This is a genomic window from Streptomyces sp. NPDC002671 (assembly GCF_053592475.1).
Genome location: NZ_JBSFVU010000008.1, coordinates 111,896 through 226,970 on the forward strand (window position 1 = coordinate 111,896; position 115,075 = coordinate 226,970).

Genomic DNA, 115,075 nt, shown 5'->3' on the forward strand with positions numbered 1-115,075 from the left:
TTGCCGACGTACGGCTGGAGGTCGCGGACGCGGCGCATCTCGACCAGGGAGGCCGGGAGGAAGCCACGGAGGCCGATGTCGAGGATGAGACCACCCTTGACGACCTCGATGACGGTACCGGTGACGATGCCGTCCTCTTCCTTGATCTTCTCGATGGTGCCCCAGGCACGCTCGTACTGGGCGCGCTTCTTCGAGAGGATCAGGCGGCCTTCCTTGTCCTCCTTCTGGAGGACCAGGGCCTCGATCTCGTCGCCGACGGCCACGACCTCGTTCGGGTCGACGTCGTGCTTGATCGAGAGCTCGCGGCTCGGGATGACACCTTCGGTCTTGTAACCGATGTCGAGCAGGACCTCGTCCCGGTCGACCTTCACGATGACGCCGTCGACGATGTCGCCGTCGTTGAAGTACTTGATCGTCTCGTCGATCGCGGCGAGGAAGGCTTCCTCGTTACCGATGTCGTTGACCGCAACCTGCGGAGTGGTGGCGGTGGTCTCGGTGCTGCTCGTCATGTGGGAAAGGGCTCCGGTACGGACATGAAGTCGTAGGTACTGCTTACGCCGGGAGCCCGTTTCGCTCTGATGAAGCCGGACAGCCAAGGAAGCGCCCCACCAGTGAACTGGTGATGGCGCCTCGAGAACCGAGGGGACATACAACAGATGCGAGCGCAACCTGCTACGTCTGAGGTGTGCAGGCCCGCAGCGCAACTTGTAGCATACGGGGGCAGCCGGGCAGGGTCAATGCGCGAAGGCGCACACCCGGGGCGGATCGCCGCATTCCCGGCACAAGAAATCGTCCCAGGAGGCCGCGCAGGGCTGCGGGACACCCTTTCCTGCGACACGCGTAGCGACACGCGCGCCCGGCGGGTTGCACGGAAGAGTACGACGAGGGAGCCGATCATCCAAGAGCCTGAAGCGTTCGAACCCGAAGGGTCCGAGGAGTTCGAACCGGAAGCCACCCGACGTGACGCCGGAGTCGCGGAGAGCGCCCGTGCCAACCGGGGCTGGTGGGACCGCAACGCGGACGAGTACCAGGTCGAGCACGGCACGTTCCTGGGCGACGACCGCTTCGTGTGGGGCCCGGAGGGCCTGGACGAGGTGGAGGCCGAGCTGCTCGGCCCGGCGGAGGACCTGAAGGGCAAGGGGGTCCTGGAGATCGGCGCGGGCGCGGCGCAGTGCGCGCGCTGGCTGGCCGCCCAGGGTGCCCACCCGGTGGCCCTGGACCTCTCGCACCGCCAGCTCCAGCACGCGCTGCGCATCGGCGGATCGTTTCCCCTCGTCTGTGCCGACGCCGGCGCGCTGCCCTTCGCGGACGGCTCCTTCGACCTGGCGTGCTCCGCGTACGGGGCGCTGCCGTTCGTCGGCGACCCGCGGCTGGTGCTGCGCGAGGTGCGCCGGGTGCTGCGGCCGGGCGGCCGGTTCGTGTTCTCGGTGACGCACCCGATCCGCTGGGCCTTCCCGGACGAGCCGGGCCCCGAGGGGCTGTCGGTGTCCTCGTCGTACTTCGACCGCACGCCCTACGTGGAGCAGGACGAGGAGGGTCGCGCGGTGTACGTCGAGCACCACCGCACCATCGGCGACCGGGTGCGGGACGTCGTGGCCTCCGGCTTCCGGCTGGTCGACCTGGTGGAGCCGGAGTGGCCGGCCTGGAACACCTCGGAGTGGGGCGGCTGGTCCCCGCTGCGCGGGAACCTGATACCGGGGACGGCGATCTTCGTGTGCGAGCGGGACTGAACCCGTTGCCCGTTGCGTACGCCTGCGCGTCCGCGCGCGTGAAGGGTGATTTCGCGGTCGTACGACACTAGGGGGCGTGATCCGTTACGACGCCCTGGACGCGCTGCCCGTGCGTACCGCCCTGCCCGCTCTCGCCGACGCGCTGGAGGGGGACGGCACCGCCGTCCTGGTGGCGCCGCCGGGCACCGGCAAGACGACGCTGGTGCCGCTCGTGCTGGCCGGGCTGGTCGGGGACGGTCCCGCGCGGCGGGTCGTGGTCGCCGAGCCGCGGCGGATCGCGGCGCGCGCGGCGGCCCGGCGGATGGCGTGGCTGCTGGGCGAGCAGGTGGGCGGCAGCGTCGGCTACACGGTGCGCGGCGAGCGGGTCGTGGGGCGCCGCGCGCGCGTGGAGGTCGTGACGACCGGTGTGCTGCTGCAGCGGCTGCAGCGCGATCAGGAGCTGCCGGGCGTGGACGTAGTGGTGCTCGACGAGTGCCACGAGCGTCATCTGGACGCCGACACGGTGGCCGCGTTCCTGTGGGACGTACGGCAGACGCTGCGGCCGGAGCTGCGGCTGGTGGCGGCGTCGGCCACCACCGACGCGGAGGGCTGGGCGCGGCTGCTCGGCGGGGCGCCGGTGATCGAGGCGAAGGGTGTCTCGCACCCGGTCGAGGTGGTGTGGGCTCCCCCTGTGCGTCCGGTAGGGCCGCCGCACGGGATGCGGGTGGATCCGGCGCTGCTGGCGCACGTGGCGTCGGTGGTGCGGCGGGCGCTGGCCGAGCGGGACGGGGACGTGCTGTGCTTCCTGCCGGGTGTGGGCGAGATCGCGCGCGTGGCCGGGCAGCTCGGGGATCTCGGTGACGTCGAGGTGCTTCAGGTGCACGGGCGGGCGCCGGCGGCCGTGCAGGACGCGGTGCTGGCGGGCGGGGAGCGGCGGCGGGTGGTGCTGGCCACGTCCGTGGCGGAGTCGTCGCTGACCGTGCCCGGGGTGCGGGTGGTCGTGGACGCGGGGCTGGCGCGGGAGCCGCGGGTGGACCACGCGCGCGGGCTGAGCGGGCTGACGACGGTACGGGCGTCGCGGGCGGCCGGGCGGCAGCGGGCGGGGCGGGCCGGGCGGCAGGCGCCGGGTGCGGTGTACCGGTGCTGGGCGGAGGCCGAGGACGTCCGTCTGCCGGCTTTTCCGGCGCCGGAGATCAAGGTGGCCGACCTGACCGCGTTCGCGCTTCAGGCGGCCTGCTGGGGCGATCCGGACGCCTCCGGGCTGGCGTTGCTGGATCCGCCGCCGGGCGGGGCGATGACGGCGGCGCGCTCAGCGCTGACAGCGGTGGGGGCGGTGGACTCCGTCGGGCGGGCCACGGAGGTCGGTGTACGGCTGGCCCGGCTGGGGGTGCACCCTCGGCTGGGCCGGGCGCTCCTGGACACCTCCGGTGAGGGTGCCCCGGTTGTCGCCCTGCTCTCCGAAGAGGTGCCGCGCGACTACGGCGATGACCTCGCCGGTGCGTTGCGGCGCGCGCGGCGCGGGGGCGACGCCTACACCGGCCGGTGGGCGAGGGAGGTACGGCGCCTGCAGTCCGCCTCCACGGAGTTCGCGCACCCGTCCGCCCGTGACTCTCTTCCGGTCGAGACGACCGCCGAGGCTTCTTCGCTCACCGCAACCGCGGTGCGGACGGGTGGGTTGGCGGATGCCGGGGACGACAGGCTGGTCGGGGTTGTCGCCGCCCTCGCGTTTCCCGAGCGGGTTGCCAGGCTGGACGGGGGGTCGTACCTCATGGCGTCCGGGACTCGGGCCGAGCCGGCGGAGGGGTCGGCGTTGCGTGGGGCGCCCTGGATCGTCGTCGCCGTTGCCGATCGGCCCTCGGGGAAGGGGCACGCGCGTGTGCGGCTCGGGGCTGCCGTGCAGGAGGACGTGGCGCGGGCCGCTGCCGGGGCCCTGCTGGACGAGCGGGACGAGGTGCACTGGGCCGACGGGGATGTCGTGGCCCGGCGTGTCGAACGGCTGGGGGCCGTCGAGCTGGCCGTACGGCCGCTGAAGGAGGTCGAACCCGGTCTCGTGCGCGAGGCGTTGCTCGAAGGGCTGCGGCTCGAAGGGTTCGGGCTGCTGCGGTGGTCGCCGGAGGCGCAGGTGCTGCGGCAGCGGCTGGCGTTCCTGCGTGCGCATCTCGGGGAGCCGTGGCCGGACGTGTCGGACCAGGCGCTGCATGCGCGCGTGGACGAGTGGCTGGAGCCGGAGCTGAGCAGGGCCCGGCGGCGGGCGGATCTCGCGCGGATCGACGCCGGGCAGGCGCTCGCGCGGCTGCTGCCGTGGGCGAGCGGGGAGGCCGCCCGGCTGGACGAGCTGGCGCCCGAGCGGATCACCGTACCGAGTGGGTCCAGAATCCGGATCGACTACCAGGACCCGGAGCGGCCGGTCCTCGCCGTCAAGCTGCAGGAGATATTCGGCCTCCAGGAGACGCCGGCCGTGGCGGGGGTGCCGCTGCTCGTGCATCTGCTCTCCCCCGCCGGGCGGCCCGCCGCCGTCACGGCCGACCTCAACTCCTTCTGGAAGGACGGCTACAAGGGCGTACGCGCGGAGCTGCGCGGGCGTTATCCGAAGCATCCGTGGCCCGAGGACCCGGCCGGCGCCGAGCCCACCCGGCACACCAACGCGCGCCTCAGGGGCTGACCGGGACGCGCGGTTCAGGCGCTGACCGGCTCGGGTTCCGTCGCCTGCGCGGGGGCCGGGTCCGCCGGGCGCCGGCTGCGCGCCTCCAGGTACAGGGAGAGCGCGAGGAGCAGGAGGCCGAGGGTCAGGAAGCCCCGGGGCAGGTACGAGGTCAGCAGCAGGACCAGTGTGCGGTTGTGTTTGACGAGGGCGACCGTGTGCTCGATGTAGTCCTCGCGCATCTTCACGTCGCCAGCGAACGCCGTGACCCTGTCCCGTCCTCCGAGGAGCGTGCCGCCGCGCAGTTCCTCCTTGTGCAGTTCCTCGGCGTAGACGGGCGCCCCGGTCACCGGTTCGACCCAGAACGTGCGGACGGTGGTGTACCAGCGGGTCGTGCCGGTTCTGGCGACCGACTCGGGGGTGATGCCCTGCACGGGCATGGCCTTCGGGAGGCGCACCTTGGTCCAGGGGATGGTCTGTTCGAAGAAGTAGACCTTCAGGCCACGGAAGTGCCTGGTGCCCTTGTAGTGGATGGGGTTGATGGTGCGGGTCTGCGCGTCGAAGTACTCGTAGTCCCGTTTCTGGGTCAGGAACGGGAACTTGAACTCGATGCCGTCCCGGCGGACCGGGTCGCCGTCGACCGACTCGCCGGTGGCGTGGACGGGGTCCTGGCTGTGGGCGTCGAAGATGTAGCGCTCCGGGATCTTGGAGACCATCTTGCCGTCGGGGCCCTGGACGTAGGACAGGCTGTCCCAGACGACGACGGGCCGGCCCGCCGCTCTCCCGACCTTCTTCGCCGACTCCACGTCGCCCTTGAGGGTCTGCACGATCGTCACTTTGGAGACTTTCCTGGCGCGCATGGTGCCGTAGTCGAGCAGGGTCGCTCCCCTGGCCTCCAGAACCATGTCCTGGTACTCGTTCGCGGGGATGCGGGCCAGGCGCGGGAAGGCGTACCAGCGCAGCAGCGGGGACAGCGCCGCGCAGAACACGGCGCAGGCGAGCAGGACCAGGCTTGCCTTGCGGCGCATTCCGGCCTCCCTCCCGGACGGGCGCGGCTACGGGTGCGAGGGCACCGTCGTCAGCAGCGGCTTGGGGGATGTCCGGCCCGTCGGCGCGCCCAGGGCGGTCATCGTGAGGACCAGGGCGAGCGCGAGGGCGAGACCGGTCGCGGCGGCGATGAGGGCGCGCATGCGGGGCCTCCCGGCGGACGGTTCCTGATGGGGCGTCAGGTGGGGCACCGTAGCAACGGGCGGGCGAGATGAGAACACGTTGCACGCATGCGCGAGGGCGCCCTCCCCGCCGGAGCGGAGGGGCGCCCTGCTGTGCTGTGCTTTACGGCCGTCCGGTCAGGAAGTCGCGGACGGGCTCGGCGACGGGCTCGGGGACCCGCTCGGCGAGGGGCTCGGGGACGCGCTCGGCGACGGGCTCGGGGACCCGCTCGGCGAGGGGTCGGGCGCGGCGACCTTCAGTTCGACGGTGAGGGTGGCGCCGCCGGTGGTGGTGATACGGAGCAGGAACGTGCCGGTGACGTCGTCCGCGTACAGCTTCGGCAGCGTCAGCAGGCCGTTGTCGTCCGTCTGGAGGCCGGTGAGCGTGCGTACGGCCTTGCCGTCGGCGTCCTTGAAGTAGGGGCCCTTGTCGTTCTCGGTGGCGTCGTCGGCCGACTTGATCAGCGTGGCCGTGGACGCGACCTTGTCCGCGACGGCGCCCTTGTACGTCGCCTTCACCTGGACCTGGTCGGCGAACTCGCCGCCCGGGGTGCAGGTCAGCGGGGTGTCGCTGGTGCGGGCGAGGGTGTCCGCGACGCGCTCGGTGACGGTGGCGGTGTAGTCGACGCCCTTGGCCTGGTGGCCGACGACAGCCGTGGTGATGGTGAAGTCGCCGGTCTTCTCGCCCGCCTGGAGCGCCGGTGCGAGCGCCACGCCCTGGGCGTCGGTGATGACCGTGGCCACGGTCTCGCCGCCGGCGAACGTGGCGTCGGTTTCGCCGGTGATGGTGAACCGGATCCTCACCTTCCCCACGGACTTCTCGGCCTTGGTCTCCGCGCGGGTGCTGATCCGCTGGTCGAACGCGTCGCCGGCCATCGCGGTGAGCTGCGCGGTGCCCGCGTCCTCCAGGTGGTCCACGGTGTCGGAGGGGGTGGGCGGCTTCGGCGGGACCGGGGGCTTCGGGTCGGGGGTGCCGGGGCCGCCGGGCTTGTCCGGTGTCGGGGCCGGCTTCTTGTGGTGCGGGTGCTTCGGGGACGCCGGGGCGCCCTTGTGGCCGCCCTTGTTGTCGTCGCTGCGGTGGGAGGGCACGGGGCCGGTGCCGTCGGGGACGGAGTGGGTGCCCTTGCGGTAGTACTCCAGCCAGTTCAGGACCAGGTTGAGGTAGTCCTGCGAGTTGTTGTAGCTGAGGATCGCGCTGTGCAGGCCGCCCGTGGTGGACATGTCCCAGCCGTTGCGGCACAGGTAGTGACCGGCGGCGAGGGCGGCGTCGTAGACGTTGTTGGGGTCGCTCTTGCCGTCGCCGTTGCCGTCGCGGCCGGCCCAGGCCCAGGTGGACGGGATGAACTGCATCGGGCCGACGGCCTGGTCGTAGTGGCTGTTGCCGTCGTACAGGCCGTGGTCGGTGTCCTTGATGAGGGCGAAGCCGTTGCCGTCGAGCTGCGGGCCCAGGATCGGGGTCAGGGTGGTGCCGTTGGCGTCGACACGGCCGCCGCGGGCCTGGCCCGACTCCACCTTGCCGATGGCGGCGAGCAGTTGCCAGGGCAGGTTGCAGCCGGGCTGGGACGCGTGCAGTTCGGTCTCGGCCCTCTTGTAGGCGTCGAGGACGGTCGCCGGGATGCCGGCCTCGGCCTCGCCCCGGGAGACGGGGGTTCCGATCGTCGGAGAGGGGCTCGGTGCGGGGCTGTTCAGCGGCGGCAGGTCCGTGTAGTACGGCGAGTTGCCGGTGGCGTTGCCCTCGGCAGTGTTGCCGTCGGAGCCGCCGGTGTCCGGTACCGGGGAGCTGGCGCCGGCCGCGGCCTGTCTGCCGTGGTCCTCGCCGATCACTCCCGGCCCCTGGGACGCGGACAGAGCCGCGACCGCCGCCGCGGCCACGGCGGTGGTCGCCGCCCCCTTGCGCAGTCGACTGCCGAAATGCGCCGCCATTGAGTGAACCCCTCCCGTGGACGCCTCGGCGTCCGTGTCCCGTCCGTCTGCCTCGCTGTGGTGTGACGGTCGACCCGGTCCTGTGGTTGCCCTCCAGGCCCGGCAACCCAGGTGACCCTACGACAACTTGTCTGGCACCGGGACCCGTTCACGCCCGATTTTCACCGGTTGGCCAACTGGCGTTGGCCCGCGGGGCAAGGGGATGAGTCGGGACACAGCGGACGAACATGATCGTACTGGCGGCGGCGCGGCTCGGGCCCGCATTCGGGGTCAGGGCGTGGCGGACGGCCGCTCGCGCAGCCCGGGTCTCTCGGTGAGGGACGCCACGAAGACGGTGAGCTCGGGCCGGGTGCGCGCTCTCGGGACGAGGGTGAGCGCGAGGGCGAGGTAGCAGCGGGCGAGGTCGGCCCACTGGCGCCAGTCGGGGGCGCGGCCCGCCCGGACGGCCCGGCCGGCGAACAGGCATCTGAGGTCCGCGGCGGCGCTGCGTACGGTCGTCGCCAGGTCGGCGGGAATGCGGGCGGTGCTTGCGTCGGCCGCGAGGGCCGGGACCGGCGAGGGAGGCGTCACCGGGGCCGAGGCGGTGTCCGCCCGGGCCGGGGTGCCCGCCTCGGGCGACCGGCGGTGGAGCATGCGTATACCCATGCCCGCATCTTGGCGGCTGGGAGGCCCGGGGGGCGTTTTGGCGGGGGCCACGTGAGTGACGGGCCCTCCGGGGGTTCGGCCGTTTGCCGGTGGGGGTGGGCTGGAGGGGCCGTGCGGGGTGGCATGGCGAGGGGGCGCCGGCCGTCCTTGGCGGACAGCACCGCGCCCCCCTGCCGAGCGCCGCGGGCTAGTGTGCCGCCGACTCCCAGTCCGGGCCCACGCCCACCGAGACGTCGAGCGGGGCCCTCAGGTGGACGGCGGCGGCCATTTCGCGGCGGACGAGCTCCTCCGTGGCCTCGCGTTCGCCGGGGGCGATCTCCAGGACGATTTCGTCGTGGACCTGGAGCAGCATGCGGGACCTGAGGTCCGCCTCGCGCAGGGCCCGGCCGACATTGAGCATGGCGATCTTGACGATGTCCGCCGCGGTGCCCTGGATCGGGGCGTTGAGGGCCATGCGCTCGGCCGCCTCGCGGCGCTGGCGGTTGTCGCTGTTGAGGTCGGGGAGGTAGCGGCGGCGGCCGAAGAGGGTCGCCGTATAGCCCGTCGCCCGCGCCTCGTCGACGACCCGGCGCAGATAGTCCTGCACGCCGCCGAAACGCTCGAAGTACGTGTCCATGAGGGCACGCGCCTCGCCCGCGTCGATGTTCAGCTGCTGGGACAGGCCGAACGCCGACAGGCCGTACGCCAGGCCGTACGACATCGCCTTGATCTTGCGGCGCATCTCCGCGTCCACCGCGTCGCGTTCCACGGAGAAGACCTGGGAGGCGACGGTGGTGTGCAGGTCCTCGCCGGAGGTGAACGCCTCGATCAGGCCCTCGTCCTCGGAGAGGTGGGCCATCACGCGCAGCTCGATCTGGCTGTAGTCGGCGGTCATCAGGGACTCGAAGCCCTCGCCGACCACGAAACCGCGGCGGATGGCGCGGCCCTCGTCGGTGCGGACCGGGATGTTCTGCAGGTTCGGGTCCGTGGAGGACAGGCGGCCGGTGGCGGCGACCGTCTGGTTGAACGTGGTGTGGATACGGCCGTCGGCGGCGACGGTCTTGATCAGGCCCTCGACCGTGACGCGCAGCTTCGCCTGCTCGCGGTGGCGGAGCATGATCACCGGCAGTTCGTTGTCGGTCTGGGTGGCGAGCCAGGTGAGGGCGTCGGCGTCGGTGGTGTAGCCGGTCTTGGTCTTCTTGGTCCTGGGCAGGGCCAGCTCGCCGAAGAGGACCTCCTGGAGCTGCTTGGGCGAGCCCAGGTTGAACTCGTGCCCGGCCGCGGCGTGCGCCTCCTTCACGGCCTGCTGCACGGCACCCGCGAACATCTGCTCCATCGCTTCGAGGTGCGCGCGGTCGGCCGCGATGCCGTGGCGCTCCATGCGGGCGAGCAGTGCGGAGGTGGGCAGCTCCATGTCGCGCAGGAGGTCGGCGGCGCCCACTTCCTCCAGGCGGCTCTCGAAGGCCTCGCCCAGGTCGAGGACGGCGCGGGCCTGGATCATCAGGGCCTCGGCCTCGGCGCCGTCGTCCGCGCCGAAGGCCAGCTGGCCGTCGGCCGCGGCGGCCGGGGCCAGCTCGCGGTGCAGGTACTCCAGGGAGAGCGCGTCGAGGTCGAAGGAGCGGCGGCCCGGCTTGACCAGGTAGGCGGCGAGCGCGGTGTCCATGGTGACGCCCTCGATGGTCCAGCCGTGCTCGGCGAAGACGCGCATGGCGCCCTTGGCGTTGTGGAACACCTTGGGCCGGCCGGCGTCGGCCAGCCAGGCGGCGAACGCCTTCTCGTCGGCCTCGTCCAGCTCGGACGGGTCGAACCAGGCGGCGGACCCGCCCTCCCGTCGCCCACCACCACCCTTCTGCGGAAGCCCTTCGGGCTGCCCCTTTGGTTTTGCGGCGAGGGCGACCTCGGCGACCGAGCCGGTGCCGAGCGCCCAGGTGCCGACGGTGGCGACGCCCAGGGTCTCGGTGCCGTGCTCGGCGAGCCAGGGGGCCAGCTCGCCGGTGCCGAGGACGGTGCCGTCCAGTGTGACGCCCTCGGTCGCGACCGGGGTGGTCTCGGCCTCCTCGGCGCCGGGGTCGACCGCGTAGAGGCGCTCGCGCAGGGAGGGGTTGCGGATCTCCAGGGTGTCCAGGATCATCGCGACGCCCTTGCGGTCGTACGGGGCCCGCTCCAGCTCGGCGACCGTCCTCGGCAGCTCGACCTGGCGCTCCAGCTCGGTGAGCCGGCGGTTGAGCTTGACCGACTCCAGGTGGTCGCGCAGGTTCTGCCCGGCCTTGCCCTTGACCTCGTCGACGCGCTCGACCAGCTCCGCGAACGAGCCGAACTGGTTGATCCACTTCGCGGCGGTCTTCTCGCCGACGCCGGGGATGCCGGGGAGGTTGTCGGACGGGTCGCCGCGCAGGGCCGCGAAGTCCGGGTACTGCGCGGGCGTCAATCCGTACTTCTCGAAAACCTTCTCCGGGGTGAACCGGGTCAGCTCCGAGACGCCCTTCGTCGGGTACAGGACCGTCGTGTTCTCGGTGACCAGCTGGAAGGAGTCGCGGTCGCCGGTGACGATCAGCACCTCGAAGCCCGCGGCCTCGGCCTGGGTGGCGAGGGTGGCGATGACGTCGTCGGCCTCGAAGCCCTCGACGGCGAAGCGCGGCGCGTGCATCGCGTCCAGCAGCTCGCCGATCAGCTCGACCTGGCCCTTGAACTCGTCCGGGGTCTTGGAGCGGTTCGCCTTGTACTCGGTGAACTGCTCGGAGCGCCACGTCTTGCGGGAGACGTCGAAGGCCACCGCGAAGTGGGTGGGCGCCTCGTCACGCAGGGTGTTGGCCAGCATCGACGCGAAGCCGTAGATCGCGTTCGTCGGCTGGCCCGTCGCGGTGGTGAAGTTCTCCGCGGGCAGCGCGAAGAACGCGCGGTACGCCAGCGAGTGCCCGTCCATGAGCATCAGCCGGGGACGGGTGCCGCCGGAGGTCTTGTCGGTCTGCTTCGGTGCTGTCTCTGCCACGCCCCCGATCCTGCCACGCCCCACTGACAGCCGGGCCCGCGGTGACCGCGCCGCAGGGCTCACCCACGGGTCCCGGCCGTCGTGCTCCCGCCCGGCACGGTTGTCGGTGGCGCGTGGGAGGATCGGTCCCGGATTTCTCACACGCAGTCGAAGGGGGGCCGTGCGATGGCGACGAAGCCACCGAAGGGTGATCCGGTTCAGGACGCACCACAGGTCGCAAAGCCCAAGCGCGCGGTGGCGGGGCTGCCGGCCCTCGGCCACACGCTGCGTATCGCCCGCCAGCAGATGGGCGTGAAGCGCGCCACGCTGACGCTGCTGAGCGTGAACCAGAAGAACGGCTTCGACTGCCCGGGCTGCGCCTGGCCGGAGCCGGAGCACCGGCACACGGCGGAGTTCTGCGAGAACGGCGCGAAGGCGGTGGCCGAGGAGGCCACGCTGCGCCGGGTCACCCCCGAGTTCTTCGCCGCGCACTCCGTCGCCGGCCTCGCCGGGCGCAGCGGCTACTGGCTGGGACAGCAGGGGCGGCTGACGCACCCCATGTACCTCCCCGAGGGGGGCGAGCACTACGAGCCGGTCACCTGGGAGCGGGCCTTCGGCATAATCGCCGAGGAGATCGCCGCGCTCGGCTCCCCCGACGAGGCCGTCTTCTACACCTCGGGCCGTACGAGCAACGAAGCCGCCTTCCTGTACCAGCTGTTCGCGCGCGAGCTGGGCACGAACAACCTGCCGGACTGCTCGAACATGTGCCACGAGTCCTCGGGCTCGGCGCTGTCGGAGACCATCGGCATCGGCAAGGGCAGCGTCCTGCTGAAGGACCTGTACCAGGCCGACCTGATCATCGTCGCGGGCCAGAACCCGGGGACCAACCACCCGCGCATGCTCACCGCGCTGGAGAAGGCCAAGGCGGGCGGCGCGAAGATCATCAGCGTCAACCCGCTGCCCGAGGCGGGCCTGGAGCGGTTCAAGGACCCGCAGACCGCGAAGGGCATCCTCAGGGGCACCGCGCTCACGGATCTGTTCCTGCAGATCCGCATCGGCGGCGACCAGGCGCTCTTCCGGCTCCTGAACAAGCTGATCCTCGAGACGGACGACGCGGTCGACGAGGAGTTCGTGCGCGAACACACCCATGGGTACGAGGAGTTCACCGAGGCGGCCCGGGCCGCCGACTGGGACGACACGCTCACCGCGACCGGCCTCACGCGCGCGGAGATCGAGCAGGCCCTCGGCATGGTCCTCGCCTCCAAGCGGACCATCGTCTGCTGGGCGATGGGCCTCACCCAGCACAAGCACGCCGTCGCGACCATCCGCGAGGTCGTCAACTTCCTGCTGCTGCGCGGCAACATCGGCCGGCCGGGTGCGGGCGTGTGCCCGGTGCGCGGCCACTCGAACGTGCAGGGCGACCGGACGATGGGCATCTTCGAGCGGCCCGCCCCGGCCTTCCTGGACGCGCTGGAGAAGGAGTTCGGGTTCGCGCCGCCGCGCGCGCACGGCTTCGACGCCGTACGGGCCATCCGCGCGCTGCGCGACGGCGAGGCGAAGGTGTTCTTCGCGATGGGCGGCAACTTCGTCTCCGCCTCCCCGGACACCGAGGTGACCGAGGCGGCCATGCGGCGGGCCCGGCTGACCGTGCACGTGTCGACCAAGCTGAACCGCTCGCACGTGGTCACGGGTGCGCGGGCGCTGATCCTGCCGACGCTCGGGCGGACCGAGCGGGATCTCCAGGGCAGCGGCGAGCAGTTCGTGACCGTCGAGGACTCCATGGGCATGGTGCACGCCTCCCGGGGCCGTCTGGAGCCCGCGAGCACGCACCTGCTGTCCGAGCCCGCCATCGTGTGCCGGCTCGCGCGCCAGGTGCTGGGCGGGGACAGCGTGGTGCCGTGGGAGGAGTTCGAGAAGGACTACGCGACGATCCGTGACCGCATCGCGCGCGTGATCCCCGGTTTCGAGGACTTCAACGCGCGCGTGGCCCGTCCGGGCGGCTTCACGCTGCCGCACGCCCCGCGCGACGAGCGGCGCTTCCCGACGGCCACCGGCAAGGCGAACTTCACGGCGGCGCCGGTCGAGTACCCCGAACTGCCCGAGGGGCGGCTGCTGCTCCAGACCCTGCGCTCGCACGACCAGTACAACACCACGATCTACGGCCTCGACGACCGCTACCGGGGCATCACGAACGGCCGCCGGGTCGTCCTGGTGAACCCCGAGGACGCGCGGGAGCTGAAGGTCGCGGACGGCTCGTACGTCGACCTGGTGAGCGAGTGGCGGGACGGTGTGGAGCGGCGGGCGCCCGGCTTCCGGGTCGTGCACTACCCGACGGCGCGGGGGTGCGCGGCGGCGTACTACCCGGAGACCAACGTGCTGGTGCCGCTGGATGCCACCGCGGAGACCAGTAACACCCCGGCCAGCAAGTCCGTCGTGGTGCGTCTGGAACAATCGGCGACCGACTGAGCGTTTGCTCAGCCACCAGACAGGAGCACCACGAACGGAGCCGGGCCCATGGGTGAGCAGCAGCGAGTGAAGTTCCCGCAGGAGATCATCGACGAGTACGCGGCGCTCGGCGTCGATCTGCCGGCCCTGTTCTCCGCCGGGCACCTCGGCAACCGGATGGGCGTGCAGATCCTGGAGGCCTCGCCGGAGCGGGTCGTCGGGACGATGCCGGTGGAGGGCAACACCCAGCCGTACGGCCTGCTGCACGGCGGCGCCTCCGCGGTGCTGGCGGAGACCCTGGGCTCGGTCGGCTCCATGCTGCACGGCGGCAGCTCGAAGATCGCGGTCGGTGTGGACCTGAACTGCACGCACCACCGCGGGGTCCGCTCGGGCCTGGTCACCGGTGTGGCCACGCCGGTGCACCGGGGCCGCTCGACGGCGACGTACGAGATCGTGATCAGCGACGAGGCGGGCCGCCGGGTGTGCAGTGCCCGGCTGACCTGTCTGCTGCGGGACGTGCCGACGGGCGAGGAGGCTCAGGCACAGACCGCCGTCGGCAGCTGAGGGTTCAGGCGCAGACCGCCAGAAGCCGAGCGGGCCGGGCCGTTGCCCCCGGCCCTCTCTCCCCTTAGCTTCGGCACATGGGACGGCGAGGAGGCCCCCCGACGGGGGCGAGGTTCCTGATGCTCGGACTGGCTCTGCCGGCGCTCCTGTTGCCGTCGGCGGCCGGCTGCGGCGGGTCCGGGCCCGGCGGCTCCCGGCACCCCGCCCACAACTCCGCCGAAGCGTCGGCGACTTCCGACGCCGAGCTGTGTGCCAGGATCGTCGCGCACTGGGCGCGCAAGGTGTTCGACAGCGGCACCTACGGCGACTACCAGTCGATGGGGCTGTCCAACGGGCAGTACGAGATCCTGCGGGACGTCGTGGACGCGGCCCGGCCCGTGGAGCGGCGTCAAGGGGCCGCCGCAGCCGACCGGTTGATCGATCGTCAGGCTCGCCGGGCCTGCGCCCGGCGGTACCTGCACGGGGTCCCGAGCGGAGGTCCGTGGCAATGAGCGGCATCGGACCCCTGGAGCCCGGCGAGGGCACCCACGAGCGTGAGGACCGGAGGGCGCCGGAGGCCCCCGGGACCGCCCGCACCGCCGGCCGGGCGCGCAGCGCCCTCGCCGCGCTGTACGCCCGCCACCGCCGCACGGTTCTGGCCATGGCCGCGGGCGCCGTACTGCTCGCGGGCGGCGGCACGCTCTACCTGACCCGGCCCACGCCGCCGCCTCCGCAGCCTGCGCCCCAACCGCCGTATCCGGCACAGGTGGTGGAGGTGGCGTATCTGCACGGCGCGGCCACTCCGGCAAGCGCCCCGCCCGGCAGCTTCAGCTTCACGGTGCTGCTGACCGTGGAGGCCGGACCGCCGGTCACCGTGACCCGGGTGACCCAGCCGTACGAGGGTCTCGCGCTGACCACGGACCCGCGCGCCCCCTTCGGAACAAAGGCGGGTTCCGCCCGCAAGATCACGATAACCATGCACGTGACGGAATGCGGAAAAGTGCCGAAGGATGCCGGGCTCCCTTTCCTGGAAGTAACTCTACGTAATGCGCGTGCAATGCAGATTCACAGTTACATCCCTGGTTCGCGCTACGCGCAGTACCTCTCACGAGCCCTGAAAGTCGCCTGCAGCAACAGAGCCGCGTCATCACCAAAACCCTTGAGACGCCTGAACTGATCAGGGTGAGTCCTGCGGGTTCTCACGATGCGGACGGGGCGAATCGGCCGGAATTCCGCCGTTCCACCCATGGCGTACCGCTCTGCATTACCCCGTGTCATAACAAGAGCGTCACAGCATCGGTCAGACCCTCCTCGACATTCCCTGCACGCGCCTAGAGTCACGGCCAGTCACCGCGCCGTCAGATTGTCAGTTCTGCCGGGCCGCGGCTCGACCGTTTCCGTGGGGAGACGGTCGTCTTGGGGAAAGGACTGATCGTGCGTCAACGTTCGCTCATCGCCATCACCGCCGCCCTGGCGGCGGGAGCACTCACCCTCACCGCCTGCGGCTCGCGCGACAGCGGCGACAAGGGTTCGGACTCCGGCAACGGCGGCACCACCGTCGTCATCGGCGTCGACGCCCCGCTGACCGGCGACCTGTCCGCGCTCGGCCTGGGCATCCGCAACTCGGTGGACCTCGCGGCCAAGCAGGCCAACAAGCAGAACTACGTCAAGGGCGTCACCTTCAAGATCGAGGCCCTGGACGACCAGGCGCAGCCCTCCTCGGGCCAGACGAACGCCACCAAGTTCGTCGGCGAGAACGACGTCCTCGGCGTCGTCGGCCCGCTCAACTCCTCCGTGGCCCAGTCGATGCAGAAGGTCTTCGACGACGCCAAGCTGGTCGAGGTCTCCCCGGCCAACACCAACCCGGCGCTGACCCAGGGCGAGAACTGGCAGAAGTCGAAGGCGCGCACGTACAAGTCGTACTTCCGCACCGCGACCACGGACGCCATTCAGGGCCCGTTCGCCGCGCAGTACGTGTACAACAAGGCCAAGAAGACCAAGGTCTTCGTCATCGACGACAAGAAGACCTACGGCGCCGGCCTCGCCGCGACCTTCACCAGCGAGTTCACCAAGCTCGGCGGCAAGGTGGTCGGCACCGACCACATCAACCCGGACACCAAGGACTTCTCCGCGGTCGCCACCAAGGTCAAGAACTCCGGCGCCCAGGTGGTCTACTACGGCGGCGAGTACCCGCAGGCCGGCCCGCTGAGCAAGCAGATCAAGGCCGCCGGCGCCAAGATCCCGCTGGTCGGCGGTGACGGCATCTACGCCGACGACTTCATCAAGCTCTCCGGCGCCTCCGGCACCGGCGACCTGGCCACCTCGGTCGGCGCGCCGGTCGAGACGCTGCCCTCCGCCAAGGACTTCGTCGCCAACTACAAGGCGGCGGGCTACAAGGACGCGTACGCGGCCTACGGCGGTTACTCCTACGACTCGGCCTGGTCGATCATCGAGGCCGTGAAGAAGGTCGTGGACGACAACGGCGGCAAGCTGCCCTCCGACGCCCGCGCCAAGATCACCGCCGCCGTCCAGAACGTCACCTTCGACGGTGTGACCGGCAAGGTCTCCTTCGACGAGTACGGTGACGCGACCAACAAGCAGCTCACCGTCTACTCCGTGACCTCCGGTGCCTGGAAGGCCGTGGAGTCCGGCACCTACAACGGCGGCTGACCCTCCCCCGCACCTGCCGAGCCGCGCGGGGCGCTGCACCACTGGCGCCCCGCGCGGACTCGCATCCGGCCACATTCGTCGAACATTCCGAACGTCTCGGAGGACATGCGGTGAACGAACTGCCGCAGCAGCTGGTCAACGGCCTGCTACTGGGATCCATGTACGGGCTGGTCGCCATCGGCTACACGATGGTCTATGGCATCGTCCAGCTCATCAACTTCGCCCACGGCGAGATATTCATGACGGGAGGCTTCGGCGCTCTCACGGTCTGGCTCTGGCTTCCCGGCGGCACGAGCATGTGGATCGCGCTGCCCCTGATGATCATCGGCGCCATCATCGTCGCGGTCGCCATCGCCGTCGGAGCGGAACGGTTCGCCTACCGCCCCCTGCGCACAGCCCCTCGCCTCGCGCCCCTCATCACCGCCATCGGCCTCTCCCTCGCCCTGCAGCAGGCTGTGTGGGCCTGGTACCCGGGGGCGAAGTCCGCGCGCACCTTCCCGCAGATCGGCGGGGGCCCCTTCGAGATCGGCAACGTCACCATCCAGACCGGTGACATCTTCCTCGTGGCCGCGGCTCCAATCAGCATGGCGATCCTCGCCTACTTCGTGATGAAGACCCGTACCGGGCGCGGCATGCAGGCCACCGCCCAGGACCCGGACACCGCCAAGCTGATGGGCGTCAACACCGACCGCATCATCGTGATCGCGTTCGCGCTCGGCGCCGCGTTCGCCGCCGTCGGCGGCGTCGCCTACGGCCTGAAGTACGGCGAGGTCAGCTTCAGCATGGGCTTCATCCTCGGTCTGAAGGCGTTCACGGCGGCCGTCCTCGGCGGCATCGGCAACATCTACGGAGCCATGATCGGCGGCATCGTCCTCGGTGTCGCGGAGACCCTGACGACCGCCTACATCGCCGACATCCCGGGCATGGACAAGTTCGGCAGCCAGTCCTGGGCCGACGTCTGGGCCTTCGTACTCCTCATCCTCGTACTGCTGTTCAGGCCGCAGGGTCTGCTCGGCGAGCGCGTCGCGGACAGGGCGTGAGACCGATGACCACACAGACCACCGCATCCGAGACCCCGAGCGCGCCGGACACGGCTGCGCCGTCCGGCCTGATCGGCCTCCCGGAGAAGGCCGGCCGCGCGCTCGCCGCCGGCGGCAGCGTGCTGACGATCGTCTCCACGTTCCTCGCCTGGACCTGGACCGCCCGCTTCCCGGGCGACCTCACCGTCTACGGCTACCCGGGCGGCCTGCAGGTCCTCGTCCTCATCGGCGGCATCCTGACCACCCTGCTGTGCCTCGCCTCGTACGGCATCAAGGGCCTGGGCTGGCTCGTGCCCGCCGGCGCGGACGCGGCCATCAAGTTCGCCGCGCTCGCCACCTTCGCCACCAGCTGGTACACGGTCATCGCGATCAGCGACGAACTCGGCGGTCTCGTCAACCTCGAAGCCGGCGGCTTCCTCGTCGCGATCGGCAGCCTCGCCGCCTTCGTCGGAGCCCTGGCCCTGCCCTTCCAGCGGCCCGAACCCGACCCGGTCGACCCCGACGACACCGGCTGGGAGCAGTACAAGCACGGGCTCGCCCACCAGTGGGAGACGGTCAAGGCGGCCTTCAACGCGGGCTCCCCGCGCCCCGTGGCCAAGCTGCCCGCGTACGCCGAGATCCTGATCATCGTCGCGATGCTCGCGCTCGGCCTGACCGTCTTCACCTACGGCATCGGCACCGAATACGACGAGCAGTTCATCGGCTTCCTGATCACCGCGGGCTTCAGCTTCGCCGCCCTCAACAAGACGGGTCTGATCGCCCACGCCTCGGAGATCGCGTCCCGGCACCAGGCCATCACCATCTTCGGCGGGTTCATCGCCGCGGCGCTGTTCCCGTTCACCCAGACCAACGACCAGTACGCGACCCTCGGGGTCTACATCCTGATCTTCGCCACGGTCGCGCTCGGCCTGAACATCGTCGTCGGCCTCGCCGGCCTCCTCGACCTCGGCTACGTCGCCTTCCTCGGCGTCGGCGCCTACGCCGCGGGTCTGGTCTCGGGCTCCCCCAGCTCGCCGTTCGACGTGCACTTCCCGTTCTGGGCCGCCGCCCTGGTCGGCGCCGCTGCTTCCCTCGTCTTCGGCGTCCTCATCGGCGCCCCGACGCTGCGCCTGCGCGGCGACTACCTCGCCATCGTCACGCTCGGCTTCGGTGAGATCTTCCGAATCACCGTCAACAACCTCGACGGCACCTCCGGCCCCAATGTCACCAACGGCTCCAACGGCGTCTCGTCCATCCCGAACCTCGACATCCTCGGATTCGACTTCGGTGCCCAGCACGACGTCGGCGGGTTCACCATCGGCCGGTTCGCCAACTACTTCCTGCTGATGCTGCTCATCACGGCCGTCGTCGTGGTCGTCTTCCGGCGCAGCGGCGACTCCCGCATCGGCCGCGCCTGGGTGGCCATCCGCGAGGACGAGACCGCCGCGCTCGCCATGGGCATCAACGGCTTCAGGGTCAAGCTCGTCGCGTTCGCCGTCGGCGCCTCCCTCGCCGGTCTCGCCGGTACCGTGCAGGCCCACGTCACCTACACCGTGACGCCCGAGCAGTACAAGTTCGCCGGGCAGGTCCCGCCCAACTCCGCGTTCCTGCTGGCCGCGGTCGTCCTCGGCGGCATGGGCACCATCAGCGGTCCGCTCATCGGTGCGGCCCTGCTGTACCTGATCCCCAACAAGCTCCAGTTCCTCGGCGACTACCAGCTCTTCGCCTTTGGTGTCGCACTCATCCTGCTGATGCGTTTCCGCCCTGAGGGCCTCATCCCCAACCGGCGCCGCCAGCTCGAGTTCCACGAAGACGCGGAAGCGCCCACCGTCCTCACCAAGGCAGGGGCCTGACCAAGATGACCACCGACACCACCACGCAGGACACCGCCCCCGGCGCCGCCGTGCCCGGCGAGACCGTCCTCGACGCCCGCGGTGTGACGATGCGCTTCGGTGGTCTGACCGCCGTCCGCGACGTCGACCTCAACGTGAACGCCGGCGAGATCGTCGGCCTCATCGGCCCCAACGGCGCCGGCAAGACCACCTTCTTCAACTGCCTCACCGGTCTGTACGTCCCCACCGAGGGCGAGGTCCGCTACAAGGGCAACGTCCTGCCGCCCAAGTCCTTCAAGGTCACCGAGGCGGGCATCGCGCGCACCTTCCAGAACATCCGTCTGTTCGCCAACATGACGGTCCTGGAGAACGTGCTCGTCGGCCGCCACACCCGCACCAAGGAAGGCTTCTGGTCGGCCGTGCTGCGCGGCCCCGGCTTCCACCGCGCCGAGAAGGCCTCCCGCGAACGGGCCATGGAACTGCTGGAGTTCGTCGGCCTGGAGCGCAAGGCCGAGCACCTGGCCCGTAACCTCCCCTACGGCGAGCAGCGCAAGCTGGAGATCGCGCGCGCCCTGGCCAGCGAGCCCGGTCTGCTGCTCCTGGACGAGCCGACCGCCGGCATGAACCCGCAGGAGACCCGGGCCACCGAGGAACTGGTCTTCGCCATCCGGGACAGGGGCATCGCCGTCCTCGTCATCGAGCACGACATGCGGTTCATCTTCAATCTGTGCGACCGCGTCGCCGTGCTCGTGCAGGGCCAGAAGCTCGTCGAGGGCGACAGCGCGACCGTGCAGGGCGACGAGCGGGTCATCGCCGCCTACCTCGGCGAGCCCTTCGAGAACGCCCCCGGCGACGAGGAGGTCGCCGAGGTCGAGGCCGCGGAAGCACACGCCGAGGCGGCCGAAGCCCAGGCCGAGGCCGCCGAAGCGGAGGCCGAGAACCAGACGGATGCCGCGTCCGGCGAGGAGAACGACCGATGACCGCACTGCTCGAAGTAGAGGACCTGAGGGTCGCCTACGGCAAGATCGAGGCCGTCAAGGGCATCTCCTTCAAGGTCGAGGCCGGCCAGGTGGTCACCCTCATCGGCACCAACGGCGCCGGCAAGACCACCACCCTGCGCACCCTGTCCGGCCTGCTCAAGCCGGTCGGCGGGCAGATCCGGTTCAACGGCAAGTCGCTGAAGAAGGTCCCGGCCCACCAGGTCGTCTCGCTGGGACTCGCCCACTCCCCAGAGGGGCGGCACATCTTCCCGCGCATGACCATCGAGGACAACCTGCGCCTCGGCGCGTTCCTGCGCAGCGACAAGCCGGGCATCGAGAAGGACATCCAGCGCGCCTACGAGCTCTTCCCGATCCTCGGGGAGCGCAGGAAGCAGGCCGCCGGCACCCTCTCCGGAGGTGAGCAGCAGATGCTGGCGATGGGCAGGGCGCTGATGTCCCAGCCGAAGCTGCTGATGCTGGACGAGCCGTCCATGGGTCTGTCGCCGATCATGATGCAGAAGATCATGGCGACGATCGCCGAGCTGAAGTCCCAGGGCACCACGATCCTGCTGGTCGAGCAGAACGCCCAGGCGGCGCTCTCGCTCGCCGACCAGGGCCATGTCATGGAGGTCGGTTCCATCGTGCTCTCCGGCACCGGCCAGGACCTGCTGCACGACGAGTCCGTGCGCAAGGCGTATCTGGGCGAGGACTGATCGCCGTACGGCTGAGGCCCGCGCCCTCTTCTCCGGGGCGCGGGCCTCTTCATGTCCGCGAAACGGCCGTCTTAGGGATCAGCCGTTCTTGGCCGCCTTCTTCTCGTCGCTGTCCGCGATGACCGCCTCGGCGACCTGCTGCATCGACATGCGGCGGTCCATGGAGGTCTTCTGGATCCAGCGGAAGGCGGCCGGCTCGGTCAGCCCGTACTCGGTCTGGAGGACGGACTTGGCACGGTCGACCAGCTTGCGCGTCTCCAGCCGCTGGCTGAGGTCGGCGACCTCCTGCTCCAGCTGCTTCAGCTCGGCGAACCGGGACACCGCCATCTCGATGGCCGGTACGACGTCGCTCTTGCTGAACGGCTTGACCAGGTACGCCATGGCGCCGGCGTCCCGGGCGCGCTCCACGAGGTCGCGCTGCGAGAAGGCGGTGAGCATCAGGACCGGGGCGATGGACTCCTCGGCGATCTTCTCGGCCGCGGAGATGCCGTCCAGCTTGGGCATCTTCACATCGAGGATGACCAGGTCGGGCCTGTGCTCGCGGGCCAGTTCGACGGCCTGCTCACCGTCCCCGGCCTCGCCGACGACGGTGTACCCCTCCTCCTCCAGCATCTCTTTCAGGTCGAGCCGGATCAGGGCCTCGTCCTCGGCGATGACGACACGGGTCGTCATCGGAGGCACGTGCGACTTGTCGTCGTCGGGCGCGTCAACGGGCTGGGGCGACTCGGCGGCGGTCACGGAAGCTCCTCGTTCAGGGCAGGGGTACTGCTGACAAGAGCCTACCTAGCTACGGTATGGTGGACGCGCGGAGGGTCAAGGGAAACCTTGGATTCTACGAGCCCCGGTAGCCCAATTGGCAGCAGGCAACGGATTCAAAACCCGTACAGTGTCGGTTCGAGTCCGACCCGGGGCACTTTTCCTTGGATTTCAAGGTCAGTGTTCCTGACAGGGCCCCTCCTTCCGGAGAGGCCCTTCGTTGTTACCTGGGGCTGTCGTCGTTACCTGGGGCTGTCGTCCTCGCCGATGTGGTGGACGCGGACCATGTTGGTCGAGCCGGAGACGCCGGGCGGGGAGCCCGCTGTGATCACCACGACGTCGCCCTTCTCGCAGCGGCCGTACTTCAGGAGCAGTTCGTCCACCTGGTCGACCATGGCGTCCGTCGAAGCCACGTGTGGGCCGAGGAAGGTCTCGACGCCCCAGGTGAGGCTGAGCTGGGAGCGGGTCGCCGGTTCCGGGGTGAAGGCCAGCAGCGGGATCGGGGAGCGGTAGCGGGAGAGGCGGCGGGCCGTGTCTCCCGACTGGGTGAAGGCGACCAGGAACTTCGCGCCGAGGAAGTCGCCCATCTCGGCGGCGGCCCGGGCGACCGCGCCGCCCTGGGTGCGGGGCTTGTTGCGGTCCGTCAGGGGCGGGAGGCCCTTGGCCAGGATGTCCTCCTCGGCCGCTTCGACGATCTTCGCCATGGTCCGCACGGTCTCGATCGGGTACTTGCCGACGCTGGTCTCGCCGGAGAGCATCACCGCGTCCGTGCCGTCGATGACCGCGTTGGCCACGTCCGAGGCCTCGGCGCGGGTCGGGCGGGAGTTGTCGATCATCGAGTCCAGCATCTGGGTGGCCACGATGACCGGTTTGGCGTTGCGCCTGGCGAGTTTGATGGCGCGCTTCTGGACGATCGGGACCTGTTCGAGGGGCATTTCGACGCCCAGGTCGCCGCGGGCGACCATGATGCCGTCGAAGCAGGCGACGATGTCGTCGATCGCGTCGACGGCCTGCGGCTTCTCGACCTTGGCGATCACCGGGAGGCGGCGGCCCTCCTCGTCCATGATGCGGTGCACGTCCTCGACGTCCTCGCCGCTGCGGACGAAGGAGAGGGCGATGACGTCGAAGCCCGTGCGCAGCGCCCAGCGCAGATCGTCCTCGTCCTTCTCGGAGAGGGCGGGGACGGAGACGGCGACGCCGGGGAGGTTCAGGCCCTTGTGGTCGGAGACCATGCCGCCCTCGACCACCCGGGTGCGCACGCGGGGGCCGTCGACGGCGGCGACCTCCAGGCAGACCTTGCCGTCGTCCACGAGGACGCGCTCACCAAGAGTGACGTCGGCGGCGAGGCCGGCGTAGGTGGTGCCGCATTGGTGGCGGTCGCCTTCGACGCCTTCCTCCACGGTGATGGTGAAGGTGTCGCCGCGTTCAAGGAGTACGGGGCCTTCGCCGAAGTGGCCGAGCCGGATCTTCGGACCTTGAAGGTCGGCCAGCATTCCGACACTGCGGCCGGTTTCGTCGGCCGCCTTTCGCACTCGCCGGTAACGCTCCTCGTGATCGGCATGGCTGCCGTGGCTGAGGTTGAACCGGGCCACGTCCATTCCGGCCTCGACCAATGCCTTGATCTGGTCGTACGAGTCGGTGGCGGGCCCCAGAGTACAAACGATCTTCGCTCGGCGCATGACTTCGAGCCTATTCCTTACCGACCGGTAGAGAATTGGCGCTGCATGACTACTCAACACACATTGAGTAAAGGGTTATTGACAAGTGTTGAATTGTGCGAGGGCTCGCTCCTATGAGCGATTCTAGGCGCCGTCCACTAGCGGGGTCAGCCGCCTGGACTGCGGTGGCACGCGTTCCGATCGCTCCTGGAGTCCGAAAGCGGTGAAGGCCGTTCGGGACGGGAGCGGGTACGGCTCCTTTCCGGTGAGGGAATTGAGGATCGTGGCGCTGCGCCAGGCGGCGAGGCCCAGGTCGGGCGCGCCGACGCCGTGGGTGTGGAGTTCGGCGTTCTGGACGTGGACCGAGCCGGTGACCGAAGGGCCGAGGTCGAGCCGGAACTGCTCGTCGATGCGCGGGCGTTCGCTGCTGTCGCAGCGCATATAGGGGTCGAGTCCCGCGAGGATGCGGTCGAGGGGGCGCTCGCGGTAGCCGGTGGCGAGGACGACCGCGTCGGTGGTGAGGCGGGAGCGTCTGCCCTGCTGGATGTGTTCCAGGTGAAGTTCCACCTTGGTGGTGGCGATGCGGCCCGCCGTGCGCACCCGGACCCCGGGGGTGAGGACGGCGTCGGGCCAGCCGCCGTGCAGGCTGCGCCGGTACAGCTCGTCGTGGATCGCGGCGAGCGTATCCGCGTCGATGCCCTTGTGCAGCTGCCACTGCGCGGCGACGAGCCGGTCGCGGACGGGTTCGGCGAGGGCGTGGAAGTAGCGGGTGTAGTCGGGGGTGAAATGTTCCAGGCCGAGCTTGGAGTACTCCATCGGCGCGAACGCCTCGGTACGGCCGATCCAGTGGAGCTGTTCGCGGCCGGCGGGGCGGCGGCGCAGCAGGTCGAGGAAGACCTCGGCGCCGGACTGCCCGGAGCCGACGACGGTGACGTGCCCGGCGGCGAGGACCGCGTCCCGGTGGCCGAGGTAGTCGGCCGCGTGGACGACGAGCACGCCGGGGGCGTCCACCAGCGGCTTGAGCGGGTCGGGCACATGGGGGGCGGTGCCGACGCCGAGGACGACGTTGCGGGTGTAGGTACGGCCGAGGGCCTCGGCCTCGCCGTCGGCGTCGAGCTGGGTGAAGTCGACCTCGAACACGTCCCGTTCGGCGTTCCAGCGCACGGCCTCGACCTGGTGGCCGAAGCGCAGCCCGGGCAGGCTCTGCGCGACCCAGCGGCAGTAGGCGTCGTACTCGGCACGCTGGATGCGGAAGCGCTCGGCGAAGTAGAAGGGGAAGAGCCGCTCGCGGGTCCTGAGGTAGTTGAGGAAGCTCCACGGGCTGGTGGGGTCGGCGAGGGTCACCAGGTCGGCGAGGAAAGGCACTTGGAGGGTGGTGCCCTCGATGAGCAGTCCGGGGTGCCAGTCGAAGCCGGGGCGCTGTTCGTAGAAGACGGCGTCGAGTTCGGCGAGCGGGTGGGCGAGGGCGGCGAGGGAGAGGTTGCACGGCCCGATGCCGATGCCGACCAGGTCGCGCGGGGAGTCGGGCTCTTCGCGTGCGGGGAGCGTCATCCGAGGGTGCCTTCTTCTACGAGTTCTGCCACGGCTTCTGCTGCGGCCTCTGCTGCGGCCTCTGTCACGGCGTTCAGGAGGTGGGCCAGTTCGTCCGGCCGGGTGTGGGGGTTGAGGAGGGTGGCCTTGAGCCAGAGGCGGCCGTCGAGGCGGGCCCGGCCGAGGACGGCCCGGCCCTCGTGCAGCAGCCTGCGGCGTACGGCGGCCACGGCGTCGTCGGCGGCGCCCGCGGGCCCGGAACAGCACCGTGCTGATGACGGGCCGGTCGTACAGCTCGAAGCCGGGGTGGCCCTGCACGAGGGCCGCGAACTCCCAGGCGCGGGCGCAGACCTGGTCGACCAGGGCGGCCAGTCCGGTGCGGCCCAGGGTCTTGAGGGTGACCGCGACCTTGAGGATGTCGGGTCGGCGGGTGGTGCGCGGGGAGCGGCCGAGCAGGTCGGGCAGGCCGGCTTCGGTGTCGTCGTCGGCGTTCAGGTAGTCGGCGCGCTGGTGGAGCACGGCGAGTTCGCCGGGGTGGGCGACGGCGAGGAGGCCGGCGGCGACCGGCTGCCAGCCGAGCTTGTGCAGGTCGAGGGTGACGGTGTGGGCGGCTTCGAGTCCGGCGAGCTTGTCGCGGTGCCGGTCGCTGAAGGCGAGCCCTCCGCCGTAGGCCGCGTCGATGTGCAGGCGGGCGCCGTGCGCGGTGCAGAGGCCGGCGATCTCGGACAGCGGGTCGATGAGGCCGGCGTCGGTGGTGCCGGCGGTGGCGGTGACGAGCAGCGGGCCGGGCAGCGTGCTGAGGGCCTGGTCCAGGGCGGCCGGGTCGAGGGTGCCGCCGGGGGCGGGTACGACGACGGGGTCGGGCAGCCCGAGCAGCCAGGCGGCGCGGGGCAGCGAGTGGTGGGCGTTGGCCCCGCAGACCAGCTGGACGCTGCCGCCGTGGGCCTCGCGGGCGAGCAGCAGGGCGAGCTGGTTGGCCTCGGTGCCGCCGCTGGTGACCAGGGCGTCGGCGAAGCCGAGTTCGCGGGCGAGGGCGCGGGTGACCTCGGCCTCCAGCGCGGAGGCGGCCGGGGCCTGGTCCCAGGAGTCCAGGGACGGGTTGAGGGCGCTCACGGCGAGATCGGCGGCGGTGGCGACGGCGAGCGGCGGGCAGTGCAGATGGGCCGCGCACAGCGGGTCGGCGGGATCGGCGGCGCCCTCGGCGAGGACGTGCACGAGGGCGCGCAGGGCGTCCGGGTCGCCGTCGTCCGGCAGGACCTCGCCGAGCGCGGCGACGACCCTGGCCGCGACGGCCTCGGGTCCGCCGGCGGGCAGCGGCCCGCCGCGCGCCCTGGCGCCGGCCGCCAGCGCGTCGAGAACGGTGTCCAGGTACGGCCGCAGGGCGCCGGGGCCGTCGGGTCCTGAGGCGAGGGGCGGCATGCTCATGGGCTCTCCTCCGGGGCGCGGGCACCTACCAGCTTGTACCGGAAAAGGGCTGGGCATCCGGAAAGTCCAACGAGTGGAACCCGAAAGTGGGTACTGCCGTACAGGGAAAACACGTTGGGCCGCCGGTCGGGTCCGGGCGACGTGCAGAGCCTGTTCTACTCGCTGCCGGAGGGAGCGCGCTCCGAGGACAAGGTGCTCCTGGTGGTGGAGCGGGACGGCGTGGTCACGGGCCTGGTGGACGCCGTACGGAACCATCCGGAGCCGGGGGCGGTGGCGGTGGGCCTGTTCCTGCTGGCGCCCTGGGCGCGGGGCCGGGGCCTCGGCCGGGCCGTGGCCGAGGCGCTGCCGGCCCGTGCCGAGGGCATGTCGTCGGTGACGGCGACGGTCCCGCCCGGCTGGCGTGCGGGCGAGTGCTTCCTGGAGCGGCTCGGATTCACCCTGGACGCCCCGGCCCCGGGTGGGTCCGGGACGGGCAACCGGCGGACGGGACCGCGCGAAGGGGGCGTGCGGCGAGCGGAGTTGCGCCTGTGAGGCGGTGACGGGCGAGGGGGCGGCCGAGCGCGGTCCGGCCCGGCCGCCCCTTCTGAGTCACCTCTCCTGCCTCACCGGTCCCTATGCCTCCCGCACCCGCAGCGCCCGGGCCAGGTCGTCCAGTTCGTCGACGAGCTTGCGGCGCAGTGCGGTGACCGGTTCGGCGTCGCGCAGGCAGGCCTCGCCGAGGGCGAGGTGTTCGGCGTCCACCGCGTGGCGCGGGAAGGCCGTGCGGCCCGCAGCCTGGGCGATGGCCGGGCCGCGGCGGGCGGCGAGCGCGACCACGTCCTGGTAGTAGCGCGGCACGTACTGCCGTACCAGCTCGGCCTGTTCGGGCTGCCAGAAGCCCTGTGCGGTCGCCGTGAAGAGGTAGTTGGACAGGTCGTCGCGGCTGAACATGGCCTCCCAGGCCGCCGACTTGGCCTCCGGGTCGGGCAGGGCGGCGCGGCAGCGGGCGGCGCCCTCCTGGCCGGTGGCGGACGGGTCGCGCTCCAGCTCGGCGGCGATGGCGGCCTCGTCGGTGGCGCCGAGCACCGCGAGCCGGGCGAGGATGCGCCAGCGCAGTTCGGGGTCGAGCTCCGGCCCGCCGGGGACGGTGCCGTCGGCCAGCCAGGCGGCGATGGTGTCGGGGTGGGCGGCGACGTCGATGAAGTGCCGTACGGCGATCAGGCGCAGGCCGGGGTTGTCGCCGTCCTCGGTGCGGCGCAGCAGGTCGCGGCAGAGCGCGGAGAGGGTGCCGAGAGCGGCCGGGCGGTCCTCCGGGGCGAGGTAGCGGTCGGCGATCTGGCCGGAGGCGAAGGCGAGGACGCCCTGGACGAGGGCCAGGTCGGTCTCCAGCGGCAGGTGGGCGCGGGCCGTCTCCAGGTAGGCGGCGGGGGCCAGTTCGCCGTCGCGGACGGCGTCCCGCAGGGCGTTCCACACGACCGCGCGGTTGAGCGCCCCGGGCAGTCCGGACAGGCCGGTGCGGACCGCGTCGAAGGACTCGGCGTCGAAGCGGACCTTGGTGTAGGTGAGGTCGCCGTCGTTGACCAGGAGCAGCGCGGGGCGCTTGCCGATGGGCTCCGGGGCGCTCTGCGGGACGTCGACCTCGACGCGTTCGCGCAGGGTCAGGCGGCCCTCGTCGGCGACGTCGCGGTCGTACACGCCGACGGTGACGCGGTGCGGGCGGCTGCCCGCGCGGTCGACGGTGAGCGCGCAGGTGCCCTCGGCGGAGGTGACCGCGGGGGTGAGCGTGTCGACGCCGCTGGTGCGCAGCCAGGCGTCGGCCCAGCCGTGCACGTCGCGTGCGGTGGCGGCGGCCAGGGAGTCGAGGAAGTCGGCGAGGGTGGCGTTGCCGAACCGGTGCCGCTTGAAGTGGATGTTGATGCCCGCGAGGAAGTCCTTCTCGCCGAGCCAGGCGACGAGCTGGCGCAGTGCGGAGGCGCCCTTGGCGTAGGAGATGCCGTCGAAGTTGAGCAGGGCGGAGGCCGTGTCGTCGACGGCCTCGGGGGCGACCGGGTGGGTGGACGGGCGCTGGTCGGCGTCGTAGCCCCAGCCCTTGCGGGAGACGCCGAACTCGGTCCAGGTGTCGGTGAAGCGGGTGGCCTCGGCGGTGGTCTTGTAGCCCATGTACTCGGCGAAGGACTCGTTCAGCCAGATGTCGTCCCACCACTTGAGGGTGACGAGGTCGCCGAACCACATGTGGGCCATCTCGTGGGCGATGACCATCGCGCGTTCCTGCCGCTCGGTGTCGGTGACGGCGGAGCGGAAGACGAACTCGTCGCGGAAGGTGACCAGGCCGGGGTTCTCCATGGCGCCGGCGTTGAACTCGGGGACGAACGCCTGGTCGTAGGAGTCGAAGGGGTACGGCTCCTCGAACGTCTCGTGGAAGCGGTCGAAGCACGCGCGCGTGACGTCGAAGATCTCGTCGGCGTCGGCGTCGAGGTAGGGCGCGAGGGAGCGGCGGCAGTGGATGCCGAAGGGCAGTCCGCGGTGCTCGGTGCGCACCGAGTGCCAGGGACCGGCGGCGACGGCGACGAGGTAGGTGGAGATCAGCGCGGTCGGGGCGGCCCGCCAGCGGCCCCCGCCGAGGTGCTCGGTGACGGTGTTGGCGAGCACGGTCCAGCCCTCGGGCGCCGTGACGGACAGGTAGAAGACGGCCTTCAGGTCGGGCTGGTCGAAGGCGGCGAAGACGCGCTGGACGTCGTCCAGGAACATCTGCGAGTAGAGGTACGTCTCGCCGTCGGCGGGGTCGGTGAAGCGGTGCAGGCCCTCGCCGGTCCGCGAGTAGGTCATGGCCGCGTCGACCCGCAGCTCGTGCTCGCCCGCGGCGAGGTTCTTCAGCGGCAGCCGGCCGTCGGCCAGGGACTCCGGGTCGAGGGGCTCTCCGTCGAGCGTGACGCTGCGCAGCTCGGCGGGCTTCAGTTCGACGAAGGTGTCCCCGGCGGACCGGGCGGTGAACCGGATCACGGTGCGGGAGTCGAAGGTCTCGTCCCCGGTGGTGAGGTCCAGTTCGACCGTGTAGCGGTGGACGTCGAGGAACTGTGCTCGGAGCTGCGCTTCATCGCGCGTCAGTACGGACATGTACGCCATGCTGCCTGATGGCGCCGACAGCGCACAGGGGCGGATCGGTACACGGCTTTTGTCCGCCCCGGGCCCGCACCCGCCGTTGTTCCGCCCCGGGCCGGTGCCTCAGTCGGTCGGCGCGGGCTCCCCGGTCGCGGCGTCCTCGGCGATGCGCTCGTGGTGCCGGATCACCTCGGCGATGATGAAGTTCAGGAACTTCTCGGCGAAGGCCGGGTCGAGCTTGGCGTTCTCGGCGAGGCTGCGCAGCCGCTCGATCTGCCGGGACTCGCGCGCGGGGTCGGCGGGCGGCAGCTGATGCTGCGCCTTGAGGCGGCCGACCTGCTGGGTGGCCTTGAACCGCTCGGCGAGCATGTGGACGACGGCCGCGTCGATGTTGTCGATGCTCTGACGCAGCCGCTCCAGCTCCTGGCGGACCTCGGGGTCGACGTCATCGCTACCGGTCTTGCTGATGTTCATGGGTGTCCACCCTATGGGGTCGGCGCAGCGGGCCCTAGTGGGCTTCGAGGGGTGAGATCGTCGGCGGATCGTCCGGATCCGGAATCCGGTCGCTCCAGCCGCCGGGGACGTTACGGCCCTGCTGGGCCCGGAAGCGGACGGGGGCGAGGCCGACCCGGCGGGTGAACAGGCGGGAGAAGTAGGCGGGGTCGTCGTAGCCGACGCGGCGGGCCACGGCGGCGACGGGCAGCTCGGTGGCGGCGAGGAGTTCCTTGGCGCGGCCCAGGCGGATGCCGAGCAGGTAGTCCTTGGGGCTGCACCCGGCGGCGCGGCGGACGGCACCGCGCAGCTCGGCAGGGGTCATGCCGTGCACGCGCGCGTGGTCGGCGACGCTCATCGGCTTGCAGGCGTCCCGGGCGAGCGCTTCGAGCACCTGATCCCCGTCGGGGGCGAGGTCGGCGCGGGCGCGGCGCAGGGCGACGAGGAGTTCGTGCACGGCGGCGCCGGTCTCCACCTCCAGCAGCGGGTTGCCGCGGCGGGCGGCGCGGGCGATGCGGGCGACGACCGCGCGGGGTCCGGCGGCGTCGGAGAGCGGGACGACGGGCCGCTCGGGCTCGATGTAGCCGAGTTCGGTGTAGGTGGCGGTGGCGGGCCCGGCGAAGTCGACGAAGCCCTCGTCCCAGCCCGTGTCCGGGTCGGGGCCGTAGTGGTGGGGCACGCCGGGGGTGAGCCAGAGCAGCGCGGGGGCCGTGACGGTCGTACGGCGGCCGTCGGCGCCCCGGTACCAGCCGCCGCCCGCGCTGATCACGACGGCCACGTGGTGGTCCAGGGTGCGCGGGCCGACCGTGGGCAGCGCGCCGTGCTGGAGGCCGACGCCGAGGCAGACCAGGCCGAGGCGGTGGTGGGCGGGGCCGGGACTGAAGAACCGCATCCAGGTCTGGTACATCGCTGCTCCTCCCGGCGTCGCCGACCGCCCACCCAAGCCCAGACGTCTGCCCAGGTCGTCTGCCCAGGACTTTTGTCCAAGCAGCGCCGATCTTCGTCCATGGCGCCGGTCGCGGCCAGGGGTGAGGCTGGCGGGCATGAGCGAGTTCACGGTCGGGGAGTCCGACTTCCTGCTGGACGGGCGGCCGGTGCGGCTGCTGTCCGGGGCACTGCACCACTTCCGGGTGCACGAGGCGCAGTGGCGGCACCGGCTGGCGATGCTGCGGGCGCTGGGCCTCAACTGCGTGGAGACGTACGTCCCCTGGAACCTGCACCAGCCGCGCCCGGGGACCACGCGGGACGTGCGGCAGGCCGGCCGCTTCCTGGACGCGGTCCGGGAGGCCGGGTTGTGGGCGATCGTGCGGCCGGGGCCGTACATCTGCGCCGAGTGGGAGAACGGCGGGCTGCCGGCCTGGGTGACGGGCGAGGTGGGCACGCGCGCGCGTACCCGCGACGAGCGGTTCCTGTTCCACGTGCGGAACTGGTTCCGCGAACTGCTGCCCGAGCTCGTGCCCCGGCAGATCGACCACGGCGGCCCGATGCTCATGGTGCAGGTCGAGAACGAGTACGGCAGCTACGGCTCCGACGCGGGCTATCTGGAGGAGCTGGCCGGGATGCTGCGCGCCGAGGGGGTCACGGTCCCGCTGTTCACCTCGGACGGGCCCGAGGACCACATGCTCACCGGCGGTTCGCTGCCCGGGGTGCTCGCCACGGTGAATTTCGGCTCCCACACGCGCGCGGCCTTCGAGACGCTGCGCCGCCACCGCGCCGAGGGCCCGCTGATGTGCATGGAGTTCTGGTGCGGCTGGTTCGACCACTGGGGCGGCGAGCACGTCGTACGGGACCCCGCGGAGGCGGCCGAGGCCCTGCGGGAGATCCTGGAGTGCGGGGCGTCGGTGAACCTCTACATGGCGCACGGCGGCACGAGTTTCGCGGGCTGGGCGGGCGCCAACCGGGCCGGCGAACTGCACGAGGGACCACTGCAGCCGGACGTGACGTCGTACGACTACGACGCCCCCGTCGACGAGTTCGGGCGGCCCACGGAGAAGTTCTGGCGCCTGCGCGAGGTGCTGGCCGCCCACAGCCCCGGCCCACTGCCCGAACTGCCGCCCCCGCCTGCTCGGTTGGATTCTCCGGCGGACGTGACACTCACCGAGTGGGCCGGCCTGGAGGACGTCCTGGAGGCGCTCGGCGGCGAGGAGAAGGTCACGCCGCTGCCGCCGTCCTTCGAGGAGCTGGGGGTCACCCGGGGCCTGGTGCGCTACGAGGTCCACGTGCCGGGGCCGCGGCGGCCCTACCCGCTGACGGCGAGCGGGCTGCGGGACCGCGCGGTGGTGTACGTCGACGGCGGGCGGGCCGGGGTGCTGACCGAGGAGGAGCCCCGGCTGAAGGAGCCCGTGGCGGGCCCCGCGCGCGTGGAGCTGTGGGTGGAGTCCCTGGGGAGGGTGAACTACGGGCCGCGGCTCGGCGAGGCGAAGGGGATCACCGGCGGGATCCTGCACGAGCGGCAGTACCTGCACGGGGTACGCGCGCGCGGGCTGGACCTGGACGCCTTCGAGGGCGGTGTGGAGCCGGTGCCCTTCGGGGCACTTCCCGGAGACTCTTGCGCGGGCCTGTACCGGGGCACGGTCACGGTGCGCGGGGCCGGGGACGCCCGGCTCGAACTGCCGGGCTGGACGCGCGGGTTCGTCTGGATCAACGGCTTCGGTCTCGGCCGCTACTGGTCGGCGGGCCCGCAGCGCTCCCTGTACGTCCCCGGGCCGGTGCTGCGGGAGGGCGGCGGGAACGAGGTGTGGGTGCTGGAGCTGGAGGAGGCCGCGCCGGAGCTCCCGGCGCCCCGCCTGCTGCCGGTGTGAGCGACGGCCTGCCGCGCATACTGTGGAGAGGAGTTCCCGGCGTCTTTGGGGGTACGGACGTGGCGAACGGCGGACCGGTCGAGCACGGCTACCCGCATCTGGAAACGGTGCGGGCCGCCGTCACCGCGCTGTACAAACGCCTGTCGTACGACACCGTGCAGACCTTCTCGACCAGCGTGGCCCCGGCCGACGTGGCCTTCTGCGACACCGACGACCTGCATCTGGGGGCGCAGCGCGTGGCCCGGGAGATCGTCCGGCACTTCCGGCTGCCGGACGCCCGGCTGATCGTCGGCTTCCGGGAGATGACCCATGCGGCCAACGTCGAACTGGCGGCGGGCCCCGAGTACTTCGTGGAGCTGAACGACCGCTTCCGCACCCACCGCGCGGACATCGGCGCGGCCCTCGCCCACGAGGTGGCGCACGTCTACCTGCACCGCCTGGACCTCGCCTTCCCCACCACGGCGGAGAACGAGATCCTCACGGACACGGCGGCGACCTATCTGGGCGCGGGCTGGCTGCTGCTGGACGCCTACCGCGAGCACGGGGAGGCCTCCCAGAAGCTCGGCTATCTCACGCCGGAGGAGTTCGGGTACGTACTGGCCAAGCGGTCGCTGCTGTTCCACGAGGACCCTTCCGTGTGGTTCACCAGCCCGCAGGCCTACACGGCCTACGAGCAGGGGATGGCGCGGGCCCGCCGGGACGAGCAGCAGCCGCCGCTGACCGCGGCCGGCTGGGCGGGGCGCCGCCGCTACGCCCACGACCGCCGCCATGCCTCCGGCGGCCCGCCGACGGCCCCCTACGCCTTCACCCCCGACCCGGCGGGCCACCTCCGCGTCTCCTTCCCCTGCCCCACCTGCCACCAGCGGATCAGGGTCCCGGTACGGGGGCGCGTCCGCGCGCGGTGCGGGTTGTGCAGGACGGTGCTGGAGTGCGACACCTAGCACGACGTCAGCCGAGGTGCTCGGTCACCGCCCGCCGGGGCAGCGCAGCGCACAGCACCCCGCACGCCACGAACACCGCCACCACCCACGGCATCGCATGGCTCAGCGCCCCCGTGAACCCCGACTGCACCCGCCCGAAGAACACCGTGCCGATCGCCGCCGCCCCCAGCGCTCCCCCGAACTGCTGAGCCGTGGAGAAGATCCCGGACGCCCCGCCGGCCAGCTCCTCCGGCACCGCCGACAGCACCACGTTCACCAGCGGCACCACCAGGAACCCGAGCCCGGCCCCGGCGAGCACCAGCCCCGGAACCAGCGGCCACGCCCCGGTGTGCACGGCCGGTGCGCCGTCGACCGCCGCCCACACCCAGCCGAAGCCGCCTGCCATCAGCAGCGCTCCGGCGCCGAGCACGAGCCGCCCGTACTTCACGGCGAGTCCGTCCGCGGCGGGCGCGGTCAGGAAGCTGCCGGCCGAGAAGGCGACCGTCACCACGCCGGCCTGCATCGGCGTGTATCCCTCGCCGCCCTGCAGCCAGACCGCGAAGACCAGGAAGAAGCCCTGCATGCCGACGGAGAACAGGAGCTGGACGAGGACGCCCACGGAGAACGCCGGGAGCCCGAAGGCCCGCGCCGGCAGCAGCGGGACGATCCCGGGCCGGTGCCGCCGCGCCTCGTACACGCCGAGCCCGGCGACCGCCACGACACCCGCGGCCAGGCACAGCCAGCCCCACAGCGGCCAGCCGTTCTCGCGTCCCTGCACCAGCGGCAGCACGATCGCGACCAGTCCGCCGGCCAGCGCCAGGCTCGCCGGCACGTCCGGCCGGCCCGCCGAGCGCTCACGCGTGGCCGGCACCAGCAGCAGCCCGGCCACGAAGGTCCCCACGGCCACGGGCACGTTCACCAGGAACACCGACCGCCAGCCCCAGCCGAACAGGTCGGCGTCGGTGAGCACCCCGCCGAGCAGCAGACCGATCGCCGAGGCGAACCCGGCGATGGCGCCGTACATGCCGAAGGCGGCGCCGCGCTCCTTGCCCTGGAACATCGTGCGGAAGGAGCCGATCACCTGCGGCACCAGCACCGCGGCCAGCACGCCCTGCACCGCCCGCGCGGCGATCAGCTGCCCCGGTGACTGGGCGATCCCGCACGCCAGGCTCGCCAGTCCGAAGCCCGCCGTTCCGGCGAGGAAGAGCGGGCGGCGGCCGAAGCGGTCGCCGAGGTGGCCGGAGACGATCAGCGCGGCGGCGAAGCCGAGCAGATAGGCCGAGACCAGCCACTGCAGCTCACCGGGCGAGGCATGCAGATCGTGGCCGATGGACGGGATCGCCACGTTGACGATCGTGGTGTCCAGCAGGTCCATCAGGGCCGCGATCATCATGACGACGGCGGCGGCCCAGCGCCGCGGGTGCGGCTCCGCCACGGTGGGCGGGGACGTGGTGACAGTCGTGGACATGGGGGTCTCCCCTGCTCGGATTTATTTCGTTCGACCTAACGAAAGACTTGCACCGACACGCACCCTCGCGCAAGTAGTTAGTTCGACCGAACGAAATTTTTGCTAGCCTGCTCCCATGAGCGAGCAAGAGCGGGACCGGACCGACGAAGCGGCGCGCGCCGAGACGTTGCAGCAGCTCATGGACGTGGGGCGGGCCCACAGCGGGGTGACGGTGATGTTCCATTCGGCCGTCGCCGCCAAGCAGGGGCTGAACGCCACGGAGGAGAAGACCCTCGACTACCTGCAGCGGGAGGGGCCGCTCACGGCGAAGGACCTCGCGGAGCTGACCGGGCTGGCGCCGGCCTCCGTCACGGGTCTGCTCGACCGGCTGGAGGCCAAGGGGTTCGTGCACAGGGTGAAGCACCCGACGGACAAGCGCCGGGTACTGGTCGAGCTGAACGAGGAGAAACTCGGCGAGCTGGCGCCGTTCTTCGAGGACTGGGCACGGGACATCGTCGAGGCCTGCGAGGAGTTCAGCACCGACGAGCTGAGGACGGTGATCCGCTTCCTCTCCGTCATGAGCGACCGGCAGCGCAAGGCCGCCGCCCGCCTGACCCGCTGACCGTCAGAGCATGGCCGGTGACGGCTCAGGCCGGCCGTACGATGCCCGCGGCCCGTGCCGCCGTCAGCCAGCGGGGGAACTCGCCGACGAGCCGGTCGTACAGCTCGGTGTCGGAGACCCGGCGCGGGTCCTGGCCCGCGTGGAAGAAGCCGGCGTTGTCGACGATCCGCTTGCCCGGCACCGCCAGTTCGTCCAGCTTCCGCAGAAAGTCGAACTGGCGGCTGTCCGGGTCGCCGAAGCCGACGAACTGCCAGAACAGCGGGAGCTTCGCCGCCTTGCAGAGATAGCGTTCCGCGGCGAGCTTGTTGATCGGGCCGCCGTCGGTCTGGAAGACGACCAGGGCCGGTTCGCGGGCGCCGCTGTCCAGGTAGTGGTCGATGACGGCGTCCATCGCCAGGTGGTAGCTGGTCTTGCCCATGTGGCCGAGCCCGGCCGCGATCCGCTCGATACGGCCCGTGTGGCCGGCGAGCGCGATGTCGGTGACGGTGTCGATGTCCGTGGAGAAGAACACCACCGGCACCCGCCCGTCGTCGTCCAGGTGCGCGGACAGCCCGAGCACCCGGTCGGCGAGCGCCTGCACGCTGCCGTCCTTGTAGTACGGCTTCATCGAGCCCGAGTAGTCGACCACCAGGTAGACGGCGGCCCGCAGGCCGTCCAGGCCGTGCTTGTGCAGCGAGACCCCCGCGGACCGGTACGCGCCGACGAGCGCGGGCGCGGTCTCCTCCACCTTGCGCAGACTGATCGCGGCCATGCCCCTGCTCCCCCCGTCGCCTCGCGTGCCAGGAACCCACCCTATGCGCTGCGTAGATCCGGAAGAGGGTCCGAAAGGGTCCGGGAAAGGCGACGACGCCTGTCCCAGCCGTCCGGTCGGGGACATGGCGGGCAGGCGTCGTCTGTGTTCCGCACGCCGTTGTGCGGGACGTCTTTGAGGGGCCGTCAGACCGCCAGGGAGCGGTCCGTCGGGCGGATCGGGGCCGGCAGGTCGCTGGCTCCGGTCAGGAAGCGGTCGGCGCCACGGGCGGCCGAGCGGCCCTCCGCGATCGCCCACACGATCAGGGACTGGCCGCGGCCGGCGTCACCGGCGACGAACACTCCCGGCACGTTCGTCTGGAAGTCGGCGTCGCGGGCGATGTTACCGCGCTCGTCGAGGTCCAGGGCGAACTGGTCCACCAGGCCGTTCTCCCGGTCGGTGCCGGTGAAGCCCATGGCCAGCGTCACCAGCTGGGCCGGGATCTTGCGCTCGGTGCCCGGCTTCTGGGTCAGCTTGCCCTCGACGAACTCGACCTCGGCCAGGTGCAGCCACTGCACGTTGCCGTCCTCGTCGCCCTCGAAGTGGGTGGTGGAGGCGGAGTAGATCCGCTCGCCGCCCTCCTCGTGGGCCGAGGTGACCTTGTACAGGATCGGGAAGGTCGGCCAGGGCTGGTTCGTCGGGTGCCGGTCCTCGTTCGGGCGGGGCATGATCTCCAGCTGGGTGACGGAGGCCGCGCCCTGGCGGTGGGCGGTGCCCACGCAGTCGGCGCCGGTGTCACCGCCGCCGATCACGACGACGTGCTTGCCCTCGGCCGAGATCGGCGCGGTGACGTAGTCGCCCTCCTGGACCTTGTTGGCCAGGGGCAGGTACTCCATCGCCTGGTAGATGCCCTTGAGCTCGCGGCCCGGCACCGGCAGGTCGCGCGCGGTCGTGGCGCCGGCGGCGATCACGATCGCGTCGTACCGCTTCTTCAGGTCGCGGGCGTTGATGTCGCGGCCGACCTCGACACCGGTCCGGAAGCGGGTGCCCTCCGCGCGCATCTGCTCGATACGGCGGTTGATGTGCCGCTTCTCCATCTTGAACTCGGGGATGCCGTAGCGGAGCAGGCCGCCGACGCGGTCCGCGCGCTCGTACACCGCGACCGTGTGGCCCGCCCGCGTGAGCTGCTGGGCGGCGGCCAGGCCGGCCGGGCCCGAGCCGATGACCGCGACCGTCTTGCCGGACAGGCGCTCGGGGATCCGCGGGGCGACGTCCCCGGTCTCCCACGCCTTGTCGATGATCGAGACCTCGACGTTCTTGATGGTGACCGGCAGCTGGTTGATGCCGAGCACGCACGCCGACTCGCAGGGAGCCGGGCACAGACGGCCGGTGAACTCCGGGAAGTTGTTCGTCGCGTGCAGGCGCTCGGAAGCCGCGGCCCAGTCCTCGCGGTAGGCGTAGTCGTTCCACTCGGGGATCAGGTTCCCCAGCGGACACCCGTTGTGGCAGAACGGGATGCCGCAGTCCATGCACCGGCTGGCCTGCTTGCTGATGATCGGCAGCAGGGAGCCGGGGACGTAGACCTCGTTCCAGTCCTTGACGCGCTCACCGACGGGACGGGACTCGGCGCCCTCGCGGCCGTGGTTCAGGAAGCCCTTCGGGTCAGCCATTGATCGCCGCCTCCATCATCTTCTCGGTGATCTCGGTCTCGGAGAGACCCGCTCGCTCGGCGGCGTCCTTGGCGGCGAGCACTGCCTTGTACGTGCTGGGGATGATCTTGCTGAACCGGGCCGCAGCCGCGTCCCAGTCGGCGAGCAGCTTCTCGGCGACCGTGGAGCCGGTCTCCTCGGCGTGGCGGCGCACCACGTCGTGCAGCCACTGCTTGTCCGCCGCGTCCAGCGCCTCGACCGATCCGGCGTTGCCGACGTTGACGTTGTCGCGGTCGAGGTCGATGACGTAGGCGATACCGCCGGACATGCCGGCCGCGAAGTTGCGGCCGGTCTCGCCGAGGACCACCGCGCGACCGCCGGTCATGTACTCGCAGCCGTGGTCGCCCACGCCCTCGGAGACCACCAGCGCGCCGGAGTTGCGGACGCAGAACCGCTCACCGGTACGGCCGCGCAGGAACAGCTCGCCGCCGGTGGCGCCGTAGCCGATGGTGTTGCCCGCGATGGTCGAGTACTCGGCGAGGTGGTCGGCCGCGCGGTCCGGGCGGACGACGATCCGGCCGCCGGACAGGCCCTTGCCGACGTAGTCGTTGGCGTCGCCCTCCAGGCGCAGCGTGACGCCGCGCGGCAGGAACGCGCCGAAGGACTGGCCGGCCGAGCCCGTGAAGGTGATGTCGACGGTGTCGGCGGGCAGGCCCGCGCCGCCGAACTTCTTCGTCACCTCGTGGCCGAGCATGGTGCCGACCGTGCGGTTGATGTTGCGGATGGCGACCTGGGCGCGCACCGGCTGTGCGGCGGTGGCGTCCGGGGCGGCCAGCGCGTCGGCGGCCAGCTTGATCAGCTCGTTGTCCAGCGCCTTCTCCAGGCCGTGGTCCTGGGCGACGATCTGGTGGCGGACCGCACCCTCGGGCAGCGACGGCACGTGGAAGAGCGGCTCCAGGTCCAGGCCCTGCGCCTTCCAGTGGTCGACGGCACGGGTGACGTCGAGCGTCTCGGCGTGGCCGACGGCCTCCTCGATGGAGCGGAAGCCCAGCTCGGCGAGGATCTCGCGGACCTCCTCGGCGATGAACCGGAAGAAGTTCACGACGTACTCGGCCTTGCCGGCGAAGCGGTCGCGCAGGGTCGGGTTCTGGGTGGCGATGCCGACCGGGCAGGTGTCCAGGTGGCAGACGCGCATCATCACGCAGCCGGAGACGACGAGCGGCGCGGTCGCGAAACCGAACTCCTCGGCGCCGAGCAGCGCGGCGATGACCACGTCCCGGCCGGTCTTCAGCTGGCCGTCGGTCTGGACGACGATGCGGTCGCGCAGGCCGTTGAGCAGCAGGGTCTGCTGGGTCTCGGCGAGGCCCAGCTCCCAGGGACCACCCGCGTGCTTGAGCGACGTCAGCGGGGAGGCACCCGTACCGCCGTCGTGACCGGAGATCAGCACGACGTCCGCGTGCGCCTTGGACACACCCGCCGCGACCGTGCCGACGCCGACCTCGGAGACCAGCTTGACGTGAATCCGCGCCTGCGGGTTCGCGTTCTTGAGGTCGTGGATCAGCTGGGCCAGGTCCTCGATGGAGTAGATGTCGTGGTGCGGCGGCGGGGAGATCAGGCCCACGCCCGGCGTCGAGTGACGCGTCTTCGCGACCCACGGGTAGACCTTGTGGCCGGGCAGCTGGCCGCCCTCGCCGGGCTTGGCGCCCTGGGCCATCTTGATCTGGATGTCGTCCGCGTTGACGAGGTACTCGGAGGTGACGCCGAAGCGCCCGGAGGCGACCTGCTTGATGGCGCTGCGCCGCGCCGGGTCGTACAGGCGCTCCGGGTCCTCGCCGCCCTCACCGGTGTTGGACTTGGCGCCCAGCTGGTTCATGGCGATGGCGAGGGTCTCGTGCGCCTCCTTGGAGATGGAGCCGTACGACATGGCGCCGGTGGAGAAGCGCTTGACGATCTCGCTCGCCGGCTCGACCTCGTCGAGGGAGATCGAGGGGCGGTCGGACTTGAAGCCGAACAGGCCGCGCAGCGTCATCAGGCGCGCGGACTGCTCGTTCACACGCTCGGTGTACTTCTTGAAGATGTCGTAGCGGCCGGTGCGCGTGGAGTGCTGGAGGCGGAAGACCGTGTCCGGGTCGAACAGGTGCGGCTCGCCCTCGCGGCGCCACTGGTACTCGCCGCCGATCTCCAGCGCGCGGTGCGCGGGAGCGATGCCGGAGGCCGGGTAGGCCTTGGCGTGGCGGGCGGCGACCTCCTTGGCGATGACGTCGATGCCCACGCCGCCGATCTTGCTGGCGGTGCCGTTGAAGTACTTCTCGACGAAGGCGTCCTCCAGGCCGACGGCCTCGAAGACCTGGGCGCCGCGGTAGGAGGCGACCGTCGAGATGCCCATCTTGGACATGACCTTCAGGACGCCCTTGCCGAGGGCGTAGATCAGGTTGCGGATGGCCTTCTCGGGCTCGATGTCCGACAGGAAGGTGCCCGCGCGGACCAGGTCCTCGACGGACTCCATCGCCAGGTACGGGTTCACGGCCGCGGCGCCGAAGCCGATCAGCAGGGCGACGTGGTGGACCTCGCGGACGTCGCCGGCCTCGACCAGCAGGCCCACGTGGGTGCGCTGCTTGGTGCGGATGAGGTGGTGGTGGACGGCCGCGGTGAGCAGCAGCGAGGGGATCGGCGCGTGCTCGGCGTCCGAGTGGCGGTCCGAGAGGACGATCAGGTGGGCGCCGTTCTCGATGGCCGCGTCGGCCTCGGCGCACATCTCCTCGATGCGCGCGGCCAGCGCCTCACCGCCGCCGGAGACCCGGTACAGGCCGGACAGGGTCGCGGCCTTGAAGCCGGGCATGTCGCCGTCGGCGTTGATGTGGATGAGCTTGGCCAGCTCGTCGTTGTCGATGACCGGGAAGGGCAGCACGACGGACCGGCAGGAGGCGGCGGTCGGGTCGAGCAGGTTGCCCTGCGGGCCCAGCGAGCTGCGCAGGGAGGTGACCAGCTCCTCGCGGATCGCGTCCAACGGCGGGTTGGTGACCTGCGCGAACAGCTGGGTGAAGTAGTCGAAGAGCAGACGCGGGCGCTCGGACAGGGCCGCGATCGGGGAGTCCGTGCCCATCGAACCGATCGGCTCGGCACCGGCCTTGGCCATCGGCGCGAGGATGACGCGCAGTTCCTCCTCGGTGTAGCCGAAGGTCTGCTGGCGGCGGGTGACCGAGGCGTGGGTGTGGACGATGTGCTCGCGCTCGGGCAGGTCGCCCAGCTCGATCTCGCCGGTCTCCAGCCACTCGGCGTACGGCGACTCGGCGGCGAGGGCCGCCTTGATCTCGTCGTCCTCGATGATGCGGTGCTCGGCGGTGTCGACGAGGAACATCTTGCCGGGCTGCAGGCGGCCCTTGCGGACGACCTTGGCCGGGTCGATGTCGAGGACGCCGACCTCGGAGCCGAGGACGACGAGGCCCTCGTCGGTGACCCAGTAGCGGCCGGGGCGCAGGCCGTTGCGGTCGAGCACGGCGCCGACCTGGGTGCCGTCGGTGAAGGTGACGCAGGCGGGGCCGTCCCAGGGCTCCATCATCGTGGAGTGGAACTGGTAGAAGGCGCGCCGGGTCGGGTCCATGGAGTCGTGGTTCTCCCACGCCTCCGGGATCATCATCAGCACGGAGTGCGGCAGCGAACGGCCGCCCAGGTGCAGGAGTTCGAGGACCTCGTCGAAGGAGGCGGAGTCGGAGGCGTCCGGCGTGCAGACCGGGAAGATCCGCTCCAGCTTCTCCTGGGGGCCGAACAGGTCCGAGACCAGCTGCGACTCGCGGGCGCGCATCCAGTTGCGGTTGCCCTTGACGGTGTTGATCTCACCGTTGTGCGCGACGAAGCGGTACGGGTGCGCGAGCGGCCACGACGGGAAGGTGTTCGTGGAGAAGCGCGAGTGGACGAGGGCGATCGCCGAGGCGAAGCGGCGGTCGGACAGGTCCGGGAAGAAGGGCTCCAGCTGGCCGGTGGTCAGCATGCCCTTGTAGACGATCGTGCGGGCGGAGAGGGACGGGAAGTAGACACCGGCCTCGCGTTCGGCGCGCTTGCGCAGCACGAACGCCGAGCGGTCCAGCGCGATGCCCGCGCTGGCGCCGTCGGTGACGAAGATCTGCCGGAAGGCCGGCATGGTGGAGCGGGCGGTGGCGCCGAGCAGTTCGGGGGCGACCGGGACCTCGCGCCAGCCGAGGACAGTGAGTCCTTCCTCGGCCGCGATCGTCTCGATCCGCGAGACGGCGTCCTCGGTGCCCTCCTCCGGGAGGAAGGCGATGCCTACCGCGTAGGAGCCCGCCGCGGGAAGGTCGAATCCGGCCACCTCGCGGAAGAAGGTGTCGGGCACCTGGGAGAGGATGCCCGCACCGTCGCCGGAGTCCGGCTCGGAGCCGGTGGCGCCACGGTGCTCCAGGTTGCGCAGAACAGTCAGCGCCTGCTCGACCAGCGCATGGCTCGCCTCGCCGGTGAGGGTGGCCACGAAACCGACGCCACAGGCGTCCTTCTCGTTGCGGGGGTCGTACATACCCTGCGCAGCAGGGCGAGCATCCATGAACGACCAGTTCTGGCCATTCGCGGAATGCTGGGACGGCTGGCGCGGCGTACGCATCGGCTCTCCCGTCGTCGTCATGTGGCAAGTGCTGTGCCGAGGGACGACGTTGGCCCTCTGCGTGGAGTGCAAAATTTCGTGCAGGTTACATGATGGAGTGATTCTCGGGAAGTGGATACCCCGTTCCAACATGCGGACACCGCGGGGTCGCGGCAGGGCGCCGTGGGGTCACGGCGGGGTGCCGCGCACAGGCGGCGGAAGTATGTGGAGGCCGTCCAGAACGAGATCGGTCGGATCGGTGTCCGTCGGCCCGAAGGGCCGGGGTGAGCTTCTTCGCTCACCCCGCGGAGGTGCGGCGGGCGTCATTGCCCACAGCGCTTACGGCTCATGCCCGGTGGCAAAGCAGTCGAAACCAGCGAGTAACGGGTACTTATGCGGCCCATCGCATAAGTACCGGTCGAGCTATCCTACGGCCGTTCCGAACAGGCCGCCCAGGAGAAATGTCACACCGGCCGCCGCACCGCCGAGCGCGAGCTGCCGCAGCCCGCTGTACCACCAGCTCCGCGCGGTCACCCTGGCCACGACGGCACCGCAGCCGAACAGCCCGGCGAGCGCGAGCAGCACGGCCATCCAGAGCGCGCCCGCCCCGAGCAGATACGGCAGCAGGGGCAGCAGGGCGCCGAGCGCGAAGGAGCCGAAGGAGGAGACGGCGGCGACCAGCGGCGAGGGCAGATCGCCGGGGTCGATGCCCAGCTCCTCGCGGGCGTGGATCTCCAGGGCCTGCTCGGGGTCCTTCGACAGCTGGCGCGCGACCTCCCGCGCCAGCTCCGGCTCGACCCCGCGGGCCACGTAGAGCGCCGCCAGCTCCCGCTCCTCGTCCTGCGGGTGCTTGCGCAGCTCGCGCCGTTCGACGTCGAGTTCGGCCTCGACAAGTTCACGCTGCGAGGCGACGGAGGTGTACTCACCGGCGGCCATCGAGAAGGCGCCCGCGGCGAGCCCAGCGAGACCGGTCAGAATGATCGCCTGCCGGCTCACCGAACCGCCGGCCACACCGGTCATCAGGGCGAGGTTGGAGACCAGGCCGTCCATCGCACCGAAGACGGCGGGGCGCAGCCAGCCGCCGTTCACATCGCGGTGCGTGTGGTTGTCACGGTGCGCCACGTGCAGCGCGGCCTCGGTGTCGAGGATGGCCATGAGGGGTCCCCCAGGAAAGCTTAGCCAAAGCTAACTTTGGACGAGTTCTACTTTTCAACAACGCCAAAAGTACGCCCATATTTTCTCCGCCGCCAGCAAGGAAAGGCTGGGCTAACCTGCGGCTTTACCTCTTCATGCCCCTTCGTGCCCCCTCTCGGGGGACACAGCCCCAAAACGTCCCCAACCGGCCCGGCCGGGGGGATGATTCGGTGCATGACGCCCACATGCACGACGCTCGAAGGAGACGACAGGAGCGGGTCCTCGCCCGCGTCCGAGCGGCCGGGGAGCCTGCCATGCTCCGCCTGAGCTGGGTCCAGCCGGAGGACCTGCTGGGCCATGAACTCCGCCAGGCCCGGCTGGACGGCCGCGAGCCGTCGGCGATCGAGGCGCGCTGGCGGGCGGCGGGCGGCCCCGACGCCCCGCCGACGGCGGGAGCGTCGGCGCACCGGGCATCCCGGTACCTTCGCCTGCTGGCGGACGACCTGCTGGACGAGCTGGCCGACCTGCCCAGCAGGCTGGCGGACGACGAGCCGACGGATCTGACGGCCATCAAGGCCGCCTGCCCCGACTGGCCCGCCGCCGGGTCCGCCACGGCCTCCGCCGCCCGGTCCGCCGCGGCCGTCTCCTCCGTCTCCCCCCTCGCCCTGGAGGCCGCGTGGCTCGGCCGGGCCGCCGGCTGCCTCCTCGGCAGACCCGTTCAGGCGCTCCCCCTGGACGGCATCCGCGCCCTCGCCCGGGCGGCCGGAGACCGGCCGCTGAGCACGTGGTTCACCGCGCAGGGCGTCCCCGGGGACCTGCTCGCCCAGTACCCCTGGAACCGCCGCTCGGCCGCCACCTCCCTCGCCGAGAACATCGACGGCATGCCCGAGGACGAGGACCTCGACCACACGCTCCTGGGCCTCCTGCTGCTCCAGCGGCACGGAAAGACCTTCACCACCGCGGACGTCGCCCGCCTCTGGCTCGACGAGCTCCCGCCCGGCCGCACCTCCACCGCCGAGCGCCTCGCCCACCGCAATCTGCTCTGCGGCATCGAGCCCCCGCACACCGCCCGCCACCGCAACCCGTTCCGCGAGTGGACCGGCGCCCTGATCCGTGCCGACGTCCACGGCTGGACCAACCCGGGCGACCCGGCCGCCGCGGCCGAGCAGGCACACCGCGACGCCGTCCTCACCCACACCGCGAACGGGGTCTACGCCGCGATGTTCACGGCCGCCACCCTCGCCGCCGCGGCCACGGGCGCCTGCGACGTCCACGCCTGCCTGCGCACCGGCCGCACGGTGGTCCCGCCCCGCTCCCGGCTGGCCCAGGCGATCGACCTCGGCATCCGGCTGGCCGGACAGCACGGGGACTTCGACGAGGTCGTGGACGCACTCCACGACCGCTACGCCGCCACCCACCACTGGCTGCACGCCCTGCCCAACACCGCCCTGATCGCCGCCGCCCTCACCCACGCGGACGGCGACTTCACCGGCTCCGTCTGCCGTGCGGTCTCGGGCGGCTGGAACACCGACTCCAACGGCGCGACCGCCGGGAGCATCGCCGGCCTGCTCGCGGGCGGACCGGCCGCGCTGCCCCACCACTGGCGGGCCCCGCTCAAGAACCGGCTCGCCACCACCGTCGCCGACTTCGACGGCACCGGCTTCGACGCCCTCGCCCACCTCACCCACCTGGAGGCGACCCGCCCATGACCCATATCGCCGTGCTCGGCAGCACCAACATGGACCTCGTCACCTACGTCACCAAGGCGCCGCAGCGCGGCGAGACCGTGACCGGACGGGAGTTCCGCACGATCCCCGGCGGCAAGGGCGCCAACCAGGCGATCGCCGCGGCCCGCGCCGGCGCCACCGTGTCGATGATCGGCGCGGTCGGCAACGACTCCTTCGGCGTGCGGCTGCGCGACACCCTGGAGCACTCCGGTGTGGACACCGACTTCCTGCGCACGGTCGAGGGCCCCTCCGGCACCGCGCACATCGTGGTGGACGACGAGGGCGGCAACTCGATCGTCGTCATCCCCGGCGCGAACGGCACCGTCGACCACCTCTCCCCCGGCGACGAGGGCGTCCTCGCCTCCGCCGACGCCCTGCTGCTGCAACTGGAGATCCCCATGGCCGCGGTCGTCGCGGGCGCGCGGGCGGCGCGCCGGCACGGCGTCCGTACGGTCCTCACCCCGTCCCCCGCCCGGCAGCTGCCGACCGAGCTGCTCGCCGCGACCGACCTGCTGGTGCCGAACGAGTACGAGGCGATCACCCTCACCGGCCGCACCGACCCGCGCGAGGCCGCTGCCGCCCTGCTGGAACTGGTCCCGGAGGTGGTGATCACCCTCGGGGCGACGGGCAGCCTGTACCTGGCGCGGGGCACCGAACCCCTGGTGGTGCCGGCGCCCCAGGTGAAGGCCGTGGACTCCACGGGTGCGGGCGACACCTTCGTCGGTACCCTCGCCGTCGCCCTCGCCGAGGAGAAGCCGGTACGGGAGGCCCTGTCCTGGGCGGCAGCGGCGGCGTCCCTGTCCGTGCAGCGGGAGGGCGCGTCGGCGTCCATGCCGTACCGGCCGGAGATCGAGGCGCAGTACAGCAGTCACGGGTGACCGCGCCCGCCAATGCCGAGGGCGCCCGTCCGCTTCGATGTGCGGCTACCGCCGCGCGGCTCCGGGCGCCCTCAGTGTCGTACAGGCAGCGTCAGCTCTTCTTGGTCGCCGACTCGGCCTCGTCCTGTGGCTCGGCCGCCTCGGGCTCGGCCTTCTCTTCGTCCTTCTCGTCCTTCGCCTCGGTACCGGTCTCCTCGGCACCGGCCTCACCGTCGGAGACGGTCTCGGTCTCACCGCCGGAGGCAGCCTCGGCGGCACCGTCGGCGACGCCCGGCTCGACCACGGTCTCCCGGCCCGGACGCAGCTTCGAGGACACCACGATGTACGTCACCGCCAGCAGGAACACGACCAGCGCGGTCCAGTCGTTGAGGCGGAGGCCCAGGATGTGGTGGGCGTCGTCCACGCGCATGTACTCGATCCAGCCGCGGCCCACGCAGTACGCGGCGACGTACAGCGCGAACGCCCGGCCGTGGCCCAGCTTGAAGCGGCGGTCGGCCCAGATCACGAGGAGGCCGACGCCGACGCACCACAGGGACTCGTAGAGGAACGTCGGGTGGTAGTAGCCGGGCACCCGGCCGCCCTCGGAGGAGGTGATGTGCAGCGCCCAGGGAACATGCGTCTCGCGCCCGTACAGCTCCTGGTTGAACCAGTTGCCCCAGCGGCCGATGGCCTGTGCGAAGGCGATGCCGGGCGCGACGGCGTCGGCGTACGCGGGCATCGGGATGCCGCGGCGCCGCGCGCCGATCCAGGCGCCGAGCGCACCGAGCGCGATGGCGCCCCAGATGCCCAGGCCGCCCTGCCACACCTTGAAGGCGTCCACCCAGTCACGGCCGTCACTGAAGTACAGCTCGTAGTCCGTGATCACGTGGTAGAGCCGGCCGCCGACCAGGCCGAACGGCACGGCCCAGACCGCGATGTCCGCCACTGTGCCGGACTGGCCGCCGCGGGCGATCCAGCGCTTGTTGCCGAGCCAGACGGCGACGAAGACGCCGATGATGATGCAGAACGCATAACCGCGCAGCGGAATGGGACCGAGGTGGATCACCCCGCGCGACGGGCTGGGAATGTAGGCAAGTTCCATGGCAAGGTCGACGCTACCGTGCCGGGCCAGGGGGACGGCAAGCTGCCCGGCTACGGGTCGATAACGGGGACGCGAGAAACGCTTACCCGCGGTTGGCCGCCTCCACCATCTGCTTGAGCTTGGCCGGGGTCATCGTCTGGTCCTGGAAGATGTTCTTGCCGCCCAGCAGAACCGTGGGCGTGCCGGTGAAGCCGCCGGCCCGGAAGGCCGCGTTCGACTTGGTCACCCAGCTGTCGTGGGAGCCGTCCTTGACGCACTTCTGGAAGGCGGGGGTGTCCAGGCCGTCGACCTTGCCCGCCAGCTCGATCAGCTTCGCGTTGTCGGCGAAGGCGTCGTCGGTCTCCTTGGGCTGGTTCTGGTACAGCATGTCGTGGTAGTCGCGGAACTTTCCGGCGTCCTGGGCGCAGGCCGCGGCGTTGGCCGCGCGCAGGGAGCCGCTGCCGCCGAGGTTGCCGTCGATGAGCCGGACCAGGTGGTACTCGATTCTGAGCTTGCCGGCGTCGACCAGTTCGTGGAGTGTCGGGCGGTACACCGTCTCGAAGGCCTTGCAGGCCGGGCAGCGGAAGTCCTCCCAGACCGTGAGCGTCGGCTTGGCGCTGTCCTTGCCGACCGGGATCGCGAGGCTGTCCTTGCCCTGCGCGCCCGAGGGTGCCACGGCCGGGCCCGTGCTCTTGCTCTTCTCCTTGCCGGCGTTCGCGGCGACCACGCCGATCACCGCCGCGAGGCCCAGGACGCAGACCACGCCGGCACCCACGATCAGTGCACGCCGACGCTTCTCGGCGGCCTTCTGCTTCTCGCGCTCGACCGCCATCCGCTCCCGGGCGGTGCGCTTTCCGTCACGGTTCTTCTCGCTCACACCCCCAGAACGAACCGGGGAGGCGCAGCGCGCCTCCCCAGTCCGAGGTCCACCCGTTCGAGTGACCGAATATTCCGTATATTCCGTTGTGAACGACTACAGACGACTACGGACGGTTGACGGCGATTACGCCTGTCCGCGCACGCCCTTCGCCAGCTCGCCGGCGAGCGTGCGGACGTCCTCCAGGCCGGAGGCGTGGTCCGGGGCGTCCAGCATCCGCTTCACGAACGCCGAGCCGACGATGACGCCGTCCGCGAAGCCGGCGACCTCGGCGGCCTGGGCCGCGTTGGAGACGCCGAGACCGACGCACACCGGCAGCGCGGTGCCGGTGGCCCGGGTGCGCTCCACCAGGTCCTGGGCCTGCGCGCCGACGGATGCGCGGGTGCCGGTGACGCCCATCAGCGAGGCGGCGTAGACGAAGCCGCTGCCCGCCGCGGTGATCTGGGCGAGCCGCTCGTCCTTGCTGCTGGGGGCGACGACGAAGGCGGTCGCGAGGCCGTGCTTCTCGGCGTGCTCCCGCCACAGGGCCGACTCCTGCACCGGCAGGTCGGGCAGGATGCAGCCCGCGCCGCCGGCCTCGGCCAGTTCGGCGGTGAAGCGCTCGACGCCGTAGCGGTCGATGGGGTTCCAGTACGTCATGACGAGCACGGGCTTGCCGGTGGCCTGGTGCGCCTCGCGGACCGTACGCATCACATCGGCGATCTTGACGCCGCCGCGCAGGGCGATGTCGTCGGCGGTCTGGATGACCGGGCCGTCCAGGACCGGGTCGCTGTGCGGCAGGCCGACCTCGACGACGTCGGCTCCGCCGTCGAAGACGGCCTTGATCGCCTCGATGCCGCCGTCCACGGTCGGGAACCCGGCCGGGAGGTAGGCGATGAGCGCGGACCGGCCCTCCGCCTTGGCGGCGGCGAGGGTGTCGGTCAGCAGCTGAATGTTCCCGCTCACTTGGCGTCCCCCTCGATCTCGGCCGTGTCGGCTTCGTTGGCGGCCACCTCGGCGTCGGTGTCGTAGAGGCCGAAGTAGCGGGCGGCGGTGTCCATGTCCTTGTCGCCGCGGCCGGACAGGTTGACCACGATCAGCCCGTCCTTGCCCAGCTCCTTGCCGACCTCCAGGGCGCCGGCCAGGGCGTGGGCGCTCTCGATGGCCGGGATGATGCCCTCGGTGCGGGACAGCAGGCGCAGGGCCTGCATGGCGGCGTCGTCGGTGACGGCGCGGTACTCGGCCCGGCCGCTGTCCTTGAGGTAGGAGTGCTCGGGGCCGATGCCCGGGTAGTCCAGGCCGGCCGAGATGGAGTACGGCTCGGTGATCTGGCCCTCCTCGTCCTGGAGGACGTACGAGCGGGAGCCGTGCAGGATGCCGGGCTCGCCGGCGGTGAGGGTGGCCGCGTGCTCGCCGGTCTCCACGCCGTGTCCGGCCGGCTCGCAGCCGATCAGGCGGACGCCCTCGTCGGGGATGAAGGCGTGGAAGAGGCCGATGGCGTTGGATCCGCCGCCGACGCAGGCGATGGCGGCGTCCGGGAGGCGGCCGGCGCGCTCCAGGAGCTGGCGCCGGGCCTCGACGCCGATGACCCGGTGGAAGTCGCGGACCATGGCGGGGAAGGGGTGCGGGCCGGCGACGGTCCCGAACAGGTAGTGGGTGTGGTCGACGTTCGCGACCCAGTCGCGGAACGCCTCGTTGATGGCGTCCTTGAGGGTCCGGCTGCCGGACTTCACGGCGACGACCTCGGCGCCGAGCATGCGCATGCGGGCCACGTTGAGGGCCTGGCGCTGGGTGTCGATCTCGCCCATGTAGATGGTGCAGTCGAGGCCGAAGAGCGCGCAGGCGGTGGCGGTGGCGACGCCGTGCTGACCGGCGCCGGTCTCGGCGATGACCCGGGTCTTGCCCATTCTCTTGGTGAGCAGGGCCTGGCCGAGGACGTTGTTGATCTTGTGGGAGCCGGTGTGGTTGAGGTCCTCCCGCTTGAGGAACACCCGGGCGCCACCGGCGTGTTCGGCGAACCTCGGCACCTCTGTGAGCGCGCTCGGGCGGCCGGTGTAGTGGACGAGCAGGTCGTCGAGTTCGCGGGCGAACTCGGGGTCGGCCTTCGCCTTGTCGTACTCGACGGCGACCTCGTCCACGGCGGCGACGAGAGCCTCCGGGATGAACTTGCCGCCGAACGCGCCGAAGTAGCCCTCGGCGGTGGGCACCTGGCCGCTGGGGTCAGGAATGAAGAACTGGCTGGGCATACGAATACCTCGCAGGGGCGTCGGCCCCGGGTAGCTGGTCTTGGGGTACGGGTACGCGTGCGCTGCCCTCAGGGTGCACTCTCCAGCCGACCGGGTCGGGTGCTGGGTGGGCAGAGGCCCGGGGGTTCGGGGGGCGGAGCCCCCTGAACCCCCCGTGCAGCAGAGGCACAGGCTCAGCCGGCGTTCACAACGACACGTCGGCTCAGCCAGCGCACGCGACGTCGCGCCATCGCATGCCGTTCACCTGGCCGGGCTCGTCGCCGATCACGTAGCGGACCCGGCGGCCGTGCACACGGCGGGCGGGGGCACGGCAGCCTCGGGGTCGGCAGCCGCGGGCGAGGCGGGCGTAGGGGTCCCGCGTCGCCTGGGTGATCGGAAGCATCATCAGGGCCCAGCTTAGCGGGAGTTCAGCTCCGGCCGTGCCGCAGTGCGGGGTGCTCCCCCGCGGCGACCAGGTCGGCTACCGCGGCCTTCGGGTCGCGTCCGGTGACGAGGGACTCGCCGACCAGGACCGCGTCGGCGCCCGCGTTGGCGTAGGCGATCAGGTCGTGCGGACCGCGGACGCCGGACTCGGCGACCTTGACGATGCCCTCGGGGATCTCGGGGGCGACCCGCTCGAACGTCCCGCGGTCGACCTCCAGTGTCTTCAGGTTGCGCGCGTTGATGCCGATGATCTTGGCGCCCGCGGCCACGGCCCGCTCGGCCTCCTCCTCGTCGTGCACCTCGACGAGGGGGGTGAGGCCGATGGACACGGCACGCTCGATCAGCGACTCCAGGGCCGGCTGGTCCAGCGCGGCCACGATCAGCAGTGCGAGGTCGGCGCCGTACGCCCGGGCCTCCCACAGCTGGTAAGACGTGACGATGAAGTCCTTGCGCAGGACGGGGATGTCCACGCGGGCGCGAACCGCCTCCAGGTCCGCCAGCGAGCCGCCGAAGCGGCGCTGTTCGGTGAGGACGGAGATGACGGCCGCGCCGCCCGCCTCGTAGTCCGCGGCGAGCCCGGCCGGGTCGGCGATCGCGGCCAGCGCGCCCTTGGAGGGGCTGGAGCGCTTGACCTCGCAGATCACCTTGACGCCGTCGCCCTTGAGCGCGGCCACGCCGTCCTTGGCGGCGGGCGCCTTCGCCGCGCGCTCCTTGAGCTCGTCGAGGCTGACACGCGCCTGCCGCTCGGCAAGGTCGGCACGGACTCCGTCGATGATCTCGTCGAGCACACTCACGCGAGCGGCCCCCTTCCAGACGGTGGTTCCTTCAGGTTTTGAAAACCCGTGGTCACTGCGATGGTATCCGCAGGAGGGCGGTGGCCTCTCATCCGGCCGACGGCGGTCCCACTACCTGGACGTTCGCCGGTTGATCAAGGATGCAGCCAGCCACCGAACGGCAGGTTCCGGACAACGGTGAAGACCAGGAACAACGCCCCGGCGGCCCACAACTGCACCGGCCCGAGTTCCCACCGCGACGGCCGGCCACGCACCGCCCTGACCACCCAGACGGTCCACAGCACGGCGAAGAGCGGATAGCCGGCCACGGCCAGCGCGTTGTCGTGCAGCGCGGTGAGGAAGTCCCCGTGGACGAAGGCGTGCGCGCTGCGCATTCCGCCGCAGCCGGGGCAGTACAGGCCGGTGAGCCGGTAGAGAGGGCACACCGGGTAGTGGCCGGGCTCGTCGGGGTCGACGGTGCCGACGTACGCGAAGGCCCCGGCGACGGCCGCGAGCAGCCCGGCCGGGACGGCGAGCCGCGCCCACACAGGGGCCGGCGGGGCGGGGCTGAGCGCGGTGGTACGGCTCTCGGCGTTCACGCCTCGCATTCTGCCCGTCGCAGGCCCCGCACGCGCGCGAGGGGCGGCCCCGCACCCGGAAAGGTGTGGGGCCGCCCCTCGCGGGAAGCTCTGTCGCTCAGCTCTCGGCGGCAGCCGGCTCCGGGGTCGCGACGGGGGTGCGCACGACGGCGTGCGTCTCCTCCTTCGGCATACCCATGCCCATGGCGCTCATGGCGGCGCCCACGATGCCGCCGAGGGCCACGATCGCCAGCCCGGCCCAGAAGCCCAGCGGCTGGGCCATCACCGTGAAGGCGCCCGAGACGCAGAAACCGATGAAGACGATGGTGACACCGGTCCAGGCGGCCGGGGTGTGACCGTGGTTGCTGCCCGCCATGACTTGCTCCTCATTGCTTGTGTGAGTCGTAGCGCGTTTCCGAGCCCGTCCGCCTGTCCGAAGCCGGACGCTCGTCACTCATTGTCCCGTACGCGCGAGCGCCCCGGACGCGGGGGTGGCGTCTGATTCGCCACACCCGCGGCACAGGCCTGCGCTCAGGCCCCGGTCGGGTCCTCTCCGCGGTCCAGGGCCTTCCACATCTCCTCCGGCCGCTCGGGGTCGGCCGGGCGGGCCGTGCGGCGCGGGCGGTCGCCGCCGCGCTCGTAGCGGCCGGACATGGCGGGCCACTGGCTGCCGTAGCGCAGGGCGAGCAGGCCGGCGAGGAGGATCAGGGCGCCGCCGACGGCCGCGACGTACGGCCAGCCGGTGTGGCTGAGCGCGTGGACCGTGGCGGAGCTGTCGCCGGTCGTCCGGGCGGCCTTGTCGTCCAGCGCGGAGCTGTCGGAGGCGCCGACGAGGGCGGCGGCGACGGTGCCGGCGCCGGAGAGCGCGAGCAGCACGGCGACGGCGAGGCGGCCGGCCTTGCGGACGGCGAACACGGCGACGAGCGCGGCGAGGCCCACTATGGCGAGGGCCGCGGGGACGCCTGTGACGTCGCTGCCCTTGGCGGTCAGCGGGAACGCGCCCCCGGCCACCGTCGCGCTGCCCGCCGACCAGCGCTGCCTGGTCGCGAGCAGCGTCACGGCCGCGCCGAGCGCACCGCACAGGAGGGCGAGGGCGAGGCTCCGGCGGCCGGACCGGGCGGGTGCGGCGGCTTCGGAACGGGAGTCAGGTACGGCAGTCACGTACCCCACTATCGCTTGAACCCCGGGCGAACCGTCACCCGGGTTCCGGTCAAGCCATGGTCGCTCCACGTTTTCCTCATGGTGTCCTCCGGTCAGGCTCATGGATTTCTCGGGAAAGGCAAAGGAACGTTCCGGCTTCAACACAGTCCTTGTTGACGTGCCCCCGACATCCGTAGGTTCTGCGCGGCCCTGGCGCGCATCCCGCGCCGGCGGTCGCACCGCGCACCCCCCACATCTCTCCCGGTACACCCCACACGTGGAGGACGTACGTTGCGCAGAACCGTATCCCTCGCCGCCGTGGCCACTCTCGCCACCGCCGCCCTCGCGCTCGCCGCGCCGGTCGGCCAGGCGGCCCAGGCCACCTCCCCGCACAAGGTCACCGTCGCCCGCTCCTGTGCCGCCCCGACGGCCAAGGGCGAGATGGCGTGCAACGCCCTCAAGGTCACCGCGGGCACCCCGATGTCGGCACACGCCGAGAGCGACCTGACGGCCGCCGCCGCGCCCGCCGGCTACGGCCCCGCCTCACTCCAGGCCGCGTACAACCTGCCCTCAGCGACCGGCGGTTCGGGCCAGACCGTGGCGATCGTCGACGCCTATGACGACCCGAGCGCCGAGGCCGACCTCGCCGTCTACCGCTCCCAGTACGGCCTGTCGGCCTGCACCACCGCCAACGGCTGTTTCCAGAAGGTCGACCAGAACGGCGGTACCAAGTACCCGCGCGGCAACTCCGGTTGGGCGGAGGAGATCTCCCTCGACCTCGACATGGTCAGCGCGGCCTGCCCGAACTGCAAGATCCTGCTGGTGGAGGCCAGTTCGGCCACCATGACCAACCTCGGTACGGCCGTGAACACCGCGGTCCGGCTGGGCGCCAAGTTCGTCTCCAACAGCTACGGCGGCGGCGAGTCCACCAGCGACCCGACGTACGACTCCTCGTACTTCAACCACCCGGGCGTCGCCATCACCGTCTCCTCCGGCGACGGCGGCTACGGCGTCGAGTACCCGGCCGCGTCCAAGTACGTGACGGCCGTGGGCGGTACGTCCCTGAAGACCGCGTCCACCACGCGCGGCTGGACCGACACGGTGTGGAGCGGGGCCGGCTCCGGCTGTTCCAAGTACGACGCCAAGCCGACCTGGCAGAAGGACACCGGCTGCGCCAACCGCACCGTCGCGGACGTCTCGGCGGTCGCCGACCCGAACACCGGCGTCGCGGTGTACGACACCTACGGTCAGGGCAGCGGCTGGATGGTCTTCGGCGGCACCAGTGCCTCGTCCCCGCTGATCGCGGCGGTCTACGCGCTGGGCGGCACCCCGTCGGCCGGTTCCTCCCCGGCGTCCTTCCCGTACGCCCACACCACCGCGCTGTTCGACGTGACCAGCGGCTCCAACGGCGCCTGCGGCGGGTCCTATCTGTGCACCGGCACCGCCGGGTACGACGGCCCGAGCGGGCTCGGCGTCCCGAACGGCACCGCCGCGTTCACCGGCTGAACGTCAGCCTGACGTAAGCCTGTTGGCCGTGTGCACCGCGCGGAGGACCGCCGCCGCCTTGTTGCGGCACTCCTGGTCCTCCGCGACCGGGTCGGAGTCGGCGACGATGCCGGCTCCGGCCTGGACGTACGCCGTGCCGTCGCGCAGCAGGGCCGTACGGATGGCGATGGCCGTGTCGGAGTCGCCCGCGAAGTCCAGATAGCCGACGCAGCCGCCGTACAGGCCGCGCCGGGACGGCTCAAGCTCGTCGATGATCTGCATCGCGCGCGGCTTGGGGGCGCCGGAGAGAGTGCCCGCCGGGAAGCACGCGGTGAGCACGTCGAAGGCCGTGCGGCCCTCGGCCACCTTGCCGGTGACCGTGGAGACGATGTGCATCACGTGCGAGTAGCGCTCGATGGACATGAAGTCCACGACCTCCACCGAGCCGGGCTCGCAGACCCGCCCGAGGTCGTTGCGGCCGAGGTCGACCAGCATGAGGTGCTCGGCGCGCTCCTTGGGGTCGGCGAGCAGCTCTTCGCCGAGCGCCTGGTCCTCCTGCGGGGTGGCGCCGCGGTGCCGGGTGCCGGCGATGGGGTGGACCATCGCCCGCCCGTCCTCGACCTTCACCAGGGCCTCCGGGGAGGAGCCGACGACGTCGAACGCACCTCCTTCCCCGTGGGGGAACCGGAACAGGTACATGTACGGGGACGGGTTCGTCGCCCGCAGCACCCGGTAGACGTCGAGCGCGCTCGCCGTGCACGGGGTCTCGAAGCGCTGGGAGGGCACGACCTGGAAGGCCTCGCCCGCGCGGATGCGCTCCTTGACGTCCTCGACGGCCGCCTGGAAGTCGGGGCCGCCCCACCGCGCGGTGTACTCGGGCAGCTCTGAGGGCGGCAGGACGGCCGGGGGCTGGGCGACCGGGCGGGCGAGGTCGGCCTGCATGGCGTCGAGCCGGGCCACGGCGTCGGCGTAGGCCTCGTCCACGCCGGTGTCGAGGTCGTTGTGGTTGATCGCGTTGGCGATCAGCAGGACCGAGCCCTCCCAGTGGTCCATGACGGCGAGGTCGCTGGTGAGGAGCATGGTCAGCTCGGGGAGCTTCAGGTCGTCGCGCTCGCCGGGACCGATCTTCTCCAGGCGGCGGACGATGTCGTAGCCGAGGTAGCCCACCATGCCGCCGGTGAAGGGCGGCATGCCCTCCTGGTGGGGGGTGTGCAGGGTCTGGATCGTCGCGCGGAGGGCGGCGAGCGGGTCGCCGTCGACCGGGACGCCGACCGGCGGGGCGCCGAGCCAGTGGGCCTGGCCGTCCCGCGTGGTCAGCGTGGCGGCCGAGCGCACGCCCACGAACGAGTACCGGGACCAGGAGCGGCCGTTCTCCGCGGACTCCAGCAGGAAGGTGCCGGGGCGTTCGGCGGCGAGCTTGCGGTACAGCGCCACCGGGGTGTCGCCGTCGGCGAGGAGCTTGCGCGTGACCGGGATGACGCGCCGGTCGGTGGCGAGCTTGCGGAAGGTCTCGAGGTCCATGGCGGCTGACCTTACTGATGTGAGCCGGTCGCGCCGGAATCGGCGTCCTTGAGGAGCACGTCCTCGTCGAAGCAGGTGCGCGCGCCCGTGTGGCAGGCGGCGCCCACCTGGTCGACCTTGACCAACAGGGTGTCGGCGTCGCAGTCGAGCGCGACCGACTTCACCCACTGGAAGTGGCCCGAGGTGTCGCCCTTGACCCAGTACTCCTGGCGGCTGCGGGACCAGTAGGTGCAGCGGCCGGTGGTCAGGGTGCGGTGCAGCGCCTCGTCGTCCATCCAGCCGAGCATGAGCACCTCGTTGGTGTCGTACTGCTGGGCGATGGCGGGCAGGAGCCCGTCCTCGCTGCGCTTGAGGCGCGCGGCGATCTCTGGGGCGAGGCTGCTGGGCCGGGGCGTACTGGTCGTACTGGTCATGGGAGCCATTGTGCCGCGCGGCACCGACAGCGACGGGACGGCGTCCGCTGGGCGGACCGTATGCATGGCCGTAGGCTGGCCCCATGTCGACCTTCGCCAAGCGTGAACGGCTCCTGCTCGCCGACCTCTTGGAAACCGCCGGCCCCGACGCGCCGACCCTGTGCGAGGACTGGCGGACCCGGGACCTGGCCGCGCACGTGGTGGTGCGCGAGCGGCGCCCGGACGCGGCCGGGGGCACGCTGATCAAGCCCCTCGCGCCACGCCTGGAGAAGGTGATGGACGAGTACGCCGCGAAGCCGTACGAGGAGCTGATCCAGCTGATCCGTACGGGTCCGCCGCGGTTCTCGCCTTTCGCGCTCAAGCAGATCGACGAGGCGGCCAACATCGTCGAGTTCTACGTCCACACGGAGGACGTGCGCCGGGCGCAGCCGGACTGGGCACCGCGCGAGCTGGACACCGTCTTCCAGGAGGCGCTGTGGTCGCGCCTGGAGCGCATCGCCCGCCTGCTGGGCCGGGGTGTGCCGACGGGCCTGGTCCTGCGCCGCCCGGACGGCCAGACGGCCGTCGCCCACCGGGGCACGCCCGTGGTGACGGCGACGGGCGAGCCGTCGGAGCTGCTCCTGTTCGCCTTCGGCCGGCAGAACGCGGCCAAGGTGGATCTGGAGGGCGACACGGACGCGATCACCCAGTTGCACGAGTCCAGACAACTGGGCTTCTGAGGACCGAGAGGGGCCGAGCCATGATCAAGGTCGCGATGACCAGCGTGTTCGTGAACGACGTGGCCAAGGCGCACGCCTTCTACACGGACGTACTCGGCTTCGAGACCCGCACCCACATGGACCTGGGCGACGGCACGCTGTTCATCACGGTGGGGGCGCCCGAGGGGGCGCAGCCGGACCTCCAGCTGCTGCTGGAGCCCAGCCAGGGCCCCATCGCGGAGCCGTACCGCACGGCCCTCTACGAGGCGGGCATCCCCTGCATCGTCTTCTCCGTGGACGACCTCCAGGCGGAGTACGACCGCCTGCGCGGCCTGGGCGTCCGCTTCACGCATCCGCCGCAGGAGCAGGGGCCGGTGCTCGCGGCGGTCTTCGACGACACGGTCGGCAACCTGGTGCAGCTGACCCAGCCGAGGGCGTGAGGGTCAGCGGGGCAGCTCGGCGCGGCGCAGGGGCCCGGAGCAGAGGCCGTACGCACCGGCCAGGCCGCACAGCGCCGCGCTGACGGCGAACACCGGGCCGGTGCCCCACAGGCCGATCGCGGCGCCGGTCAGCGGGAAGGTCAGCGGCGCGACCCCCAGGCTGAAGAAGCTGGACACGGAGGTGACGCGGCCGACGTAGGCCCGGTCGGAGCGGGCCTGGAGGAGCGCACCGCACAGCACGCCGCTCAGCCCGGAGATCAGGCCGATGGAGAGGGCGACGGCGACGGCCCCCACGACGTTCGGCACGTAGGCCAGCGCACCGATCGCGACGGCACTGGCGACGCCGCACACGGACAGGACGAGCCCCGCGCGCGGGACGCGGCCACGGGCGGTGAGCAGCAGCGAGGCGGCCCCGGCGCCCGTGCCGAACCCGGCGAGCACCCAGCCGACGCCCCCGGCTCCCCAGCCGCGTTCGTCGGCGAGGAGGGTCAGGCCGACGTTGAGCGGGCCGACGAAACCGAGGTCGCTGAGGGCGATGACGACGATCAGCGTGCGCAGGACGCGGTCGCCGCGCAGGTAGCGCAGTCCGTCGGTGAGTTCGCTCCACGCGGTGCCCCGCGCGCGCGTGTCGTCCGCGGGCGCGTCCGCCACGCGTACGGCGACCAGGAGCGGCAGGGAGGCCGCGAACAGCAGCCCGGCCAGGCCGAACGCCGCCGCCGAGCCCCCGAGTGCCACGCCGAGACCGCCGAGCGGGGCCCCGACGACGTTGGCCAGCCGGACCACGAGTCCCCGCATGCCGTGCACCCGGGCGAGCTCTCCACGCCCCGCGATCCGGGACGGCAGCGCCCCCAGCGCGGGCATGAGGACGGCGTCGACCGCCCCGAAGACCAGGGCCAGCGCGGCCAGCGGCCACAGGCCCGGGCGCCCCACGAGCAGCAGCCCGGCGACCGCGAGGACCGCCGCACAGCGCGCGGCGTCGCTGCTGATCAGCACCCTGCGCGGGCCGAACCGGTCGGCGATCACTCCCCCGCCCAGCATCAGCAGGGCCCGCGGCACGGCGCTCAGCGCGGTGACGACACCGGCCTGTGCGGGCGTCCCGGCCTGGACGGCGGCCCAGGACAGGGCGAGGTAGTAGACGTTGTCGCCGACGGCCGACGAGGCGTACGCGCCGAGCCAGCGCAGGACGTTGGGGTCGCGGTGGGCGACGCGCTCCGCGGTGGCGGTGCACGCGGAGCCGGTCGTACTCGTGGCCACGGTGGTCCTCTCAGGTCCGGAACGGGAACGCGTACGTGTGCACCGCGACGTTCTCGCGGCCCTCGGTGTCACCGGCGGTGTCGGCGGCCCGGCCCTGCTCGTCGTACTTGCGGACGACGGCGAGCAACTCCTTGTTCAGCTCGGCCAGTTCGGCCGATGTCAGCCGCAGCACCGCCTCGGAGGACACCGCGGCGGCGTTCCACTCCTCGCCCCAGTGGGCGCGCTCGTCGAGGAAGCGCCGGTACATGTCGGCCCGCTGCTCGAAGAACAGCCGGCTGGCGGCGGTGTGCGCGGCGGCCTTCTCGGGAGCGTCCCGGAAGTCCTGGTCGCGGATGCTCACGCCGTCGGAGGCCGGCTGCCACCAGCGCTCCCGACCGTCCTCGCTCTGCGGCTCGGCCTCCTCGATCAGTCCGTGCTCGGCGAGCTTGCGCAGGTGGTAGCTGACCAGCGACACGGCCTCGTCGACCTGGTCGGCGAGCTGTGAGGCGGTCGCGACCCGGGCGATGGTCAGGCCCCGGTACAGCCTCATCCGCAGCGGATGAGCGAGCGCCTTGAGCGTGCCCAGATCGGTGATCCGGCGGTCTCTCTCCTTGCCTGCCATGTACCCACCGTAGATACGAAAGAAAAATTGCACAACAGATTTTGCGCAACTTATCTTTCACATCAGCCCAAGCAAAGGCCCCGGCCGCCCGAAGGCACCGGGGCCAAAGCTCAGCGCAGCGTCATCGGACCGGGTGACCGGCCTCCCGCAGCACCTGCTTGACTTCGCCGATCCGCAGGTCGCCGAAGTGGAAGACCGACGCCGCCAGCACCGCGTCCGCGCCCGCGTCGATCGCCGGCGGGAAGTGCGCCAGCTTGCCGGCGCCGCCCGAGGCGATCACGGGGATCGTCACGTGCTTGCGGACGGCCGCGATCATCTCCAGGTCGTAGCCGTCCTTCGTGCCGTCCGCGTCCATGGAGTTGAGCAGGATCTCACCGGCGCCCAGCTCCGCCGCCCGGTGCGCCCACTCGACCGCGTCGATGCCGGTGCCGCGACGGCCGCCGTGCGTGGTGACCTCGAAGGACCCAGACGAGCCGTTGCGGGAAGGGGTACGGCGGGCGTCCACCGACAGGACCAGCACCTGCCGGCCGAAGCGCTCCGCGATCTCGCGGATCAGGTCGGGGCGGGCGATCGCGGCGGTGTTCACGCCCACCTTGTCGGCGCCCGCCCGCAGCAGCTTGTTCACGTCCTCGGCCGTGCGGACGCCGCCGCCGACCGTCAGCGGGATGAACACCTGCTCGGCGGTGCGGCGCACCACGTCGTACGTCGTCTCCCGGTCGCCCGAGGACGCGGTGATGTCCAGGAACGTCAGCTCGTCGGCGCCCTCGGCGTCGTACACCTTGGCCATCTCGACGGGGTCGCCCGCGTCGCGCAGGTTCTGGAAGTTGACGCCCTTGACCACCCGGCCGTTGTCCACGTCCAGGCAGGGGATGACTCGAACCGCCAGGGTCATGAAGCCGGCTCCTAATGTCCTCTGAATGCTTCTACTTCTACTTCCACCAGGATGCGCGGGTCGACGAAGCCCTCCACGACCAGCAGGGTCGTGACCGGGCGCACGGAGTCGAAGATCTCCTTGTGGGCCCGGCCGACGGCGTCCACGTCCCGCACATGGCTCAGGTACATCCTGGTGCGGAGCACCGACTCGGGACCGAGCCCGAACTCGGCGATCGCCTCCAGCGCGCTGGTGAAGGCCACCTTGGCCTGCTCGTACGGATCGCCCTCCCCGTACAGCACGCGGCCCCTGAAGGACGTCGTACCGCCCACCAGCACGCGGTCGCCCGCCGCCACGGCGCGCGCGAAACCGAAGGACTCTTCCCAGGGACTCGCGCTCTGCACGCGCCGCACGGCATCGGACGTCATGACACTGTGTCCATTTTCAAGACGTAGCCTCCAGGGCCTCTTCCAGGGTGAACGCCTTCGCGTACAGGGCCTTGCCGACGATGGAGCCCTCGACACCGAGGGGTACCAGCCCGGCGATGGCGCGGAGGTCGTCCAGGGACGACACGCCGCCGGAAGCCACGACCGGGCGGTCCGTCGCGGCGCAGACGTTCTTCAGCAGCTCCAGGTTCGGGCCCTGGAGGGTGCCGTCCTTGGCGATGTCGGTGACGACGTAGCGGGCGCAGCCCTCCTTGTTGAGGCGCTCCAGCGTCTCGTAGAGGTCGCCGCCGTCGCGGGTCCAGCCGCGCCCGCGCAGGGTCGTGCCGCGCACGTCCAGGCCGACGGCGATCTTGTCGCCGTGCTCGGCGATGACCTTGGCGACCCACTCGGGGGTCTCCAGGGCGGCGGTGCCGAGGTTGACCCGGGTGCAGCCGGTGGCGAGGGCGGCGGCGAGCGTGTCGTCGTCGCGGATGCCGCCGGACAGCTCCACCTTGATGTCCATCGCCCTGGTGACCTCGGCGATCAGGGCGCGGTTGTCACCGGTGCCGAACGCGGCGTCCAGGTCGACCAGGTGCAGCCACTCGGCGCCGGACCGCTGCCAGGCGAGGGCGGCCTCCAGCGGGGAGCCGTAGGAGGTCTCGGTCCCGGACTCGCCGTGCACGAGGCGGACGGCCTGGCCGTCGCGGACGTCGACGGCGGGGAGGAGTTCGAGCTTGGCCATGGTCTACAGGGTTCCGATCCAGTTGGTGAGGAGCTGGGCGCCGGCGTCGCCGGACTTCTCGGGGTGGAACTGGGTGGCCCACAGGGCGCCGTTCTCCACGGCGGCCACGAAGGGCTTGCCGTGCGTCGACCAGGTGACCTTGGGGGCCTCGATCACCGGGTTGTTCGTCTCCAGGGTCCAGTCGTGGACGGCGTAGGAGTGCACGAAGTAGAACCGGGCGTCCCGGTCCAGGCCGGCGAACAGCTCCGAGTCGAGCGGGGCGTCGACGGTGTTCCAGCCCATGTGGGGGACGACGTCGGCCTGGAGCGGCGCGACCGTGCCGGGCCACTCGTCCAGGCCGTCGGCCTCCACGCCGTGCTCGATGCCGCGCGCGAACAGGATCTGCATGCCGACGCAGATGCCCATCACGGGGCGCCCGCCGGACAGCCGGCGGTCCACGACCCAGTCGCCGCGGGCCGCGCGCAGGCCCTGCATGCAGGCGGCGAACGCGCCGACGCCCGGCACCAGCAGGCCGTCGGCGTTCATGGCCTTGTCGAAGTCGCGCGTGATCTCGACCTCGGCTCCCACGCGCGCGAGGGCGCGCTCGGCGGAGCGGACGTTGCCGAAGCCGTAGTCGAAGACGACGACCTTCTTGCTACCGGTGCTCAATTCCACACCTCCAGCCGCATGACGCCCGCGACCAGGCACATCGCCGCACCGAAGGACAGCAGCACGATGAGGCTGCGGGGCATCTTCTGCTTGACGAAGGAGATGATTCCGCCGACGAGGACGAGCCCGACGAAGATCAGGACGGTGGACAGACCGTTCATGGCTTACAGGGCGCCCTTCGTCGACGGGAGGATGCCGGCGGCGCGCGGGTCGCGCTCGCTGGCGTAACGCAGCGCTCGCGCGAGCGCCTTGAACTGGCATTCCACGATGTGGTGGGCGTTGCGCCCGTACGGCACGTGCACGTGCAGCGCGATCTGGGCCTGGGCCACGAAGGACTCCAGGATGTGCCGGGTCATCGTGGTGTCGTACTCGCCGATCATCGGCGCCATGTTCTCGGGCTCGGTGTGCACGAGGTAGGGGCGGCCGGACAGGTCGACGGTGACCTGGGCGAGGGACTCGTCCAGCGGGACCGTGCAGTTGCCGAATCGATAAATCCCCACCTTGTCGCCGAGCGCCTGCTTGAAGGCGGCACCGAGCGCGAGGGCGGTGTCCTCGATGGTGTGGTGGGAGTCGATGTGCAGGTCGCCGTCGGTCTTCACGGTCAGGTCGAACAGGCCGTGCCGGCCGAGCTGGTCGAGCATGTGGTCGTAGAAGCCGACGCCCGTCGCGATGTCGGTCTGCCCGGTGCCGTCGAGATCGATCTCGACCAGGACCGAGGTCTCCTTGGTCGTCCGCTCCACGCGTCCTACGCGGTTCATGCCTCAAGCTCCTTCTTGACTTCACGTACCGCGTCGAGGAACGCGTCGTTCTCTTCGGGGGTTCCGGCGGACACCCGCAGCCAGCCCGGCACGCCGTTGTCCCGGACCAGGACGCCCCGGTCGAGGATCTTCTGCCAGACCTCGTGGGCGTCGGCGAACCGGCCGAACTGCACGAAGTTCGCGTCGGACTCCGTGACGTCGTAGCCGATGGCGCGCAGCGAGCCGACCAGCCGGTCGCGCTCCGACTTCAGCTGCTCGACGTACTTGAGCAGCGTGTCGGTGTGCTCCAGCGCGGCCAGGGCGGTCGCCTGGGTGATCGCCGACAGGTGGTACGGCAGCCGTACGAGCTGGACGGCGTCCACGACCGCGGGGTGCGCGGCGAGGTAGCCGAGGCGCAGGCCGGCCGCGCCGAAGGCCTTCGACATCGTCCGGGAGACGACGAGGTGCGGGCGGCCCTCCAGCAGCGGCAGCAGCGAGGCGCCGTGGCTGAACTCGACGTAGGCCTCGTCCACGACCACCAAGGACGGCTTGGCCGCCTGCGCCGCGTCGTACAGCGCGAGGACCGTCTCCGGCGGGACCGCGTTGCCGGTGGGGTTGTTGGGGGTGGTGATGAAGACGACGTCCGGCTTGTGCTCGGCGATCGCCTGCTCGGCCGCGGCGAGGTCGATCGTGAAGTCCTCGCTGCGCGGACCGGAGATCCAGCCCGTGCCCGTGCCGCGCGCGATGAGCGCGTGCATCGAGTACGACGGCTCGAAGCCGATGGCGCTGCGGCCGGGTCCGCCGAAGGTCTGCAGCAGCTGCTGGATGACCTCGTTGGAGCCGTTGGCGGCCCACACGTTCTCGATGCCGAGGGGGTACTTGCCGGTCTTCGTCAGGTACTTGGCCAGCTCGGTGCGCAGCTGGACCGCGTCCCGGTCGGGGTAGCGGTTCAGGTCGCGGGCGGCCTCACGCACCCGCTCCGTGATCCGCTCGACCAGCGGCTCGGGCAGCGGGTAGGGGTTCTCGTTGGTGTTCAGCCGTACGGGGACGTCCAGCTGCGGCGCGCCGTAGGGGGACTTGCCGCGCAGCTCGTCCCGTACGGGGAGATCATCGATTCCGAAGCTCACTTGCTCTCAGGCACCTTCCAGCCGAACCTCGCCTTGATCGCCGCGCCGTGCGCGGGCAGGTCCTCCGCCTCCGCCAGCGTCACCACGTGGTGCGCGACCTCGGCCAGCGCGTCCTTCGTGTAGTCGACGATGTGGATGCCGCGCAGGAAGGACTGGACGGACAGGCCCGAGGAGTGGCAGGCACAGCCGCCGGTGGGCAGGACGTGGTTGGACCCGGCCGCGTAGTCGCCGAGCGAGACGGGGGCCCAGGGGCCGATGAAGATCGCGCCCGCGTTGCGGACCCGGTCGGCCACCGCGGCGGCGTCGGCGGTCTGGATCTCCAGGTGCTCGGCGCCGTACGCGTCGACGACCCTGAGGCCCTCCTCGATGCCGTCCACGAGGACGATCGCGGACTGCTTGCCGGCCAGGGCCGGGCGGACCCGGTCCTCGATGTGCTTGGTGGCCGCGACCTGCGGCTCCAGCTCCTTCGCCACCGTTTCCGCCAGCTCGACGGAGTCGGTGACCAGCACGGCCGCCGCGAGCGGGTCGTGCTCGGCCTGGCTGATCAGGTCCGCGGCGATGTGCACCGGATCGGCGGTGTCGTCCGCGAGGACCGCGATCTCGGTCGGGCCGGCCTCGGTGTCGATGCCGATCCTGCCGGTGAAGTAGCGCTTGGCGGCGGCGACCCAGATGTTGCCGGGGCCGGTGACCATGTTGGCCGGGGCACAGGACTCGGTGCCGTACGCGAACATCGCGACGGCGGTGGCGCCGCCCACGGCGTAGACCTCGTCCACGCCGAGCAGGGCGCAGGCGGCGAGGATCGTCGGGTGCGGCAGCCCGTCGAACTCGGCCTGCGGCGGGGAGGCGAGCGCGATGGACTCGACGCCGGCCTCCTGGGCCGGGACCGCGTTCATGATCACGGAGGAGGGGTAGACCGAGCGACCGCCGGGCGCGTACAGACCGACACGCTCGACCGGCACCCACTTCTCGGTCACCGAGCCGCCGGGCACGACCTGGGTGGTGTGCGTGGTCCGGCGCTGCGCGCGGTGGACGAGGCGGGCGCGGCGGATGGACTCCTCCAGGGCGGCGCGCACCTCCGGGTCGAGGCCGGCCAGCGCGTCGGCGAGCGCCTGGGCCGGGACACGGACGGATTCCAGCCGTACTCCGTCGAATTTCTCCGCGAAGTCGATCAGTGCCGCGTCGCCACGATGATGCACGGCCTCGCAGATCGGACGCACCTTCTCCAGGGCGGCCTGAACGTCGAAGTCGGCTCGGGGCAGCAGGTCGCGCAGAGCGGGGCCCTCGGGAAGGGCGTCGCCGCGCAGATCGATTCGGGAGATCACAGGCTCAATTCTCTCAGACCGGCGTCACGAGCCGTCCGCGCGTATCAATGGCTGATACAGACCGTGGACCGTCTGCCGGTGCATAGCCTGGCCGGAACCCGCAGGTCCGCCCTCACATCCGGTGTTCCAGGCGTCACTCAGCGGGCATGAACGGCTTTGCGAAAAACACGAGAGACACGAAAGACACGGGAAGCAGGAAGGGAGAAGAAACAGCGGTGACCGAGGGGGCCGGCATCCTCACCGGGGACCTGCCGGACGACCTGACCGCGGCCGAGGCGGGCATGTGGCAGGCGTTCCGCAACGGCAGCGTGTACGACCTGAGCAGCGGCGACGCCGTCGTGGACGACCCGCACGGCGGGCATCCCTGGGGACCCGAGCGGAGCGTACGGGCGCGCATCATCTGCTGGCTGCTGCTGGACGGACCGCCCGCGCTGGCCGGCCGGGTGTCCTCGCTGAAGCTGGTCGGCGTGCGGATCACGGGCACACTGAACCTGGCGGGCGGCACCGTCGCGCCGTACGTGGAGCTGCGCGGCTGCCGCTTCGACCACGAGATCCTGATACCGGAGGCCCGCTTCTCGACGGTGCGCCTGGTGGACTGCGCGGTACCGCGCCTGGAGGCCGCCCGGGTGCACACCGAGGGCGATCTGCACCTGCCGCGCTGCCGCTTCCAGAACGGGCTCCGGCTGACCGACGCGCACATCGGCACCGATCTGCTGCTCAACCAGGCGGTGGTGTACCGGGACCGCAGCGGCCGGTCCATCGCGGCGGACGGCATGAGCGTCGGCCAGGACCTCCAGGCGGAGATGCTGGAGTCGCACGGCGAGCTGAGCCTGCGCGGCGCCAAGGTCGGCGTGTCGCTGAGCCTGCGCGGCGCGCAGCTCGCCAACCCGTACGCCCGCCTCGCGCTCAACGCTCCCCAGCTCACGGTGGAGCGCACCCTGTACCTGACCCCGGCCGGCGTGGGCAGCCCGCTGCTGAGCGGCACGACGCCCGCGCGCGGGACGCGCATCCAGCGCTTCGAGTGCCGGGGCGGGATGCGGCTGGACGACGGGCGGTTCGGGGACGCGGTCGACCTGGAGCGGGCCCGGTTCGACCTCACCGACGACCAGGAGGTGTCCCTGCGCCGGCTGCAGACACCGGAGCTGCGCTTCCTCAGCGACGAGCCGGCGCGCGGCAGGGTGGTGCTCTCCGGTGCGCGGGTCGTCAACCTGGTGGACAGCGCGGGCAGCTGGCCGGGCCCCGGGCACCTGCAGATGCGCGGTTTCACGTACGAGAACCTGGTCCCGCAGGGCCCGTTCCCGCTGGCCCGGCGGCTGGAGTGGGTGGCGGCGGCCACCCCCGAGTACAACCCGGAGCCGTACGAGCGGCTGGCCGCGGTGCTGCGCGCCGCCGGGGAGGACGAGGACGCGCGCGAGGTGCTGCTCGCCAAGCAGCGGCGGCGCCGCGAAACCCTGCCGGTGGCCGCCAAGCTCTGGGGCTACATCCAGGACTGGGCGGTGGCCTACGGCTACCGGCCGGGCCGGGCCGCGGTGTGGATGGCGGTCCTGTGGGCGGCGGGCACGCTCGCCTTCGCGCATGCCGGCCATCCACCGATGAACCCTGGCGGGCACCCGGTCTGGAGCCCGGCCCTGTTCGCGCTGGACCTGCTGCTGCCGGTGATCGACCTGGGCCAGGCCGGCCAGTGGCAGCTGCACGGCGCCTGGCAGTGGCTGGCCACGATGATGATCCTGCTGGGCTGGATCCTGGCGACGACGGTGGCGACGGGGGCGACGCGGCTGCTGCGGCGGAACTGACGCGGCGGTTGGTGCGCAGCTGACGCGGCAGACAGCAGGGCCTGCTGAGCAGCAGGTCACGCAGGCAGGCGCACCACAAGGACGGAAGAGTCACCTTTTACCTGGCTTTGACCGCCCGCCGTACAACCTTCCATGACTTGCCCGGACCCTCTGGCGCGCCCCGGACCTGCGGTCTTTCAATGGTGCGCACCATGGCTTCGCTGCCCTCGTTCATCCGCTCCGCGTGGATGGCAAAACGCTCCTGTCCCCTCGCCGCCCGGCCACCGGCCGAGGACGAGGTGGTGCTCGACGCGCCCGACGACCGGCTCTCGCCCGCGCTGGTCGCGGCCGGCCGGCGCGAGTACGGCACCGCCGCCGCGCTGCTGGCCGCCACGCGCACGGCGGCCGAGTGGGAGCACCGCGACCGGTACACCCGGCGCCTCGCCGCCTTCGCCCGCTCCCGCCCCGAGTGGTACGAGGAGTGGCGCGCGGCGGCCGACCCGGACGACCCCGACGCCCTGCTGGTCGCGGCCCAGCTGGCGGTGGAACGCGCCTGGCCCTCGCCCGCCCGGGCCGAACTGCTGCGCGAGGTGAGCCCGCTCATCACGGCCGCCGCCCGCGCCCTCGACCGCGACCCGGTGCCCTGGCGGATCGCCCTGGACCACGCGCGCGGCTCCCGGGCCGGGCACCGGTACTTCGAGGAGCTGTGGGAGGCGGCGGTCCGGCGCGCCCCGCACCACTACGGCTGCCATGTGGCCGCCCTGCACTACCTGGCCGCCTCCTGGCACGGCTCGCACCGCGAGTGCTTCGACTTCGCCGACCGGGCCGCGCAGGACGCCCCGGCCGACTCGCTCGTACAGGCGCTGCCCGCGCGTGCGGCCTTCGGCTATCTGACGGACGACTGCGGTCCCGAGGTGCCCCGCGCCCGGCTGGACGCGGCGGCCGACCGGGGGATCGCGCTGTCCGCCCGGCTCCCGGCGGCCGACCCCTGGCCCGCCGAGGTCCGCAACAAGCTGCTGTACGTCCTCGTCCGGCTGGAGCGCTGGGCGGACGCCCGCGCCCAGCTGCGCCTGATCGGCCCGTACGCGACCTCCTTCCCCTGGGACCGGGTCTCCGAGGACCCGCTGGGCCTCTTCCTGCGGCTGCGCGAGAACCTGCTGACGACGGCTGCGCGCACCGCCCCGGCAGGGCTGCTTCCGGCGTCCTCGTGGCCCGGGACCCGGCCTGGGATGGAGCACGGCGACCGCGCCCGTGCCGGTGACCATTAGGCTGGGGCGCCGTGACCACCGTCCGTCTCCCTCTCTTCCCGCTGAACTCGGTGCTGTTCCCGGGGCTCGTGCTGCCGCTGAACGTGTTCGAGGAGCGTTATCGCGCCATGATGCGCGACCTGCTCAAGACGCCCGAGGACGAGCCGCGCCGGTTCGCCGTCGTGGCGATCCGCGACGGCCACGAAGTGGCACCGAGCGCCCCCGGCATGCCCGACCCGACCGCACAGCTCGAGCGGGGCCCGGCCGCGGGCTTCGGCCCCGATCCGCTCAAGTCCTTCCACGCGGTGGGCTGCGTGGCGGACGCGGCGACGATCCGGGAGCAGGAAAGCGGCACCTTCGAGGTGCTGGCGACGGGCACGACCCGTGTCCGCCTGCTGTCCGTGGACGCGTCCGGCCCCTACCTCACGGCCGAGCTGGAGGAGCTTCCGGAGGAGCCCGGCGACGAGGCGGGCGCGCTGGCCGAGGGGGTGCTGCGCTCCTTCCGCCAGTACCAGAAGCGCCTGGCGGGCGCCCGGGAGCGGTCGCTGTCGTCGGCTGCGGAGCTGCCGGACGAGCCGAGCGTGGTGTCGTACCTGGTGGCCGCGGCGATGGTGCACGACACCCCGACCAAGCAACGCCTTCTCCAGGCGCCGGACACCTCGTCCCGCCTCCGGGACGAGCTGAATCTCCTCCGCGCCGAGACGGCCATCATCCGCAACCTGCCGTCGCTGCCCGCGTTCGAGCTGACGCGCATGCCGACAAGTCTGAACTGAGGGAACCGAGGCCCGCACCGCCATGGCGAAGAAGTCGAAGAAGCAGTCCGGCAGCACGCCGGCCACTATGGCCCTGACGACAGCGGGGGTGGACTTCACGGTCCATGCCTACGACCACGATCCCGCCCACCCCTCCTACGGCGACGAGGCGGCCGAGGCGATGGGCGTCTCCCCCGACCGGGTCTTCAAGACCCTGGTGGCCGATGTGGACGGCGCCCTGGTGGTCGGCGTGGTCCCGGTCGCCGGCACCCTGGACCTGAAGGCCCTCGCGGCGGCGGTGGGCGGCAAGCGCGCCACCATGGCCGACCCGACCCTCGCGGAACGGACGACCGGCTACGTCCGGGGCGGCATCTCCCCTCTGGGCCAGCGCAAGAAGCTCCGCACGGTCCTGGACGACTCGGCGGAGACACACACGACGATCTGCGTGTCGGCGGGGCGGAGGGGGCTGGAGGTGGAACTGGCCCCGACCGACCTGGCGAAGCTGACGGAGGCGGTACTGGCCCCGATCGGCCGCGGCTGAGAGGGAAGCGCCTCCCAGCCGCGAGCAAGCCCACCCGGCCGGCGGTTACTGCACTTCAGGATCCCGAGGCCCGAACAACGCGGTCAGCCCCAGGTGCAACAGCAGCGCGGCGAACGGCCAGGCCAGCAGCGCGCCCTTCGCGTTCAGCTTCAGCGGCGCCGAGAACGTAACCCCCTTGCCCACAGCCTTCGCATGCGCGAGCACGTCGGACTCGGGCCCGAGCCACACCCCCAGCCGCCAGGCCAGCACCGACGCGAGCAGCCCGCCCACGCCCAGCGCCACGGTCAGCGGCACACCCCCGCGCCGCCGCAGCAGGAACACCACGACCGCGCTGACCACACCGAAGGCCAGCCCGAGCAGCGTGAACGTGCCGTCGACGCCGATGGCCTGTTCCCCCTCGGTGTCCTTGAGGTAGACGACCCAGCTCTTGTCGACCTGGTCCCCGACCAGCGGTATGTGCGGCGCGAGCCACCACCACAGCAGTCCGAGCAGCACCCCGCCCAGCGCCACCGCGATCGTGATCACGGCGGCCTCACGCACTTCTGTCTTCATCCCGGGGCCGTCCTGTCCGTACAGGCCCACGCCCGGCCCGGCGGGCGGCGGCGCCTGCCAGAGCTGGTGCGGGGAGTGGTCATGCGGCGGCGGTGGCGGAGTCAGCGGTGCGGTCACCCTGACATCGTGCCAGGTCGCGCTGTGGGCCGCGTCACCGGACGGCGGCCCTGCGGTACGCCCACGCCGCCACGGCCAGCGAGACCACCCCGACACCCGCGCACACTCCCAGGTCAACGAGGACGACGGCCCAGTCGGGGTGGGCGCCGAACGTACGGGCGTAGGCCTCCACACCGTAGGTGGACGGCAGCAGATCCCGCGCCAGCCGCACGAGCTCCGGCATCCGGTCGGAGGGCAGCACGCCGAGCAGCAGCGCGGCGGACATGCCGAGCTGCCCGAGCAGCGTGGCCAGCTCCGCCCGGGGCGCGAGCAGCCCGCAGGCCGCGCCGAGCCCGGAGAGCGCGGCTCCGGCGAGCGGGATCACCGCCAGCAGGATCCACAGGTTGGTCAGCGGCAGCCCGAACAGCAGGCACCCGAAGACGGCCGTCACCAGGGTCCCGGGGACCGTGAAGGAGGCGTACGCAGCCGCGGCTCCCAGCACCACCGCGGCGGGCGGCACCGGCAGCGTGGCGTAGTGGTCGAGCCCGCCGCTGGCCCGCAGCTGCCCGAAGTACTGGGCGAGCAGGTTCAGCGCGACGTAGGCCACGACCAGCACGGACGAGCCCGCCACGACGGACTGGGCCTCGCTGCCGGAATCGACGACGCCGCGCATCATCACGGTGATGCCGGTGGACTGGAAGGTCGCCACGAACAGCAGCGGGATCCGCGCCACCCGGGCACGGGAGAGCTGTGCGCGGTAGACGGCCGCCAGTGACGGCCACAGCCGCGCGGGCGGCCCGAGTTCGGCCGCGCCAGGTGCCTGCTTCGGCACGGTCCGGGAACCCCCCGGCAGAACCTCCGCGGGTACGACACTCACGACGAGCTGCTCCTCTTCCCGACGGCGGCCCACCCGCCGTTCCCCGAGGCCCCCCACAGGAACCCCCTCAGGGACCATACGCGTCCGGCGCGTCCGGCGCTCATGCCTTCACCAGCCCCTGCCGGGCCGCGCCGCCGAGCGCCAGGTAGACGTCCTCCAGGCTGGGCGTGGCGAGCGTGAAGTCGTCCAGGGCGGCGAAGGCGGCACCGCCGGTCACCGTGGCGACGGCGGCGCGGGCCTCCTCGGGCGCGAGCCGCAGGGTCCAGCGCCGGCCGGATTCCACCGCGCGCTCCCGCAGCACGGCCACCTCGGGCACCTCCAGCGGCGCCCGCTCCCGCCACACCAGCTCGACCCGTACCTCGCCGGAGACCTGTTCCTTCAGCCCGGACGGGGTGTCGCAGGCGATGACCCGGCCCTCGTCGATGACGGCGACCCGGTCCAGGACCGTCTCGGCCTCGATGACGTTGTGGGTGACGAGCAGCACGGTCGTACCGCGCTCGGCCCGGCGCCGGTCCACGGCCGCCCAGACGGCGCGGCGGGCCACCGGGTCCATGCCGGTGGTCGGCTCGTCCAGTACGAGCAGGGGCCGCTCCCCGACGAGGACCGCGGCGAAGCAGGCGAGCCGCCGCTGCCCTCCGGACAGCTTCTTCAGCGCCCGCCCGGCGATGGGGGTGAGCCCGAGTTCGTCCAGCACGGCGTCCCGCTCGGCGCGCGCCTGCCGTACGTCCAGCCCGCGCAGGCGTCCGGTGGTCTCGACGGCGAGCGCGACGGTCAGCTCGTCCAGCGCGGAGGACTCCTGTCCGAGATAGGCGAGGATCCGCGCGGCCCGCTCCGGGTGCCGGACGATGTCGTGCCCGAGGATCTCCACGCTTCCGGCGTCCGGCCTGAGCAGCCCGGTGAGCTGCCGTACGAGGGTGGACTTGCCGGCGCCGTTGGGCCCGAGGAGTCCGAAGATCTCCCCGCGCCGCACGTCCAGCTCCACGCCGTCGGTGGCCCGCACCTCGGGCGTGCCCGGCGCCCCGCGCCGCCCCTTCACGGCCGGGTAGGTCTTCCGGAGCCCGCGCACACGGACGACCTCGTCCTGCCGAAATGCCTGTCCCGCGCGCGTACTCACAAGGCACGAGACTACGGGGTCGCCCCCCTTCGCTCGCCTTTGGGGCCAGTTCTCACGGGGCGTCCCGGCGCACCGCGGACCGGGCTCACTCCCCGGCGGGCGCGTGCTCCGCTGCCGCCGGTACGTCGATCTCACGCCAGAAGCCCGCCCGGATGGCGTAGCGGTCGTGCTCGTCGATCTGGTCGTCCTTGTGGGCGAGCAGCCCGAAGCGGGCGGCGTAGCGCAGCAGCTCGCCGTCGATGCGGTGCGGGATGCGCGGGTAGAGCGTGGACAGCCGCTGGAGATGGCTCTGGTCGCCGAGCCGGGACATCCACCGGCGGGCGAAGACCTGCCCCACCTCGTACGGGTCGCCGCCGACCGTGGTGATGTCCTCCTCCCGGTCGGCCCAGCGCTGCTCGGCGGTGGTCAGCTGGGCCAGCGTCGGCATGCCCGCGACCTCGGGCGGTTCGGCGGCCACGCCCGGCCGGTCCACCCAGCCCTTGTCGGAGGACCAGCGCAGCGTCGCGGAGGCCGGGTGCTGCACGGCCTGCGCGCCGGGCGCGCGCAGCGCGGCGAGGTCCTTGGGGGTGGGGACGCCCTTGGCGCTCGGCACCCGCTCCTGCGCGCCGTTCTGCGCCACGGGGGCCGCCGGCGGGTGGTGGTGGGCGGTGTCCTCGGCGGGCCGCTCGGCCGACCCGAGCGAGGACTCGGGCAGCGGCGCGGAGAGGATCGCGGCGATCTCGGGGCGGGGCTCGGGAGGTGGTGCGCAGACCCCGGTCAGCTCCTTGGCGCGGACGGCCTGGGTGATCCAGGCCCGGTCCAGCACCCGCCGCTCGTCCGCCTCGGCGACCAGGTCCTCGGACTGGTTGTAGTCGCCGTCGGCGGCCTGTACGGCCCACAGGTGGACGGCGACGCCGTGCTCCTTGGCGGCCATCATGCCGGGCAGCAGGTCACCGTCGCCGGTGACGAGGACGACGTCGGAGCAGGCGCGGTTGCGGGCCAGCTCGGTCAGCTCGGCGTGCATGGCCGCGTCCACACCCTTCTGCGCCCAGCGTCCGTCGCTGCGGGTCAGGGCGCCGAGCCGGACGGTGACCCGGGGCATCACGCGCAGCCGCCGGTGCTCCGGCTGGGGGACTCGGTCGGGGGCGCCGTCGAACCAGTAGATGCGCAGCAGGGGGCGCTCGGTCTCCGACTCGGCGCGCACGCGCAGCGCCTGGATGAGCGCGGAGTGGTCGACGGTGATGCGGGACCTCGAGGGCTCACCGGCGAGGAGGCTGGCGGCTGCGCCGAGCAGATATCCGGCGTCCACCAGGACGATGCAGCGGTCCACGCGACTCACCCACTTCCCGGGAGGCTTTGCTTCGGACTTCCTTCGAGTCTGCCCGACCACGCGGGGGTTAACGGCCCGAACTCGATCTTCGGCGTGGCGTTTGCGGGATTCCGCCGCCACCCACCTTGTCACGTACGGTAATTATCCGACATGCGCTTGATATCAGCGTATGTGAATCTGGTCGTGGCCCTGGCCCCTAGATCCCCCACAGGAGGCAGATCACCATGGCCAAGAACAAGAACCGCAAGCAGGGCAGCCAGCAGCAGCGCGCTTCGCAGGCCGAGCAGGCCCAGGAGCACGCGCAGCGTTCGTCGACGGAGGCGCACGACTCGCCTGTGTCGCACATCCAGGGCAGCCCCGCGGATGTTGCTCGTAAGCAGCAGAAGCGCTTCGGCCACAACTAAAGGGCAGTTGAAGCCCAGGCACACAGAAGGGGCGCACCCGCTGCGGGTGCGCCCCTTCTGACCTTGTCGGCCCCTCGTGGTTCCCCGGCTCAGCCCGCCAGGCAGGACGGTCCGAGCAGCACCTTCAGGTCGCCGAACAGGGCCGGGTCGGGCTTGACCCGGTGCCGGTCGAGGCGCAGCACGGTGGTCTTGCGCGGGCCCTGGAGCTTGATGCGGACCTCGCTGTCGCCCTTGTGGTGGCTGAGGATCTCACCGAGGCGGCTGACCATCGGCGGGGTGACCTTGACGGCCGGGATGGTGAGGATCACCGGCGCGTTGGTGCCCGCGTTGGACAGGTCCGGGACCATCAGCTCCATGGCGACGAGCCGCGGCACGTCCTCACGCTTGTCGAGGCGGCCCTTGACGAACACCACGGCGTCCTCGACCAGTTGGGTCGAGATCAGCTGGTAGGTCGCCGGGAAGAACATGCACTCGATGGAGCCCGCGAGGTCCTCCACGGTGGCGATCGCCCAGGCGTTGCCCTGCTTGGTCATCTTGCGCTGCAGGCCGGAGATGATGCCGCCGATGGTGACGACCGCGCCGTCCGCGTGCTCACCTCCGGTGAGCTGGGCGATGCCCGCGTCCGCCTTGTCGGACAGCACGTGTTCCAGGCCGAAGAGCGGGTGGTCGGAGACGTACAGGCCGAGCATCTCCCGCTCCTGGGCGAGCAGGTAGGTCTTGTCCCACTCGTCGTCGGTGAACTGCACGTCGAGTCCGAAGCCGGGCTCGCTGCTGGTCTCCTCGCCCATGCCGCCGAAGAGGTCGAACTGGCCCTCGGCCTCCTTGCGCTTGACCGCGACCACGTTGTCGATCATCGAGTCGAAGTGCGCGGTGAGGCCCTTGCGGGTGTGCCCCATGGAGTCGAAGGCGCCGGCCTTGATCAGCGATTCCGTGGTCCGCTTGTTGCAGACCACCGCCTCGACCTTGTCGAGGTAGTCGGGGAAGGAGGCGTACTTCCCCTTGGCCTTGCGGCTCTTGATGATCGACTCGACGACGTTCGTACCGACGTTGCGGACCGCGGACAGGCCGAAGAGGATCACGTCGTCGCCCTGGGCGGCGAAGTTCGCCTCGGACTCGTTGACGTTCGGCGGGAGCACCCTGATGCCCATGCGGCGGCATTCGTTGAGGTAGATCGCCGACTTGTCCTTGTCGTCCTTGACGGAGGTGAGCAGACCGGCCATGTACTCGGCCGGGTAGTTCGCCTTGAGGTACGCGGTCCAGTACGACACGAGGCCGTACGCGGCCGAGTGCGCCTTGTTGAACGCGTAGCCGGCGAACGGGACCAGCACGTCCCACAGGGCCTGGATGGCCTCGTCGCTGTAGCCGTTCTTCTGGGCGCCGGCCTGGAAGATGGTGAAGTTCTTCGCCAGTTCGTCGGGCTTCTTCTTGCCCATCACGCGGCGGAGGATGTCGGCCTCGCCGAGCGAGTAGCCCGCGATGATCTGGGCGGCCTTCTGCACCTGCTCCTGGTAGACGATCAAGCCGTAGGTGACCGCCAGGACCTCTTCGAGGGGCTCCTCCAACTCCTTGTGGATCGGCGTGATCTCCTGGAGCTTGTTCTTGCGCAGGGCGTAGTTGGTGTGCGAGTCCATGCCCATGGGGCCCGGGCGGTACAACGCCGACACGGCGGAGATGTCTTCGAAGTTGTCCGGCTTCATCAGACGCAGCAGCGAGCGCATGGGGCCGCCGTCGAACTGGAAGACGCCGAGGGTGTCGCCGCGCTGGAGCAGTTCGAAGGTCGTCGGGTCGTCGAGCGGGAGGCCCAGGAGGTCGATGTCGACCCCCTTGTTGGCCTTCACCATCTTGACGGCGTCGTCCATGATCGTGAGGTTGCGCAGGCCCAGGAAGTCCATCTTCAGCAGGCCGAGCGACTCACAGCTCGGGTAGTCCCACTGCGTGATGGTGACGTTGTCGGTGTGCCTCACCCAGACCGGGACATGCTCGGTGATGGTCTCACTGGACATGATCACGCCGGCCGCGTGCACGCCCATCTGCCGGACCAGGCCCTCGACGCCCTTGGCGGTGTCGATGACCTTCTTCACGTCGGGTTCGTTCTCGTACATCCCCCGGATCTCGCCCGCCTCGTTGTAGCGCGGGTGCGAGGGGTTGGTGATGCCGTCCAGGTCGATGCCCTTGCCGAGGACGTCGGCGGGCATGGCCTTGGTGAGCCGGTCGCCCATCGCGTACGGGTAGCCCAGCACGCGCGCGGAGTCCTTGATCGCGTTCTTGGCCTTGATCTTGCCGTACGTGCCGATCATGGCGACCTTGTCGGCGCCGTACTTCTCCGTCACGTACCGGATGACCTCGACGCGCCGACGCTCGTCGAAGTCGATGTCGACGTCGGGCATGGAGACACGTTCGGGGTTGAGGAACCGCTCGAAGATCAGGCCGTGCGGGATCGGGTCGAGGTCGGTGATGCCCATGGCGTAGGCGACGATCGAACCGGCCGCGGAGCCTCGGCCGGGGCCGACCGCGATGCCGTTGTTCTTGGCCCACATGATGAAGTCGGCGACCACGAGGAAGTAGCCCGGGAACCCCATCTGGATGATGACGTCCATCTCGTACTCGGCCTGCTTCTGGCGGTCCTCGGGGATGCCGCCGGGGAAGCGGCGCTCCATGCCGCGGCGGACCTCCTCCTTGAACCAGGTGACCTCGGTGTAGCCCTCGGGGATGTCGAACTTCGGCATGAGGTTCTTGGCCTCGAACATGCCGGTGGTGTCCACCATCTCGGCGACGAGGAGCGTGTTGGCGCAGCCCTCCTGCCAGGCGTCCGAGGAGTCGATGGCGTACATCTCGTCCGTGGACTTCAGGTAGTAGCCGGTGCCGTCGAACTTGAAGCGGTCCGGGTCGGAGAGGTTCTTGCCGGTCTGGATGCACAGCAGGGCGTCGTGGGCGCCGGCCTCGTGCGCGTACGTGTAGTGCGAGTCGTTGGTGACCAGCGGCGGGATGCCGAGCTTCTTGCCGATCTCCAGGAGGCCGTCGCGGACCCGGTGCTCGATTTCGATGCCGTGGTCCATCAGCTCCAGGAAGTAGCGGTCCTTGCCGAAGATGTCCTGGTAGTCGGCGGCGGCCCTGAGGGCCTCGTCGAACTGACCGAGGCGCAGCCGGGTCTGCACCTCGCCGGAGGGGCAGCCGGTGGAGGCGACGATCCCCTCGGACCACTGGGAGATCGTCTCTTTGTCCATCCGGGGCCACTTCTGCAGCCAGCCCTCGGCGTAGGCGTCGGAGGAGAGCCGGAAGATGTTGTGCAGCCCCGTCTTGTTGGTGGCCCACATCGTCTTGTGGGTGTAACCGCCCGAACCGGAGACGTCGTCCCGCTTCTGGTGCGGCTGGCCCCACTGGATCTTGCGCTTGTTGCGCCGGGACTCGGGGGCGACATACGCCTCGATCCCGATGATCGGGGTGATTCCGGCCTTCTGCGCAGTGTGGAAGAAGTCGTACGCGCCATGGAGGTTGCCGTGGTCGGACATGGCGATGTGTGTCATGCCCATCTCATTGCAGGCGTTGAACATGTCCTTGAGCCGCGCGGCACCGTCCAGCAGCGAGTACTGGGTGTGGACGTGCAGGTGCGTGAACGGCGGCTTTGACACGGTATGGCCTCCACTGGAAACACTGGGCGACGGGCTGCGGACAGTTTGGGGGACAGCGTCGAAGTCTATGCCCCGGCACTGACACTCGCGGGGCACTCACACGTACCTTCGTGCGTTGGAGACGGCAGAAACGCTGTCGTACACGTCTTGCACCAGGAGGCACCCCGCGATGTCGGTATCCCAGCTCAGCGACGAGCAGCGCGGCGAGGAGATCCTCGCCGTCTTCGACACCGCCTTCGGCCGGCTCCTGGCCGCCGACCCGGCCGCGTTTCGCGTGAAGTTCCGGAAGATGGCGGCCTCGGCCTTCGCGTTCTACCGGGGCACGGCGGGCCTCTTCTACCACGACCTGGACGCCGAGAAGCGCGGTGGTCCCTTTCTGGACGACCGCACCTCGCGCGTGTGGATCCACGGCGACCTGCACGCGGAGAACTTCGGCACGTACCTGGACTCCAACGGCCGCCTGGTCTTCAACGTCAACGACTTCGACGAGGCCTACATCGGCCCCTTCACCTGGGACGTCAAGCGGTTCTCGGCGTCCATCGCGCTCATCGGCTACGCGAAGGCGCTCAGCGACGAGCAGATCACCGAGCTGGTGACGGTCTACGCCGCGGCCTACCGCGAGCGCATCCACGCCCTGGCCACGGGCGCCAAGCGCGACGAGGTGCCGCCGTTCACCCTGGACACCGCCGAGGGGCCGCTGCTGGGCGCCCTGCGCGCCGCCCGTTCGCTGACCCGCTTCGAGCTGCTGGACTCGATGACGGAGATCCGTGACTTCGAGCGCCGCTTCGCGCCGGGCGGCGGCTCCATCGAGCTGGACGCGGCCACCCGGTACAAGGTCCTGGCCGCCTTCGACGGCTACCTGGAGACCCTGCCGGACTCCTCCCTGGCCCGCCCGGACTCCTACCGCGTGAAGGACGTCGTGGGCCGCCGGGGCATCGGCATCGGCTCGGCGGGCCTGCCGTCGTACAACATCCTCCTGGAGGGCCACAGCGACGCCCTGGAGAACGACGTCGTGATCTACATGAAGCAGGCCCAGACCCCGGCCGTCTCCCGGCACATCACGGACCCGGCGATCGCGGAGTACTTCCGGCACGAGGGCCACCGCACGGTGATCTCGCAGCGCGCCCTCCAGGCGCACGCCGACCCGTGGCTGGGCTGGACCGAGCTGGACGGCACCGGCCAGCTGGTCGCGGAGGTCTCGCCGTACGCCGTCGACCTGGACTGGGGCGACATCGACGACCCGGAGGAGATCGCGGCCGTCGTCGCCGACCTGGGCCGGGCCACCGCCACCATGCACGCGGCGGCGGACGACACCTCCGGCGAGTCGCTGGTGCCGTTCTCCACCGAGCGGGCCATCGACGCGGCGCTCGCGGCCGACGAGGAGGGCTTCGCGCCCCTCCTGGTGGACTTCGCGCACAGCTACGGCGCACGCGCGCGTGCCGACCACCAGATCTTCGTCGACCTGTTCCGCAACGGCCGGATCCCGGGGCTGTAGGCCCTTCCGGGGCTGTGGTCCCGCGGACTCACAGGCACTCTTTAGGGGTCCCTTACCTGCCTGCGTGACAGACTCTTCTCTCATCATGGACATCTCCGGGACCCACCTCAGAGCCGTGCGCGCGGCGCTGTTCACGGCTTTCGTCGTGACGCTCAGCACCGCGTCGCACGTGCTGCTGTCCCGGGCCCCGCTGCCGGCGGCGACGGTGGCCGCCGTCGCCGCCGGGGTGTTCGCCACGGCGTACGCGCTGGCGGGCCGCGAGCGCGGCTTCGGCCGGATCTCGGCCCTGCTGATCCCGCTGGAACTGGCCGCGGACACGGTGTTCACCACCGGCCAGCAGTCCTGTTACGGCCGCGCGGGCGGCCCCGTAGCGGGCCCGCTGCACGCGTTCGGCCTCGACGTGCTGTGCGGCGGCGGCCCCGTGGGCAGCCCGCTGTCCCAGGTGACCGGCGGCTCCGAGCGCGCACAGGTGCTGCTGGCGCACGCGAGTCCGGCCGTCGCCTGGCTGCTGCTCGCGGCGCACATCGCCGTGGGGCTGGTGGCCGCCGCCTGGCTGCGCCGCGGCGAGCGGGCCGTGCTCCAGCTGCTCCGCGCGGTGGCCGCGACCACCTTCCGGCCGCTGCTGCTGGCCGTGGCCGCCGTCGCCGTACGGCTCTCTCCGGTGCTCCGGCTGCCGCGTCCGGCCCCCCGGCCGCCCGTCGCCCGCGACCGGCTCCTCGTGCACTCCCTGGGACGGCGTGGACCGCCGTGCTCGCCCGCCCTCGCTCTCGTCTGAGCGACGGCCGCTGAGCACGACCAGTCCCCCACACGTATCCCGCACACGTATCCCGAGTACGACGTGTGCGCGTCCCACATGGAGATCACCCATATGAGCAAGCGGAACAGCCAGACGGCGAAGGCGGCGGCACGGGAGCGGCTGCGCGAGGAGCGCGAGCGGCAGGCAAAGCGCGACAAGGTGCGGCGCCAGGTCGTCGTGGCCGCCTCCGTGGTCGGCGTGCTGGCCGCGGCCGGCGGCGTCGGCTACGCGGTCGTCCAGGCCAACAAGCCCAGCTACTGGGCGGGGCTCAAGGACGCCAGGGTCGTCGCGCCCGCCCACACCACGGGCACCGACGGCACCACGGTCGTTCTCGGCAAGGACACCGCCAAGAAGACCCTGAAGGTCTACGAGGACCCGCGCTGCCCGGTCTGCGCCACGTTCGAGCAGACGGTCGGCTCGACGGTGAAGAAGGACCTGGACGACGGCAAGTTCAGGGTCGAGTACATCGGCGGCACGTTCATCGACGACAAGGACAACGGCCAGGGCTCCAAGAACGCGATGAGCGCCATGGGCGCCGCGCTGAACGTGAGCCCGGAGGCGTTCCTGGAGTACAAGTCCGCGCTGTACTCCGCGAAGTGGCACCCCTTGGAGACGGACGACAAGTTCAAGAGCGACGACTACCTCATCGAGGTCGCGGACACCGTCCCGGCGCTGAAGAACAACACCGCGTTCCGGAACGCCGTGAAGAAGGGCACCTACGACGCCTGGGCGATGGCCATGACGAAGACGTTCGACACCAACAAGGACAACGTCACGGGCACCCCGAGCTTCGTCATGGACGGCAAGCTGCTGACCGCCGACAGCCAGCGCCGCCCGCCCCTGACCGTGGCCGACTTCGACCGTCTGGTGGACGCGGCGCTCAAGGGCTGACGCCCCGTCGGAAACCGATCGCGGGATGAAGAGCGGGCGAACTTTCGGAGTTCGCCCGCTCCTGCGTATACCAATCAGTAAAACTGCTCAGTAACCTGATCGGCCGTGACCAGTCGATACAGATCATTTTCGGCCTCCGAGGGCATCAACTCCCTCTCCCCCCGCCGCCGTACCGTCGTCAAGGCCGCGGCGGCGACCGCTGTCCTGGCCGGCCCGCTCGTCGCCGCCCTCCCGGCGCGCGCCGCCACGGACGCCCCCGCCTTCCTGCACGGCGTCGCCTCCGGCGACCCGCTGCCCGACGGCATCCTGCTGTGGACCCGGGTGACCCCCACCGCCGAGGCGACACCCGGCTCCGGGCTCGGCCCGGACACCGAGGTGAGCTGGGTCGTCGCCAGGGACAAGGCGCTGACGAACATCGTCGCCAAGGGCTCCACCACCGCGACCGCCGCCTCCGACCACACCGTCAAGGCCGACATCCGCGGCCTGGAACCGGCCACCGACTACTGGTTCCGCTTCTCGGCCGGCGGCACCGACTCCCCGGTGGCGCGCACCCGCACCGCGCCGGCGGCGGACGCGGCCGTGTCCGGCCTGCGCTTCGGCGTGGTCTCCTGCGCCAACTGGGAGGCCGGCTACTTCTCCAGCTACCGCCACCTCGCGGCCCGCAACGACCTGGACGCCTGGCTGCACCTCGGCGACTACATCTACGAGTACAAGTCCGGCGAGTACGCGGCCCGGGGCACGGTCGTCCGCCCGCACGAGCCCGCGCACGAGATCCTCACCCTCGCCGACTACCGCACCCGGCACGGGGAGTACAAGACCGACCCGGACCTCCAGGCCCTGCACCTGAAGGCGCCGGTCATCGCGATCTGGGACGACCACGAGTTCGCCGACAACGCCTGGTCCGGCGGCGCGGTCAACCACACCGAGGGCGCCGAGGGCACCTGGACGTCCCGTCAGGCCGCCGCCAAGCAGGCCTACTTCGAGTGGATGCCGGTCCGCCCCGCGATCACCGGCACCACCTACCGGCGGCTGCGCTTCGGCAAGCTCGCCGACCTGTCCCTGCTGGACCTGCGTTCCTTCCGCTCCCAGCAGGCCTCCACGGCCAGCGGCTCGGTGGACGACCCGAACCGTACGATCACCGGGCGTGCCCAGCTCGACTGGCTGAAGGCCGGGCTGAAGGCCTCCGACACCAAGTGGCGGCTGGTCGGCAACTCGGTGATGATCTCGCCGTTCTCCTTCGGGTCCCTCTCCGCCGACCTGTTCAAGCCGCTCGCCAAGCTGCTCGGGCTGCCGCAGGAAGGCATCGCCGCCAACACCGACCAGTGGGACGGCTACACCGACGACCGCCGCGAGCTGCTGAACCACCTGCACTCCAACGCCATCGGCAACACCGTCTTCCTGACAGGTGACATCCACATGGCGTGGGCCAACGACGTACCGATGGACGCGGGCACGTACCCGCTGTCGGCCTCGGCCGCCACGGAGTTCGTGGTGACCTCGGTGACCTCGGACAACCTGGACGACATCGTGAAGGTCCCCGAGGGCACGGTCTCGGCGATCACCTCGCCGGTCATCAAGGCCGCCAACTGGCACGTCCACTGGGTCGACACGGACCGGCACGGCTACGGCGTCCTGGACATCACCGCCGACCGCGCGCAGATGGACTACTACGTCCTGTCCGACCGCACGGATCCCCACGCGACGTCGTCCTGGGTCCGTTCGTACCGCACCCGCAGCGGCACGCAGAAGGTCGAGCGGACGTACGACCCCGTGTAACCCGTACGCCCCCGCAGAGCCGGTCAGCCGAGGGTTTCGAGGAAGCCGAGCGCCACCCGCCAGGTGGCCTCGGCGGCCTCGGCGTCGTAGTCCGGCAGCTCGGGGTCGGTGTAGAGGTGGCCTGCCCCGGCGTACCGGAAGACCTCCACGTCGGCGCCCGCCCTGCCCATCTGCAGGTACCAGGCGTTCAGCCAGTCGTCCGTCTCGAACGGGTCCGGCTCGGCCACGTGCAGCTGCACCGGCAGCTCGTCCACGTACACGCCCGGCGCGAGGTCCGACGTGCCGTGCAGGAGCAGCAGCCCGCGCGCCTTCTCGTCGCCGAGGGCCAGGGTCTGCGCGATGGACGCGCCGAGCGAGAAGCCGGCGTACACGAGCCCGCGCTCCGAGTAGGGCGCGGCGGCCAGCACGGCCCGCTTCAGCAGCTCTTCCTTGCCGACCCGCTCCTTGAACTCCATGCCCTTCTCGACGGTGTCGAACGTGTGTCCGTCGAAGAGGTCGGGCGTCCACACCTCGTGGCCCGCCGCGCGCAGCCGGTCCGCTGCCTCGCGCACCGCCGGGCGGAGCCCGTAGGTGGAGTGAAAGAGCATGATGTTCATGAGGCCATGGTGCCAGCTACCTTCTCAGGCATGGAGACCGTACTCCGTCCCGTGATCGTGGTCGGCGGGGCCGTCGTCCTGACCGTGCTCATCGGCTGGGCCACGGACCTGCTGCTGCGCAAGGCCGACGCACGCCACAGCGAGACGCCCCTGTGGGGCCTGCTGCGCCGTACCCGCGTCCCCTACCAACTGGTGCTCTGCGCCGCCCTGCTCAGAGGCTCCTACGACCAGGCGAAGCTGCTCCAGGAGCACCGCGTGGGCGTCGGCCGGACGCTCACCCTGGTGCTGATCGGGGCGGCGGCCTGGCTGGTGATCCGGATCGCCGCGGCGATCGTCGAGACCTCGTACAGCCGCTACGCCCGCGCCCACCGCGACCCGGCCCGCTTGCGCCGGGTGCGCACCCAGGTGTCGCTGATCATGCGCGTGGTGTCGGCGGTCGTGGGCGTGGTGGCGGTGGCCTCGATGCTGCTGACGTTCCCGGCGATGCGCGCGGCCGGTGCCTCGCTGCTGGCCTCGGCCGGCATCCTCGGCATCGTCGCCGGTGTCGCCGCCCAGTCGACCCTCGCCAACCTGTTCGCGGGGCTCCAGATCGCCTTCGGCGACATGGTGCGGCTCGGCGACACGGTCGTGGTGGACGGCGAGTGGGGCACGGTCGAGGAGATCACCCTGACCTTCCTGACCGTGCGGACCTGGGACGAGCGCCGGCTCACCATGCCGGTGTCGTACTTCACTTCCAAGCCCTTCGAGAACTGGTCGCGGGGCACCCCGCAGATGACCGGCACGGTCTACTGGCACGTCGACCACTCGGCGCCGGTCGAGGCGATGCGCGAGCGGCTGCGGGACATCCTGCGCGAGTGCCCGGCCTGGGACGGCCGCGACTGCGCCCTGGCCGTCACCGACTCCACGCCCAACACCATCCAGGTACGGGCCCTGGTCACCGCCAAGGACTCGGACGACCTCTGGAAGGTCCGCGTCGCGGTCCGCGAACAGATGATCACCTGGCTCTGCGCGGAACACCCGTACGCCCTGCCCAAGGTCATCACGGGCGAGGCGATACCGCCGCCGCGCGACGCATGAGATCCGGACGACCGCGCGGGTGGGAGAACACCCTTCAGCGCAGGCTGCGCACGTCCAGATGCCGGAGCACCCGGTCCACGATCTCCGGGTCGGCCCCCGGTTCGCTCCGCGCCGCCAGCACCTCGTGCCGCGCCGCGCTCATCATCTCCCCCTCGATACGACGGATCCGCTTCAGCCGCCGCGCCCGCTGCCGATGGGCCTCCCGCCGCTCCTCCTCCCCCAGGTCCGGGCTGATCCGGATCCCGATGTCGAAGGCCCGCCGCAGCATCTGCTCGGAGAGCTCCTCCGGCAACTCCTCGACCTGCTCGATCTCCCGCAGCCTGCGCTTCGCGGCCGTCGCCGCCCGCACCGCCAGCTCCTTCTCGAACTCCTTCTCCCGCTCCGTGTCGGCCCGCACCCCGAGCCACTTCACCAGCCACGGCAGCGTGAGCCCCTGGAGCACCAGCGTGGCGATGATCACCACGAAGGCGATGAAGATGAGGACCTCCCGCTGCGGAAACGGAGACCCGTCGTCGGTCTTGAGCGGAATCGCGAGGGCCAGCGCCACGGACGCCACCCCGCGCATCCCGGACCACCACATCACGACGGTCTCCCGGATGCTCATCGGGATGTCCTCGTCGTAGTCCCGCAGGGCGTGCAGCCGCCTGGTCAGCCAGGTCGCCGGCAGCAGCCACAGCAGCCGTACGACGACCACCACGCCCACGACCGCGGCCGACCAGCCCAGCAGCTCGCCCCACCGCCCGCTGGCCGTGCGGATGGCGTGGTGCAGCTCCAGGCCGATCAGCCCGAAGGCGACCCCGGTGACGAGGGTGTCGACGATGTCCCAGAACGTGTGCCCGGCCAGCCGGGTCATGACGTCGTCCGCGTCGGTGGAGTACTCCGCGAGGAAGAGGGCCGTGGTGAGCACGGCGAGCACCCCGGAGCCGTGCAGGTCCTCCGCGAGCACGTAGGAGGCGTAGGGCACGAGCAGGGTCAGGCCGATCTGCAGGGTCGCGTCGCCGAGCAGGTCCATCAGCCGGTTCGCGCCCCAGCCCAGCACCAGCCCCACGACGACCGCGACCACGGCCGACAGCACGAGGTCGATCCCGGCCCGCCAGGCCGAGAACGTTCCGCTGAGGGTGGCGGCGATCGCCACGTGGTAGAGCACGATGGCCGTGACGTCGTTGAAGAGGCCCTCGCCCTCCAGGATCGACACGAGCCGGCGCGGCAGCCCGAGCTGCCCGGCGACCGCCGTCGCGGCGACCGGGTCCGGCGGCGCGATCAGCGCGCCCAGCACCACGGCGGCGGCGATCGGCAGCCCCGGCACGATCGCGTTGGCGACGAACGCCACGCACACCGTCGTCACGAAGACCAGGGCGACGGCCAGCAGGAAGATCGGGCGCTTGTTCGCCGTGAACTGCCGCCAGGAGGTGCGCCGTACGGCCGCGTAGAGCAGGGGCGGCAGCAGTGCGGGCAGGATCAGTTCGGGCGGGAAGCGCACGTTCGGCACGAAGTCGGCCACCGCGAGCATCCCGCCGAACAGGGTCATCAGCACCGGCGCCGGAAGCCCGAGCCAGTCCCCCACCGGAACGCTCACCAGGGCCCCGAGCAGCAGGACGAACAGCAGGGCCGGCTGGTCCACGGTGAACGCTCCGGAAGGTCGACGATCACATGGCGGACCTCAAGACTGCTACAGAGCGCGCCTCATCGCCCGGTGCGGGATGCCCGCGTCCGGGAACTCCGGGCCGTACGCCTCGTAGCCGAGGTGCTCGTAGAAGCCCATGGCGTGCGTCTGCGCGTGCAGGTCCACCGCCGTGAGGCCACGCGCGCGTGCCGCCTCCTCGATGGCCCGCACCAGGGCCACGCCGACCCCGAGCCCGCGCGCCGTGCGGGTGACGGCGAGCCGCCCCAGGGAGCCCACCGACGCGTCCCCGCCGGTCTTGCCGGCCGCGGCCTCGCCGTACAGCAGGCGCCCGGCGCCGAGCGGCACGCCGTCCTCGCGGACGGCCACGACATGCACGGCGACGGCGTCGTACGCGTCGTACTCGAGGTCCTCCGGGACACCCTGCTCCACGACGAAGACGTCCTTGCGGACCCCGAAGCAGGCCTCGCGGTCGGCGGGGTCCTCGGCGACCCGGACGGTGTAGGGCGGGTTCACGCCCACGTCTCCTCGCGGACCTGGTCGAGGGCGTGCTGCAGGTCCTCCGGGTAGTCGCACGCGAACTCCACCCAGCGCCCGTCCCCGGGGTGCTCGAAGCCGAGGCGTACGGCGTGCAGCCACTGGCGGGTCAGGCGCAGCCGCTTGGCGAGGGTCGGGTCGGCGCCGTAGGTCAGGTCGCCGACGCAGGGGTGGCGGTGGGCGGCCATGTGGACACGGATCTGGTGGGTGCGGCCGGTCTCCAGCTTCACGTCGAGCAGGGAGGCGGCGCGGAAGGCCTCGATGAGGTCGTAGTGAGTCACGGAGGGCTTGCCGTCGGCCGTGACCGCCCACTTGTAGTCGTGGTTCGGGTGGCGGCCGATGGGCGCGTCGATGGTGCCGCTCGTCGGGTCCGGGTGGCCCTGGACCAGCGTGTGGTAGCGCTTGTCGACCGTGCGCTCCTTGAACTGGCGCTTGAGGGACGTGTACGCGTACTCGGACTTGGCGACGACCATCAGGCCGGACGTGCCGACGTCCAGGCGGTGCACGATGCCCTGGCGCTCGGCGGCGCCGGAGGTGGAGATCCGGTAACCGGCCGCGGCGAGACCGCCGATCACGGTCGGGCCCGTCCAGCCGGGGCTCGGGTGGGCGGCGACGCCGACCGGCTTGACGATCACGACCACGTCATCGTCGTCGTGCACGATCTCCATGCCCTCGACGGGCTCGGCGACGACCTGCACCGGGGCGGGCGCCTGCGGCATCTCGACCTCGAGCCAGGCGCCGCCGCGCACCCGCTCGGACTTGCCGACCACGGCGCCGTCGACCTGGACCTTGCCTGCGGCGGCCAGCTCCGCCGCCTTCGTCCGGGAGAAGCCGAACATGCGGGAGATGGCGGCGTCCACACGCTCGCCCTCCAGGCCGTCGGGCACGGGCAGGGTTCGGATCTCGGGAATCGTGCTCACCCGTCGAGTATGCCGGACGGGTGAGTCGGCTCCGACCGAGCCTGTGGAAAACCCCGCGGAGCCTCAGTCCTTGCGGACCGTGTTTCAGTCCTTGTGGACGGTGCCGTCCGGGTCCAGGCCCCGGAAGGACAGCAGCACGATCAGGATGCCGCCGCAGACGATCGCCGAGTCGGCCAGGTTGAAGACGGCGAAGCCCTTCGGCGCGATGAAGTCCACGACCTCGCCCTCGAAGACGCCGGGGGCCCGGAAGATCCGGTCGGTGAGGTTGCCGAGCGCGCCGCCGAGCAGCAGGCCCAGCGCGATCGCCCAGGGGAAGCTGTAGAGCTTGCGGGCCAGGCGGATGATCACCACGATCACGGCCGCCGCGATCAGGGTGAAGATGATCGTGAAGGCCGCGCCGAAGCCGAAAGCGGCACCCGGGTTGCGGATGGCATGCAGTTCCAGCCAGTCCCCGAGCACCTTGATGGGCGCGTGCCGCTCCAGCTTCGCGACCACGAGCATCTTGCTGACCAGGTCGAGGACGTACGCGAACGCGGCCACGGCGAACAGCACGGCGATCCGGCGGCCCCGCCCGGCCCGCTGCCCTTCCGGGGTCCGCGCGCCGGCCGCCGCCGTCGGTTCGTCGCTGCCGTCCGGGGTGTCCGGCGTACCGATGATGCGCTCCGCCTCTGCCACGTGAGTCCCTCAACCTAGGTGCCTGACTGTGGACGAGACTACGGCACACCCCGGCAACCCCCACGCTCAGGAGCGGCGTTCCTGCTTCTGCTTGCACTCCACGCACAGGGTGGCCCGCGGGAAGGCCTGCATGCGTGCCTTGCCGATGGGGTTGCCGCAGTTCTCGCACAGGCCGTAGGTGCCGGCGTCCAGCCGCTCCAGGGCTCGCTCGGTCTGCGTCAGCATCTCGCGCGCGTTGGCGGCCAGTGCCAGCTCGTGCTCGCGCGTGATGTTCTTGGCGCCGGTGTCGGCCTGGTCGTCGCCGGCGCCGTCGCCGGACTCCCGCATCAGGCCGACGAGGGACTGCTCGGAGGAACTGATCTCGTTCCGCAGCCGCTCGTCCTCGGACAGCAGCCCGGCACGGGCCTCCGCGACCTCTTCCGGGGTCCAGGGGTCCTCGCCCGGGCGCACCGCCAGCTCGCCGGGCTCCACCGCGCCGACCCGTGCCTTGGGGACGCCGGTCTGCGCTGCCGTGGCCGTGCCAGGAGTCTTCTTCGCAACCACTGTCGTGGCTCCCGTCTGCTTCGCGGCCCGCGCCGCGCCCGCTTTCTTGGCCGTGCTGTGCTCGGCCGCCCCCGTGGAGACGCCCTTCTTCGAGGCAGTCCTTTCGGCGGCCGTCTTCTTGGCGGCCGACTTCTTCGCAGCCGCCTTCTTGGTGGCGGTTCCCTTCTCGGCTTCCTTCTTCGTGGTCGCCTTCTCCCTGGTCGCCTTCTTCGGGACAGCCTCCTTCACGGCCGCCTTCTCGGCAGCCGTTGCCTTGGCGGCGGCTTTCTTCGGAGCCGGCTTCTTCGCCGGAGGCTTGACGGCGGTCTCCTTGGCCGCCGGCTTCGCCGACTTCGCGGCCTTCACCGTCTTCACAGGCTTGGCCGGGGCCGCCGCCGACGCCGCGTGCGTGCTCTTCTTCCCCCCTGCTTTCCCGGCTGTCCCCTTGGCCCCGCCACCGGCCGCAGCCGTGTCTCCGGAGGCCGCCGCGCCCCTGGTCCGGCCGGTCGCCGAGTGCTGTTCGGCGGACTTCTTCGCCACCATGGCCGCGGCCCCTTCACATATTGTGATCTCGCTCGCGAATCGTGCTGGGACGATAAATCGACTTGAGTCCCGCGGCAACGGGGCACACCGCCCGATTCGCCCGCCCGCACCCCCCGCGCGGACGGCCTGCAACGGTTGTGCCCAGCTCCCCGGCGGGTAATCCGCCGCCCCCGTCCTCCCCGGACACGCACGCCCGCACGCCTCGCCATTCGGGTCATGCCGCCCCTTCTCCGACGGTCCGCCCCCGACCCCCGAAAAGCGGTCGGCTGCTGTCTGCGCGGCGCCGTACACTGGGCGCAGCGAAAAGCATGGATGGGGACGAGTAGCGGCGTACGCAGCCGAGAGCGACCCGGGGACGGTGTGAGCCCGGGGGTGAGCGCGACGTGAAGATCACCCCGGAGCCGCCGGAAGAAAGCCGCAGCCGCGAGGCCAGGGCGAGTAGAACCGGTTTCGCGACCCCAATGAGGGGGCTCTGCGGCGCGTACGGTGCGACGGAGAGCCAAGGAGGGTGGTACCGCGGGAGCGCGCCGCACACGGCGTGAGCAGGATTGCAGACTCTCGTCCCTCCGACGGAAGGCAGCAAGTCCGTTGGAGGATGCTCGCAGATGACAGCGCCGACGTACCGCCAGGTGCCCGCCCAGGTCGACCTGCCCGCTCTTGAGCACGCCGTGCTCGACTTCTGGCGCGACCAGAAGATCTTCAGCAAGAGCCTGGAGCAGTCCGAGGGCCGCCCCGAGTGGGTGTTCTACGAGGGCCCGCCCACCGCCAACGGCATGCCCGGTGCCCACCACATCGAGGCCCGCGTCTTCAAGGACGTCTTCCCGCGCTTCCGCACCATGCGCGGCTACCACGTGGCCCGCAAGGCCGGCTGGGACTGCCACGGCCTGCCGGTCGAGCTGGCCGTCGAGAAGGAGCTGGGCTTCTCCGGCAAGCAGGACATCGAGGCGTACGGCATCGCCGAGTTCAACGCCAAGTGCCGTGAGTCCGTGACCCGGCACACCGACGCCTTCACCGCGCTGACCACCCGCATGGGCTACTGGGTCGACCTGGACGACGCCTACCGGACCATGGACCCCGAGTACGTGGAGTCCGTCTGGTGGTCGCTGAAGGAGATCTTCAACAAGGGCCTGCTGGTCCAGGACCACCGCGTCGCCCCCTGGTGCCCGCGCTGCGGCACCGGCCTGTCCGACCACGAGCTGGCCCAGGGCTACGAGACGGTCGTCGACCCGTCCGTGTACGTCCGCTTCCCGCTCACCTCCGGTCCGCTCGCCGGCCAGGCCTCGCTCCTGGTGTGGACGACGACCCCCTGGACCCTGGTGTCCAACACGGCGGTCGCCGCGCACCCTGAGGTCACCTACGTCGTCGCGACCAACGGCGAGGAGAAGCTCGTCGTCGCCGAGCCGCTCGTCGCCAAGGCGCTCGGCGAGGGCTGGGAGACCACCGGCCAGACCTTCACCGGCGCCGAGATGGAGCGCTGGACGTATCAGCGTCCGTTCGAACTCGTGGAGTTCCCGGAGCCGGCCCACTACGTGGTGAACGCCGAGTACGTCACCACCGAGGACGGCACGGGTCTGGTCCACCAGTCCCCCGCCTTCGGTGAGGACGACCTCAAGGTCTGCCGCGCCTACGGCCTGCCCGTGGTCAACCCGGTCCGCCCGGACGGCACCTTCGAGGAGGACGTGCCCCTCGTCGGCGGCGTCTTCTTCAAGAAGGCCGACGAAAAGCTCACCGAGGACCTCAAGGACCGCGGTCTGCTCTTCAAGCACCTGCCGTACGAGCACAGCTACCCGCACTGCTGGCGCTGTCACACCGCGCTGCTCTACTACGCGCAGCCCTCCTGGTACATCCGCACCACGGCGATCAAGGACCGCCTGATCCAGGAGAACGAGCAGACCAACTGGTTCCCGGAGACGGTCAAGCACGGCCGGTTCGGCGACTGGCTGAACAACAACATCGACTGGGCGCTGTCCCGCAACCGCTACTGGGGCACCCCGCTGCCGATCTGGCGCTGTGCGGACGACCATCTCACCTGCGTCGGCTCCCGCGCGGAGCTGACCGAGCTGACCGGCACCGACCAGGCCGGCCTGGACCCGCACCGCCCGTACATCGACGACGTCACCTTCGCCTGCCGTCACGACGGCTGCGGCAAGACCGCCACGCGCGTGCCCGAGGTGATCGACGCCTGGTACGACTCGGGTTCGATGCCGTTCGCGCAGTGGGGCTACCCGCACAAGAACAAGGAGCTGTTCGAGAGCCGCTACCCGGCGCAGTTCATCTCCGAGGCGATCGACCAGACGCGCGGGTGGTTCTACACCCTCATGGCCGTCGGCACCCTCGTCTTCGACAAGTCGTCGTACGAGAACGTCGTGTGCCTCGGCCACATCCTCGCCGAGGACGGCCGCAAGATGTCCAAGCACCTGGGCAACACCCTGGACCCGATCCCGCTCATGGACCGGCACGGCGCGGACGCGGTGCGCTGGTTCATGGCGGCCGGCGGTTCCCCGTGGGCGGCCCGCCGGGTCGGCCACGGCACCATCCAGGAGGTCGTCCGCAAGACCCTGCTGACGTACTGGAACACGGTCGCCTTCCAGGCGCTGTACGCCCGTACGTCGAACTGGGCGCCGTCGGCGGCGGACCCGGCCCCGGCCGAGCGCCCGGTGCTGGACCGCTGGCTGCTGTCCGAACTCCACGCGCTCACCGACCAGGTGACGCAGGCGCTGGAGGCTTACGACACCCAGCGCGCCGGCAAGGTGCTGTCCGCGTTCGTGGACGACCTGTCGAACTGGTACGTCCGCCGTTCGCGCCGCCGCTTCTGGCAGGGCGACAAGGCCGCGCTGCGCACCCTGCACGAGGTCGTCGAGACGGTCACCAAGCTGATGGCCCCGCTGACCCCGTTCATCACCGAGCGGGTCTGGCAGGACCTGGTCGTGCCGGTGACCCCGGGCGCCCCGGAGTCGGTGCACCTGGCCCCCTGGCCGGAGGCGGACCTGTCCGCGATCGACCCGGAGCTGTCGAACGAGATGGTCCTGGTCCGCCGGCTGGTGGAGCTGGGCCGTGCCACGCGCGCGGAGTCGGGCGTCAAGACGCGTCAGCCGCTCGCCCGCGCGCTGATCGCGGCGACCGGTTTCGAGTCCCTCGACACCGAGCTGCACGCCCAGATCACCGAGGAGTTGAACGTCAGCGCCCTGGCGTCGCTCTCCGAGGTCGGCGGCTCCCTGGTGGACACCACCGCCAAGGCCAACTTCCGCGCCCTGGGCAAGCGGTTCGGCAAGCGGGTGCAGGAGGTGGCGAAGGCCATCGCGAACGCGGACGCGGCGGCGCTGTCCCTGGCCCTGCGTGAGGGCACGGCCTCCGTGGAGGTCGACGGTGAGACGGTCGCCCTCGCCCCCGACGAGGTGATCATCACCGAGACCCCGCGCGAGGGCTGGTCGGTGGCCTCCGACTCCGGTGCCACGGTCGCCCTGGACCTGGAGATCACGGAGGAGCTGCGGCAGGCGGGCCTGGCCCGTGACGCGATCCGGCTGATCCAGGAGGCCCGCAAGAACAGCGGCCTGGACGTCGCCGACCGGATCGCCCTGCGCTGGACCTCCACGGACACCGCGGTCATCGCCGCGCTGAGCGAGCACAGCGAGCTGATCGCCGAGGAGGTCCTGTCGACCGACTTCGGCCAGGGCGAGGCGGACGACAGCTACGGCGATGCCTTCACCGACGAAGGTCTGTCGCTGACGTTCCGGCTGCGCAAGGCGTAAGCGCCGACGGTTGAGAAGGGCCCGGTCTCCCCTCGCGGAGGCCGGGCCCCTTTCATGAGTGCGGGTACGTTCCCGCGACACGCATCAACGCGTTCCCGCAACGCGCGTAAAAAGGGCGGGACCCCGGACCGAAGTCCGGGGTCCCGCCCTGAACGCTGCCGACGCCGTTGTCGTACTAGTGTCCGCGGGCCGTCAGTTGTCGTCCTCGTCGATCAGGAACCCGCGCATCGGCGAGGGTGCCTGACCCATCGGACCGGGACCCTGCGGACGGACCGGGGCCATCGGCTGGGTCATGGCCGGGGTCATCTGCTGCTGGCCACCGTAGGACGGAGCGGACGGAGCCGGGGCGCCGCCCATCGTCTGGTTGCCGCCGTAGGACGGGGCGCTCGCGCCGGCCGGGGCCATGGAGGGCGCCGGGGACGGCGGGAGGGAAGCCGTCGCCGGGGTGCGCGGCGGGGCCAGGGAGTCGTCGGCCTGCGTCTCCAGCTGGCGCAGCTGGGACTCCAGGTACGACTTCAGGCGCGTGCGGTACTCGCGCTCGAAGCCGCGCAGGTCCTCGACCTTGCGCTCCAGCGTGGCGCGGGCGGACTCCAGGGAGCCCATCGCGACGCGGTGCTTCTCCTGCGCGTCCCGCTCCAGCGCGTCGGCCTTGGCGCGGGCGTCACGCTCCAGACCCTCGGCGCGGCTGCGGGCCTCGCCGACGATCTTGTTGGCCTCGGAGCGGGCCTCGGCGATCGCCTGGTCGGCGGTCTGCTGGGCCAGCGAGAGGACTCGGGCGGCGCTGTCGCCACCGGGGCCCTGACCGGGGCCGCCCATCGGACCGCCCATGGGGCCGCCCATCGGACCGCCCATGGGGCCGCCCATCTGCTGCGGCATGGGCGGCTGACCGCCCATCGGGCCCTGACCCATCGGGCCCTGACCCATCGGACCCTGACCCATCGGACCCTGACCCATCGGACCCTGACCCATCGGACCCTGACCCATCGGGCCGGGACCCTGAGGGCCGCCCTGACCGCCGGGGCCGGCGGGCAGCTGCGGGGCACCGCTGGGCAGCTGGGGCGGGCCACCCATGGGGCCACCCATCTGCTGCTGCGGCGGGCCCGATATGCCGGCGGGCACCGGAGCGCCGGGTCCTCGCATCCCCTGCTGAGGCATGCCCTGCTGCTGGTCCTGCGGCTCGGGACCCTTGCGCATGTTCTGCTGGTTCTGGGCAGCAGCGCGCGTGGCCGCGGCCAGCTTGGCGCGCAGGTCCTCGTTCTCGCGGAGCAGACGGGTCAGTTCGGCTTCGACCTCGTCGAGGAAGGCATCGACCTCGTCCTCGTCATAGCCTTCTCGGAGGCGGACGGTCGTGAACTGCTTGTTCCGCACGTCCTCGGGGGTCAACGGCATCTCTTCACCTCAACGTAGTCATCGGCAGTCGGCAAGACCGGATCGTCCATACTCAACTCATCTCACCGCGAAGGCATGTGCGATGGTGCTGAGAATCCAGACGATGATCATCAGTACGAAGAAGGACAGGTCGAGCGCCACGCCCCCGAGACGCAGCGGCGGAATGAACCGCCGCAGAAGCTTCAGCGGTGGATCGGTGACAGTGTAGGTGGCCTCCAGTACGACCACCATCGCCTTGCCGGGTTGCCACGAACGGGCGAACTGGAAGACGTAGTCCATGACGAGCCGAAAAATCAGCACGACAAGGAACACCATCAGCGCGATGTAGATCACCTGCGCGAACACGCTCATGGCCTGGACTTCCCTCTCCCCGTTTCGTGCTGTTTCCGTACTTCGGTCAGGTCGTGCGTCTCAGCTCTGGTTGAAGAACCCGCCCTCTGCGATGCGGGCCTTGTCCTCCGCCGTGACATCGACGTTAGCAGGAGACAACAGGAACACCTTCTGCGTCACCCGCTCGATACTGCCGTGAAGACCAAACACCAAACCAGCCGCAAAGTCGACAAGTCGCTTCGCATCTGTGTCGTCCATCTCAGTCAGATTCATGATCACCGGGGTGCCCTCACGGAAGTGTTCCCCGATGGTACGGGCCTCGTTGTAGGTCCGCGGGTGAAGCGTGGTGATCCGGTAAGGCTCTCGTTCCGACACGACCTTGGGCATGATCACCGGTGCGTTCTTCTCCAGGGACTGACGTTCTTGTGTGATGGACGCCACGGGTGCGATTCGCGCCGGACGCCCGGATTCCGCGGCGAGCGAAGTCGAACGGGCCACCGGCTCGCGCTGCGCGGGGGGTTGCACGATACGCACCTCTTCATCCCTTTGGGACTGATGTGCGCTGTGCGACTGGTGTGACGGTTCGTGCCGTCGGTGGTCCCGCTCGGGCTCCGGGTCCAGCTCGGGCTCGAAGTCGTCGTCAGGGTCGAATCCGCGGCCGTCGTACCCATCGTCCTCCACGAGGCCGAGGTAGACCGCCATCTTGCGCATCGCGCCGGCCATGCTCTGAGTCCTCCGCTCTGTGGTGGATCGACTGACGACTGCCAAGTGCCCGCGATCCACGCGGTCGTTGTGCCCGCCTTCGGCGGCATTGACCATATTTTCTGCTGTGGTCCGACTTCCTGGCGACGTTACCCGAGCCTGGGGCGGACTCCGAGTACCGCGGTACCGACGCGCACATGTGTCGCCCCGGCGGCCACGGCCTGTTCGAGGTCCGCACTCATCCCTGCCGACACCATGGTTGCAGCCGGATGGGCTCGGCGCAGGTCAGTCGACAAATCCATGAGCCGCTCGAACGCCGCCTGTTCACGTCCCGCGTACTCCCCGGTGAGCGGAGCGACGGTCATCAGTCCGTCGAGCCGCAGCCCCGGAGATTCGGCGACGAGGTCGGCCAACTCTTCGATTCCGCCGGGCGCGACGCCTCCGCGCTCCCCGCGCCCGCTCGCGCCCGCGTCCAGCGCGACCTGGACGAGACAGCCCACCTCGCGCTCCGCGCGCACCGCTTCCTTCGACAGGGCGGTGACAAGCCGGGCACGGTCGACAGACTGCACAAAGTTCGCGTAACCGACCACGGATCGCACCTTGTTGGTCTGCAACTGGCCGACAAAGTGCCAATTAAGGGGCAGATCCGCGCAGGCGGCGGCCTTGGGAGCAGCGTCCTGGTCGCGGTTCTCGGCGACATGACGCACACCGAGCTCCGACAGAATCCGCACATCGCTCGCCGGGTAGGTCTTGGTGACCACGATCAGGGTCACCTCCTCCCGCTTGCGCCCGGCCGCGACGCACGCGGCGGTGATGCGCCCCTCCACCTTCGCCAGATTTGCGGCGAGTTCGGTCTTACGGTCCGTCATGCCCCATCAGTCCAGCCAGACATAGCCCGCGAGGCGCCCGGTGGCGCGGTCGCGGCGGTAAGAGAAGTGGTCGCCCGACTCCAGCGTGCACACCGGCGACTGCGCCCGGTCGCACACCCCGAGCCGGTCGAGCTGCGCGTGCACTCCGGCGCTCACGTCGACCGCCGGAGTGCCCCAGCTGGTGACGGCGTGCGCCGCCGGTTCCACGGTGGCCACCTCGGCGCGCATCGCCTCCGGCACCTCGTAGCACCGGCCGCACACGGCCGGTCCGGTGCGGGCGACGATCCGCTCGGGCCGGGCGCCGAGTTCGGCCATGGCCCGTACGGCGGCGGGGACGATGCCCTTGACCATGCCGGGCCGGCCCGCGTGGGCCGCGGCCACGACCCCGGCTACGGGGTCGGCCAGCAGGACCGGCACGCAGTCGGCGGTCAGGACGGCGAGGGCGAGCCCGCGGCGGGCGGTGACGATCGCGTCGACCTCCGCCACCGGCCGGTCGCCCCACGGCTCCTCGACCACGGCCGCGTCGGCGCCGTGCACCTGGTTCATCCAGACGACCCGGCCGGCGTCCAGCCCGAGGGACTTCGCCGCCAGCTCCCGGTTCGCGCGTACGGCCTCGGGGGCGTCGCCGACGGCCCCGCCGAGGTTCAGCTCCTCATACGGAGCGGCGCTCACCCCGCCCCACCGGTCGGTGAAGGCGAAGTGCGCGCCGCTCACGCTCTCGCGCTGTCCTATCACTTGAGGAAGTCCGGCACGTCCAGCTCCTCGGCGGCGCTGTCCGAGTAGCTCCGCGACGGCGGGACCGGCGGGGCGACCGGGATGTCCGCCGCCGGCTCGGGCGCGGACTCCGGCTCCTCCTTGGGGGTCACGCTGCCGAGCGAGCCGAAGGTCGGGCGGCTGGGCTCGGGCTGCCGCACCGGGGCGGGCTCCTCGCGGCGGGAGGAGGCCAGCGAAGAAGACGACGACGTCGAGCCGAGGACGTTGTCCCGGCGGGCCGGCGGCTGACCGCCGTCGAAGCCGGCCGCGATCACGGTGACCCGGACCTCGTCGCCGAGGGCGTCGTCGATGACCGCACCGAAGATGATGTTGGCCTCGGGGTGGGCGGCCTCGCTGACCAGCTGGGCGGCCTCGTTGATCTCGAACAGGCCCAGGTCGGAGCCGCCGGAGATGGAGAGCAGCACGCCCCGGGCGCCGTCGATGGACGCCTCCAGCAGCGGCGAGGAGATCGCCATCTCGGCGGCGGCCACCGCGCGGTCGTCGCCGCGGGCCGAGCCGATGCCCATGAGAGCCGAACCCGCCTCGGACATGACCGACTTCACGTCGGCGAAGTCGAGGTTGATCAGACCGGGGGTGGTGATGAGGTCGGTGATGCCCTGGACGCCGGAGAGCAGCACCTGGTCGGCGGACTTGAATGCGTCGAGCACGCTGACCTGGCGGTCCGAGATGGACAGCAGCCGGTCGTTGGGGATGACGATGAGGGTGTCGACCTCTTCGCGCAGCTCGGCGATGCCGTCCTCGGCCTGGTTCGCGCGGCGCCGTCCCTCGAAGGTGAACGGGCGCGTGACCACGCCGATGGTGAGGGCGCCCAGCGAGCGCGCGATGTTGGCCACGACGGGCGCGCCGCCGGTGCCGGTGCCGCCGCCTTCGCCGGCCGTCACGAAGACCATGTCGGCCCCCTTGAGGACCTCCTCGATCTCCTCGCGGTGGTCCTCGGCGGCCTTGCGGCCGACGGCCGGGTTGGCTCCGGCGCCGAGTCCGCGGGTGAGTTCGCGGCCGACGTCGAGCTTCACGTCGGCGTCGCTCATCAACAGCGCCTGCGCGTCGGTGTTGATGGCGATGAACTCGACGCCCTTGAGACCGACCTCGATCATCCGGTTGATGGCATTGACACCACCGCCGCCGACACCGATGACCTTGATGACTGCGAGGTAGTTCTGCGGTGCTGCCACGTCGAAGGCCTCTCGCCTCGAATTACGTTGTCGTCGCCGGGCGGTGCCCGCGACGACAGATGCCGAATGGGACGGTCCGAACGCCGACCCGAACCCTAACCCTGAAGTTTAGGGTTACCAGTGTGTCTGTTCTCTGGAGTCTTCTGAACCTGACACTAAGTCGACAAGTGGCGCCCGTTCAACGAACACGCCGAACCTCCCGTTTTTCTTTTCACCCTATGTGATCAGCCATAGCCATGCCCAACCAGGGTGCTGGCCTGCGCTGATGTGCGTCAACTCCCTGATGACGCAGGGGCGGTGGGAACGCTGACGTCGAAGTGCCGCGCGCCGGGAACTGCTTTCATGAGTGCCGTGAGGGTCCGTGCCTTGACACGGCCGTCCTCGCTGCTGCCCCACGCGACCGTGCGGTTGCCGCTCAACTCCAGCGAGATGTCGTCGTAGGAGCGGACTTGGACGCTCAGGGTGTCCCGCGCGACCGCGGCCGGCACGTCACCCGCGACCCGGACCGCCTCGCGCACCAGCCGGTCGGCGCCGAAGCGCCGGAAGCTCGCCGCGCCCGGGCCCGACCTGGAGGCGGTCAACTTCAGCACCGGAACGCCTTTCGGAGCCCGAGAAACCGTGGCGAAACGGACACCCTTCTTGTCCACTTCGACGAAGTTCCCGCCCTTTCGGACCAGAAGAACCGGAGTGCGCTCGATCACCTTCAGGCCGATTCCATGGGGCCAGGAACGGACCACGTCAACGGTGTCAATTCGGGGCAATTTTCGGCGAAGTCGGGCCTCGATGGCATCCGTGTCGACGGAGATCAGCGGCGCCCCGACCGGCACGGCGGCGGCCTCGCGCACCTCGGCGGGGCTCAGCACGCGCGTACCCGACACCGAGACATGCCGCACGCGCAGCCAACCGGAGCCGTACAACACCCAGGTGGAACCGGCTCCGAGGAGCACGAGAGCGACAGCCAGGATGACGATCCTACGAAGGCGCGGGGTGGCCAACCCCCGCTTGGGCGGCGGGCCGGACGACTCCTGCTGGCGTTCCCCGCGCTCGGCGGTGGTCGGTCCGGCCACGCTCACTGCCCTTTCGTCATACGGTCCTAACGGCGCGAGGCGATCGCCTCGTACACCATGCCGACGAGCAGGTCGTCGGCGTCCCGGCGGCCGAACTCGCTTGCCGCGCGGGACATCTCGTACAGCCGGTGCGGGTCGGCGAGCACCGGCAGGACGTTCTGCTGCACCCACTCGGGCGTGAGTTCCGCGTCGTCGACGAGGAGTCCGCCACCCGCCTTGACCACCGGCTGGGCATTGAGCCGCTGTTCGCCGTTGCCGATGGGCAGCGGGACGTACGCGGCCGGGAGCCCGACGGCGGAGAGTTCGGCGACGGTCATCGCGCCCGCACGGCAGAGCATCAGGTCGGCCGCGGCGTACGCGAGGTCCATCCGGTCCAGGTAACTTACCGGGATGTACGGGGGCATTCCCGGCATCTGGTGTACCTGCGGCAGTTCGTTCTTCGGGCCGACCGCGTGCAGGATCTGGACGCCGGCCTGCTGGAGCCACGGCGCGACCTGCTGGACGACCTCGTTGAGGCGGCGGGCGCCCTGGGAGCCGCCGGAGACGAGCAGCGTGGGCAGGTTGGGGTCGAGCCCGAAGCGGGCGCGGGCCTCGGGGCGGGCGGCGGCGCGGTCCAGGGTGGCGATGGAGCGGCGCAGCGGGATGCCGATGTAGCGCGCGTCGCGCAGCTTGCTGTCCGGGGTGGAGACGGCGACCCGGGCCGCGTACCGCGAGCCGATCTTGTTGGCCAGACCGGGGCGCGCGTTGGCCTCGTGGATCACGATGGGCACGCCGAGCCGCTTGGCGGCCAGGTAAGCAGGCAGGGCGACATAACCGCCGAAGCCGACCACGCAGTCCGCCTTGGTGCGCTCCAGGATCTGCTCGGCGGCCTTGATCGTGCCGCGCAGTCGGCCCGGGACGGTGATCAGCTCGGGCGTGGGCTTGCGGGGCAGCGGCACCGCTGGGATCAGCGCCAGCTCGTAGCCGCGCTCCGGAACGAGCCGGGTCTCCAGTCCCCGTTCCGTGCCCAGGGCCGTGATCCCCACGGTCGGGTCCTGCCTGCGCAGGGCGTCCGCGAGGGCGAGCGCGGGCTCGATGTGGCCCGCGGTTCCTCCGCCGGCGAGTACGACATGCACCGAAATTCACCGCTCTCCGGACGTACGCGCCACCGAGGCGCGCCGTCGCATCGTGTTCCATCTCCGAGGCCCCCGCTCGGCACCGGAGCCTCCCGCCCGCTTTCTACCAAAGCGAGGTTGCCGCATCGCAAGCGCTGCCCGCGCAGCGGGCTCGTCGCGCGCGAAAGCGATCAGCAGCCCGATGGCGAACATGGTCGGCAGCAGGGCGGATCCTCCGTAGGAGAACAGCGGGAGCGGGACGCCGGCGATCGGCAGCAGGCCGAGCACCGCACCGATATTGATCACCGCCTGGGCGGTGATCCAGGTGGTCACGCCTCCCGCGGCGTACCTCACGAAGGGGTCCTCCGTGCGTCCGGCCACGCGGATACCCGCATAGCCTAGAGCCGCGAACAGGGCGAGCACCGACAGCGTCCCGGCCAGGCCCAGTTCCTCACCGGTGACGGCGAAGATGAAGTCGGTATGGGCTTCCGGGAGTTGGCCCCATTTTTCCACACTCGCCCCGAGGCCGGAACCGAAGAGTCCGCCGCTCGCGAGGGCATAGATGCCGTGCACGGCCTGCCAGCAGTCGGCTACGCCGGACTTCGGCTCGGTGGCGCCGATGCAGGCGAGCCGGGCCATCCGGTTGGGGCTGGTCTTGATCAGGGTCACACCGATCAGCCCGGCGACCGACAGCACACCGGCGAACAGCCGGGTCGGGGCGCCGGCCAGCCACAGCAGGCCGAAGAGGATCGCTGTGAGAATGATCGCGGTGCCCATGTCCCCGCCCAGCATGATCAGCCCGAGCAGCAGGAAGGCGACCGGCACCAGCGGCACGAGCATGTGCTTCCACTGGGTCAGCAGCTTCTTTTCCTGCTTGCGGGCGATCAGGTCCGCGCCCCACAGCACCAGGGCGAGCTTGCCGAACTCGCTGGGCTGGACCTGGAAGGAGCCGCCGAGGGAGATCCAGTTCTGGTTGCCGTTGATCGTCATCCCTATCCCCGGCACCTGCACCAGGGCCATCAGGAAGACGGCACCGGCGAGGATCGGGTAGGCCAGCGCCCGGTGCAGCTTCACCGGCATGCGGGAGGCGACGAACAGCAGTGCGCCGCCGATCAGCGCGGCGAGCGCCTGCTTGCGGAAGAAGAACGATCCGGGCAGCGAGAGCTGGAGCGCGGTGATCTGGGAGGCCGAGTAGACCATCACCAGACCGAGCACGATGATCAGCACGCTGCCGCCGAGGATCAGGTAGTAGGCGGTCAGCGGGCGGTCCCAGGCCTTCCGGGCGCGCGTGTACAGCCGTCGTACGGGATTGTCGCCCGGAGGACGGGACACGGCGGGCCGCCGGACGGCCCGCTGGACCGGAGGACGGCCGCCCGTACGGCTACCCGACATCCACGCCTCCCCTGAACGCCGACCGTCCCACGCGTCCCTCCCAAGATCCGCCCGGCAGGCGGCCGGGGTCAGGCTTCGAGTTCGCGGACCGCCGCCGCGAACGCGTCACCGCGCTGGTTGTAGTTGGTGAACATGTCCATGGAGGCACAGGCCGGGGCCAGCAGCACCGTGTCGCCGGGCTGTGCCAGCCGCTGCGCCTCCGTCACCGCCTGGAGCATCGCCCCAGTGTCGGCCCGGTCGAGGTCGACCACGGGTACTTCCGGTGCGTGTCGCGCGAGGGCGTCGCGGATCAGCGCACGGTCGGCGCCGATCAGGACCGCGCCGCGAAGTCGCTTTGCCGACTTCGCGACCAGCTCGTCGAAGACGGCGCCCTTCGCGAGGCCGCCCGCAATCCATACGATCGACTCATATGCCGCCAAAGAGGCTTCCGCGGCATGGGTGTTGGTCGCCTTGGAGTCGTCCACGTAGGCGACGCCGTCGAGGTCGGCGACGTGCGCGATGCGGTGGGCGTCGGGGCGGAAGGCCCTCAGGCCGTCGCGTACGGCCTTGGCGGGCACCCCGAAGGCGCGCGCGAGGGCCGCGGCGGCAAGGGCGTTGGCGATGTTGTGCGGGGCCGGCGGGTTGACGTCGGCGACCTCGGCCAGCTCCTGCGCGTTCTTGTGCCGCTGCTCGACGAAGGCGCGGTCGACCAGGATGCCGTCCACGACGCCGAGTTGGGAGGGCGCGGGGGCGCCGAGGGTGAACCCGATCGCCCGGCAGCCCTCTTCGACGTCCGCCTCGACGACCAGGTCCTCGGTGGCCTTGTCCGCCACGTTGTAGACGCAGGCGACCCGATTGCCTTCGTAGATACGGCCCTTGTCGGCGGCGTACGCCTCCATGGAGCCGTGCCAGTCGAGGTGGTCGGGGGCGAGGTTGAGGACGGCGGCCGAGTGGGCGCGCAGGGAGGGTGCCCAGTGGAGCTGGTAGCTGGACAGCTCCACGGCGAGGACGTCGTACTCCTCGTCGCCGAGGACGGCGTCCAGCAGGGAGACGCCGATGTTGCCGACGGCCGCCGTGCGCAGGCCCGCGGCAGCGAGGATCGACGCGAGCATCTGCACGGTCGTCGTCTTGCCGTTGGTGCCGGTCACGGCGAGCCAAGGGGCTGCGTCGGGGCCGCGCAGGCGCCAGGCCAGTTCGACGTCGCCCCAGACGGGCACGCCCGCCTTCTCCGCCGCGAGGAACAGCGGCTTGTCCGGCTTCCAGCCGGGCGCGGTGACGATCAGCTCGGTGCCTTCCGGCAGCGTCGCCCCGTCGCCGAGGCGCACGGTGATGCCGAGCGCCTCCAGCTCCGCGGCCTGCTCGCGCGCGCGGGCGTCGTCGCCGTCGTTGACGACCGTGACGATCGCCCCACGCGCGTGCAGCACCTTGGCCGCCGGGACGCCGGAGACGCCGAGCCCGGCGACGGTCACGTGCTTGCCCTGGAACTCAGAAGGCCCAGAAGACACCGAGGAGGTCACTTGTCCGCTGCCCATCCTGCATAGAAGAGGCCCAGTCCGACGATTACACAAATGCCCTGAATGATCCAGAAGCGGACCACCACGAGCACTTCGGACCAGCCCTTGAGTTCGAAGTGGTGCTGGAGTGGCGCCATCCGGAAGACGCGCTTCCCGGTCAGCCGGAAGGAGCCGACCTGGATGACGACCGACATGGTGATGAGGACGAACAGGCCGCCCATGATGGCCACCAGCAGCTCCGTGCGGGAGAGGATGGCCAGGCCCGTGAGGACGCCGCCGAGGGCGAGCGAACCGGTGTCACCCATGAAGATCTTGGCGGGCGAGGTGTTCCACCACAGGAAGCCGAGGCAGGCGCCCATCAGCGCGGAGGCGATCACCGCGAGGTCGAGGGGGTCGCGCACCTCGTAGCAGGCGCCCGGGTTGGTGAGGGTCTGCGCGTTGGCGCAGGACTCCTGGAACTGCCAGACGCCGATGAACGTGTAGGCGCCGAAGACGAGGACGGAGGCACCGGTGGCGAGACCGTCCAGACCGTCGGTCAGGTTCACGCCGTTCGACATCGCGAGGATCATGAACAGCGCCCAGATGACGAACAGCACCGGGCCGATCGACCAGCCGAAGTCCGTGATGAACGACAGCTTGGTGGAGGCCGGGGTGTTGCCGCGGGCGTCGGAGAACATCAGCGACAGCACCGCGAAGGAGATGCCGACGATCAGCTGGCCGGCCATCTTCGCCTTGGCCCGCAGGCCCAGCGAACGCCGCTTGACGATCTTGATGTAGTCGTCCAGGAAGCCGACCAGGCCCATGCCGAACATCAGGCCGAGGACCAGCAGCCCGGAGTAGGTGGGCGGGTAACCGGTGATGAGCTTGCTCAGGAAGTACGCGGCGATCGTCGCCAGGATGAAGGCGATACCGCCCATGGTCGGCGTACCGCGCTTGCTGGCGTGCTCGCGCGGGCCGTCGTCACGGATGTACTGGCCGTAGCCCTTGCGGGCGAGGAGCTTGATCAGCAGCGGAGTGCCGACCAGCGTCAGGAAGAGGCCAATGACTCCTGAGAACAGGATCTGCTTCATCATCGGGCGGCAACCTCACCCTCGGCACCGCTCTCGATCAGAGCCTGGGCGACGCTTTCGAGACCCACCGAACGGGACGCCTTCACGAGTACGACGTCTCCCGGGCGCATTTCTCTGCGCAACAGGTCGATCGCCGCCTGTGCGTCGGACACGTGCACCGACTCCTCACCCCACGAACCCTCGTTATATGCGCCCAGTTGCAGCCAGGAGGCCTCGATCCCCCCGACCGCGACGAGCTTGCTGACGTTGAGCCGGACGGCGAGCCGTCCGACGGCGTCGTGCTCGGCGAGCGCCTCGTCCCCCAGCTCGGCCATCTTGCCGAGCACCGCCCACGTGCGGCGCCCCTTGCCCATGGCCGCGAGCGCCTTGAGGGCGGCCCGCATGGACTCGGGGTTGGCGTTGTAGGCGTCGTTGACGATGGTCACGCCGTCCGGGCGCTCAGTGACCTCCATCCGCCAGCGGGAGAGGGAGCCCGCCTCGGAGAGCGCGGTGGCGATCTCGCTTACGGACATACCCAGCTCATGGGCGACGGCGGCTGCGGCGAGCGCGTTCGACACGTGATGCTCACCGTACAGGCGCATGGTCACATCGCTTGCACCGGAGGGTGTGTGAAGCCTGAATGCGGGCTGTCCGCTGTCCGTGAGTCGCACGTTCTCGGCGCGTACGTCCGCTTCGGCCGACTCTCCGAAAAGGACCACCTTCGCCTTGGTACGGGAGGCCATGGCGCGCACCAGCGGATCGTCGGCGTTGAGGATCGCCGCCCCGCCCTCCTCCTCGGAGGGCAGGGCCTCGACCAGCTCGCCCTTCGCCTCGGCGATCTGCTCCCGGCCGCCGAACTCACCGATGTGGGCGGTGCCGACATTGAGCACGAGGCCGAGCTTCGGCGGGGTGAGGCCGGCGAGGTAGCGGATGTGCCCGAGGCCGCGGGCGCCCATCTCCAGCACGAGGAACTCGGTCTCCTCAGTGGCGGACAGGGCGGTCAGCGGCAGCCCGATCTCGTTGTTGAGCGAGCCGGGCGTGAAGACGGTGGGCGCCTTGCGCCGGAGCACCTGGGCGATCAGGTCCTTGGTGCTGGTCTTGCCCGCGGAACCGGTCAGGGCGACGAGGGTCGTGCCGAGCCGGCGTACGACGTCCCGGGCGAGGGCGCCGAGGGCGCTCTGGACGTCGTCCACGACGATCGCGGGCACGCCGACGGGCCGGGACGCCAGGACGGCGACCGCACCCGCCTCGACGACGGCGGCGGCGTAGTCGTGGCCGTCCACGCGCTCGCCGACGAAGGCGGCGAAGAGGCTGCCGGGCACCACTTCACGGGAGTCCCGGACGACCGGTCCGGTGACCTGGACGGACGGATCCGGTATGTCGTGCGTCTGCCCGCCGACGACTGCTGCGATCTCGGCGAGGGAGAGGGCGATCACAAGTTCATCCCTGGGTCTTCTGGATAGCTTCGCGAAGCACCTGGCGGTCGTCGAAGGGACGGACCACGCCGGCGATGTCCTGGCCCTGCTCGTGGCCCTTGCCCGCGACCAGCACGGTGTCGCCGGCCTGGGCGCGGCCCACGGCGGCGGCGATGGCGGCGGCCCGGTCCTCGAAGAGGAGCACCTCGCCGCGCTCGTGCGCGGGCACGGAGGCCGCGCCCTGGAGCATGGTCGCGAGGATCGCGAGGGGGTCCTCGGAGCGGGGGTTGTCGGAGGTCAGTACGGCCGTGTCGGCGAGCCGGGCCGCGGCGGCGCCCATCGGTGCGCGCTTGGTCCGGTCGCGGTCGCCGCCGCAGCCGAGGACGACGTGCAGCCGCCCCTTGGTGACCTTGCGCAGCGCCTTGAGCACCGACTCGACGGCGTCGGTCTTGTGGGCGTAGTCGACCACCGCGAGGTACGGCTGGCCTGCGTCGACGCGCTCCAGCCGGCCGGGCACGCCCGGTACGGCGGCGATGCCGTCGGCGGCGGCCTGCGGGTCGAGGCCGGCCGCGGCCAGGGCCACGATGGCGGCGAGGGTGTTCGCCACATTGAACGGGCCCGGCAGCGGCGACCTGGCGTGGACGCGCTCGCCCTGGGGGCCGAGGACGGTGAACACCGAGTCCATGGGGCCGACCTGGACCTCGTCGGCGCGCCAGTCGGCGTCGGGGTGGCCCTCGGCGGAGAAGGTGACGACCGGGACGGTCGCCTCCCCGGCGAGCCTGCGGCCGTACTCGTCGTCGAGGTTGATCACCCCGAGTCTGCTGCGCCGCGGCGTGAACAGCTCCGCCTTGGCCGCGTAGTAGTCCTCCATGCCGGAGTGGAACTCCATGTGTTCCGGGCTCAGGTTGGAGAAGACGGCGATGTCGAAGACGCAGCCGTCGACCCGGCCGAGGACCAGGGCGTGGCTGGAGACCTCCATGGCGACCGCCTCGACGCCGCGTTCGCGCATGACGGCGAACAGGGCCTGGAGGTCGGTGGCTTCGGGGGTGGTGCGCTCGGACTTGATGCGCTCGTCGCCGATGCGCATCTCCACGGTGCCGATCAAGCCGGTGGCGCGGGCGGTCCTCAGCCCGCCCTCGACCAGGTAGGCGGTGGTGGTCTTGCCCGAGGTGCCGGTGATGCCGATCTGGAGCAGGTCGCGGCCCGGGTGGCCGTAGATCGTCGCCGCCAGCTCGCCCATCCGCGCGCGCGGATCGTCCACCACCAGGACCGGCAGTCCGGTCGCGGCGGCGCGCTCGGCGCCCGTCGGGTCGGTCAGCACGGCGGCGGCGCCGAGGCCGGCGGCCTGGGTGACGAAGTCGGCGCCGTGCAGGCGGGCGCCCGGGAGGGCGGCGTACAGGTCGCCGGGGCGGACGGCACGCGAGTCATGGGTGATCCCCATGACCTCGGCGGCGGTGTCCGGGGCAGCAACACCCAGCTGATCGGCCAGTTCCGCGAGGGGTGTGGCGGAGGCCTGAACCGGTCGCGGCGGTCCCGGATATGTCACGGAAGCGCCCTTCTGGGTGGTTTGGTACTGATCAGCGTGTGGCACGGCGGTGAGCGTACCGGGCGCACCCGCTCCGGAGCGAAGTGAGGCCCCTGCGGCGCCGTGGTTCCCGGACTGGTTCCCGGAATCGGGGGTGATCGTTGTCACGAGCTGGTTCCTGGTGGTCGTTCCGTGGTGCTGGGCCTGGGGCCGGTCAGGGCCGGTAGGTCACGGGCAGCTTCGCGGCCTGCGCCCCGGTCGGCGGGACCTGGAGGGTCTTCAGGGCGAACTCCATCACCTGCTTGTAGATGGGACCGCAGATCTGGCCGCCGAAGTGGTTGCCGGAGGTCGCGTTCTGGATGGCGCAGTAGACGGTGATACGGGGATTGTCCGCGGGGGCGAACCCGGCGAACGACGAGGTGTAGCCGCGGTACCTGCCGGTGGCCGGATCCACACGGTTGGCCGTGCCGGTCTTGCCCGCGACCCGGTAGCCGGGGATCCGGGCCTTGATGCCGGTGCCCTGCTCGTTGTCCACGACGGACTCCAGCATCTGGGCGAGGCTCTTCGCGGTCTTCTCGCTGACGACCCGCGTCTCCTTGGGCTTCGGCACGGGGACGAAGCGCCCGTCGGCGCCCCTGGTGCCGCGCACCAGCGTCGGCTCGACGCGCACGCCGCCGTTGGCGATGGTCGAGTACACGGAGGCGGCCTGCATGGCGTTGATGGAGAAGCCCTGGCCGAAAGGGATCGTGTACTGCTGCGAGGTCGACCACTTCCCGGCGGGGGCAAGGATGCCCGGGGTCTCGCCGGGGAAGCCGAGCCCGGTGTAACGGCCGATGCCGAACTTGCGCAGGTACGAGTAGAGGACCTGGTTCGCCTCGGGCTGGGTCTTGCCGAGCTGGCCGGCGGCCAGGATGGTGCCGATGTTGCTGGACTTGGCGAGCACGCCGTTGAGGGTGAGGTACCAGGTGTCGTGGTCGACGTCGTCCTGGAAGAGCCGGTCGCCGCGGTGCAGCCGGTTGGGTACGACGACGCGGGTGAGCGGGGTGGCCGCGTGCTGCTCCAGGACGGCCGCCATGGACATCACCTTGGCGGTGGAGCCGGGCTCGTAGGCGTCCTGGAGAGCCGCGTTGCCCATGGCCGCCGAGTCCGCCTTCGACAGGTCGTTCGGGTCGAAGCCGGGCGAGTCGGCCATGGCCAGGATCTGTCCGGTGCGGGTGTCCTGGACGATGACGTAGCCGCGGTCCGCCTTGGACTTCTTCACCTGCTCGGTGATGGCGTTCTGAGCGGCCCACTGGATGTCGCGGTCGATGGTGAGCTCGACGTCGGAGCCGGGCACGGCGGGCGTCTCGTTCGAGCCCACGGTGGGCACCTCACGGCCGCCGGACTGGGCGTAGCGGATCTTGCCGTCCTTGCCGGACAGCTGCTTGTTCAGCTCCTGCTCGATGCCGCCGCCGCCCCGGCCCTCGGCATTGACCCAGCCCAGTATCCCGGCGGCGAGGTCGCCGTTGGGGTACACGCGCTGGCTGCTGGGGTCGGCGAAGACTCCGGCCAGCACGTTGACGGTGTTGTGGTCGGTCGCGGCCTTCTTGTTGAGCGCGGACTTCAGGTCCTTGATCTGCTTCCAGACCTGCGGGGTCTGCCGGGTGGCGAGCCGGGTGTACCGGGAGTTCCTGTTCCTGGGCCGCAGCTTCTTGACGATCGTGGCCTGGTCCTGGCCGAGGATCGGCGCGAGCAGGGCGGCGGCCTGTTCGGGCCCGTCGCCGACCTTCAGCTGCTTGGCCGAGAACATCGTCGGGTCGGCCGTGATGTCGTAGGCGTCCTCACTGACGGCGAGGGCGACCCCGTTGCGGTCGGTGATGCCGCCGCGCGCGGCGGCCAGGGTGTGCACGACGAAGCGGTCCTGCTCGGCCCGCGCGGCGTACGCGCTGGCGTCGACGGCCTGGACCTGGAGCAGCCGTACGACGAAGGCGAGCAGTACCAGGGTCAGGGCGAGCCCGACCATACGCAGCCGGGGCCGCGGGCTGCCGAGCCGGAGCGGACCCTGGACCCGGGGCCGCCCCCCGCTCGGTCGACGAGCGGGACGGGCCCCGGACCCGGGCTGCCGCCGCACGGCACCCTGCGGCCGGGAAGGCCTGGCCGGTCCGGGCACACGGCGCCGCGGCGGTTGCCTGTCGGACACTTGCGTCACCTGCCGGGGGTCGGAGGGGAGGCTGGCTGGGGTCTGGCCGCCGGGGCCGGCGGAGCGGGGGCGCCGCGCGGCTGGGCCGGCGGGGCGGGGACGCCGTGCGGCTGGGCGGAGGGGGCCCGGGAGGAGGCCGAGGTGGACGCCGCGGAGGACGCCGCGGAAGGGGCTGTCGCGGGGGTCCCGGAGGGAGCTGCCCGGGGAGCCGTGGCGGGGGCCCCGGAGGGCGCCTTGGACGGCACGGCGGGTGGCGGTGCGGGGAGGCCGGTGGCCGCGGTCATGGCCTCGGGGGCGACCGGGTTGGTGAAGGCGGCGGATTCGGGGGCGGCGGCGCCGGGGACACCCTTGACGGTGCCGTCCGGGCCGAGGAAGGCCGGGTCGCCGCCCGGGACCATGCCGAGTTCGCGGGCGCGGCGCTGGAGGGCGTCGGGGGACGAGTAGGCGTCGATGTCCCGCTGGAGCGCCTGCTCCTCGTCGGTGAGGTTCTTCGTCTGCTTCTGGAGGTCGGCGAGCTTGAACGAGCCTTCGCTGAGCGCGGAGTTCAGCACCAGTAGCCCGATGAGGCCGCCGCCGAGGAGCAGGACGACGAGGAGGACGAACGGGGTACGGGCCGCCCGCGCGCGTCCGGCCGGGAACAGCCGGGCGAGCCGGGCGGCCCTCCCCTTCAGTTCGGGTTTCCTACTCACTTGACCTCCGGTGAGCCCGGAGACCCGACTCACTCACTCGGCGTCCTCCCTGATGCGCTCGGCACCGCGCAGTCGGGCCGGAGCTGCCCGGCGGTTCTCCGCGATCTCCTCCTCGGTGGGAAGTTCGGCACCGCGGGTGAGCAGCTTGAGCCGGGGCTGGTAGCGCTCGGGCACGACCGGCAGTCCGGGCGGGGCGGTGGACGCGGCTCCGGCCGCGAACACCTGCTTCACCAGGCGGTCTTCGAGCGAGTGGTACGACAGCACGGCGACGCGTCCGCCCACGGCGAGGGCCTTCACAGCCGCCGGGATGGCCCGCTCCAGCACGGACAGCTCGCCGTTGACCTCGATGCGCAGCGCCTGGAAGGTGCGCTTGGCCGGGTTGCCGCCGGTCCGCTTGGCGGCCTGCGGCAGCGCGTCCCGGATCAGCTCCACGAGCCGGGCGCTGTTGCTGAACGGCTCCTTCTCGCGCTCGCGGACGATCGCGGAGACGATCCGCTTGGCCTGCTTCTCCTCGCCGTAGGCGCGCAGGATCCGCACCAGCTCGCCCGCCGGATAGGTGTTGAGGACCTCGGCGGCGCTGATCCCGGTCGTCTGGTCCATGCGCATGTCCAGGGGCGCGTCCTGGGCGTAGGCGAAGCCGCGGTCGGCCTCGTCCAGCTGCATGGAGGAGACCCCGAGGTCGAAGAGGACGCCCTGCACGCGCGGGATGCCGAGCCGGTCGAGGACGTCGGGCAGCTCGTCGTAGACGGCGTGCACGAGGGTGGCGCGCTCGCCGTAGGGAGCCAGCCGCTCGCCGGACAGGCGCAGCGCCTCCTTGTCCCGGTCCAGGCCGATCAGCCGCGCCTCGGGGAACCGGGCCAGCAGCGCCTCGCTGTGCCCGCCGAGGCCGAGGGTGCAGTCGACGACCACCGCTCCCGGCTGCTCCAGGGCAGGCGCCAGCAGATCCAGGCACCGCTGGAGCATCACCGGGACGTGTCGACTCTGGCTCAAGGGGGCCTCTCAGTTCCGGCGGGCCGTACGCACCGTCGGGTCCCCCGAGCCGTACGTACGCGCCGCGCGCGCGAGGAGACGGGTCCGGGTGTGCGCCGGGGTCTCCGGGGGTTTCAGCAGCGAGGAGAGACTCGTCTCCCGCTTTCGCGTCACTTTAGTCCACCCCGTCCCGCGGTCAATCAACCGGCCTGCGCGTCGCGTACCGCATCACGGCCGCGGCCGCACTTCGAACAGATTCACCCATCCGGCCCAGGTTTGCCCTCCGTGTGGGTTAGCTCACAACAAGCCACGATGACGTTCTTTGTCCGCTCTCACAGCAGGCCTCGGCCACATGTGACCAGTACCGTCGTGAGTATGACGACTTCAGCAGCAGTTCCCACTGGATCCGAAGGCGCCATAACCAAGGGCGACACGGTGACGGACCGTCTCGTTGAGGCCAACGAGACGTACGCCCAGGACTTCACCGATCCTGGTATGGACGCGCGGCCCGTGCTGCACGTGGCCGTGGTGGCCTGTATGGACGCCCGGCTCGACCTGCACGCCGCGCTCGGCCTGGAGCTGGGCGACTGTCACACCATCCGCAACGCCGGCGGCGTCGTCACCGACGACGTGATCCGCTCCCTCACCATCAGCCAGCGGGCGCTGGGCACCCGCAGTGTCGTCCTGATCCACCACACCAACTGTGGTCTGGAGTCGCTCACCGAGGACTTCCGTCACGAGCTGGAGATGGAGGTCGGCCAGCGCCCGGCGTGGGCGGTGGAGTCCTTCCGCGACGTCGACCAGGACGTCCGCCAGTCCATGCAGCGGGTGCGCACCTCTCCGTTCCTGCCGCACACCGACGACGTGCGCGGCTTCGTCTTCGACGTGCACACGGGTCTGCTGCGCGAGGTCGACCCGGCCTGACGTCCCGGCCCGCCCCGACACCCCGCCCGAACACCCCCCTCCGCGGAGGCACTCCGCCGCCCGGTACCAGAACGACGGTTCGAAAAACGCCACGGAACCGGCATCCTGCGGGCAGTTGTCCACAGGCAAGTGACACGAATCCGTAACGGCAGCAAGAATGCGGGGTGTGGCAGCACGCGGAACTGTTTCCGCATGGTGTCCGTGTTTCGGGGTGGGCCGGTTTCGCATGCAGAGCGTCGGCCCGTGAATGAAAGGGCCGAGGAGGGCCGGGTGACGACCTATGACGATCGAGCGAGCCTCACTGATCTGACCGCGACGGTGGAACGGGTACGCGGTTCGGTGGAGAGCGTGATCGAGGGCAAGCCCGAGGTCGTACGGCTCGCGCTGACCGTGCTGCTCGCCGAGGGCCACCTGCTGATCGAGGACGTTCCCGGCGTCGGCAAGACGATGCTGGCCAAGGCGCTGGCGCGGTCCATCGACTGCTCCGTGCGGCGCATCCAGTTCACGCCCGACCTGCTGCCCTCGGACATCACCGGCGTGTCCATCTGGGACCAGCAGCGCCGGGACTTCGAGTTCAAGCCGGGCGCCATCTTCGCGCAGATCGTGATCGGCGACGAGATCAACCGCGCCTCCCCCAAGACCCAGTCCGCGCTGCTGGAGTCCATGGAGGAGCGGCAGGTCACCATCGACGGGCAGACCTATGAACTGCCCAGCCCGTTCATGGTGGTGGCCACGCAGAACCCGGTCGAGATGGAGGGCACCTACCCGCTGCCCGAGGCCCAGCGCGACCGCTTCATGGCCCGCGTCTCCGTCGGCTACCCGAGCGTCGAGGCCGAACTGCAGATGCTGGACGTGCACGGCGGCATCTCCCCGCTGGAGGACCTCCAGCCGGTGGCGCACGCGCACGAGATCGTGAAGCTGGTCGAGGCGGTGCGCGCGGTTCACGTCGCCGAGCCGGTGCGGCGGTACGCGGTGGAGCTGGTCGCCGCCACGCGCACGCACCCCGACCTCAGACTCGGCGCCTCCCCGCGCGCGACGCTGCACCTGCTGCGTGCGGCCAGGGCGTCCGCCGCCCTCAGCGGCCGGGAGTACGCGCTGCCGGACGACATCCAGGCACTCGCCGTCGCCGTCCTCGCCCACCGGCTGCTGCCCACCGCCCAGGCCCAGCTGAACCGCCGTACGGCCGAGCAGGTCGTGCTGGAGATCCTGCAGCGCACCCCGGTGCCCTCGGCGACCCAGCAGCAGAACGGCCTCGGCCGGGGCGTGCCGGCGTATCCGCAGCAGCCGCCGCGGAGCCTGTGATGAGCGCCGGGGGGACGAGCGCCGGGAGCTCGGAGCATCCGGAGGCCGACCGGGGCCGGCCGGGGGCTGTCCGTACGGCTTTGACGGGGCTGACCACCCGCGGGCGGTCCTTCCTGGCCGCGGGGATCGCGGCGGCGGTCTGCGCGTACGTGCTCGGGCAGAGCGATCTGCTGCGGGTCGGCCTGCTGCTGGCCGCGCTGCCCCTGATCTGCGCGACGGTGCTGTACCGCACGCGCTACCGGGTGGCCGGCAGCCGCCGGCTCTCCCCCGCGCGCGTGCCCGCCGGCAGCGAGGCCCGGGTGCACCTGGCCATCGAGAACGTCTCCCGGATGCCCAGCGGTCTGCTGATGCTCCAGGACCAGGTGCCCTACGTCCTCGGGCCACGGCCGCGCTTCGTGCTGGACCGGGTGGAGCCGCGCGGGCGCCGCGAGGTGTCCTACCGGGTCCGCTCCGACCTGCGGGGCCGCTATCCGCTGGGCCCGCTGCAGCTGCGGCTGACCGATCCGTTCGGCATGTGCGAACTGACCCGCTCCTTCTCGGACTTCGACACCCTGACCGTCATCCCGCGCGTGGAGCCGCTGACCCCGGTCCGGTTCAGCGGCGAGGCCAAGGGGTACGGCGACGGGCGGCAGCGCTCGCTGGCCCTGGCGGGCGAGGACGACGTGATCCCGCGCGGGTACCGCTACGGCGACGACCTGCGCCGGGTGCACTGGCGCTCCACCGCGCGCTACGGCGAGCTGATGGTGCGCCGGGAGGAGCAGCCGCGGCGCTCGCACTGCACGGTGCTGCTCGACACCCGGGGCGTCGCCTACGAGGGCGCGGGACCCGACTCGGCCTTCGAGTGGGCCGTCTCCGGCACCGCCTCGGTCCTGGTGCACATGCTCGAACGCGGCTTCTCGGTACGGCTGCTGACGGACCGTGGCAGCTCGCTGCCGGGCGAGGGCACCGACGGGTTCGCGGGCGGCGGCCAGGAGGGCGCGGACGCGGCCGGGCTGATGATGGACACCCTCGCCGTGATCGACCACTCCGACGGCACGGGCCTGTCCCGGGCGTACGACGTGCTGCGCGGCGGCAACGAGGGGCTGCTGGTCGCCTTCCTGGGCGACCTGGACGAGGAGCAGGCCACGACGGTCGCCACGATGCGGCGGCGCAGCGGGGGTGCTGTCGCCTTCGTGCTGGA

At 71.2% G+C, this 115,075-nt stretch carries 100 protein-coding genes, 1 tRNA gene and 1 pseudogene (2 of these 102 cut by a window edge); 35 read left to right on the forward strand and 67 right to left on the reverse strand.

Annotation, left to right across the window (positions count from 1 at the left end; genetic code table 11):
• Positions 1-509: the 5' end (the start) of a 30S ribosomal protein S1 gene (gene rpsA, locus ACWD35_RS14425; protein WP_067042841.1), read on the reverse strand. 982 nt of this gene lie to the left of the window's left edge; 509 of the gene's 1,491 nt are visible here — the first part of the coding sequence; its start codon is at positions 507-509; the stop codon falls past the left edge of the window.
• Between the two features lie 228 nt (positions 510-737).
• On the opposite strand from rpsA, the gene ACWD35_RS14430 reads away from it, so the two are divergent.
• Entirely contained in the window at positions 738-1,730 is a 993-nt protein-coding gene (locus ACWD35_RS14430; RefSeq protein ID WP_451351523.1) for a class I SAM-dependent methyltransferase, read from the forward strand.
• 76 nt (positions 1,731-1,806) lie between these two features.
• Complete coding sequence (hrpB, locus tag ACWD35_RS14435; RefSeq protein ID WP_451351524.1) at positions 1,807-4,371, forward strand: ATP-dependent helicase HrpB; 2,565 nt, start codon at positions 1,807-1,809, stop codon at positions 4,369-4,371.
• A gap of 14 nt (positions 4,372-4,385) precedes the next feature.
• Here hrpB and ACWD35_RS14440 read toward each other — a convergent pair whose 3' ends face one another.
• The 5 genes from ACWD35_RS14440 to polA all read right to left on the reverse strand — a co-directional run bounded on the left by ACWD35_RS14440 (position 4,386) and on the right by polA (position 11,094).
• Positions 4,386-5,378, reverse strand: coding sequence for a DUF3068 domain-containing protein (locus tag ACWD35_RS14440; RefSeq protein WP_451351525.1), 993 nt, complete (start codon positions 5,376-5,378; stop codon positions 4,386-4,388).
• Positions 5,379-5,405: 27 nt separating this feature from the next.
• Positions 5,406-5,540, reverse strand: a complete 135-nt coding sequence (locus ACWD35_RS14445) for an SPW_0924 family protein (RefSeq protein WP_451351526.1) — start codon at positions 5,538-5,540, stop codon at positions 5,406-5,408.
• Positions 5,541-5,696: 156 nt separating this feature from the next.
• Positions 5,697-7,481 (reverse strand): lytic murein transglycosylase, encoded by a 1,785-nt coding sequence (locus ACWD35_RS14450; RefSeq protein ID WP_451351527.1) that lies wholly within the window; start codon positions 7,479-7,481, stop codon positions 5,697-5,699.
• Between the two features lie 270 nt (positions 7,482-7,751).
• Complete coding sequence (locus ACWD35_RS14455) at positions 7,752-8,126, reverse strand: hypothetical protein (RefSeq protein ID WP_451351528.1); 375 nt, start codon at positions 8,124-8,126, stop codon at positions 7,752-7,754.
• Positions 8,127-8,313: 187 nt separating this feature from the next.
• A complete protein-coding gene (gene polA, locus ACWD35_RS14460; protein ID WP_451351529.1) occupies positions 8,314-11,094 on the reverse strand; it encodes a DNA polymerase I in 2,781 nt (926 codons plus the stop codon).
• Positions 11,095-11,259: 165 nt separating this feature from the next.
• Here polA and ACWD35_RS14465 point away from each other — a divergent pair, with 165 nt between their 5' ends.
• The 9 genes from ACWD35_RS14465 (at position 11,260) to ACWD35_RS14505 (ending at position 21,275) form a co-directional block, all read left to right on the forward strand.
• Entirely contained in the window at positions 11,260-13,539 is a 2,280-nt protein-coding gene (locus ACWD35_RS14465; protein WP_451351530.1) for an FdhF/YdeP family oxidoreductase, read from the forward strand.
• Positions 13,540-13,587: 48 nt separating this feature from the next.
• The gene (locus ACWD35_RS14470; protein WP_451351531.1) at positions 13,588-14,082 is read left to right on the forward strand and encodes a PaaI family thioesterase; all 495 of its coding nucleotides are present in this window, start codon (positions 13,588-13,590) and stop codon (positions 14,080-14,082) included.
• 119 nt (positions 14,083-14,201) lie between these two features.
• Positions 14,202-14,573 carry a hypothetical protein gene (locus ACWD35_RS14475; RefSeq protein ID WP_451351532.1) on the forward strand — a complete coding sequence of 124 codons (372 nt, stop codon included), beginning with the start codon at positions 14,202-14,204 and terminating at the stop codon, positions 14,571-14,573.
• A complete protein-coding gene (locus ACWD35_RS14480; RefSeq protein ID WP_451351533.1) occupies positions 14,570-15,238 on the forward strand; it encodes a Tat pathway signal sequence domain protein in 669 nt (222 codons plus the stop codon). The genes ACWD35_RS14475 and ACWD35_RS14480 overlap by 4 nt, the downstream gene beginning before the upstream one ends.
• 257 nt (positions 15,239-15,495) lie before the next feature.
• A complete protein-coding gene (locus ACWD35_RS14485; protein ID WP_451351534.1) occupies positions 15,496-16,731 on the forward strand; it encodes a branched-chain amino acid ABC transporter substrate-binding protein in 1,236 nt (411 codons plus the stop codon).
• Positions 16,732-16,841: 110 nt separating this feature from the next.
• Positions 16,842-17,771 carry a branched-chain amino acid ABC transporter permease gene (locus ACWD35_RS14490; RefSeq protein WP_451351535.1) on the forward strand — a complete coding sequence of 310 codons (930 nt, stop codon included), beginning with the start codon at positions 16,842-16,844 and terminating at the stop codon, positions 17,769-17,771.
• Between the two features lie 5 nt (positions 17,772-17,776).
• Positions 17,777-19,603, forward strand: coding sequence for a branched-chain amino acid ABC transporter permease (locus ACWD35_RS14495; protein ID WP_451351536.1), 1,827 nt, complete (start codon positions 17,777-17,779; stop codon positions 19,601-19,603).
• A gap of 5 nt (positions 19,604-19,608) precedes the next feature.
• Positions 19,609-20,562 carry an ABC transporter ATP-binding protein gene (locus ACWD35_RS14500; protein WP_451351537.1) on the forward strand — a complete coding sequence of 318 codons (954 nt, stop codon included), beginning with the start codon at positions 19,609-19,611 and terminating at the stop codon, positions 20,560-20,562.
• The gene (locus ACWD35_RS14505) at positions 20,559-21,275 is read left to right on the forward strand and encodes an ABC transporter ATP-binding protein (protein WP_451351538.1); all 717 of its coding nucleotides are present in this window, start codon (positions 20,559-20,561) and stop codon (positions 21,273-21,275) included. Before ACWD35_RS14500 ends, ACWD35_RS14505 begins: the two co-directional genes overlap by 4 nt.
• A 78-nt stretch (positions 21,276-21,353) precedes the next feature.
• Here the strand turns inward: ACWD35_RS14505 and ACWD35_RS14510 are convergent, their stop codons facing one another.
• Positions 21,354-22,013: an ANTAR domain-containing response regulator gene (locus ACWD35_RS14510; protein WP_451351539.1), complete on the reverse strand. Its 660-nt coding sequence runs from the start codon at positions 22,011-22,013 to the stop codon at positions 21,354-21,356.
• Positions 22,014-22,113: 100 nt separating this feature from the next.
• Between ACWD35_RS14510 and ACWD35_RS14515 the strand changes: the two genes are divergently transcribed.
• A tRNA-Leu gene (locus ACWD35_RS14515) sits at positions 22,114-22,188 on the forward strand.
• Between the two features lie 85 nt (positions 22,189-22,273).
• On the opposite strand, the gene pyk is transcribed toward ACWD35_RS14515, so the two are convergent.
• From pyk to ACWD35_RS14530, 3 genes and pseudogenes are all read right to left on the reverse strand, one after another.
• Positions 22,274-23,710 (reverse strand): pyruvate kinase, encoded by a 1,437-nt coding sequence (gene pyk, locus ACWD35_RS14520; protein WP_451351540.1) that lies wholly within the window; start codon positions 23,708-23,710, stop codon positions 22,274-22,276.
• A 123-nt stretch (positions 23,711-23,833) separates the two neighbouring features.
• Positions 23,834-25,240, reverse strand: a complete 1,407-nt coding sequence (locus ACWD35_RS14525; protein WP_451351541.1) for a lysine N(6)-hydroxylase/L-ornithine N(5)-oxygenase family protein — start codon at positions 25,238-25,240, stop codon at positions 23,834-23,836.
• Positions 25,237-26,644, reverse strand: a pseudogene (locus ACWD35_RS14530) (pyridoxal phosphate-dependent decarboxylase family protein). The gene ACWD35_RS14525 and the pseudogene ACWD35_RS14530 overlap by 4 nt, the downstream one beginning before the upstream one ends.
• A 114-nt stretch (positions 26,645-26,758) precedes the next feature.
• Here ACWD35_RS14530 and ACWD35_RS14535 point away from each other — a divergent pair.
• On the forward strand, positions 26,759-27,175 hold the full coding sequence (locus ACWD35_RS14535; protein WP_451351542.1) for an N-acetyltransferase family protein: 417 nt from the start codon (positions 26,759-26,761) through the stop codon (positions 27,173-27,175).
• Between the two features lie 81 nt (positions 27,176-27,256).
• Here the strand turns inward: ACWD35_RS14535 and pepN are convergent, their stop codons facing one another.
• From pepN to ACWD35_RS14550, 3 genes are all read right to left on the reverse strand, one after another.
• The gene (gene pepN, locus ACWD35_RS14540) at positions 27,257-29,737 is read right to left on the reverse strand and encodes an aminopeptidase N (RefSeq protein ID WP_451351543.1); all 2,481 of its coding nucleotides are present in this window, start codon (positions 29,735-29,737) and stop codon (positions 27,257-27,259) included.
• A gap of 108 nt (positions 29,738-29,845) precedes the next feature.
• A complete protein-coding gene (locus ACWD35_RS14545) occupies positions 29,846-30,196 on the reverse strand; it encodes a chorismate mutase (protein ID WP_451351544.1) in 351 nt (116 codons plus the stop codon).
• Between the two features lie 34 nt (positions 30,197-30,230).
• Positions 30,231-31,121 (reverse strand): helix-turn-helix domain-containing protein, encoded by an 891-nt coding sequence (locus ACWD35_RS14550; RefSeq protein ID WP_451351545.1) that lies wholly within the window; start codon positions 31,119-31,121, stop codon positions 30,231-30,233.
• Between the two features lie 136 nt (positions 31,122-31,257).
• Between ACWD35_RS14550 and ACWD35_RS14555 the strand changes: the two genes are divergently transcribed.
• Both ACWD35_RS14555 and ACWD35_RS14560 read left to right on the forward strand, forming a co-directional pair.
• Positions 31,258-33,015, forward strand: coding sequence for a glycoside hydrolase family 35 protein (locus ACWD35_RS14555; RefSeq protein WP_451351546.1), 1,758 nt, complete (start codon positions 31,258-31,260; stop codon positions 33,013-33,015).
• Positions 33,016-33,074: 59 nt separating this feature from the next.
• Complete coding sequence (locus ACWD35_RS14560; protein WP_451351547.1) at positions 33,075-33,956, forward strand: hypothetical protein; 882 nt, start codon at positions 33,075-33,077, stop codon at positions 33,954-33,956.
• A 7-nt stretch (positions 33,957-33,963) separates the two neighbouring features.
• Here ACWD35_RS14560 and ACWD35_RS14565 read toward each other — a convergent pair whose 3' ends face one another.
• On the reverse strand, positions 33,964-35,403 hold the full coding sequence (locus tag ACWD35_RS14565; protein ID WP_451351548.1) for an MFS transporter: 1,440 nt from the start codon (positions 35,401-35,403) through the stop codon (positions 33,964-33,966).
• 115 nt (positions 35,404-35,518) lie between these two features.
• On the opposite strand from ACWD35_RS14565, the gene ACWD35_RS14570 reads away from it, so the two are divergent.
• Positions 35,519-36,004 (forward strand): MarR family winged helix-turn-helix transcriptional regulator, encoded by a 486-nt coding sequence (locus ACWD35_RS14570; protein ID WP_451351549.1) that lies wholly within the window; start codon positions 35,519-35,521, stop codon positions 36,002-36,004.
• A gap of 25 nt (positions 36,005-36,029) precedes the next feature.
• Here ACWD35_RS14570 and ACWD35_RS14575 read toward each other — a convergent pair whose 3' ends face one another.
• The 4 genes from ACWD35_RS14575 to ACWD35_RS14590 form a co-directional block, all read right to left on the reverse strand.
• Positions 36,030-36,755: a vWA domain-containing protein gene (locus ACWD35_RS14575; RefSeq protein WP_451351550.1), complete on the reverse strand. Its 726-nt coding sequence runs from the start codon at positions 36,753-36,755 to the stop codon at positions 36,030-36,032.
• Positions 36,756-36,940: 185 nt separating this feature from the next.
• Positions 36,941-38,404 (reverse strand): glutamate synthase subunit beta, encoded by a 1,464-nt coding sequence (locus ACWD35_RS14580; RefSeq protein ID WP_451351551.1) that lies wholly within the window; start codon positions 38,402-38,404, stop codon positions 36,941-36,943.
• Positions 38,397-42,992: a glutamate synthase large subunit gene (gene gltB, locus ACWD35_RS14585; RefSeq protein WP_451351737.1), complete on the reverse strand. Its 4,596-nt coding sequence runs from the start codon at positions 42,990-42,992 to the stop codon at positions 38,397-38,399. The genes ACWD35_RS14580 and gltB overlap by 8 nt, the downstream gene beginning before the upstream one ends.
• A 402-nt stretch (positions 42,993-43,394) precedes the next feature.
• The gene (locus tag ACWD35_RS14590) at positions 43,395-44,126 is read right to left on the reverse strand and encodes a VIT1/CCC1 transporter family protein (protein ID WP_451351552.1); all 732 of its coding nucleotides are present in this window, start codon (positions 44,124-44,126) and stop codon (positions 43,395-43,397) included.
• Between the two features lie 293 nt (positions 44,127-44,419).
• Between ACWD35_RS14590 and ACWD35_RS14595 the strand changes: the two genes are divergently transcribed.
• Together ACWD35_RS14595 and rbsK are read left to right on the forward strand one after the other, a co-directional pair.
• Positions 44,420-45,814, forward strand: a complete 1,395-nt coding sequence (locus tag ACWD35_RS14595; protein WP_451351553.1) for an ADP-ribosylglycohydrolase family protein — start codon at positions 44,420-44,422, stop codon at positions 45,812-45,814.
• The gene (rbsK, locus tag ACWD35_RS14600) at positions 45,811-46,710 is read left to right on the forward strand and encodes a ribokinase (RefSeq protein ID WP_451351554.1); all 900 of its coding nucleotides are present in this window, start codon (positions 45,811-45,813) and stop codon (positions 46,708-46,710) included. The genes ACWD35_RS14595 and rbsK overlap by 4 nt, the downstream gene beginning before the upstream one ends.
• 91 nt (positions 46,711-46,801) lie before the next feature.
• Here rbsK and lgt read toward each other — a convergent pair whose 3' ends face one another.
• From lgt to ACWD35_RS14645, 9 genes are all read right to left on the reverse strand, one after another.
• Positions 46,802-47,791, reverse strand: a complete 990-nt coding sequence (lgt, locus tag ACWD35_RS14605) for a prolipoprotein diacylglyceryl transferase (RefSeq protein WP_451351555.1) — start codon at positions 47,789-47,791, stop codon at positions 46,802-46,804.
• A gap of 82 nt (positions 47,792-47,873) precedes the next feature.
• The gene (locus ACWD35_RS14610) at positions 47,874-48,647 is read right to left on the reverse strand and encodes a DsbA family protein (protein WP_451351556.1); all 774 of its coding nucleotides are present in this window, start codon (positions 48,645-48,647) and stop codon (positions 47,874-47,876) included.
• 126 nt (positions 48,648-48,773) lie between these two features.
• Positions 48,774-49,592 carry a tryptophan synthase subunit alpha gene (gene trpA / locus ACWD35_RS14615; RefSeq protein WP_451351557.1) on the reverse strand — a complete coding sequence of 273 codons (819 nt, stop codon included), beginning with the start codon at positions 49,590-49,592 and terminating at the stop codon, positions 48,774-48,776.
• Positions 49,589-50,872, reverse strand: a complete 1,284-nt coding sequence (gene trpB / locus ACWD35_RS14620) for a tryptophan synthase subunit beta (protein ID WP_451351558.1) — start codon at positions 50,870-50,872, stop codon at positions 49,589-49,591. Before trpB ends, trpA begins: the two co-directional genes overlap by 4 nt.
• A 202-nt stretch (positions 50,873-51,074) precedes the next feature.
• On the reverse strand, positions 51,075-51,257 hold the full coding sequence (gene trpM / locus ACWD35_RS14625) for a tryptophan biosynthesis modulator TrpM (protein ID WP_451351559.1): 183 nt from the start codon (positions 51,255-51,257) through the stop codon (positions 51,075-51,077).
• A 22-nt stretch (positions 51,258-51,279) separates the two neighbouring features.
• On the reverse strand, positions 51,280-52,089 hold the full coding sequence (gene trpC / locus ACWD35_RS14630) for an indole-3-glycerol phosphate synthase TrpC (RefSeq protein ID WP_451351560.1): 810 nt from the start codon (positions 52,087-52,089) through the stop codon (positions 51,280-51,282).
• Positions 52,090-52,223: 134 nt separating this feature from the next.
• On the reverse strand, positions 52,224-52,676 hold the full coding sequence (locus tag ACWD35_RS14635; RefSeq protein ID WP_451351561.1) for a DUF2752 domain-containing protein: 453 nt from the start codon (positions 52,674-52,676) through the stop codon (positions 52,224-52,226).
• A gap of 88 nt (positions 52,677-52,764) precedes the next feature.
• A complete protein-coding gene (locus ACWD35_RS14640; RefSeq protein WP_451351562.1) occupies positions 52,765-53,022 on the reverse strand; it encodes an HGxxPAAW family protein in 258 nt (85 codons plus the stop codon).
• 155 nt (positions 53,023-53,177) lie between these two features.
• Positions 53,178-53,816, reverse strand: coding sequence for a TIGR02234 family membrane protein (locus ACWD35_RS14645; RefSeq protein WP_451351563.1), 639 nt, complete (start codon positions 53,814-53,816; stop codon positions 53,178-53,180).
• A 261-nt stretch (positions 53,817-54,077) separates the two neighbouring features.
• Here ACWD35_RS14645 and ACWD35_RS14650 point away from each other — a divergent pair, with 261 nt between their 5' ends.
• Positions 54,078-55,292 (forward strand): S53 family peptidase, encoded by a 1,215-nt coding sequence (locus ACWD35_RS14650; protein ID WP_451351564.1) that lies wholly within the window; start codon positions 54,078-54,080, stop codon positions 55,290-55,292.
• 3 nt (positions 55,293-55,295) lie between these two features.
• Here ACWD35_RS14650 and ACWD35_RS14655 read toward each other — a convergent pair whose 3' ends face one another.
• Both ACWD35_RS14655 and hisI read right to left on the reverse strand, forming a co-directional pair.
• Positions 55,296-56,792 (reverse strand): anthranilate synthase component I, encoded by a 1,497-nt coding sequence (locus ACWD35_RS14655; RefSeq protein WP_451351565.1) that lies wholly within the window; start codon positions 56,790-56,792, stop codon positions 55,296-55,298.
• 11 nt (positions 56,793-56,803) lie between these two features.
• Positions 56,804-57,205, reverse strand: coding sequence for a phosphoribosyl-AMP cyclohydrolase (gene hisI, locus ACWD35_RS14660; RefSeq protein ID WP_451351566.1), 402 nt, complete (start codon positions 57,203-57,205; stop codon positions 56,804-56,806).
• An 83-nt stretch (positions 57,206-57,288) separates the two neighbouring features.
• Between hisI and ACWD35_RS14665 the strand changes: the two genes are divergently transcribed.
• Positions 57,289-57,924: a TIGR03085 family metal-binding protein gene (locus ACWD35_RS14665; protein ID WP_451351567.1), complete on the forward strand. Its 636-nt coding sequence runs from the start codon at positions 57,289-57,291 to the stop codon at positions 57,922-57,924.
• 20 nt (positions 57,925-57,944) lie between these two features.
• Positions 57,945-58,343, forward strand: coding sequence for a VOC family protein (locus ACWD35_RS14670; protein WP_451351568.1), 399 nt, complete (start codon positions 57,945-57,947; stop codon positions 58,341-58,343).
• Between the two features lie 3 nt (positions 58,344-58,346).
• On the opposite strand, the gene ACWD35_RS14675 is transcribed toward ACWD35_RS14670, so the two are convergent.
• The 10 genes from ACWD35_RS14675 to hisD all read right to left on the reverse strand — a co-directional run bounded on the left by ACWD35_RS14675 (position 58,347) and on the right by hisD (position 66,070).
• Entirely contained in the window at positions 58,347-59,597 is a 1,251-nt protein-coding gene (locus tag ACWD35_RS14675; protein ID WP_451351569.1) for an MFS transporter, read from the reverse strand.
• A 10-nt stretch (positions 59,598-59,607) separates the two neighbouring features.
• Positions 59,608-60,198, reverse strand: coding sequence for an ArsR/SmtB family transcription factor (locus ACWD35_RS14680; RefSeq protein ID WP_451351570.1), 591 nt, complete (start codon positions 60,196-60,198; stop codon positions 59,608-59,610).
• A gap of 121 nt (positions 60,199-60,319) precedes the next feature.
• The gene (gene hisF, locus ACWD35_RS14685; protein WP_451351571.1) at positions 60,320-61,090 is read right to left on the reverse strand and encodes an imidazole glycerol phosphate synthase subunit HisF; all 771 of its coding nucleotides are present in this window, start codon (positions 61,088-61,090) and stop codon (positions 60,320-60,322) included.
• 11 nt (positions 61,091-61,101) lie between these two features.
• Positions 61,102-61,497, reverse strand: coding sequence for a RidA family protein (locus ACWD35_RS14690; RefSeq protein WP_451351572.1), 396 nt, complete (start codon positions 61,495-61,497; stop codon positions 61,102-61,104).
• A gap of 16 nt (positions 61,498-61,513) precedes the next feature.
• Complete coding sequence (priA, locus tag ACWD35_RS14695; protein ID WP_451351573.1) at positions 61,514-62,236, reverse strand: bifunctional 1-(5-phosphoribosyl)-5-((5-phosphoribosylamino)methylideneamino)imidazole-4-carboxamide isomerase/phosphoribosylanthranilate isomerase PriA; 723 nt, start codon at positions 62,234-62,236, stop codon at positions 61,514-61,516.
• Between the two features lie 3 nt (positions 62,237-62,239).
• Positions 62,240-62,890: an imidazole glycerol phosphate synthase subunit HisH gene (gene hisH, locus ACWD35_RS14700; RefSeq protein ID WP_451351574.1), complete on the reverse strand. Its 651-nt coding sequence runs from the start codon at positions 62,888-62,890 to the stop codon at positions 62,240-62,242.
• Positions 62,881-63,045 carry a hypothetical protein gene (locus ACWD35_RS14705; protein WP_451351575.1) on the reverse strand — a complete coding sequence of 55 codons (165 nt, stop codon included), beginning with the start codon at positions 63,043-63,045 and terminating at the stop codon, positions 62,881-62,883. Before ACWD35_RS14705 ends, hisH begins: the two co-directional genes overlap by 10 nt.
• A 3-nt stretch (positions 63,046-63,048) precedes the next feature.
• Positions 63,049-63,642, reverse strand: a complete 594-nt coding sequence (gene hisB / locus ACWD35_RS14710) for an imidazoleglycerol-phosphate dehydratase HisB (RefSeq protein ID WP_451351576.1) — start codon at positions 63,640-63,642, stop codon at positions 63,049-63,051.
• Complete coding sequence (locus ACWD35_RS14715) at positions 63,639-64,748, reverse strand: histidinol-phosphate transaminase (protein WP_451351577.1); 1,110 nt, start codon at positions 64,746-64,748, stop codon at positions 63,639-63,641. Before ACWD35_RS14715 ends, hisB begins: the two co-directional genes overlap by 4 nt.
• A complete protein-coding gene (gene hisD, locus ACWD35_RS14720; RefSeq protein WP_451351578.1) occupies positions 64,745-66,070 on the reverse strand; it encodes a histidinol dehydrogenase in 1,326 nt (441 codons plus the stop codon). The genes ACWD35_RS14715 and hisD overlap by 4 nt, the downstream gene beginning before the upstream one ends.
• A gap of 215 nt (positions 66,071-66,285) precedes the next feature.
• On the opposite strand from hisD, the gene ACWD35_RS14725 reads away from it, so the two are divergent.
• The 4 genes from ACWD35_RS14725 to ybaK all read left to right on the forward strand — a co-directional run bounded on the left by ACWD35_RS14725 (position 66,286) and on the right by ybaK (position 70,382).
• Positions 66,286-67,863, forward strand: a complete 1,578-nt coding sequence (locus ACWD35_RS14725) for an oxidoreductase (protein WP_451351579.1) — start codon at positions 66,286-66,288, stop codon at positions 67,861-67,863.
• Between the two features lie 179 nt (positions 67,864-68,042).
• On the forward strand, positions 68,043-69,110 hold the full coding sequence (locus ACWD35_RS14730) for a hypothetical protein (RefSeq protein ID WP_451351580.1): 1,068 nt from the start codon (positions 68,043-68,045) through the stop codon (positions 69,108-69,110).
• 11 nt (positions 69,111-69,121) lie between these two features.
• Positions 69,122-69,862, forward strand: a complete 741-nt coding sequence (locus tag ACWD35_RS14735; RefSeq protein WP_451351581.1) for an LON peptidase substrate-binding domain-containing protein — start codon at positions 69,122-69,124, stop codon at positions 69,860-69,862.
• 22 nt (positions 69,863-69,884) lie between these two features.
• Positions 69,885-70,382 (forward strand): Cys-tRNA(Pro) deacylase, encoded by a 498-nt coding sequence (gene ybaK / locus ACWD35_RS14740; protein ID WP_451351582.1) that lies wholly within the window; start codon positions 69,885-69,887, stop codon positions 70,380-70,382.
• 45 nt (positions 70,383-70,427) lie between these two features.
• On the opposite strand, the gene ACWD35_RS14745 is transcribed toward ybaK, so the two are convergent.
• The 4 genes from ACWD35_RS14745 to ACWD35_RS14760 form a co-directional block, all read right to left on the reverse strand.
• A complete protein-coding gene (locus ACWD35_RS14745) occupies positions 70,428-71,051 on the reverse strand; it encodes an AAA family ATPase (RefSeq protein WP_451351583.1) in 624 nt (207 codons plus the stop codon).
• A 34-nt stretch (positions 71,052-71,085) separates the two neighbouring features.
• Positions 71,086-71,907 carry an ABC transporter permease gene (locus ACWD35_RS14750; RefSeq protein ID WP_451351584.1) on the reverse strand — a complete coding sequence of 274 codons (822 nt, stop codon included), beginning with the start codon at positions 71,905-71,907 and terminating at the stop codon, positions 71,086-71,088.
• A gap of 100 nt (positions 71,908-72,007) precedes the next feature.
• Positions 72,008-73,021, reverse strand: coding sequence for an ABC transporter ATP-binding protein (locus tag ACWD35_RS14755; protein WP_451351585.1), 1,014 nt, complete (start codon positions 73,019-73,021; stop codon positions 72,008-72,010).
• An 85-nt stretch (positions 73,022-73,106) separates the two neighbouring features.
• A complete protein-coding gene (locus tag ACWD35_RS14760) occupies positions 73,107-74,330 on the reverse strand; it encodes an NYN domain-containing protein (RefSeq protein ID WP_451351586.1) in 1,224 nt (407 codons plus the stop codon).
• 224 nt (positions 74,331-74,554) lie between these two features.
• Here ACWD35_RS14760 and ACWD35_RS14765 point away from each other — a divergent pair, with 224 nt between their 5' ends.
• On the forward strand, positions 74,555-74,734 hold the full coding sequence (locus ACWD35_RS14765; protein WP_451351587.1) for a hypothetical protein: 180 nt from the start codon (positions 74,555-74,557) through the stop codon (positions 74,732-74,734).
• Between the two features lie 89 nt (positions 74,735-74,823).
• On the opposite strand, the gene dnaE is transcribed toward ACWD35_RS14765, so the two are convergent.
• Positions 74,824-78,363, reverse strand: a complete 3,540-nt coding sequence (dnaE, locus tag ACWD35_RS14770) for a DNA polymerase III subunit alpha (protein WP_451351588.1) — start codon at positions 78,361-78,363, stop codon at positions 74,824-74,826.
• 169 nt (positions 78,364-78,532) lie between these two features.
• On the opposite strand from dnaE, the gene ACWD35_RS14775 reads away from it, so the two are divergent.
• From ACWD35_RS14775 to ACWD35_RS14790, 4 genes are all read left to right on the forward strand, one after another.
• Positions 78,533-79,858, forward strand: a complete 1,326-nt coding sequence (locus tag ACWD35_RS14775) for a DUF2252 domain-containing protein (RefSeq protein ID WP_451351589.1) — start codon at positions 78,533-78,535, stop codon at positions 79,856-79,858.
• An 85-nt stretch (positions 79,859-79,943) separates the two neighbouring features.
• The gene (locus ACWD35_RS14780) at positions 79,944-80,633 is read left to right on the forward strand and encodes a hypothetical protein (RefSeq protein ID WP_451351738.1); all 690 of its coding nucleotides are present in this window, start codon (positions 79,944-79,946) and stop codon (positions 80,631-80,633) included.
• A 93-nt stretch (positions 80,634-80,726) separates the two neighbouring features.
• The gene (locus ACWD35_RS14785) at positions 80,727-81,545 is read left to right on the forward strand and encodes a thioredoxin domain-containing protein (protein WP_451351590.1); all 819 of its coding nucleotides are present in this window, start codon (positions 80,727-80,729) and stop codon (positions 81,543-81,545) included.
• A gap of 105 nt (positions 81,546-81,650) precedes the next feature.
• Entirely contained in the window at positions 81,651-83,321 is a 1,671-nt protein-coding gene (locus ACWD35_RS14790; protein ID WP_451351591.1) for an alkaline phosphatase D family protein, read from the forward strand.
• A 23-nt stretch (positions 83,322-83,344) separates the two neighbouring features.
• On the opposite strand, the gene ACWD35_RS14795 is transcribed toward ACWD35_RS14790, so the two are convergent.
• Complete coding sequence (locus ACWD35_RS14795) at positions 83,345-83,917, reverse strand: dienelactone hydrolase family protein (protein ID WP_451351592.1); 573 nt, start codon at positions 83,915-83,917, stop codon at positions 83,345-83,347.
• Positions 83,918-83,947: 30 nt separating this feature from the next.
• Between ACWD35_RS14795 and ACWD35_RS14800 the strand changes: the two genes are divergently transcribed.
• Positions 83,948-84,994 (forward strand): mechanosensitive ion channel family protein, encoded by a 1,047-nt coding sequence (locus ACWD35_RS14800; protein WP_451351593.1) that lies wholly within the window; start codon positions 83,948-83,950, stop codon positions 84,992-84,994.
• Positions 84,995-85,028: 34 nt separating this feature from the next.
• Here the strand turns inward: ACWD35_RS14800 and ACWD35_RS14805 are convergent, their stop codons facing one another.
• From ACWD35_RS14805 to ACWD35_RS14825, 5 genes are all read right to left on the reverse strand, one after another.
• The gene (locus tag ACWD35_RS14805) at positions 85,029-86,615 is read right to left on the reverse strand and encodes a Na+/H+ antiporter (protein WP_451351594.1); all 1,587 of its coding nucleotides are present in this window, start codon (positions 86,613-86,615) and stop codon (positions 85,029-85,031) included.
• Between the two features lie 48 nt (positions 86,616-86,663).
• Positions 86,664-87,131 (reverse strand): GNAT family N-acetyltransferase, encoded by a 468-nt coding sequence (locus ACWD35_RS14810; protein WP_451351595.1) that lies wholly within the window; start codon positions 87,129-87,131, stop codon positions 86,664-86,666.
• Complete coding sequence (locus tag ACWD35_RS14815) at positions 87,128-88,072, reverse strand: RluA family pseudouridine synthase (protein ID WP_451351596.1); 945 nt, start codon at positions 88,070-88,072, stop codon at positions 87,128-87,130. Before ACWD35_RS14815 ends, ACWD35_RS14810 begins: the two co-directional genes overlap by 4 nt.
• 84 nt (positions 88,073-88,156) lie before the next feature.
• Complete coding sequence (lspA, locus tag ACWD35_RS14820) at positions 88,157-88,747, reverse strand: signal peptidase II (protein ID WP_451351597.1); 591 nt, start codon at positions 88,745-88,747, stop codon at positions 88,157-88,159.
• Between the two features lie 66 nt (positions 88,748-88,813).
• Positions 88,814-89,812, reverse strand: a complete 999-nt coding sequence (locus tag ACWD35_RS14825; protein WP_451351598.1) for a TraR/DksA family transcriptional regulator — start codon at positions 89,810-89,812, stop codon at positions 88,814-88,816.
• A gap of 605 nt (positions 89,813-90,417) precedes the next feature.
• Here ACWD35_RS14825 and ileS point away from each other — a divergent pair.
• Positions 90,418-93,561 carry an isoleucine--tRNA ligase gene (gene ileS / locus ACWD35_RS14830; protein WP_451351599.1) on the forward strand — a complete coding sequence of 1,048 codons (3,144 nt, stop codon included), beginning with the start codon at positions 90,418-90,420 and terminating at the stop codon, positions 93,559-93,561.
• A gap of 192 nt (positions 93,562-93,753) precedes the next feature.
• On the opposite strand, the gene ACWD35_RS14835 is transcribed toward ileS, so the two are convergent.
• From ACWD35_RS14835 to ACWD35_RS14915, 17 genes are all read right to left on the reverse strand, one after another.
• A complete protein-coding gene (locus ACWD35_RS14835) occupies positions 93,754-94,950 on the reverse strand; it encodes a DivIVA domain-containing protein (RefSeq protein ID WP_451351600.1) in 1,197 nt (398 codons plus the stop codon).
• A gap of 57 nt (positions 94,951-95,007) precedes the next feature.
• Positions 95,008-95,301, reverse strand: coding sequence for a YggT family protein (locus ACWD35_RS14840; RefSeq protein WP_451351601.1), 294 nt, complete (start codon positions 95,299-95,301; stop codon positions 95,008-95,010).
• Between the two features lie 60 nt (positions 95,302-95,361).
• A complete protein-coding gene (locus ACWD35_RS14845) occupies positions 95,362-96,003 on the reverse strand; it encodes a cell division protein SepF (RefSeq protein ID WP_451351602.1) in 642 nt (213 codons plus the stop codon).
• Positions 96,004-96,131: 128 nt separating this feature from the next.
• Positions 96,132-96,851, reverse strand: a complete 720-nt coding sequence (locus ACWD35_RS14850) for a YggS family pyridoxal phosphate-dependent enzyme (RefSeq protein WP_451351603.1) — start codon at positions 96,849-96,851, stop codon at positions 96,132-96,134.
• 6 nt (positions 96,852-96,857) lie between these two features.
• Positions 96,858-97,586, reverse strand: a complete 729-nt coding sequence (gene pgeF, locus ACWD35_RS14855) for a peptidoglycan editing factor PgeF (protein WP_451351604.1) — start codon at positions 97,584-97,586, stop codon at positions 96,858-96,860.
• The gene (ftsZ, locus tag ACWD35_RS14860) at positions 97,583-98,797 is read right to left on the reverse strand and encodes a cell division protein FtsZ (RefSeq protein WP_451351605.1); all 1,215 of its coding nucleotides are present in this window, start codon (positions 98,795-98,797) and stop codon (positions 97,583-97,585) included. Before ftsZ ends, pgeF begins: the two co-directional genes overlap by 4 nt.
• A 272-nt stretch (positions 98,798-99,069) precedes the next feature.
• Positions 99,070-99,864, reverse strand: coding sequence for a cell division protein FtsQ/DivIB (locus ACWD35_RS14865; RefSeq protein WP_451351606.1), 795 nt, complete (start codon positions 99,862-99,864; stop codon positions 99,070-99,072).
• Positions 99,865-99,890: 26 nt separating this feature from the next.
• Complete coding sequence (gene murG / locus ACWD35_RS14870; RefSeq protein WP_451351607.1) at positions 99,891-100,979, reverse strand: undecaprenyldiphospho-muramoylpentapeptide beta-N-acetylglucosaminyltransferase; 1,089 nt, start codon at positions 100,977-100,979, stop codon at positions 99,891-99,893.
• Between the two features lie 6 nt (positions 100,980-100,985).
• Positions 100,986-102,350, reverse strand: coding sequence for a putative lipid II flippase FtsW (gene ftsW, locus ACWD35_RS14875; RefSeq protein ID WP_451351608.1), 1,365 nt, complete (start codon positions 102,348-102,350; stop codon positions 100,986-100,988).
• A 68-nt stretch (positions 102,351-102,418) separates the two neighbouring features.
• The gene (gene murD, locus ACWD35_RS14880) at positions 102,419-103,861 is read right to left on the reverse strand and encodes a UDP-N-acetylmuramoyl-L-alanine--D-glutamate ligase (protein WP_451351609.1); all 1,443 of its coding nucleotides are present in this window, start codon (positions 103,859-103,861) and stop codon (positions 102,419-102,421) included.
• Positions 103,843-104,913 carry a phospho-N-acetylmuramoyl-pentapeptide-transferase gene (mraY, locus tag ACWD35_RS14885; RefSeq protein WP_451351739.1) on the reverse strand — a complete coding sequence of 357 codons (1,071 nt, stop codon included), beginning with the start codon at positions 104,911-104,913 and terminating at the stop codon, positions 103,843-103,845. Before mraY ends, murD begins: the two co-directional genes overlap by 19 nt.
• The gene (locus tag ACWD35_RS14890; protein ID WP_451351610.1) at positions 104,913-106,328 is read right to left on the reverse strand and encodes a UDP-N-acetylmuramoyl-tripeptide--D-alanyl-D-alanine ligase; all 1,416 of its coding nucleotides are present in this window, start codon (positions 106,326-106,328) and stop codon (positions 104,913-104,915) included. Before ACWD35_RS14890 ends, mraY begins: the two co-directional genes overlap by 1 nt.
• A gap of 4 nt (positions 106,329-106,332) precedes the next feature.
• Positions 106,333-107,853 carry a UDP-N-acetylmuramoyl-L-alanyl-D-glutamate--2,6-diaminopimelate ligase gene (locus tag ACWD35_RS14895; protein ID WP_451351611.1) on the reverse strand — a complete coding sequence of 507 codons (1,521 nt, stop codon included), beginning with the start codon at positions 107,851-107,853 and terminating at the stop codon, positions 106,333-106,335.
• Positions 107,854-108,046: 193 nt separating this feature from the next.
• Entirely contained in the window at positions 108,047-110,011 is a 1,965-nt protein-coding gene (locus tag ACWD35_RS14900; protein WP_451351612.1) for a peptidoglycan D,D-transpeptidase FtsI family protein, read from the reverse strand.
• Between the two features lie 5 nt (positions 110,012-110,016).
• A complete protein-coding gene (locus ACWD35_RS14905) occupies positions 110,017-110,700 on the reverse strand; it encodes an FtsB family cell division protein (protein WP_451351613.1) in 684 nt (227 codons plus the stop codon).
• A gap of 33 nt (positions 110,701-110,733) precedes the next feature.
• The gene (gene rsmH, locus ACWD35_RS14910; protein ID WP_451351614.1) at positions 110,734-111,690 is read right to left on the reverse strand and encodes a 16S rRNA (cytosine(1402)-N(4))-methyltransferase RsmH; all 957 of its coding nucleotides are present in this window, start codon (positions 111,688-111,690) and stop codon (positions 110,734-110,736) included.
• 9 nt (positions 111,691-111,699) lie between these two features.
• On the reverse strand, positions 111,700-111,843 hold the full coding sequence (locus ACWD35_RS14915; protein ID WP_451351615.1) for a hypothetical protein: 144 nt from the start codon (positions 111,841-111,843) through the stop codon (positions 111,700-111,702).
• A 138-nt stretch (positions 111,844-111,981) separates the two neighbouring features.
• Between ACWD35_RS14915 and ACWD35_RS14920 the strand changes: the two genes are divergently transcribed.
• The 3 genes from ACWD35_RS14920 to ACWD35_RS14930 all read left to right on the forward strand — a co-directional run.
• Positions 111,982-112,593 (forward strand): beta-class carbonic anhydrase, encoded by a 612-nt coding sequence (locus ACWD35_RS14920; RefSeq protein ID WP_451351616.1) that lies wholly within the window; start codon positions 111,982-111,984, stop codon positions 112,591-112,593.
• Between the two features lie 270 nt (positions 112,594-112,863).
• Entirely contained in the window at positions 112,864-113,895 is a 1,032-nt protein-coding gene (locus ACWD35_RS14925) for an AAA family ATPase (protein WP_451351617.1), read from the forward strand.
• A protein-coding gene (locus ACWD35_RS14930) for a DUF58 domain-containing protein (RefSeq protein WP_451351618.1) crosses the window boundary here: on the forward strand, positions 113,895-115,075 show its 5' portion. 196 nt of this gene lie beyond the right edge of the window; only the first 1,181 of its 1,377 coding nucleotides appear in the window; it begins with the start codon at positions 113,895-113,897; its stop codon lies off the right edge, out of view. The genes ACWD35_RS14925 and ACWD35_RS14930 overlap by 1 nt, the downstream gene beginning before the upstream one ends.

Excerpts from the sequence above, each read along its gene's own strand:
- rbsK (WP_451351554.1), top strand. The coding sequence starts at position 45,811 with ATGACCCATATCGCCGTGCTCGGCAGCACCAACATGGACCTCGTCACC.
- pyk (WP_451351540.1), bottom strand. The coding sequence starts at position 23,710 with ATGCGCCGAGCGAAGATCGTTTGTACTCTGGGGCCCGCCACCGACTCG.
- gltB (WP_451351737.1), bottom strand. The coding sequence starts at position 42,992 with ATGCGTACGCCGCGCCAGCCGTCCCAGCATTCCGCGAATGGCCAGAAC.
- ACWD35_RS14580 (WP_451351551.1), bottom strand. The coding sequence starts at position 38,404 with ATGGCTGACCCGAAGGGCTTCCTGAACCACGGCCGCGAGGGCGCCGAG.
- ACWD35_RS14670 (WP_451351568.1), top strand. The coding sequence starts at position 57,945 with ATGATCAAGGTCGCGATGACCAGCGTGTTCGTGAACGACGTGGCCAAG.
- ACWD35_RS14595 (WP_451351553.1), top strand. The coding sequence starts at position 44,420 with ATGCTCCGCCTGAGCTGGGTCCAGCCGGAGGACCTGCTGGGCCATGAA.
- ACWD35_RS14795 (WP_451351592.1), bottom strand. The coding sequence starts at position 83,917 with ATGAACATCATGCTCTTTCACTCCACCTACGGGCTCCGCCCGGCGGTG.
- ACWD35_RS14565 (WP_451351548.1), bottom strand. The coding sequence starts at position 35,403 with ATGTCCACGACTGTCACCACGTCCCCGCCCACCGTGGCGGAGCCGCAC.
- ACWD35_RS14730 (WP_451351580.1), top strand. The coding sequence starts at position 68,043 with ATGGTGCGCACCATGGCTTCGCTGCCCTCGTTCATCCGCTCCGCGTGG.
- trpB (WP_451351558.1), bottom strand. The coding sequence starts at position 50,872 with ATGCCCAGCCAGTTCTTCATTCCTGACCCCAGCGGCCAGGTGCCCACC.
- ACWD35_RS14590 (WP_451351552.1), bottom strand. The coding sequence starts at position 44,126 with ATGGCCATCCTCGACACCGAGGCCGCGCTGCACGTGGCGCACCGTGAC.
- ACWD35_RS14505 (WP_451351538.1), top strand. The coding sequence starts at position 20,559 with ATGACCGCACTGCTCGAAGTAGAGGACCTGAGGGTCGCCTACGGCAAG.
- ACWD35_RS14640 (WP_451351562.1), bottom strand. The coding sequence starts at position 53,022 with ATGGCGGGCAGCAACCACGGTCACACCCCGGCCGCCTGGACCGGTGTC.
- ACWD35_RS14690 (WP_451351572.1), bottom strand. The coding sequence starts at position 61,497 with ATGACGTCCGATGCCGTGCGGCGCGTGCAGAGCGCGAGTCCCTGGGAA.
- ACWD35_RS14785 (WP_451351590.1), top strand. The coding sequence starts at position 80,727 with ATGAGCAAGCGGAACAGCCAGACGGCGAAGGCGGCGGCACGGGAGCGG.
- ACWD35_RS14850 (WP_451351603.1), bottom strand. The coding sequence starts at position 96,851 with ATGACGGACCGTAAGACCGAACTCGCCGCAAATCTGGCGAAGGTGGAG.
- ACWD35_RS14470 (WP_451351531.1), top strand. The coding sequence starts at position 13,588 with ATGGGTGAGCAGCAGCGAGTGAAGTTCCCGCAGGAGATCATCGACGAG.
- ACWD35_RS14475 (WP_451351532.1), top strand. The coding sequence starts at position 14,202 with ATGCTCGGACTGGCTCTGCCGGCGCTCCTGTTGCCGTCGGCGGCCGGC.
- ACWD35_RS14550 (WP_451351545.1), bottom strand. The coding sequence starts at position 31,121 with ATGTACCAGACCTGGATGCGGTTCTTCAGTCCCGGCCCCGCCCACCAC.
- ACWD35_RS14455 (WP_451351528.1), bottom strand. The coding sequence starts at position 8,126 with ATGGGTATACGCATGCTCCACCGCCGGTCGCCCGAGGCGGGCACCCCG.
- priA (WP_451351573.1), bottom strand. The coding sequence starts at position 62,236 with ATGGCCAAGCTCGAACTCCTCCCCGCCGTCGACGTCCGCGACGGCCAG.
- ACWD35_RS14570 (WP_451351549.1), top strand. The coding sequence starts at position 35,519 with ATGAGCGAGCAAGAGCGGGACCGGACCGACGAAGCGGCGCGCGCCGAG.
- ybaK (WP_451351582.1), top strand. The coding sequence starts at position 69,885 with ATGGCGAAGAAGTCGAAGAAGCAGTCCGGCAGCACGCCGGCCACTATG.
- pepN (WP_451351543.1), bottom strand. The coding sequence starts at position 29,737 with ATGTCCGTACTGACGCGCGATGAAGCGCAGCTCCGAGCACAGTTCCTC.
- ACWD35_RS14445 (WP_451351526.1), bottom strand. The coding sequence starts at position 5,540 with ATGCGCGCCCTCATCGCCGCCGCGACCGGTCTCGCCCTCGCGCTCGCC.
- ACWD35_RS14480 (WP_451351533.1), top strand. The coding sequence starts at position 14,570 with ATGAGCGGCATCGGACCCCTGGAGCCCGGCGAGGGCACCCACGAGCGT.
- ACWD35_RS14835 (WP_451351600.1), bottom strand. The coding sequence starts at position 94,950 with ATGCCGTTGACCCCCGAGGACGTGCGGAACAAGCAGTTCACGACCGTC.
- ACWD35_RS14775 (WP_451351589.1), top strand. The coding sequence starts at position 78,533 with ATGTCGGTATCCCAGCTCAGCGACGAGCAGCGCGGCGAGGAGATCCTC.
- hisI (WP_451351566.1), bottom strand. The coding sequence starts at position 57,205 with ATGACCAGTACGACCAGTACGCCCCGGCCCAGCAGCCTCGCCCCAGAG.
- ACWD35_RS14635 (WP_451351561.1), bottom strand. The coding sequence starts at position 52,676 with ATGCGAGGCGTGAACGCCGAGAGCCGTACCACCGCGCTCAGCCCCGCC.
- trpM (WP_451351559.1), bottom strand. The coding sequence starts at position 51,257 with ATGATGCTTCCGATCACCCAGGCGACGCGGGACCCCTACGCCCGCCTC.
- ACWD35_RS14845 (WP_451351602.1), bottom strand. The coding sequence starts at position 96,003 with ATGGCCGGCGCGATGCGCAAGATGGCGGTCTACCTCGGCCTCGTGGAG.
- ACWD35_RS14920 (WP_451351616.1), top strand. The coding sequence starts at position 111,982 with ATGACGTTCTTTGTCCGCTCTCACAGCAGGCCTCGGCCACATGTGACC.
- ACWD35_RS14545 (WP_451351544.1), bottom strand. The coding sequence starts at position 30,196 with ATGAACATCAGCAAGACCGGTAGCGATGACGTCGACCCCGAGGTCCGC.
- ACWD35_RS14525 (WP_451351541.1), bottom strand. The coding sequence starts at position 25,240 with ATGACGCTCCCCGCACGCGAAGAGCCCGACTCCCCGCGCGACCTGGTC.
- ftsW (WP_451351608.1), bottom strand. The coding sequence starts at position 102,350 with ATGTCGGGTAGCCGTACGGGCGGCCGTCCTCCGGTCCAGCGGGCCGTC.
- ACWD35_RS14655 (WP_451351565.1), bottom strand. The coding sequence starts at position 56,792 with ATGGACCTCGAGACCTTCCGCAAGCTCGCCACCGACCGGCGCGTCATC.
- hisF (WP_451351571.1), bottom strand. The coding sequence starts at position 61,090 with ATGACCCTGGCGGTTCGAGTCATCCCCTGCCTGGACGTGGACAACGGC.
- ACWD35_RS14705 (WP_451351575.1), bottom strand. The coding sequence starts at position 63,045 with ATGAACGGTCTGTCCACCGTCCTGATCTTCGTCGGGCTCGTCCTCGTC.
- ACWD35_RS14840 (WP_451351601.1), bottom strand. The coding sequence starts at position 95,301 with ATGAGCGTGTTCGCGCAGGTGATCTACATCGCGCTGATGGTGTTCCTT.
- ACWD35_RS14500 (WP_451351537.1), top strand. The coding sequence starts at position 19,609 with ATGACCACCGACACCACCACGCAGGACACCGCCCCCGGCGCCGCCGTG.
- ACWD35_RS14450 (WP_451351527.1), bottom strand. The coding sequence starts at position 7,481 with ATGGCGGCGCATTTCGGCAGTCGACTGCGCAAGGGGGCGGCGACCACC.
- ACWD35_RS14555 (WP_451351546.1), top strand. The coding sequence starts at position 31,258 with ATGAGCGAGTTCACGGTCGGGGAGTCCGACTTCCTGCTGGACGGGCGG.
- ACWD35_RS14465 (WP_451351530.1), top strand. The coding sequence starts at position 11,260 with ATGGCGACGAAGCCACCGAAGGGTGATCCGGTTCAGGACGCACCACAG.
- mraY (WP_451351739.1), bottom strand. The coding sequence starts at position 104,913 with ATGAAGCAGATCCTGTTCTCAGGAGTCATTGGCCTCTTCCTGACGCTG.
- ACWD35_RS14440 (WP_451351525.1), bottom strand. The coding sequence starts at position 5,378 with ATGCGCCGCAAGGCAAGCCTGGTCCTGCTCGCCTGCGCCGTGTTCTGC.
- lgt (WP_451351555.1), bottom strand. The coding sequence starts at position 47,791 with ATGGAACTTGCCTACATTCCCAGCCCGTCGCGCGGGGTGATCCACCTC.
- ACWD35_RS14765 (WP_451351587.1), top strand. The coding sequence starts at position 74,555 with ATGGCCAAGAACAAGAACCGCAAGCAGGGCAGCCAGCAGCAGCGCGCT.
- ACWD35_RS14495 (WP_451351536.1), top strand. The coding sequence starts at position 17,777 with ATGACCACACAGACCACCGCATCCGAGACCCCGAGCGCGCCGGACACG.
- ACWD35_RS14665 (WP_451351567.1), top strand. The coding sequence starts at position 57,289 with ATGTCGACCTTCGCCAAGCGTGAACGGCTCCTGCTCGCCGACCTCTTG.
- hisB (WP_451351576.1), bottom strand. The coding sequence starts at position 63,642 with ATGAACCGCGTAGGACGCGTGGAGCGGACGACCAAGGAGACCTCGGTC.
- ACWD35_RS14825 (WP_451351598.1), bottom strand. The coding sequence starts at position 89,812 with ATGGTGGCGAAGAAGTCCGCCGAACAGCACTCGGCGACCGGCCGGACC.
- ACWD35_RS14800 (WP_451351593.1), top strand. The coding sequence starts at position 83,948 with ATGGAGACCGTACTCCGTCCCGTGATCGTGGTCGGCGGGGCCGTCGTC.
- ACWD35_RS14680 (WP_451351570.1), bottom strand. The coding sequence starts at position 60,198 with ATGGCAGGCAAGGAGAGAGACCGCCGGATCACCGATCTGGGCACGCTC.
- ACWD35_RS14780 (WP_451351738.1), top strand. The coding sequence starts at position 79,944 with ATGGACATCTCCGGGACCCACCTCAGAGCCGTGCGCGCGGCGCTGTTC.
- murD (WP_451351609.1), bottom strand. The coding sequence starts at position 103,861 with ATGGGCAGCGGACAAGTGACCTCCTCGGTGTCTTCTGGGCCTTCTGAG.
- ileS (WP_451351599.1), top strand. The coding sequence starts at position 90,418 with ATGACAGCGCCGACGTACCGCCAGGTGCCCGCCCAGGTCGACCTGCCC.
- ACWD35_RS14430 (WP_451351523.1), top strand. The coding sequence starts at position 738 with ATGCGCGAAGGCGCACACCCGGGGCGGATCGCCGCATTCCCGGCACAA.
- ACWD35_RS14575 (WP_451351550.1), bottom strand. The coding sequence starts at position 36,755 with ATGGCCGCGATCAGTCTGCGCAAGGTGGAGGAGACCGCGCCCGCGCTC.